The sequence below is a fragment of the Amycolatopsis sp. NPDC051903 genome (assembly GCF_044452505.1).
Lineage (GTDB): Bacteria > Actinomycetota > Actinomycetes > Mycobacteriales > Pseudonocardiaceae > Amycolatopsis.
Genome location: NZ_JBITBT010000012.1, coordinates 96,894 through 182,150 on the forward strand (window position 1 = coordinate 96,894; position 85,257 = coordinate 182,150).

At 71.6% G+C, this 85,257-nt stretch carries 77 protein-coding genes, 1 pseudogene and 1 riboswitch; of the genes and pseudogenes, 29 read left to right on the forward strand and 49 right to left on the reverse strand.

Annotation, left to right across the window (positions count from 1 at the left end; genetic code table 11):
• Window positions 1–116: 116 nt before the first annotated feature.
• Entirely contained in the window at window positions 117–1,967 is a 1,851-nt protein-coding gene (gene lepA / locus ACIA77_RS25030) for a translation elongation factor 4 (RefSeq protein WP_395888388.1), read from the reverse strand.
• Window positions 1,968–2,083: 116 nt separating this feature from the next.
• Here lepA and ACIA77_RS25035 point away from each other — a divergent pair, with 116 nt between their 5' ends.
• Window positions 2,084–2,680, forward strand: a complete 597-nt coding sequence (locus ACIA77_RS25035; RefSeq protein WP_395888389.1) for a class I SAM-dependent methyltransferase — start codon at window positions 2,084–2,086, stop codon at window positions 2,678–2,680.
• 11 nt (window positions 2,681–2,691) lie between these two features.
• On the opposite strand, the gene ACIA77_RS25040 is transcribed toward ACIA77_RS25035, so the two are convergent.
• Window positions 2,692–3,066 carry a VOC family protein gene (locus ACIA77_RS25040; protein ID WP_395888390.1) on the reverse strand — a complete coding sequence of 125 codons (375 nt, stop codon included), beginning with the start codon at window positions 3,064–3,066 and terminating at the stop codon, window positions 2,692–2,694.
• A 22-nt stretch (window positions 3,067–3,088) separates the two neighbouring features.
• The gene (locus ACIA77_RS25045) at window positions 3,089–3,952 is read right to left on the reverse strand and encodes a DMT family transporter (RefSeq protein WP_395888391.1); all 864 of its coding nucleotides are present in this window, start codon (window positions 3,950–3,952) and stop codon (window positions 3,089–3,091) included.
• 359 nt (window positions 3,953–4,311) lie between these two features.
• On the opposite strand from ACIA77_RS25045, the gene rpsT reads away from it, so the two are divergent.
• Entirely contained in the window at window positions 4,312–4,572 is a 261-nt protein-coding gene (rpsT, locus tag ACIA77_RS25050; RefSeq protein WP_395888392.1) for a 30S ribosomal protein S20, read from the forward strand.
• A 542-nt stretch (window positions 4,573–5,114) separates the two neighbouring features.
• Here the strand turns inward: rpsT and holA are convergent.
• Window positions 5,115–6,086, reverse strand: a complete 972-nt coding sequence (gene holA / locus ACIA77_RS25055; RefSeq protein ID WP_395888393.1) for a DNA polymerase III subunit delta — start codon at window positions 6,084–6,086, stop codon at window positions 5,115–5,117.
• A gap of 142 nt (window positions 6,087–6,228) precedes the next feature.
• A riboswitch (SAM riboswitch) is annotated at window positions 6,229–6,362 on the forward strand.
• A gap of 13 nt (window positions 6,363–6,375) precedes the next feature.
• On the opposite strand from holA, the gene thrC reads away from it, so the two are divergent.
• Window positions 6,376–7,641: a threonine synthase gene (gene thrC, locus ACIA77_RS25060; protein ID WP_395888394.1), complete on the forward strand. Its 1,266-nt coding sequence runs from the start codon at window positions 6,376–6,378 to the stop codon at window positions 7,639–7,641.
• Between the two features lie 32 nt (window positions 7,642–7,673).
• Here the strand turns inward: thrC and ACIA77_RS25065 are convergent, their stop codons facing one another.
• Both ACIA77_RS25065 and ACIA77_RS25070 read right to left on the reverse strand, forming a co-directional pair.
• Window positions 7,674–10,058, reverse strand: a complete 2,385-nt coding sequence (locus tag ACIA77_RS25065; protein WP_395888395.1) for a ComEC/Rec2 family competence protein — start codon at window positions 10,056–10,058, stop codon at window positions 7,674–7,676.
• The gene (locus tag ACIA77_RS25070) at window positions 10,055–10,798 is read right to left on the reverse strand and encodes a helix-hairpin-helix domain-containing protein (RefSeq protein ID WP_395888396.1); all 744 of its coding nucleotides are present in this window, start codon (window positions 10,796–10,798) and stop codon (window positions 10,055–10,057) included. Before ACIA77_RS25070 ends, ACIA77_RS25065 begins: the two co-directional genes overlap by 4 nt.
• Before the next feature lie 170 nt (window positions 10,799–10,968).
• Between ACIA77_RS25070 and ACIA77_RS25075 the strand changes: the two genes are divergently transcribed.
• The 3 genes from ACIA77_RS25075 to ACIA77_RS25085 are packed head-to-tail and all read left to right on the forward strand — an operon-like array spanning window position 10,969 to window position 12,812.
• Complete coding sequence (locus ACIA77_RS25075; protein WP_395888397.1) at window positions 10,969–11,364, forward strand: nuclear transport factor 2 family protein; 396 nt, start codon at window positions 10,969–10,971, stop codon at window positions 11,362–11,364.
• Window positions 11,365–11,410: 46 nt separating this feature from the next.
• Entirely contained in the window at window positions 11,411–12,235 is an 825-nt protein-coding gene (locus tag ACIA77_RS25080) for an oxidoreductase (protein ID WP_395888398.1), read from the forward strand.
• A gap of 13 nt (window positions 12,236–12,248) precedes the next feature.
• Window positions 12,249–12,812 carry a TetR/AcrR family transcriptional regulator gene (locus ACIA77_RS25085; protein WP_395888399.1) on the forward strand — a complete coding sequence of 188 codons (564 nt, stop codon included), beginning with the start codon at window positions 12,249–12,251 and terminating at the stop codon, window positions 12,810–12,812.
• 75 nt (window positions 12,813–12,887) lie between these two features.
• Here the strand turns inward: ACIA77_RS25085 and ACIA77_RS25090 are convergent, their stop codons facing one another.
• The 5 genes from ACIA77_RS25090 to nadD are packed head-to-tail and all read right to left on the reverse strand — an operon-like array spanning window position 12,888 to window position 16,148.
• Window positions 12,888–13,736 (reverse strand): DegV family protein, encoded by an 849-nt coding sequence (locus ACIA77_RS25090; RefSeq protein WP_395888400.1) that lies wholly within the window; start codon window positions 13,734–13,736, stop codon window positions 12,888–12,890.
• 4 nt (window positions 13,737–13,740) lie between these two features.
• Window positions 13,741–14,469, reverse strand: a complete 729-nt coding sequence (octT, locus tag ACIA77_RS25095; protein ID WP_395888401.1) for a diglucosylglycerate octanoyltransferase — start codon at window positions 14,467–14,469, stop codon at window positions 13,741–13,743.
• Window positions 14,470–14,472: 3 nt separating this feature from the next.
• Window positions 14,473–15,087: a histidine phosphatase family protein gene (locus ACIA77_RS25100; RefSeq protein WP_395888402.1), complete on the reverse strand. Its 615-nt coding sequence runs from the start codon at window positions 15,085–15,087 to the stop codon at window positions 14,473–14,475.
• Window positions 15,084–15,503, reverse strand: coding sequence for a ribosome silencing factor (gene rsfS / locus ACIA77_RS25105; protein ID WP_204094626.1), 420 nt, complete (start codon window positions 15,501–15,503; stop codon window positions 15,084–15,086). The genes ACIA77_RS25100 and rsfS overlap by 4 nt, the downstream gene beginning before the upstream one ends.
• A 45-nt stretch (window positions 15,504–15,548) precedes the next feature.
• Complete coding sequence (gene nadD / locus ACIA77_RS25110) at window positions 15,549–16,148, reverse strand: nicotinate-nucleotide adenylyltransferase (protein WP_204094625.1); 600 nt, start codon at window positions 16,146–16,148, stop codon at window positions 15,549–15,551.
• A 369-nt stretch (window positions 16,149–16,517) separates the two neighbouring features.
• Between nadD and ACIA77_RS25115 the strand changes: the two genes are divergently transcribed.
• The 3 genes from ACIA77_RS25115 to argS all read left to right on the forward strand — a co-directional run bounded on the left by ACIA77_RS25115 (window position 16,518) and on the right by argS (window position 21,877).
• A complete protein-coding gene (locus ACIA77_RS25115) occupies window positions 16,518–18,626 on the forward strand; it encodes a RecQ family ATP-dependent DNA helicase (RefSeq protein WP_395888403.1) in 2,109 nt (702 codons plus the stop codon).
• Between the two features lie 166 nt (window positions 18,627–18,792).
• Entirely contained in the window at window positions 18,793–20,082 is a 1,290-nt protein-coding gene (locus ACIA77_RS25120; RefSeq protein ID WP_395888404.1) for an MFS transporter, read from the forward strand.
• Window positions 20,083–20,152: 70 nt separating this feature from the next.
• Window positions 20,153–21,877, forward strand: coding sequence for an arginine--tRNA ligase (gene argS / locus ACIA77_RS25125; protein ID WP_395888405.1), 1,725 nt, complete (start codon window positions 20,153–20,155; stop codon window positions 21,875–21,877).
• A gap of 40 nt (window positions 21,878–21,917) precedes the next feature.
• On the opposite strand, the gene ACIA77_RS25130 is transcribed toward argS, so the two are convergent.
• Window positions 21,918–22,652, reverse strand: coding sequence for an SDR family NAD(P)-dependent oxidoreductase (locus ACIA77_RS25130; RefSeq protein ID WP_395888406.1), 735 nt, complete (start codon window positions 22,650–22,652; stop codon window positions 21,918–21,920).
• Between the two features lie 83 nt (window positions 22,653–22,735).
• Here ACIA77_RS25130 and ACIA77_RS25135 point away from each other — a divergent pair, with 83 nt between their 5' ends.
• Window positions 22,736–23,332 carry a TetR/AcrR family transcriptional regulator gene (locus ACIA77_RS25135; RefSeq protein WP_395888407.1) on the forward strand — a complete coding sequence of 199 codons (597 nt, stop codon included), beginning with the start codon at window positions 22,736–22,738 and terminating at the stop codon, window positions 23,330–23,332.
• Window positions 23,333–23,335: 3 nt separating this feature from the next.
• On the opposite strand, the gene ACIA77_RS25140 is transcribed toward ACIA77_RS25135, so the two are convergent.
• Window positions 23,336–24,544: an FAD-dependent oxidoreductase gene (locus ACIA77_RS25140; protein ID WP_395888408.1), complete on the reverse strand. Its 1,209-nt coding sequence runs from the start codon at window positions 24,542–24,544 to the stop codon at window positions 23,336–23,338.
• Window positions 24,545–24,636: 92 nt separating this feature from the next.
• On the opposite strand from ACIA77_RS25140, the gene ACIA77_RS25145 reads away from it, so the two are divergent.
• A complete protein-coding gene (locus tag ACIA77_RS25145) occupies window positions 24,637–25,251 on the forward strand; it encodes a TetR/AcrR family transcriptional regulator (RefSeq protein WP_395888409.1) in 615 nt (204 codons plus the stop codon).
• Here ACIA77_RS25145 and ACIA77_RS25150 read toward each other — a convergent pair.
• A complete protein-coding gene (locus tag ACIA77_RS25150) occupies window positions 25,241–25,825 on the reverse strand; it encodes a TetR/AcrR family transcriptional regulator (protein WP_395888410.1) in 585 nt (194 codons plus the stop codon). The two genes, ACIA77_RS25145 and ACIA77_RS25150, sit on opposite strands and share 11 nt — an antisense overlap.
• Before the next feature lie 58 nt (window positions 25,826–25,883).
• Between ACIA77_RS25150 and ACIA77_RS25155 the strand changes: the two genes are divergently transcribed.
• A complete protein-coding gene (locus tag ACIA77_RS25155) occupies window positions 25,884–26,600 on the forward strand; it encodes an SDR family oxidoreductase (RefSeq protein ID WP_395888411.1) in 717 nt (238 codons plus the stop codon).
• 66 nt (window positions 26,601–26,666) lie between these two features.
• Here the strand turns inward: ACIA77_RS25155 and proB are convergent, their stop codons facing one another.
• The 5 genes from proB to ACIA77_RS25180 form a co-directional block, all read right to left on the reverse strand.
• Window positions 26,667–27,776, reverse strand: coding sequence for a glutamate 5-kinase (gene proB / locus ACIA77_RS25160; protein WP_395888412.1), 1,110 nt, complete (start codon window positions 27,774–27,776; stop codon window positions 26,667–26,669).
• Window positions 27,773–29,260 (reverse strand): GTPase ObgE, encoded by a 1,488-nt coding sequence (gene obgE / locus ACIA77_RS25165; protein WP_395888413.1) that lies wholly within the window; start codon window positions 29,258–29,260, stop codon window positions 27,773–27,775. Before obgE ends, proB begins: the two co-directional genes overlap by 4 nt.
• A 117-nt stretch (window positions 29,261–29,377) precedes the next feature.
• A complete protein-coding gene (gene rpmA, locus ACIA77_RS25170; protein ID WP_395888414.1) occupies window positions 29,378–29,644 on the reverse strand; it encodes a 50S ribosomal protein L27 in 267 nt (88 codons plus the stop codon).
• A 40-nt stretch (window positions 29,645–29,684) separates the two neighbouring features.
• Window positions 29,685–29,999: a 50S ribosomal protein L21 gene (gene rplU / locus ACIA77_RS25175; RefSeq protein WP_009081084.1), complete on the reverse strand. Its 315-nt coding sequence runs from the start codon at window positions 29,997–29,999 to the stop codon at window positions 29,685–29,687.
• Window positions 30,000–30,180: 181 nt separating this feature from the next.
• Window positions 30,181–33,372, reverse strand: a complete 3,192-nt coding sequence (locus ACIA77_RS25180; RefSeq protein WP_395888415.1) for a translation initiation factor IF-2 N-terminal domain-containing protein — start codon at window positions 33,370–33,372, stop codon at window positions 30,181–30,183.
• Window positions 33,373–33,883: 511 nt separating this feature from the next.
• Between ACIA77_RS25180 and ACIA77_RS25185 the strand changes: the two genes are divergently transcribed.
• Both ACIA77_RS25185 and ACIA77_RS25190 read left to right on the forward strand, forming a co-directional pair.
• The gene (locus ACIA77_RS25185) at window positions 33,884–35,329 is read left to right on the forward strand and encodes a S8 family peptidase (RefSeq protein ID WP_395888416.1); all 1,446 of its coding nucleotides are present in this window, start codon (window positions 33,884–33,886) and stop codon (window positions 35,327–35,329) included.
• Window positions 35,330–35,415: 86 nt separating this feature from the next.
• Window positions 35,416–36,375, forward strand: coding sequence for a LuxR C-terminal-related transcriptional regulator (locus ACIA77_RS25190; protein WP_395888417.1), 960 nt, complete (start codon window positions 35,416–35,418; stop codon window positions 36,373–36,375).
• A gap of 43 nt (window positions 36,376–36,418) precedes the next feature.
• Here ACIA77_RS25190 and ACIA77_RS25195 read toward each other — a convergent pair whose 3' ends face one another.
• From ACIA77_RS25195 to ACIA77_RS25230, 8 genes and pseudogenes are all read right to left on the reverse strand, one after another.
• Window positions 36,419–38,344 carry a WD40/YVTN/BNR-like repeat-containing protein gene (locus ACIA77_RS25195; protein ID WP_395888418.1) on the reverse strand — a complete coding sequence of 642 codons (1,926 nt, stop codon included), beginning with the start codon at window positions 38,342–38,344 and terminating at the stop codon, window positions 36,419–36,421.
• Between the two features lie 75 nt (window positions 38,345–38,419).
• The gene (locus ACIA77_RS25200; RefSeq protein ID WP_395888419.1) at window positions 38,420–39,253 is read right to left on the reverse strand and encodes an ABC transporter permease; all 834 of its coding nucleotides are present in this window, start codon (window positions 39,251–39,253) and stop codon (window positions 38,420–38,422) included.
• Window positions 39,253–40,056 (reverse strand): ABC transporter permease, encoded by an 804-nt coding sequence (locus ACIA77_RS25205; protein ID WP_395888420.1) that lies wholly within the window; start codon window positions 40,054–40,056, stop codon window positions 39,253–39,255. Before ACIA77_RS25205 ends, ACIA77_RS25200 begins: the two co-directional genes overlap by 1 nt.
• A complete protein-coding gene (locus ACIA77_RS25210) occupies window positions 40,056–40,997 on the reverse strand; it encodes an ABC transporter ATP-binding protein (protein ID WP_395888421.1) in 942 nt (313 codons plus the stop codon). The genes ACIA77_RS25205 and ACIA77_RS25210 overlap by 1 nt, the downstream gene beginning before the upstream one ends.
• A gap of 58 nt (window positions 40,998–41,055) precedes the next feature.
• Window positions 41,056–44,427 carry a phosphodiester glycosidase family protein gene (locus tag ACIA77_RS25215; RefSeq protein ID WP_395888422.1) on the reverse strand — a complete coding sequence of 1,124 codons (3,372 nt, stop codon included), beginning with the start codon at window positions 44,425–44,427 and terminating at the stop codon, window positions 41,056–41,058.
• Window positions 44,428–44,539: 112 nt separating this feature from the next.
• Window positions 44,540–45,268 carry a maleylpyruvate isomerase family mycothiol-dependent enzyme gene (locus ACIA77_RS25220; RefSeq protein WP_395888423.1) on the reverse strand — a complete coding sequence of 243 codons (729 nt, stop codon included), beginning with the start codon at window positions 45,266–45,268 and terminating at the stop codon, window positions 44,540–44,542.
• 76 nt (window positions 45,269–45,344) lie between these two features.
• Window positions 45,345–45,755 (reverse strand): nucleoside-diphosphate kinase, encoded by a 411-nt coding sequence (gene ndk / locus ACIA77_RS25225; RefSeq protein ID WP_204096982.1) that lies wholly within the window; start codon window positions 45,753–45,755, stop codon window positions 45,345–45,347.
• A 105-nt stretch (window positions 45,756–45,860) separates the two neighbouring features.
• A pseudogene (locus tag ACIA77_RS25230) lies at window positions 45,861–46,540 on the reverse strand (alkaline phosphatase D family protein); the annotation flags it as partial.
• A 142-nt stretch (window positions 46,541–46,682) separates the two neighbouring features.
• On the opposite strand from ACIA77_RS25230, the gene ACIA77_RS25235 reads away from it, so the two are divergent.
• The gene (locus tag ACIA77_RS25235) at window positions 46,683–47,096 is read left to right on the forward strand and encodes a hypothetical protein (protein WP_395888424.1); all 414 of its coding nucleotides are present in this window, start codon (window positions 46,683–46,685) and stop codon (window positions 47,094–47,096) included.
• Here the strand turns inward: ACIA77_RS25235 and ACIA77_RS25240 are convergent.
• The 4 genes from ACIA77_RS25240 to ACIA77_RS25255 form a co-directional block, all read right to left on the reverse strand.
• Window positions 47,093–47,368: a helix-turn-helix domain-containing protein gene (locus ACIA77_RS25240; RefSeq protein WP_395888425.1), complete on the reverse strand. Its 276-nt coding sequence runs from the start codon at window positions 47,366–47,368 to the stop codon at window positions 47,093–47,095. The two genes, ACIA77_RS25235 and ACIA77_RS25240, sit on opposite strands and share 4 nt — an antisense overlap.
• Window positions 47,369–47,614: 246 nt before the next feature.
• Window positions 47,615–48,019 carry a DUF4233 domain-containing protein gene (locus tag ACIA77_RS25245; RefSeq protein WP_395888426.1) on the reverse strand — a complete coding sequence of 135 codons (405 nt, stop codon included), beginning with the start codon at window positions 48,017–48,019 and terminating at the stop codon, window positions 47,615–47,617.
• Entirely contained in the window at window positions 48,016–49,710 is a 1,695-nt protein-coding gene (locus ACIA77_RS25250; RefSeq protein ID WP_395888427.1) for a bifunctional folylpolyglutamate synthase/dihydrofolate synthase, read from the reverse strand. The genes ACIA77_RS25245 and ACIA77_RS25250 overlap by 4 nt, the downstream gene beginning before the upstream one ends.
• Before the next feature lie 112 nt (window positions 49,711–49,822).
• Window positions 49,823–50,314, reverse strand: coding sequence for an NUDIX domain-containing protein (locus ACIA77_RS25255; RefSeq protein ID WP_395888428.1), 492 nt, complete (start codon window positions 50,312–50,314; stop codon window positions 49,823–49,825).
• A 75-nt stretch (window positions 50,315–50,389) separates the two neighbouring features.
• On the opposite strand from ACIA77_RS25255, the gene ACIA77_RS25260 reads away from it, so the two are divergent.
• Together ACIA77_RS25260 and ACIA77_RS25265 are read left to right on the forward strand one after the other, a co-directional pair.
• Window positions 50,390–51,031 carry a class I SAM-dependent methyltransferase gene (locus ACIA77_RS25260; protein WP_395888429.1) on the forward strand — a complete coding sequence of 214 codons (642 nt, stop codon included), beginning with the start codon at window positions 50,390–50,392 and terminating at the stop codon, window positions 51,029–51,031.
• A gap of 100 nt (window positions 51,032–51,131) precedes the next feature.
• The gene (locus tag ACIA77_RS25265) at window positions 51,132–52,004 is read left to right on the forward strand and encodes an SGNH/GDSL hydrolase family protein (RefSeq protein WP_395888430.1); all 873 of its coding nucleotides are present in this window, start codon (window positions 51,132–51,134) and stop codon (window positions 52,002–52,004) included.
• Between the two features lie 197 nt (window positions 52,005–52,201).
• Here the strand turns inward: ACIA77_RS25265 and ACIA77_RS25270 are convergent, their stop codons facing one another.
• On the reverse strand, window positions 52,202–52,987 hold the full coding sequence (locus ACIA77_RS25270) for an alpha/beta fold hydrolase (RefSeq protein WP_395888431.1): 786 nt from the start codon (window positions 52,985–52,987) through the stop codon (window positions 52,202–52,204).
• Between the two features lie 108 nt (window positions 52,988–53,095).
• Here ACIA77_RS25270 and ACIA77_RS25275 point away from each other — a divergent pair, with 108 nt between their 5' ends.
• On the forward strand, window positions 53,096–53,980 hold the full coding sequence (locus ACIA77_RS25275; RefSeq protein ID WP_395888432.1) for a LysR family transcriptional regulator: 885 nt from the start codon (window positions 53,096–53,098) through the stop codon (window positions 53,978–53,980).
• A gap of 9 nt (window positions 53,981–53,989) precedes the next feature.
• Here ACIA77_RS25275 and ACIA77_RS25280 read toward each other — a convergent pair whose 3' ends face one another.
• Window positions 53,990–54,460 (reverse strand): Lrp/AsnC family transcriptional regulator, encoded by a 471-nt coding sequence (locus tag ACIA77_RS25280; protein ID WP_395888505.1) that lies wholly within the window; start codon window positions 54,458–54,460, stop codon window positions 53,990–53,992.
• A gap of 85 nt (window positions 54,461–54,545) precedes the next feature.
• On the opposite strand from ACIA77_RS25280, the gene ACIA77_RS25285 reads away from it, so the two are divergent.
• Complete coding sequence (locus ACIA77_RS25285) at window positions 54,546–55,034, forward strand: DUF2000 domain-containing protein (RefSeq protein ID WP_395888433.1); 489 nt, start codon at window positions 54,546–54,548, stop codon at window positions 55,032–55,034.
• 96 nt (window positions 55,035–55,130) lie between these two features.
• Here the strand turns inward: ACIA77_RS25285 and ACIA77_RS25290 are convergent, their stop codons facing one another.
• Window positions 55,131–57,764: a valine--tRNA ligase gene (locus tag ACIA77_RS25290; protein WP_395888434.1), complete on the reverse strand. Its 2,634-nt coding sequence runs from the start codon at window positions 57,762–57,764 to the stop codon at window positions 55,131–55,133.
• 60 nt (window positions 57,765–57,824) lie between these two features.
• Between ACIA77_RS25290 and ACIA77_RS25295 the strand changes: the two genes are divergently transcribed.
• Complete coding sequence (locus ACIA77_RS25295; RefSeq protein WP_395888435.1) at window positions 57,825–58,166, forward strand: hypothetical protein; 342 nt, start codon at window positions 57,825–57,827, stop codon at window positions 58,164–58,166.
• A gap of 36 nt (window positions 58,167–58,202) precedes the next feature.
• On the opposite strand, the gene ACIA77_RS25300 is transcribed toward ACIA77_RS25295, so the two are convergent.
• Complete coding sequence (locus tag ACIA77_RS25300; RefSeq protein ID WP_395888436.1) at window positions 58,203–61,436, reverse strand: bifunctional cytochrome P450/NADPH--P450 reductase; 3,234 nt, start codon at window positions 61,434–61,436, stop codon at window positions 58,203–58,205.
• Between the two features lie 4 nt (window positions 61,437–61,440).
• On the reverse strand, window positions 61,441–62,226 hold the full coding sequence (locus ACIA77_RS25305; protein WP_395888437.1) for a hypothetical protein: 786 nt from the start codon (window positions 62,224–62,226) through the stop codon (window positions 61,441–61,443).
• A 316-nt stretch (window positions 62,227–62,542) separates the two neighbouring features.
• Here ACIA77_RS25305 and ACIA77_RS25310 point away from each other — a divergent pair, with 316 nt between their 5' ends.
• The 3 genes from ACIA77_RS25310 (at window position 62,543) to ACIA77_RS25320 (ending at window position 66,764) form a co-directional block, all read left to right on the forward strand.
• On the forward strand, window positions 62,543–62,980 hold the full coding sequence (locus ACIA77_RS25310) for a MarR family winged helix-turn-helix transcriptional regulator (protein ID WP_395888438.1): 438 nt from the start codon (window positions 62,543–62,545) through the stop codon (window positions 62,978–62,980).
• 75 nt (window positions 62,981–63,055) lie between these two features.
• Window positions 63,056–64,387, forward strand: coding sequence for an MFS transporter (locus ACIA77_RS25315; protein ID WP_395888506.1), 1,332 nt, complete (start codon window positions 63,056–63,058; stop codon window positions 64,385–64,387).
• A gap of 64 nt (window positions 64,388–64,451) precedes the next feature.
• Window positions 64,452–66,764 carry an FdhF/YdeP family oxidoreductase gene (locus ACIA77_RS25320; protein WP_395888439.1) on the forward strand — a complete coding sequence of 771 codons (2,313 nt, stop codon included), beginning with the start codon at window positions 64,452–64,454 and terminating at the stop codon, window positions 66,762–66,764.
• A gap of 13 nt (window positions 66,765–66,777) precedes the next feature.
• Here ACIA77_RS25320 and ACIA77_RS25325 read toward each other — a convergent pair whose 3' ends face one another.
• From ACIA77_RS25325 to ACIA77_RS25340, 4 genes are read right to left on the reverse strand one after another with little or no spacing between them, the layout of a single operon-like run.
• On the reverse strand, window positions 66,778–67,182 hold the full coding sequence (locus ACIA77_RS25325) for a VanZ family protein (RefSeq protein ID WP_395888440.1): 405 nt from the start codon (window positions 67,180–67,182) through the stop codon (window positions 66,778–66,780).
• A gap of 42 nt (window positions 67,183–67,224) precedes the next feature.
• The gene (locus ACIA77_RS25330; RefSeq protein ID WP_395888441.1) at window positions 67,225–68,631 is read right to left on the reverse strand and encodes an LCP family protein; all 1,407 of its coding nucleotides are present in this window, start codon (window positions 68,629–68,631) and stop codon (window positions 67,225–67,227) included.
• Between the two features lie 55 nt (window positions 68,632–68,686).
• Entirely contained in the window at window positions 68,687–69,430 is a 744-nt protein-coding gene (locus tag ACIA77_RS25335; protein ID WP_395888442.1) for an SDR family NAD(P)-dependent oxidoreductase, read from the reverse strand.
• Window positions 69,427–69,843 carry a VOC family protein gene (locus ACIA77_RS25340; protein ID WP_395888443.1) on the reverse strand — a complete coding sequence of 139 codons (417 nt, stop codon included), beginning with the start codon at window positions 69,841–69,843 and terminating at the stop codon, window positions 69,427–69,429. The genes ACIA77_RS25335 and ACIA77_RS25340 overlap by 4 nt, the downstream gene beginning before the upstream one ends.
• Window positions 69,844–69,910: 67 nt before the next feature.
• On the opposite strand from ACIA77_RS25340, the gene ACIA77_RS25345 reads away from it, so the two are divergent.
• Window positions 69,911–70,579 carry a GntR family transcriptional regulator gene (locus ACIA77_RS25345; protein WP_395888444.1) on the forward strand — a complete coding sequence of 223 codons (669 nt, stop codon included), beginning with the start codon at window positions 69,911–69,913 and terminating at the stop codon, window positions 70,577–70,579.
• Here ACIA77_RS25345 and ACIA77_RS25350 read toward each other — a convergent pair.
• From ACIA77_RS25350 to ACIA77_RS25370, 5 genes are all read right to left on the reverse strand, one after another.
• A complete protein-coding gene (locus ACIA77_RS25350; protein WP_395888445.1) occupies window positions 70,576–71,847 on the reverse strand; it encodes an MFS transporter in 1,272 nt (423 codons plus the stop codon). The genes ACIA77_RS25345 and ACIA77_RS25350 overlap by 4 nt on opposite strands.
• Window positions 71,844–72,377, reverse strand: coding sequence for an ArsR/SmtB family transcription factor (locus ACIA77_RS25355; RefSeq protein WP_395888446.1), 534 nt, complete (start codon window positions 72,375–72,377; stop codon window positions 71,844–71,846). Before ACIA77_RS25355 ends, ACIA77_RS25350 begins: the two co-directional genes overlap by 4 nt.
• A gap of 84 nt (window positions 72,378–72,461) precedes the next feature.
• Window positions 72,462–73,103, reverse strand: a complete 642-nt coding sequence (gene lipB, locus ACIA77_RS25360) for a lipoyl(octanoyl) transferase LipB (protein ID WP_395888447.1) — start codon at window positions 73,101–73,103, stop codon at window positions 72,462–72,464.
• Between the two features lie 244 nt (window positions 73,104–73,347).
• On the reverse strand, window positions 73,348–73,485 hold the full coding sequence (locus tag ACIA77_RS25365; protein ID WP_395888448.1) for a hypothetical protein: 138 nt from the start codon (window positions 73,483–73,485) through the stop codon (window positions 73,348–73,350).
• Entirely contained in the window at window positions 73,485–74,837 is a 1,353-nt protein-coding gene (locus ACIA77_RS25370; protein ID WP_395888449.1) for an OFA family MFS transporter, read from the reverse strand. Before ACIA77_RS25370 ends, ACIA77_RS25365 begins: the two co-directional genes overlap by 1 nt.
• A gap of 112 nt (window positions 74,838–74,949) precedes the next feature.
• Here ACIA77_RS25370 and fdhD point away from each other — a divergent pair, with 112 nt between their 5' ends.
• A complete protein-coding gene (gene fdhD / locus ACIA77_RS25375) occupies window positions 74,950–75,774 on the forward strand; it encodes a formate dehydrogenase accessory sulfurtransferase FdhD (RefSeq protein ID WP_395888450.1) in 825 nt (274 codons plus the stop codon).
• A 10-nt stretch (window positions 75,775–75,784) separates the two neighbouring features.
• Here fdhD and ACIA77_RS25380 read toward each other — a convergent pair whose 3' ends face one another.
• A complete protein-coding gene (locus tag ACIA77_RS25380) occupies window positions 75,785–77,143 on the reverse strand; it encodes a carotenoid oxygenase family protein (RefSeq protein ID WP_395888451.1) in 1,359 nt (452 codons plus the stop codon).
• Window positions 77,144–77,309: 166 nt separating this feature from the next.
• Here ACIA77_RS25380 and ACIA77_RS25385 point away from each other — a divergent pair, with 166 nt between their 5' ends.
• Window positions 77,310–78,194 (forward strand): alpha/beta hydrolase, encoded by an 885-nt coding sequence (locus ACIA77_RS25385; RefSeq protein WP_395888452.1) that lies wholly within the window; start codon window positions 77,310–77,312, stop codon window positions 78,192–78,194.
• Window positions 78,195–78,203: 9 nt separating this feature from the next.
• Here the strand turns inward: ACIA77_RS25385 and ACIA77_RS25390 are convergent, their stop codons facing one another.
• Complete coding sequence (locus tag ACIA77_RS25390; protein WP_395888453.1) at window positions 78,204–79,262, reverse strand: AsnC family transcriptional regulator; 1,059 nt, start codon at window positions 79,260–79,262, stop codon at window positions 78,204–78,206.
• A 103-nt stretch (window positions 79,263–79,365) separates the two neighbouring features.
• On the opposite strand from ACIA77_RS25390, the gene ACIA77_RS25395 reads away from it, so the two are divergent.
• The 3 genes from ACIA77_RS25395 to ACIA77_RS25405 are packed head-to-tail and all read left to right on the forward strand — an operon-like array spanning window position 79,366 to window position 82,654.
• Window positions 79,366–80,967 (forward strand): amidohydrolase, encoded by a 1,602-nt coding sequence (locus tag ACIA77_RS25395; RefSeq protein ID WP_395888454.1) that lies wholly within the window; start codon window positions 79,366–79,368, stop codon window positions 80,965–80,967.
• Window positions 80,964–81,212, forward strand: a complete 249-nt coding sequence (locus ACIA77_RS25400) for a DUF3311 domain-containing protein (RefSeq protein ID WP_395888455.1) — start codon at window positions 80,964–80,966, stop codon at window positions 81,210–81,212. The genes ACIA77_RS25395 and ACIA77_RS25400 overlap by 4 nt, the downstream gene beginning before the upstream one ends.
• Window positions 81,212–82,654 carry a sodium:solute symporter family protein gene (locus ACIA77_RS25405; protein WP_395888456.1) on the forward strand — a complete coding sequence of 481 codons (1,443 nt, stop codon included), beginning with the start codon at window positions 81,212–81,214 and terminating at the stop codon, window positions 82,652–82,654. Before ACIA77_RS25400 ends, ACIA77_RS25405 begins: the two co-directional genes overlap by 1 nt.
• Window positions 82,655–83,171: 517 nt before the next feature.
• Here ACIA77_RS25405 and ACIA77_RS25410 read toward each other — a convergent pair.
• Both ACIA77_RS25410 and clpX read right to left on the reverse strand, forming a co-directional pair.
• A complete protein-coding gene (locus tag ACIA77_RS25410; protein ID WP_395888457.1) occupies window positions 83,172–83,588 on the reverse strand; it encodes a hypothetical protein in 417 nt (138 codons plus the stop codon).
• A gap of 77 nt (window positions 83,589–83,665) precedes the next feature.
• Window positions 83,666–84,961: an ATP-dependent Clp protease ATP-binding subunit ClpX gene (gene clpX / locus ACIA77_RS25415; protein ID WP_395888458.1), complete on the reverse strand. Its 1,296-nt coding sequence runs from the start codon at window positions 84,959–84,961 to the stop codon at window positions 83,666–83,668.
• Between the last annotated feature and the right edge of the window lie 296 nt (window positions 84,962–85,257).

The following is an 85,257-nucleotide window of genomic DNA, read 5'->3' on the forward strand; positions in this document are numbered from 1 at the left end:
CCGCCCCCCGCGGGCGCCCCCCCGCCCCCGGCGGGGGGTGTTCCACCGGGGGGGGGCCAACCCCCCCCCCCCCCCCCCCGCCCGCGGGGCCCCCCCCCCCCCCCCCCCCCCGGCCGTCACTTCTTGGCCTTGCCGCTGTCCTCAGTGGACAGAGCCGCGACGAAGGCCTCCTGCGGGACCTCGACCCGGCCCACGGTCTTCATGCGCTTCTTGCCTTCCTTCTGCTTCTCGAGCAGCTTGCGCTTGCGGGAGATGTCACCGCCGTAGCACTTCGCGAGCACGTCCTTGCGCATCGCGCGGATCGTCTCGCGCGCGATGATCCGCGAGCCGACGGCCGCCTGGATCGGCACCTCGAACTGCTGGCGCGGGATCAGCTCCCGCAGCCGCGTGGCCATCCGGTTGCCGTAGCTGTAGGCGGCGTCCTTGTGCACGATCGCGGAGAACGCGTCGACGGTTTCGCCCTGCAGCAGGATGTCGACCTTCACCAGGTCGGCGACCTGGTCGCCCGCTTCCTCGTAGTCGAGGCTGGCGTAGCCGCGCGTGCGCGACTTCAGCGTGTCGAAGAAGTCGAAGATGATCTCCGCGAGCGGGATGTTGTAGCGCAGCTCCACGCGGTCCTCGGACAGGTAGTCCATGCCGAGCAGCGCGCCGCGCTTCGACTGGCACAGCTCCATGATCGTGCCGACGAACTCCGACGGCGCGAGGATGCTGACCTTCGACACCGGCTCGTGGACCTCGGAGATCTTGAGCCCGGTCGGCCAGTCGGACGGGTTCGTGACCACGACCTCGCTGCGGTCCTCCAGCACCACGCGGTAGACCACGTTGGGCGCGGTGGAGATGAGGTCGAGACCGAACTCGCGCTCCAGGCGGTCGCGCGTGATCTCCAGGTGCAGCAGGCCGAGGAAGCCGCAGCGGAAGCCGAACCCGAGCGCCACCGACGTCTCGGGCTCGAAGGCGAGCGCTGCGTCGTTGAGCTGCAGCTTCTCCAGCGCCTCGCGCAGCTCCGGGTAGTCGGAGCCGTCGACCGGGTAGAGCCCGGAGAACACCATCGGCTTCGGCTCGCGGTAGCCGGCCAGCGGTTCGGTGGCGCCGTGGCGCTCGGACGTGACGGTGTCGCCGACCTTCGACTGGCGGACGTCCTTCACACCGGTGATCAGGTAGCCCACCTCGCCGACGCCGAGCCCCTTGCTGGGCTTCGGCTCGGGCGAGATGATGCCGACCTCCAGCAGCTCGTGCGTGGCGCCGGTGGACATCATGCGGATCTTCTCGCGCGGGGTGATCTTGCCGTCCACCACGCGGATGTAGGTGACCACGCCGCGGTAGGTGTCGTAGACCGAGTCGAAGATCATCGCGCGGGCGGGCGCGTCCGCGTCGCCGACCGGAGCCGGGACCTGGCGCACGCACTCGTCCAGCAGCTCCGCCACGCCCAGGCCGGTCTTGGCCGACACGCGCAGCACGTCGGACGGCTCGCAGCCGATGATGTGCGCGATCTCGGCCGCGTACTTGTCCGGGTCGGCCGAGGGCAGGTCGATCTTGTTGAGCACCGGGATGATGTGCAGGTCTTTCTCGAGCGCCAGGTACAGGTTCGCGAGCGTCTGCGCCTCGATGCCCTGCGCGGCGTCGACCAGCAGGATCGCGCCCTCGCACGCCTCCAGTGCCCGCGACACCTCGTAGGTGAAGTCGACGTGGCCGGGCGTGTCGATGAGGTGGAGCACGTGATCCTGGCCGTCGACCTGCCAGGGCAGCCGCACGTTCTGCGCCTTGATGGTGATCCCGCGCTCGCGCTCGATGTCCATGCGGTCGAGGTACTGAGCGCGCATCGCCCGCTCCTCGACGACGCCGGTCAGCTGCAGCATGCGGTCCGCCAGCGTCGACTTGCCGTGGTCGATGTGGGCGATGATGCAGAAGTTGCGGATCAACTCCGGCGGCGTGAAGGTCGTGTCGGCGAACGTCTTGGGCGCTGTCACTCGTGTGGTCCTCGGGAACGGTCGGGGATGGCCACCTCTATGGTCCCATGGACCTCCGGGTGCCAGTGGGGGTCATCCCCGATGCGTGCGCGGCGGGCTCGTGGTGACCTCGGAGGATGAGCACTTCGCACCCTCCCGGCGGGCCCTTCGACACCGCGCTCGACCGGGCGTTCGGGCACCCCAGCGGCCTGCTGGGGCGGGTGGGCGGCCGGCTGATGGCCCGCGGCAACGCCGCCACCGAACACCGCCTCGTGGACCTCGCGCGGCTGGAACCCGACGAAACCGTGCTGGTCGTCGGCCCCGGCCCGGGCGTCGGCCTCGACGCGGCGAGCCGGCTGGCCGGCTCGGTCATCGGCGTCGAGCCGTCGGCCGAGATGCGCGAGCTGTGCCGCGAGCGCTGCGGTGACCGCGTCGAACTGCGCGACGCGCCGGTGTCGGCCACGGGCTCGGCCGACGAGTGCGTGGACGTGGTGCTGAGCGTCAACAACGTCCAGCTCTGGGACGACCGGGCGGCGGGCTTCGCCGAGCTGTTCCGCGTGCTGCGCCCGGGCGGGCGGCTGTTGCTGTCCGCGCACGAGAAGTGGCTGCCCGTGGCGCGGCACGAACTGGCCGCCGAAGCCACCGAAGCGGGCTTCACCGATCTGCAGACGTGGACGTGGCAGCCGCCGGGGTTCGCGCCGCTGGCCGCGCAGCTGCGGGCCCGCAAGCCCTAGCCGGACCGGCGTCAGCGCTGGTCGCGGCGCAGCGGGTGCTCCGGCGGCACCTCCACCAGGACGATGCGCAGGCCGTCCGGGTCGGCGAGCCACGCCTCGTCGAGCCCCCAGGGCTCGCGCTTCGCACCGCGCACGGGGGTGACGCCCCGCGCGGCCAGCTCTTCGAGCGTCGCGGGCAGGTCGCGGACCTGCAGCCAGAGATCGACGGCGGGCGAAGGCGCGTCGTCGTTGCTGCCGACGAGCTCGATCGACCCGCCACCCGCGAAGAAGACCGTGCCCCCGGGGAACTCGCGCTGGATGGCCAGCCCGAGGGTGTCCCGGTAGAACGCGGTCGAGGCCTCCAGGTCGCGCGGGTGGATCAGCACCCGGCTGCTCAGTACGTCCATGCGTCCTGCCTACCCGAGTGGCTCAGGCCAGTGCAATCGCGACGATCCCCGCCAGCACGACCAGCGAGCCCGCCAGCCGCCGCGCCGCGTTGCGCTCGCCCAGCACGAACCACGCCGCGAGCCCGCCCAGCACGATCGACAGCTCCCGCGCCGGCGCGACCAGGCTCACCGGCGCCATCTGCAGCGCGTACAGCACCAGCAGGTACGCCGCGGGCGACGCGATGCCGACGATCAGCACCTCCTTGCGGTGCACGCGCCACAGCTCGCCGACCTCCGCGCGGTCGCGCATCGCCGCGGGGGCCAGCAGCACGCTCTGGCACAGCGCGCCGGCGCCGAAGTACACGAGCGGCGGAACCGCGAGCGTCGTCACGGAGTGCGCGTCCCACAGCGTGTACGCGGCGATCGTCGCGCCGGTGAGCACGCCGTAGAACACGCCGGCCTGGCGCTTCTTCGCGTCGGCCCCGCTGCCGCCGACGCTGATCACGAGCACCCCGGCGACGACCAGGAACGCGCCGAGCAGCCCCAGCACCCCGGGGTGCTCGTGCAGGAAGAGGACCGCCGCGAGCACCGACAGCAGCGGCCCGGTGCCGCGCGCGAGCGGGTAGACGATCGACAGGTCGCCGACGGCGTACCCGCGCTGCAGGACCGTGCCGTAGGCCACGTGCAGCACCGCCGTCACCACGGCGGCGACCAGCCAGGTCCACTGTGGACGTTGCGGCTCGACCAGCAGCGTCACGACGACGACCGGCGCCAGCACGACGGCCGAAACGGTGTAGTACAGCCACACGAACCGCGGCCCGCCGAAGGTCACGCGTTTGGCCGCGAGGTTCCACAGCGCGTGCACGACCGCGGCGACGAGGACGAACGACAAAGCGGTGGTGTTCATGGGACCCCTTCGGGCCTTCCGCGCACGCGGAAGTACCGGGTCCTCCAGGCTTTTGTCCCGTCAGATGAACGGCGGGCGTCGGGCCGCGCCGATGGTGCCGCTCGGACCAGGCCCGCCGGCCCTCGTTGTGGGTGAGCCCGCACTCGTGGCGGACCGCGGGCCGGCGACGGAACCCTAGGCACTACCTCCCCCACCGTAACCGATGCGATCTTCCCGGGCCGCGCGAATGGCCCCGGAGCTGGCCTGTTACGATTTCGGACCGTTGCCGTGCGGCATTCCGCCCAGGAGGAAACCCGGCCCCGGCCGGCGCCACCCAGACGCGGCAACGCCCTTCACCGAGAAGAAAGCAGGACGCCTCCATGGCCAACATCAAGTCGCAGATCAAGCGCATCACCACCAACGAGAAGGCGCGGCAGCGCAACCTGGCGATCCGGTCCTCGGTGAAGACCGCGATCCGCAAGTTCCGCGAAGCCGCCGAGGCCGGTGACAAGGACAAGGCCCTCGAGCTGCAGCGCGAGGCCGGCCGCAAGCTCGACAAGGCCGTCACCAAGGGCGTCATCCACGCCAACCAGGCCGCCAACAAGAAGTCGGCGATCGCGAAGCGCGCGAACCAGCTCTGAGCTGACCCGCGGACAACGCGTCGAAGGGCCCGGTGACCTGCTGGTCGCCGGGCCTTTTGTATGCCCGCCGCACGAGCCTTGGGGCGGTGTGGCGCTGATCGGGCATGGCCGGCGCCCTGGCAGCGGTGCACGGTGGCGCTTACGGGCGATCCGGTGGCCGCTCGGCTCGGGCCAGTGCGAGCGTGCCCGCCGGACCGCCACGTGCGGATGCTCCGACAAGCCAGGCCGCCGGCCGAACACCGGCACCCCCTTGCCTCACCTTGCGGCGTTGCGGCCGCGAGCACCTCGGTCCCCGCGGCGAGTCCCGGCGCTGCCATAGCGCGTGCGCACGGCGTCGGCCAGTTCGCCGAACCGCTGCGGGCCTCGCGGCCGCCACCGGTCGCCTCGCGGTGGCGCCGCGAGGCGCTCGGTCAGCTCGGCGTCACCCGGGAGGTGGCGCACGTCGAACAAGCCGAGTTGCGTACCCGGGTCTTCCGAGGCCCGCCGATCGCACGTAGTGGCGACCTCGCGATGGTCTTCCCGGCAGGCCCCTCAGGCGGCCGTCAGCGTTCGCCCTTGGCGGTGACGACCTCGACGACCGCGCGTTCCAGTGCGTAGTCCGCGTCGGCCGCGACGCCCTTGACCTCGGCGTTCAGGCGGGCCACCACCTGCATCGCGGCGGTGAGGCCGTCCTGGCCCCAGCCGCGGGCCTGGCCCTGGGCCTTGCGGATCTTCCACGGCGGCATGCCCAGCTCACCGGCCATCTGGTTCGGGTTGCCACGGCCGGCGGCCGACACGCGGGCGATCGTGCGCACCGCGTCGGCGAGGGCGTCGGCGACGAGGACGTGCGGGACGCCCAGCTGCATGGCCCAGCGCAGCGACTCCAAGGCCGCCGCGCGGTCGCCCGCGGCGGCCTTCTCGGCGACCGCGAAGCCGGTCACGTCGGCGCGGCCGGTGTGGTAGCGCCGCACCGCCTGCTCGTCCACCACGCCCCCGGTGTCCGCGACGAGCTGCGTCGCCGCCGAGGACAGCTCGCGCAGGTCCGAGCCGACGGAGTCGAGCAGCGCCAGGACACCCGCGGGGTCGATCTTGCCGCCGGCGCGGCGGACCTCGTTGCGCACGAACGACTCGCGCTCGGCCGGCTTCGTGAGCTTCGGGCACTCCGTGATCTCGGCGCCGGCCTTTTTCAGCGCCGCGGGCAGGGCCTTGGCCGCCTTGCTGCGGCCGCCGCCGCTGTGCACGACGACGAGCACGACCCCGTCGGCGGGCGACGCGAGGTACGCCAGCACCGCGTCGGCCAAATCCTGCGAGATGTCCTGCGCCGAGTCGAGCACGATCACCCGGCCCTCGCTGAACAGCGACGGACTCACCAGCTCGGCGAGCAGGGGCGCTGTGAGTTCGGACACCCGGTTGCGGGTCATCTCGGCCGTCGGGTCGCCGGCCCGCGCGGCGTCCAGCGTGGCGCGGACAGCGCGCTCGATGAGCAGTTCTTCCTCGCCGAGGACGAGGTGCAGCGGCGCGGGTGCGGTGGTCACCCCGTCATCTTCTCACCCGTTCGCCGACGCGCCTGCCGCGGTGATGTGCGCCGCCACCGTGGCATCAGGTGATCGCCATGTCGTACGGTGTACCCGAGGCAGCGCACGGTCCACGCACCGCGGCGCGCCGACAACTGAACACCGCTCATCCAGAGGGGCAGAGGGAACGGCCCGAAGAAGCCCCGGCAACCGGCGTACAGCCTGTCTTCCCGAACTTGCGGGATAGCTGACGACCACGGTGCCAATTCCGGCCCGCCTCGGCGGGACAGATGAGGAAAGGAACCTCGCGATGACCGCAACCCTCGGAACGTCCTCCACCAAGAAGACCCTGGACCTCGGTCCTGCCGTCGAACTGGTGTCGAAGGAAGAGGGCCACCGGCAGCCGCTCGCCCCGGAGTTCGTGTCCGCCGAGGACTTCTCGCCGCTCGAGGTCGCCTACGACTTCGGCCGCGTGCGCCGCGAGGACATCGAGTCCGGCCCCAAGAACATCTGGCGCTACAAGAAGCTCCTTCCCGTGCCGTCGACCGTCGAGCAGATCCCCAACACCGAGCCGGGCGGCACCCGCCTGGTCAAGGCCGACCGGCTCGCCAAGGCCCTCGGTCTCAAGACCGTGTGGGTCAAGGACGACACCGGCAACCCCACGCACTCCTTCAAGGACCGCGTGGTCGCGGTCGCGCTGGCCGCGGCCCGCGAGTTCGGCTTCGAGGTGCTCGCCTGTCCGTCGACCGGCAACCTGGCCAACGCGACGGCCGCCGCCGCGGCCCGCGCCGGCTGGCGGTCGGTCGTGCTGATCCCCAAGTCGCTCGAGCGCGCCAAGATCCTCACCACCGCGGTCTACGACGGCGACCTGGTCGCCGTCGACGGCAACTACGACGACGTCAACCGCCTCGCCACCGAGCTGGCCGGAGAGCACCCGAAGTGGGCGTTCGTGAACGTGAACGTCCGCCCGTACTACTCCGAAGGCTCCAAGACGCTCGGCTACGAGGTCGCCGAACAGCTCGGCTGGCGCCTGCCGGAGCAGATCGTGGTCCCGATCGCCTCGGGCTCGCAGCTGACCAAGGTGGACAAGGGTTTCCGCGAGCTCGGCCAGCTCGGTCTCGTGGAGGCCAGCCCCTACAAGGTGTTCGGCGCGCAGGCCACCGGCTGCTCCCCCGTCTCGGCCGCGTTCCGCGCCGGCCACGACGTGGTCCAGCCCGTGAAGCCCGACACCATCGCGCGCTCGCTCGCCATCGGCAACCCCGCCGACGGCCCCTACGTGCTCGACGTCGTCAACCGCACCGGCGGCGCGATCGAAGACGTGAGCGACGAAGAGGTCGTGGAGGGCATCCGGCTGCTCGCGCGCACCGAGGGCATCTTCACCGAGACCGCCGGCGGCGTCACCGTCGCGACCGCGAAGAAGCTCGTGGAGACCGGCAAGCTCGACCCCGACGCCGAAACGGTCCTGCTCATCACCGGCGACGGCCTCAAGACGCTCGACGCCGTCGAAGGGCGCATCGGCCCGAAGGCGACGGTGCCGCCTTCGGCCGAAGCCGTCAGCAAGGCGCTGGGCTACTGAGCCGCTGACCCCCGGGCCCGTGGGCCGCTCCGCTACCGGGGCGGCCCACGGGGCTCACCCCGGCGGGCCACCACGGGTCCGCCGTCGCCCGGCAGCACGGCTGTGTCACCGTCCACATCGGTCCGCGTGACGAGCACCCCCAACGTCCCCAGTACGTCCACTGTGGACTTCGCCGGGTGCCCGTAGTCGTTGCCCGCACCCACGCTGATCATCGCCGCCCGCGCGCCCACGGCCGCGAGGAACTGGGGCAACGAATACCGCGAGCCGTGGTGCGGGACTTTCAGCACGTCGGCGTGCAGATCCACCCCCTCGGCCAGCAGATCGGCCTGCGCGGCCAGCTCCACGTCTCCCGTGAGCAGCACCCTCCCGGCAGGCGTGGTCGCCCGCACCACCACGGAACTGTTGTTGATCGCGGTACCGTCCTGCTCGGCGGCCGGGCGCGCGGTGACGTACCGCGGCCCGAGCACGTCGAGCGAGAGCCCGGGCCAGTCGAGCCGCTGCCCTTCGCTCAGCTCCAGCAACGGCACGTGCTGCTTCCGCGCCTCGGCCGACACCTGTTGCCACGCCCACACCGGCGCCCGCCCGGGCCCGACGGCGATCGCTCCCACGGCCCGGCCCTCGAACACCGACGACAGCCCGCCGATGTGGTCGGCGTGCAGGTGGCTGAGCACCAGCAACGGCACCCGGTCGACGCCGAGCCGCCGCAGGCACTCGTCCACCGGCCCCGGTTCCGGCCCGGTGTCGACGACCACCGCGCGGCCGGGCTCCGCCGTGGCCAGCACGACGGCGTCGCCCTGCCCGACGTCGCACTCGACCATCGCCCAGCCCGCCGGCGGCCAGCCGGGTTTGAGCACCCGTGCGGGAACGACGAACAGCAGCACGACCACGAGCGCCACCGCCACGAGGATTCGCACGCGCCGGAACTTGAGCGCGATCACGGCCAGCACGAGCAGCCCCGCTGCGCACAGCCCGCCGAACCACCCGCCCGGCCACGTCAGCACCGCCCCCGGCGCCCGCGCACCGTGTCGCGCGACAGTGATCAGCCAGCGCGCTTCCGGATCGGCCAGGTGCACCAGTACGTACCCCGCGCCGGGCCACCACGGTCCGACGACCGTCGCGAGCACTCCCAGCACCGTCACCGGCGCGACGACGGGTGCCGCGAGGACGTTCGTGACCACCGAGACAAGGCTGACCGTGCCCGCCATGCCCGCGATCACCGGCGCCGTGACCACGAACGCCGCGAGCGGCACCGCGATCCCCTCGGCGTACCCGGGCGGAACTCCCTTGCGCACCAGCGAGTCCGCCCACCGCGGAGCCAGCAGCACGAGCCCCGCCGTCGCGAACACCGACAGCGCGAACCCGAAGTCCGCCGCCATCACCGGGTCCCACGCGACGAGCACGCACACCGAGAACGCCAGCGCCGGCAAGGCCGACCCGCGCCGCCCCAGCCCCAGCGCGAGCAGCGCCACCCCACCCATCACCCCGGCCCGCAGCACGCTCGGCGCCGGACCGACGAGGACGAGGAACCCGCACAGGCACAGCCCCGCCGCCACCGCGGACGTCCGCGGGCCGATCCGCACGAGCCGGCACAGCAACAGCACTGCGCCACAGATCACGGCCACGTTTCCGCCGCTGACCGCCATCAAGTGCGTGAGACCCGACTCCATGAACTCCTGCTCGACCTGCTGCGGCAGTGCGGTCGTGTCGCCGAGCACGAGGCCGGGCAGCAGGCCCGCGGGCTCCTCCGGGAGCACTGCACACAGCTCGTGCAGGCCGACCCGCAAGGCCGCGGCCGCGCGTTGCCACCACGGCGCCGACGTGACGTCGACCGGCGAGCCCCGGAGGTAGACGACCGCGGCCGTCAGCTCACCTCCCCGCGCGGGCGCCAACCGGCCCGTCGCCGTGACGTCCTGTCCCGGCAGCAGATCGGCCCATCCGGCCACCGGGGCGAGCAACAGTACCCGCCCCGCCGAGGCCACGGGTTGACCGTCCACAGTGGCCGACTCCACCGTGGCCTCGATGGCCACCGAACGCGTGCCCGCCTGTTGGTCGGCGTAGCCGGCGCTGTGGATCGGCCGCGGTCGTTCGGCGATCTCGACCCGCAGCGTCGCCGTGAGCCCGTGCGTCGCCGCCGGAACGAGCGGGTCGTGCTCCACCGACCGGATCCGCCACGCCGTCGGCAACGCCACGACAAGACCGAGCACCAGCAACGCACCGGCCGCACCCAGCCACCGGGCGCGGCGCCGCGCGAGCACCACGGCCGACAAGACCACCGCCACGGCGCCGGAAACACCGGCCGCCCACCACCCCAGCCGCAGTCCCGCGAGCGTCCCACCCCACGCGGCGAGGGCCGCCGGGACCAGGCGGAAATCCTGGCTCCGCCACCGCGGCACGAACTCCTGCTCCACGAGGCTCATCCGACCGCCACCTGCTCGCGCAGCTTCTCGAACTTGCTCTCGCCGATGCCGTCGACGTCGCGCAGTTGCTCGACGCTCGAGAAACCGCCGTGCTGCGTGCGCCAGTCGACGATGCGGCCGGCGGTGACTTCGCCGACGCCCGGAAGCGTGTCGAGCTGGTCGGGGGTGGCCGTGTTCAAGTCGATCTTGCCGGGCGCAGCGCCCGCTCCGGCGGGTGCCGGCGACGCGACGGTGATGCCAACCGCCAGCTGCTCACCGTCGGCGAGTTTGCGCGCGAGGTTCAGGCCGGTCAGATCGGTGCCCGGGTCCGCGCCACCGGCCGCGCGCAGCGCGTCGGCCACCCGCGAGCCCGCCGGAACCGTGACCAGACCCGGCGCCCGCACGTGCCCGACGACGCTGATCACGAGCTGCGTGGTTTTCGACGGTGCCGCGGCGGCCGGGTGCGCTTTGGCGCTCGGCAAGGTCGGCGCCACCTCCATCGCCGGCGAGCGACCGAAAACGGCGAACCCCAGCGCGATCAGGGCGACCGCGACCACCAGGCCGGCCACGACGAGCAGGCGAGGACTCCGCAGCAGGCCGGGCAGGCCGGGGTGCGCGGGGTCGGTGCCACCCGGCAACCAGCGCCGCACCAGGCGGCCGCCGGGCCCGACGGTGCGCGGGCCCGCCGACAGCTGGTCGGTGAGCCAGGCGAGCCTGGCGTTCACGGGAGGGCCCGGGTCACGGGCGGTCTGCTCGAACACACGTGCGACGCTAGGCGCTGATCGACACCGGTCGCGAGAGCGAATCCGGCCGCCTGTGGATAACCCACCCCTTGTGGACAACTGCCCCTCCGGGGCCGTCGATCGCCGGTTCCGGTCGGGCCGCGATGCCATGCTGGCCGCCATCACCAATGCGACCGAAGGGAACCACCATGAGCGACGAGTCCGACATCCGCGCCCTGATCGAGAGCTGGGCCGGGGCCGTCCACACGGGAGAGCTCGGCGGCGTGCTCGCCGATCACTCCGACAACATCGTCATGTTCGACGTCCCGCCGCCGCACGAAGGTGTCCGCGGGATCGACGCGTACCGCGAGACGTGGCCGCCCTTCTTCGTGTGGCAGCGGGAAGGGGCGACGTTCACGATCCTCGAACTGGACGTGACGGCCGGCGACGACGTGGCCTTCGCCTGGGCGCTGCTGCGGTGCGGCACCCCGAACGATCCGCCGGAGCAACGGCTGCGGCTCACGATCGGCCTGCGCAAGGAGCGGGGCCGGTGGGTGGTGACGCACGAGCACCACTCGTTCGCCGCGGTTGAAGATGAACTGTGACTCATGATAAACCTGAGCCACAGTTCATCTTCAGGAGGTGTCAGCCATGACTCCCAAGATCGCCCTGGTCACCGGGGCTTCATCGGGCATCGGCGAGGCCACGGCACGCGAGCTGCTCGAGCGTGGGTACACCGTCTATGGCGCCGCGCGACGCGTGGAGCGGATGGCGGAGCTCGCCCGGCTCGGGGTGCGCACGATCGCGCTGGACGTGACCGACGAGGAGTCGGCGGAGAAGGCGGTGGCGGAGATCGTCGCCGAAGCGGGGCGGATCGACCTGCTGGTGAACAACGCCGGCTACGGGTCGTACGGCTCCGTCGAAGAGGTCCCGTTGCAGGAGGGCCGGTACCAGTTCGAGGTCAACGTGTTCGGTGCCGCGCGGCTGATCCAGCTGGTGCTGCCGGTGATGCGAGCGCAGCGTTCGGGCCGGATCGTGAACATCTCCTCGATGGGTGGGAAGATCCACACCCCGATGGGCGCGTGGTACCACGGCACGAAGTTCGCCCTGGAGGGGTTCTCCGACGCGCTGCGGATGGAGGTGCGGCCCTTCGGGATCGACGTGGTCGTGGTCGAGCCCGGCGGCATCGCCACGGAGTGGGGCGGCATCGCGGTGGACCACCTCTTGGAGGTCTCGGGCGAAGGTCCGTACCAGGACGTGGCGGGGAAACTCGCGAAGGGGCTGAGCTCGGGCGCCAACGCGCGGCTGATGTCGAAGCCGTCGGTGATCGCGAAGACCGTCTCGAAGGCTGCGAGCTCGCGCCGGCCGCGAACGCGCTACGCTGCGGGTTTCGGCGCGAAGCCCCTGATCTTCCTGCGCCGGGTCCTGCCCGACCGAGCCTTCGACGCCCTGATCACGAGGGCCGTCGCGAGCTGATCCCGGAGAGCCGATGGAACCGTCCCGCCCGCTGCGCGCCGACGCGGTGCGCAACCGCACGAAGATCCTCGACGCGGCGCGGGAACAGATCACCCGGCTCGGTCCCGACGTCCCGATGGACACGATCGCCGAAGCCGCGGGGGTCGCCGTCGGCACGCTGTACCGCCACTTCCCGACGAAAACCGATCTCGTCACGGCGGTGATCGGCGAGCACAGCGAAGTGCTCACCGAAGCCGTCGAGGCATCGGCGGCGCGGGTGGCCGGCGGGGCCGACGCGATGAGCGAGATCTCGGCTCTCGTGAGCCACATCGTGGAGGCGGCGGCCGCGGACCGGGCGGTGAAGGCGGCGGCCCAGGACGTCGGCGCCGAATACCTGACGCCCGATCAGGAGAGCCGCAGCCGGGCCGCGATGACCCGTCTGATCGAGGCCGCGCAACGCGACGGCCGCCTTCGCGAAGACGTGACGGCCGACGATTACTACCTGCTCCTCCTGACGGCGCCGACGGACGTCGAACCCGCGGTGCGGGCCCGGTGGCTGGAGCTGTTCCTCGCGGGGTTCGCGACCGGGCGGAGCTGACGCGGCCGGTTCGGGATTCCTCGCCGGGTAAGGAAGTTCAGTGCCCGGGCAGGAACGCCGAGGTGAGCGGGCCGGTCAGCCTTCGCGTTGCACGACCACGCCGAGCACACCCGGGCCGGTGTGGGCGCCGATCACGGCCCCGAGCTCCGAGACCACACAACCGCCCTCGCAGCCGGGGACGGCTTCCTCGAGGCGGTTGGCGAGTTCGACCGCGCGTTCCGGCGAGGCGAGGTGGTGCACGGCGAGCTCGACGGGTCCCTCACCCGCGGCCTGCACGGCGAGCTCGACCAGGCGGGCCATGGCGCGGTTTATGGTCCGCACCTTTTCCAGCGGAAGGATGCGCCCTTCGGACATGTGCAGCACCGGCTTGACGGCGAGCGCCGTACCGAGCAGCGCGGCGGCGGGGCCGATGCGGCCACCGCGGCGGAGGTGCTCGAGGGTCTCGACCACGAAGAGCGTGGAGGACCTGTGCGCTGCGTCGACGGCGGCAGCCTCGACGTCGGCGGGTGACTTGCCCGCGGCGGCGGCCACGGCGGCGTGCAGCGCGGCGAAGCCGAGGCCCATCGCGGTGGTGCGCGAGTCGACGACCCGGACGAGGTCCGGACCAACTTCCTGGGCGGCGAGCACCGCGGCTTCCCACGTGCCGGAGAGCTGTTTGGACAGGTGCACGGAGACGATCGAGTCGGCGCCCTCGTCGAGGGCGGCGCGGAAGACCGTCGCGAATTCGGCGGGCGTGGGCCGCGAGGTGGTGACGATCTTGCGCTCCCCCAGCGCTTCGGCGAGCGCGGCGGGACCCATGTCGGTGCCGTCGTAGGAGAGCGTGCCGTCGACGAGGACGTGCAGGGGCACCACCCGCACCGAGTGCCGGTCGGCGAAACCCTCCGGCAGATGGGCGGTGGAGTCCGTGACCACAGCGACCGACACGTCGTCAGCCTACGTCGCCGCGGGGCAAAGCCGGCGTCATCAGCTTCGCCATGGCGTGCCCCACGGCTTCGTGCCCCGCCCAGCCCCAGTGCATGCCGTCGGGGTTGCCGGCACCGCTGAGCACGTGGTCGCCGACGACGGCGGCCAAGTCGAGCAGGGGCACGTCGACGCGTGCGGCCCACGCGGCCGTCGCCGCGGCGGCGCCCGGCCGCGCGGAGTGCACGCCGCCGTAGGAGTCCGCGCGGTGCACCGACGGGAGCACGCCGAAGATCGGCAGCTCGGGCCTCAGCACGCGTAACGCCTCCACGGCGAGGTCGAGGTGGTGCACGGTGAGCTTCGCCGGCAGCACCGTGGGGCGGCCGCGCAAGGCGACCGACAGCCGGGGCTGCGCGGCCAGGTAGGCGGCGCGCACAGAGCGGCGGAGACCGTCGGGCCGGAGGTAGCGCAAGCCGGTGCGCAGGTACGTCGGCAGGGGCGACGGGAGGGTGTCCATGCTGCCGACGGCGAGCACGACGGCATCAACGTGGTGCAGGTCGGACCAGACGCGCGGGTCGCCGGTGAGCGACCACCACGCGTCGCGCGCGGTCCAGCCGATGCCGGCGACGAGGTCGGCGCGGCCGCCGAGCGCGGTGGCGGCGACGTTGGGCCACAGGCGCGGTTCGTCCGCGGCGCAGGGTCCTTCGGGACCGTGGAAGCTCAGCGAGTCACCGAAGACGAGCAGGTGCGGGCCCATCGATCAGCCGGTGATCCCCGCGTTGTACGCGTGGAGCCGCCACGTGCCGTCGCGGCGGCCGAGTTCGACCCAGTGGCAGTTCATGATGCCGCCGAGCGAAGGCCAGATCTCGATGGGCAGTCCCAGCAACTTCGCCGTGAGCGCGACGATCAGACCACCGTGGGAAGCGAGCAGCACGGATTCGCCGGCCTCGGAGTTGGGCTGCAGCAGGTCGTTCACGACCTCGCTGGCGCGCTCGGCGACGTCCACGCGGGACTCGCCGCCGGGCGGGGCCCACGCGGCATCGGTGCGCCAGTTGTCGCGTTCACCGGGGTAGGCGGCGTCCACCTCTGGTCCGGTCAGGCCCTGCCACTCGCCGAGGTGCGTTTCGCGCAGGCGCTTGTCGATGCGCAGCGGCACGCCGATCGCCTCGGTGAGCACGGTGGCGGTGTCGGTCGCGCGGTGCAGGTCCGACGCGATCACCAGGTCGGGGGAGAACCGCGCGAGCGCGGGAACGGCGAAGCGCGCCTGGTTCCAGCCGACCGGGGTCAGCGCGGAGTCCAGGTGTCCCTGCATGCGGCCGGCGGCGTTGTAGTCCGTCTCGCCGTGCCGCCAGAGCAGCAGCCGCTTCAGGCTCACGCGTCCTGGCCGTCCGCGCCGTCCGCACCGCCGTCGGACTCGGCCGCCGCGGCGGGCTCGAGCCCCTCGACCTCGATGCGCGGGCAGTCCTTCCACAGCCGCTCGAGGCCGTAGAACGAGCGCTCCTCCTGGTGCTGCACGTGGACGACCACGTCGACGTAGTCGAGCAGCACCCAGCGGCCCTCGCGGGCGCCTTCGCGGCGAACCGGCTTGTGGCCGCCGATGCGCAGCTTCTCCTCGACGTTGTCGACGATCGCACCGACCTGCCGCTCGTTGGGCGCGGACGCGATCACGAAGGCGTCGGTGATCACGAGCTGATCGGACACGTCCAGCACGACCACGTCACTGGCCAGCTTGTCGGCTGCCGCGTGCGCGGCCGCCACGGCCAGCTCTCGTGCCTCGGACGTCGCTACCACAATGCTCCTTCAGGGTTCGGGGTTCGCCCGCACGAGGGTACCCGGTCACTCACCTCTGTCTTTGCGGTACAGGTCCTTCTTCGCGATGTAGCGGACCACGCCGTCGGGCACGAGGTACCAGACCGGCTCGCCGCGTTCCACCCGCTCGCGGCAGCCCGTGGACGAGATCGCCATCGCCGTGACTTCGACGAGGCTGACCTTGCCGCTCGGCAGGTGGTGGGAGTTGAGCCGGTAGCCGGGGCGCGTGACGCCGATGAAGTGCGCGAAGTCGAACAGCTCGTCGGCCTTGTGCCAGGTGAGGATCTGCTCGAGCGCGTCGGCGCCGGTGATGAAGAACAGCTGGTCGTCCGGGTACTCCTCGTGCAGGTCCCGCAGCGTGTCGACGGTGTAGGTCTGGCCGCCGCGGTCGATGTCGACGCGGCTCACGGAGAACACCGGGTTGGACGCGGTGGCGATGACCGTCATGAGGTAGCGGTCCTCGGCGCGGGTGACGCGCCGGTCGGACTTCTGCCACGGCTGGCCGGTGGGCACGAAGATGACCTCGTCGAGCGCGAAGCGCGACTGCACCTCGCTGGCCGCGACGAGGTGACCGTGGTGCACAGGGTCGAACGTGCCGCCCATGACCCCGATCCGGCGTGGTGACATAGCCGGTGAGCCTATACGCGCAATCGGGCGAGGGCTCCCCATCCGGGCTGCGACGTGCGTAACTCGGCTTTGTGGGCGCGGTGCGGGGAGGCGCTGCGCGGGTTCGCGTGGGACACGGGCCGGCCTCTCCCCGCTCCCCCGGTGGAGGCCGGCCCGCGCGCCACGCCCCGGCGGGCAAGGGGGCCCCGCCGGGCAACCCGTCACCTCCCCCGCGAGGGACCGGTTGCGGGAGGGAGTCGCGACTGCGGAGTGCCTTACGCGAGTTCATTTGTGACGTGACTCACATAACTGTGCGTATCGCGGTGCGAACGGTCCGTTCGCACCGCGTCCGGCTCCCGTTCTGTCGGCACCATGGGGTAGACCGGGAACGTGGACACCACCGAAGCCCTTCGCGAACGAGCCGAGACCCTGCTGCGGTCACTCGCGGGAGACACCGCGACCCTGCGCGAGGACCAGTGGACGGCGATCGAAGCCCTGGTCGCGCACCACCGGCGCGCGCTCGTCGTGCAGCGCACCGGGTGGGGCAAGTCGGCCGTGTACTTCCTGGCCACTGCCCTGCTCCGCGAGCGGGGAGCCGGCCCGACGGTCATCGTCTCGCCGCTGCTGGCGCTCATGCGCAACCAGATCTCGGCGGCCGCGCGGGCCGGGATCCACGCGGCGACCATCAACTCCGCCAACGCGCAGGAGTGGGACGAGGTGCAGGCCTCGGTCACCGCCGGCGACGTCGACGTGCTGCTGGTGAGCCCCGAGCGGCTCAACAACCCGGACTTCCGCGACGCCGTGCTGCCGAAGCTCACCGCGACGGCCGGCCTGCTGGTGGTCGATGAGGCGCACTGCATCTCCGACTGGGGGCACGATTTCCGGCCGGACTACCGGCGCCTGCGCACGCTGCTGGGCGACCTGCCCGACGGCGTGCCGGTGCTCGCCACGACCGCGACGGCCAACGACCGCGTGGCGACCGACGTCGCCGATCAGCTGGGCATCGGCGCGGGCGGCGACACGCTGGTGCTGCGCGGGCCGCTCGACCGCGAAAGCCTGCGGCTGGCCGTGGCCGAGCTGCCGACGGACCAGGCCCGGCTGGCCTGGCTCGCCGAGCACCTGGCCGAGCTGCCGGGCTCCGGCATCATCTACACGCTCACCGTCGCGGCGGCCCACGACGTCACCTCGCTGCTGCGCGATCGCGGGTACGAGGTCGCGGCGTACACGGGCAAGACCGATCCGGCCGACCGGCAGGCGGCGGAAGACGACCTGCTGGCCAACCGGGTCAAGGCGCTCGTGGCGACGTCGGCGCTCGGCATGGGCTTCGACAAGCCGGACCTCGGGTTCGTGGTGCACCTGGGTGCGCCGTCGTCGCCGATCGCGTACTACCAGCAGGTCGGGCGTGCGGGCCGCGGGGTGGAGCGCGCGGAGGTCGTGCTGTTGCCCGGGCGCGAGGACAAGGCGATCTGGGCGTACTTCGGCTCCCTCGCGTTCCCGGACGAGCTGCGCGTGTCGCAGGTGCTCAACTCGCTGGCCTACGCCGACCGTCCACTGTCGACAGCCGCACTGGAGCCGACGGTGGAGCTGTCGCGCTCGCGGCTGGAGATGGTGCTGAAGGTGCTCGACGTCGACGGCGCGGTCCGGCGCGTGCGCGGCGGCTGGGAGAGCACGGGCGAGCAGTGGGAGTACGACCGCGACCGCTACGCGCGCGTCGCCAAAGCCCGGGAAGCCGAGCAGGACGCGATGCTCGGTTACCTCGCGACCACCGCCTGCCGCATGGAGTACCTGCGCCGCCAGCTCGACGATCCGGAGGCCGCGCCGTGCGGGCGGTGCGACAACTGCACCGGACGGCACTGGGACACGGGGGTGTCCGAAGAGGTCGCCGGGGCGACGCGCGAACGGCTGGACCGGCCGGGCGTGGAGGTCGCGCCGCGCAAGATGTGGCCGACCGGGATGAAGTCGCTCGACGTGCCGCTGTCGGGCCGCATCCCCGCCGACGGCCAGGCCGAGCCGGGCCAGGCGCTCGGGCGGCTCACCGACGTCGGCTGGGGCGGGCGGCTGCGGGAGCTCGTCGGGGTGGGCGCCCTCGACGGCGAGGTGCCCGAAGCCGTGTTCCAGGCGTGCGTGAAGGTGCTCGCGGGGTGGCAGTGGACGGAGCGGCCGAGCGCGGTCGTGACCATTCCGTCGGCGACGCGTCCGCAGCTCGTGTCGAGCCTCGCCGCCCGGCTGGCGGCCATCGGCCGGCTGGAGCACCTCGGGGCGCTGGAATCGCCGGGTCCGCCGCCCCGGCAGGCGAACAGCGCGCAGCGGCTCGCGGACCTGTGGCGCCGGCTGTCGCTGCCCGACGACGTGGCGGCCCGGGTCGCCGCGACACCCGGCCCGATCCTGCTCGTCGACGACGTCATCGACACCGGCTGGACGATGACACTGGCGGCCCGCCTCCTGCGCAAGGCGGGCGCGAAGGGGGTGTTGCCCTTCGCGCTGGCCAGTACCTCCTGACGGCCGCCGGGCCCGGCGCCGAAAGCACCAACGGCGAGGACGATCGGGAATCCGGTCATCCCTCACGGGACAGGAACACACTTCGGTAGCTACCCACGCGCCGTCGGCAGTGCCACGGTTCTCCGGTGACTGCGCCGGAGCGTTCCGTCGCGAAGGGGAGGCCGAGATGACCGAAGTGGCAGCCGGGAGCGGAACCCGGCACCGGCTTCCGGTGCGCAAGCTGGTGGCCGCCAGCATGGGCAACGCGCTGGAGTGGTTCGACTGGACGATCTACGCAACGTTCAGCATCTACTTCGCCGGGGCGTTCTTCCCGTCGGGCAACGAGGCGCTCGCGCTGATCAACACGTTCGCCACGTACGCGCTGGCGTTCTTCTTCCGGCCGCTGGGCGGGGTGCTGCTCGGGCGGTTCGCGGACCTGCGCGGGCGCAAGCCGGCGATGATCCTGACGATCGCGCTGATGGCGGGCGGGTCGCTGGCGATCGGGGTGCTGCCGACGTTCGGCCAGGTGGGCTGGCTGGCGCCGGTGCTGCTGCTGATCGCGCGTGTGGCCCAGGGACTGTCGGTGGGTGGCGAGGTGTCGAACGCGTCGGCGTACCTCGGGGAGATCGCGCCGCGTGAGCGGCGCGGGCGGTACTCGGCGTTCTTCTACATCTCGACGGGCGGCGCGGTGCTGATCGCCACCGTGCTCGGGTTCGTGCTGGCGCGGACGATGGAGAAGGCGCAGCTGGCGTCGTTCGGCTGGCGGATCCCGTTCCTGATCGGCGGGGTGCTCGGGCTCGCCGGGCTGTGGTTGCGCCGCAGCCTGACGGAAACCGAGCTGTACCAGCAGAAGCAGGAGAGCGCGCGGCGCGTGCGGCGCCCGTTGCTGACGACGCTGACGCACCACCCGAAGGCCGTGGGGCAGCTCGTCGGCATCACGATGCTGGCGACGCTGTGCTACTACACCTTTTTCAGCGCTCTCACGGCGTTCGCGGTGAAGTCGCGCGGGGCGGACGAGGTCGACGCGTTCCTCGCGTTGTCGATCGGAGCCGCGTTGTTCGTGGCGTTGCAGTACCCGTTGGGTGCGCTGTCGGACCGGATCGGGCGCAAGCCGCAGATGCTGGTGTGGTCCGGGGTGACGGCGGTGGTGATCGTGCCACTGTCGTTCCTGATCGGGCCGGGGTTCGGTGGGCTGCTCGTGGTGTTCTGCGTGGGGCTGGCGCTCTACGCCGCCGTCACGGCGCTCACGCCGGCGATCATGAGCGAGCTGTTCCCGACCGAACTGCGCGGGCTGGGCATCGGCGCTTGGTACAACCTGACCGTCGCGGTGTTCGGCGGGACGGCGCCGCTGGTGCTCAACGCACTGTCCGCGGCCGGGGCGGCGACGGCGTTCTTCTGGTACGTCGCGGCCGCCGGGGTGATCGCGTTCCTCGTCGTACTGCGGCTGCCGGAGACGAAGGGCAGCGAACTGCGGTAATCCCTTCGAGCCGCTCCGGGCCGAGTCGCTACGCTGCGTCGACTCGACCGAGCGAAGAAGGAGGGACACCGTGCGCAAGCCCGAGGTTAGTGAGGAACTGGCACGACGCGTGGTGGACGCCCTCCACCACGCGCTCGACGTCGACCTCGCACCGCAGGACGCGCTGATCGCGGTCTCGACGCGCGACGGCGTGGACTACCAGTGCAACCTGGCCATGAGCCTGGGCAAACGCCTCGGCCGGCCGCCGCGCGAAGTGGCGTCGGCCATCGTCGCGCACCTGCGGATCGACGACGTGGCCGAGCCGCCCGAGATCGCCGGCCCCGGGTTCCTCAACTTCGTGCTCCGCCGCGAGTGGCTCGAAGACCGCGTCGCCGCACTGAGCGACGACGCGCGCCTCGGCGTCGACCCCGTCACCGAGCCGCGGCGGATCGCGCTCGACTACAGCAGCCCGAACGTCGCGAAGGAGATGCACGTCGGGCACTTGCGTTCGTCGGTGATCGGCGACGCCATCTCGCGGCTGCTGCGGTTCGCGGGCCACGAAGTGCTGCCGCACAACCACCTCGGCGACTGGGGCACGCCGTTCGGCATGCTCATCGAGCACCTGCTCGACGAACCACCCGCCGGGCCCAGCGGCATCGGCGACCTCAACGCGTTCTACCAAGCCGCGCGCCGGAAGTTCGATTCCGACGAGGCCTTCGCCACGCGCTCGCGCGAGCGGGTCGTGAAGCTGCAGAGCGGCGACGAGCCGACACTCGCCACGTGGCAGGAGCTCGTCGACGAGTCGACGCGGCACTTCAACGACGTCTACCACCTGCTCGGCATCGCGCTCACCGACGCCGACATCTACGGCGAGAGCTTCTACAACCCGTACCTCGGGAAGGTCGTCGACGAGCTCGAGGCCGACGGGCTCACCGAGCTCAGCGACGGCGCCGTCTGCGTGTTCCCCGAAGGCTTCCACAACCGCGAAGGCGACCGGCTGCCGCTGATCGTCCGCAAGAGCGACGGTGGCTACGGCTACGCGGCCACCGACCTCGCCACCGCGAAGTACTGGACCACCGAACGCGGCGCGACCGATCTGCTGTACGTCGTCGGCACGCCGCAGGCCCAGCACTTCGCGATGGTCTTCGCCGTCTGCCGCGCCGCGGGCTGGCTCGAGGGCGTGCACGCCGAGCACATCGGCTTCGGCTCGGTGCTCGGCGCCGACGGCAAGGTGATGCGCACGCGCGCCGGCGAGACGATCAAGCTCGCCGATCTGCTGGCCGAAGCGGTTTCGCAGGCCGCCGACGTGGTCGCCGAACGCAGTGAACTCGGCGCGGACGAACAGCGCGAGGTCGCGCGCGCCGTCGGGATCGGCGCGGTGAAGTACGCCGACCTGTCCGGCGACCGCGAACGCGACTACGTGTTCGACTGGGACCGCATGCTCGCCAAGGACGGCAACACGTCCGTGTACCTGCAGTACGCGCACGCGCGGATCGAGTCGATCCTCGCCAAGGCGGGTGAGCACGACACGGCGCCGGTCTCGCTCGGCCAGCCGGCCGAACGCGCGCTCGCGCTCACGTTGCTGCGCTTCGGGGAAGCCGTCCGCTCCGCGACCGTCACGTACGCGCCGCACAAGCTGTGCACCTACTTGTACGACACGGCCGTGACGTTCTCCCGCTTCTACGAGCAATGCCCGGTGCTCTCGGCGGAAACGCCGCACCTGCGCGCGTCGCGGGTGCAGCTCGCCACGCTGACGTCGCGGACGCTCGTGCTCGGCCTCGAACTGCTCGGCATCGAGGCCCCGCGCCGGCTCTGATCGCGGGTGCCCCGGCGGGACGCCGTTGTCCCGCCGGGACTCAGATCTGCGCCTGTCCCCCGTCGACGAACCACTCCGCGCCGTTGACGAACGACGACGCGTCGGACGCCAGGAACGCCGCCACCGAGGCGATTTCGTCCGGGTGACCGAGCCGGCCGAGCGGAACCTGCTCGACCAGCTGGGGCAGCACCGGCCCGAGCGCACCCACCAGCCCCGGCGTCTCGGTCGGGCCCGGGCTGAGCACGTTGATGCGGAACTTCCGCGCGGCCGCATGCTGGGCCCAGCTGCGCACCAGGTTGCGCACGGCGGCCTTCGACGCGCCGTAGACCTCCAGGGGCGCGCTCGGCCGCACCGCGCTGGTGGACCCGGTCACCACGATCGACGCGCCGGGCGAAAGCAGGGGAAGCGCTTTCTGCACGGTGAAGATCACGCCCTTCACGTTGGCGCCGAAGGTGTAGTCGATGGACTCCTCGGTGATGTCCCCGAGCGTTCCCGGCAGGCCGCCGCCGGCGTTGGCGACGAGCACGTCGACCCGCCCCGCCTGCTCTTTCACCACCTCGTAGAGCCGGTCGAGGTCCGCGGCGACCGCCACGTCGACCTGGACCCCCGTCACCGAAGGGCCGACTTCGGCGACCGCCGCGTCGAGCTTCTCCTTGTCGCGGCCGGTGATGAACACCCGCGCGCCCTCCGCGACGAACCTCCGGGCCACGGCCAGGCCGATCCCGCTGTTGCCGCCGGTGACGACGGCGACCTTGTCTGCCAGCACCCCTGTCATGGGACTCCTCCAGTTCTTGACTGCTTCGTCCAGAACGCTAGCCCGTTATGGACGAAGCAGTCAAGAACAAGTAGGCTCGCGGGGTGGCGAGACCGCGGAAGTTCGACGAGCGAGAGGTGCTGGACGCGGCCCGGAACCAGTTCTGGCAGGCCGGGTACGCGGGCACGCGCATGGACGAGATCGCCGAGGTCACGGGCCTCGGCAAGGGCAGCCTGTATGGCGCCTTCGGGGGCAAGCAGGAGCTGTTCCGCCGCGTGTTCGACGACTACTGCACCGCCATCGTCGACACCACCGGGCGCGGGCTGCGCGGGTCCGATGAGGACGCTTACGCGCGCCTGGTCACCCACGTCAACGCCGTCGCCGCGGCGACCGCCGCCGACGTCGCCCATCGCGGCTGCCTGCTCGCCAAGGGCGCGGCCGAACTGGCGGAACACGACGACGTCGTCGCCGGGCGCGCGCGGGAAACGGTCGAGGCGTTGCAGCAACTGCTGGCGGACGACGTCGCCGCGTGCCAGCGCAACGGCGACCTCGCCGCGGACGCCGATCCGGTCAAGCTGGCGGCTCTGCTGCTGGCCGTGCTGCGCGGCATCGAGGCGGTCGGCAAAGCGGGCGCGAGCGAGGAAACCCTGCGGGACATCGCGGAAACGGCGATCGCGGTCCTCCCCCGGCCCGCAGCCTGACCGTCAGCGGCGCAGTTTCTGGACGGCGCCCATCATCCGGAACATCGTGCGCATCAGCGCCCGGCGGAGACGACTTTCGGACACGAACTGCTCGGCACTGCGGGCCGAGGCACGGACGGCCTTGTCCGCGTACTTGCGCATCTCCCGTTCGTACTCCGCGACGGCCACTGACGGCTCCGTCCCGGAAGTGAGCTTGCGGCACAACACTTGCGCGTCGCGCAGAGCGGTGTTGGCGCCGATGCCGCGGAAGGGCGTCATGCTGTGGGCGGCGTCGCCGAGGAGCGTCACGGGACCGGAGGACCAGGCGCGCACCGGAACGGACGTGAGGATGGGCAGGCGACTCACCGAGGCGTCGGGGGAAGCCGAGACCAGCGCGCGCACCTCGGGGTGCCAGTCGCGGATCAGGTCGAGCACCCGGGCGCGCAGGCCGGCACCGTCCAGTTCGGACACCGCGGCCGGCAGGTTCCGCGCGCCGTAGCCCCACATCACGTAGCTGCCGGTGTTGTCGAACAGCACGGGGTCGACGGCGGCGGTTTCGTCGTTGACCGCGCTCTCCGGGAACAGGTGCGGCGCGGTGAACAGGCCACAGCCCGGCGGGGCCACGACGTACACCGGACCGGCGGTGAACCGGCCGGCGGCAGCCTCAACCGGTGCCTTGCCCGCGATCATCACGATTCCCGTGTCCACCCGGTGCGCGTGCGGCAGGAGCTGCCCGCGCACGCGGGAGTTCGCGCCGTCCGCGCCGATCACGAGGTCGGCCGAAGCCGTGGTGCCGTCGGCGAAGTGGAGGGTGACGTCCTTGGGCCCGGTCTCGTAGCGCACGAACTCCTTGTCGTACCAGAGGATTCCCTCGAGGCCGGCCGACAGCACCTGGTGCAGCGAAATGCGGCTCACGGAGTGGTGCGCGGCCGCCGGATCGGCCGCCGGCGGTTCGCGCAGGACAGCGAGCGCGCGCAATTGCTCGGTGACGAACGCGAACTCGTGCGCGGCCGAGCCCGTCGTCGCCAGGAAGCGGTCCCACGACGAAGCCGGCAGGCACTCGTGCAGCGCGGCCGCGCCGCGCGGATCGATGTGCACGCGGTAACCCTGCAGCCGCTCGGTCCGGGTGCGGCTGCGTTCGTACACCGCGACGTCGACGCCGGCGCGGACCAGGCCGTGGGCCAGGCACAGGCCACCGGTCCCGCCACCGACGACAGCCACTCGCACAGTCATGGTTTTCCCCTCTCGAAGTCCTCTCCATAATTATCCATACGGATGATTAAGTCAACCATAAGGATGATTGAGTCATCGACTAGGCTGAACCCGTGCCCGAGAACAGCCCGCGCCGCGCGCCCCGCGAGCGGCAGCGCGATCCCGAACGCACCAAGGCGCGCATCGTCGAAGCGGCCAAGGTGGAATTCGGGAGCAAGGGGTACGCGGCCGCGCGCGTCGGCGAGATCGCCGCGCGGGCGGGCGTGAACAAGCAGCTGATCTCGTACTACTTCGGCGGCAAGGAAGGGCTCTACACCGAGCTGAACCGGCCGGTGTTCGACGGCTTCACCGAGCTGACGGCCCCGGATCGCGAGCTCGCGGACGTCGCCGCCGACTTCGTGCGCTCGGGGCTGGCCGACGCCGATCTCGGGCGCCTGTTCCTGTGGGAGAACCTCACCGACGGCGAGCCGGACGCCGTCGGCGTCGAGGAGCAGCGTGAATTCCTCCAGCGGCAGCTCGACTACGTCCGCGGGCGCCAAGCGGCGGGCGACTTCCCCGCCGACGTCGACCCGGCCGCGCTGATGCTCGTGCTGATGGCCGCCGCGAGCGCGTCGCTCGCGTTCCCGCGCGTGGCCCGCGCGCTCACCGGCCAGGACCCGAAGTCCGCCGAGTTCGCCGAGGACTACGCGGAGCAGCTGGCCCGCATCGTGCGCGCGCTCAAGCCCTAGCGATCAGCGCGACGAGCTCGTCGGCGAGCTCCGGGCCCAGCGGGGCCCGCGTGGCGAGCAGCCGGTACCACAGCGTGCCGAACACGACGTCGATCAGGGTTTCGCGGGAGACGCCGGCAGGCAGTTCGCCGCGGTCTCCCGCGCGGTCGATGAGCCGGCCCAGCACTTCGCGGCGGCGCAGCAGGAAGTCTTCGCGGAAGCGGTCGCCGAACGCGGGATCCACCTGCGCCTGCGCCATCAGCGCGCGCAGGGTGTCGCCGACGGGTTGTTTCGCGCCCAGCGCGAACGTGTCCACGAGGAACTCGCGCAGGTCCGCCACGAGCGAGCCGCGGTCGGGCACCGGCACGATCACGTCCGCCTTCGTGGCGAGCGCCTCCAGGAGCACGTCCGCTTTGGACGGCCACCAGCGGTAGACGGTCTGCTTGCCCGCGCCCGATCGCGCCGCGATGCCTTCGATCGTCAGGCCGGCGTACCCGACCTCCGCGATCAGTTCGAGCGTCGCGGCGAGGATCGCGTCGCGGCTGGCGGCGCTGCGCTTGCGGCCGGGGCGGTTGCGGACGGGCTGGTCGGTCACGGGAACCGATGGTAGCGTAATTCGAGACGAGACGTCACGGTTCGAAATAGGAGACCACATGAACATCCACAAGGCCCTCGTCGCCGGGGGCACTTCGGGCATCGGGCTGGCGACCGCGCGCAAGCTGCGCGAGCGGGGCTTCGAGGTCCACCTGACCGGCCGCGGCAAAGAGCGGCTCGACGACCTCGCGATCAGCGACCCGGACCTCACCGGCCACCAGGCCGACGGCGGCGACGCGGCCGCGATGACCGCGCTCGGCGAACAGCTCGGCCAGGTCGACGCACTGGTCGTGAGCCTGAGTGGCAACGAAGGCATGGGCCCGATCGCGGACCTCGATCTGGAGATGCTGCGCCGCGCCTTCGACGCCAAGTTCTGGGCGCACCTCACGACGATCCAGGCTCTCCTGCCCCGGCTCGCGCCGACCGGCTCGATCACCCTGGTCACGGCCGTCAGCGCGCGCACGGGCATGCCGGGCACGGCCGGCATCGCGGCGATCAACGGGGCACTGGAAGCCGCGGTCAAACCGCTGGCGACCGAACTGGCGCCGATCCGCGTGAACGCCGTGTCGCCCGGCGTCGTGGACACGCCCTGGTGGAGCGGGTTCCCGGCGGAGCAGCGCGCGGCCTACTTCACGCAGGCCGCGGCCACCCTGCCCGTCCGCAAGGTCGCGACGGCCGAGGACATCGCCGAAGCCGTCGTCTTCGCGGCCACCAACGCGAACACCACCGGCACCGTCCTCGAAACCGACGGCGGCGCCCGCCTGATCGCCCTCTGACCCCACGGGGGCGACAACGGCGTCGCCTCCGCGAGTGGTTCCGACACCGGTGCGGTGTCCGAAGAGTCAGGAGCGGCGCAGGGGGACGAGGTCGTCGGCGTGGACGACTTCGCGGCGGTGCTCCACGGCGACCTCGTGGGTGGAGCGGCCGATGAGGTCGGGCAGTTCGCCGGCGTCGAAGGAGACCACGCCGCGGGCGACGGGAACGTCCTTGGCGTCCACGAGGTCCACGACGTCGCCCGCTTCGAACTTGCCCTCGACGCCGGTGATGCCGGCGGCGAGCAGCGAGCGGCGGCGCAGGATGGCGGCCACGGCGCCGTCGTCGAGGCGCAGGCGCCCGGAGGAGTCCGCGGCGTAGCCGAGCCAGAAGCGGCGCGCGGACAGGCGCGTGTCGGCCGGGGCGAAGGCCGTGCCGACTTCGGCGGAGCCCAGCGCGCCGGCCGCGTCGGCGGCGGCCGCGAGGAGCACGGGGATGCCGGCGCCGGCGGCCGTGCGGGCGGCGGCGAGCTTCGAGACCATACCGCCGGTGCCGAGACCCGACGACGACATGCCGACGGCGATGCCCTCGACGTCGGATTCGCTGAGCACCTCGGTGATCTTGCGCGTCGCGCCGTCGCGCGGATCGCCGTCGTAGAGACCGTCCACATCGGACAGCAAGATGAGCGCGTCGGCGCCCACGAGGTGGGCGACGAGCGCGGCGAGGCGGTCGTTGTCGCCGAAGCGGATTTCCTGGGTGGCGACGGTGTCGTTCTCGTTCACCACCGGCACGGCGCCGAGCGCGAGCAGCCGCGAGAACGTGCGCTGCGCGTTGCGGTAGTGCGAGCGGCGCACGACGTCGTCGGACGTCAGCAGGACCTGGCCGACGGTGAGCGAATACCGGCCGAACGACTCGGCGTACGCGTGGGCCAGCGCGAGCTGCCCCACGCTCGCCGCCGCCTGCTTCGTGGCCAGGTCACGCGGGCGCTTGCCCAGCGACAGGGGTGAAAGGCCCGCGCCGATCGCGCCCGAGGACACGAGCACGATCTGGCACTCGCGCGCCACCCGGGCCGCGATGGCGTCGACCAGCGCGTCGAGCCTTTTCACATCCAGGCCATTGCCTGCCGTGGTGAGGGCGGACGAACCGACCTTGACGACGAGCCTGCGGGCTTCGGCGATCTCGACGCGCGTGCCGCTCACCGGTCCAGGTCCTCCAGATCGTCGTCGAAGTCGTCCCCGAAATCGGCGGACGACTCCTCCCCGGTGCCGTCCCGTCGGATCCGGCGGGCTTCCTTGCGCTCGGCCGCGCCGACGCGGTCGCTCTTCTCCAGCCGCACGTCGGTGCCGCGCCCGGACAGGTGCACCGCGACGCCGGGCGACGAGGGCTCCCATTCGAACTGCACGTCGCCGATCGTGACCGGGCTGCCCGGCTTCGCCCCCCGCTTCGCGAGCGCTTCTTCGACGCCGAGCCGGTTGAGCCGGTCGGCGAGGTAGCCGACCGCCTCGTCGTTGGCGAAGTTCGTCTGCCGGATCCAGCGCTCGGGCCGGGCACCGCGGACGATGAACGCGCCCTCTTCCTCGGGATCGACCTCGACCGTGAAGCCGCTGTCGTCGATGGCCAGCGGGTGCAGCACGATCCGCTGCTGCTCCAGCACCGGCTGCGCCTCGCGGTACTCCTCCACGACCTTCGCCAGCGCGAAGGTGAGCTCCCGCAGGCCCTTGCGCGAGGCGGTCGAGATCTCGAACACCTGCAGGCCGCGAGCTTCGAGCTCGGGCCGCACGAACTCGGCCAGCTCGGCCGCTTCCGGCACGTCGATCTTGTTCAGCACCACCACGCGGGGGCGCTCGTCGAGCTTGCCGCCCAGGCCCGGCGTGTACTTCGCGAGTTCGGCCTCCAGCGCGTCCACATCGGACAGCGGGTCGCGGCCCGGCTCGAGCGTCGCGCAGTCGACCACGTGCACCAGCACGGCGCAGCGCTCGATGTGACGCAGGAAATCCAGCCCCAGGCCCTTGCCCTCCGACGCGCCCGGGATCAGGCCCGGCACGTCGGCCATCGTGAACACGGTGGCCCCGGCGGTGATCACGCCGAGGTTCGGCACGAGCGTGGTGAACGGGTAGTCCGCGATCTTCGGCTTCGCGGCCGACAGCACGGAAATCAGCGACGACTTGCCCGCGCTCGGGAAGCCGAGCAGACCGACGTCGGCGACCGAACGCAGCTCCAGCACGAGGTTGCGCGATTCACCCGGCTCGCCGAGCAGCGCGAACCCGGGGGCCTTGCGTGCCTTCGACGCGAGCGCCGCGTTGCCGAGCCCGCCGCGGCCGCCCTGGGCCGCGATGAACGTGGTGCCGGGCGACACGAGGTCGGCCACGAGCTCGCCGTCCTCGGTGAAGACGACGGTGCCGGACGGCACCTTCATCTCCAGCGGTTCACCGGCGGCGCCGTTGCGGTTGCTGCCCATGCCCATCTTGCCGCTGCCCGCTTTGGCGTGCGGGCGGAAGTGGAAGTCGAGCAGGGTGTGCACGTTCGGGTCGACGACCAGCGTGACGTCGCCGCCGTTGCCGCCGTTACCGCCGTCGGGGCCGCCGAGCGGCTTGAACTTCTCGCGGTGCACGGAGGCACAGCCGTTCCCACCGTCGCCGGCGGTCAAGTGGATCACCGCGCGGTCCACGAACCGGGACGCCATGACATTGCCTCTATTCACTCGCGAAGAAAAGGTACCGAACAAGACAAACGAGGGGTGGTGCCGGATATTCCGGCTCCACCCCTCGTCAGAAGATCGTGCGCGCTAAGCCTGGAAAGCTCAGGCTTCCACGGCCTCAGGCACGACGATGTTGACCGTCTTGCGGCCACGCTTGGTGCCGAACTCGACCGCACCGGCGGCGAGGGCGAACAGCGTGTCGTCGCCGCCACGGCCGACGTTCACGCCGGGGTGGAACTTGGTGCCGCGCTGGCGAACCAGGATCTCGCCGGCGTTGACCTCCTGGCCGCCGTAGCGCTTCACGCCCAGTCGCTGGGCGTTGGAGTCACGACCGTTGCGGGAGCTGGACGCACCCTTCTTGTGAGCCATCGCTCAAGCCTCTTTCTGAAGACTACGAAGATCCGAAGAACTACTTGGAGATGCCGGTGACCTCGACGCGGGTCAGCTTCTGCCGGTGACCCTGGCGCTTGTGGTAGCCGGTCTTGTTCTTGAACTTGTGGATCCGGATCTTCGGACCCTTGGTCTGCTCCACGACCTTGCCGGTGACCGAGACCTTCGCCAACGCGTCGGCGTCCGTGGTGACCTCGCCACCGTCCACGAACAGCACGGCGGGGAAGGTGTGCTCGGTGCCCGGCTCGCCCTCGAGCTTCTCGACCTCGACGACGTCGCCGACGGCCACCTTGTACTGCTTGCCGCCGGTCTTGACGATCGCGTACGCCGACACGGAAGTCTCCTGCATTAACTCGGCCCTAAAACTACTAGGCAATCGGGTGGGGGGCTGGCGCGGACGGCCCGCCCGGGGGCGGTCCAGGTGCTCGCGCAGCGGCCTGCTCTGGTGGCAGGCCGTACTACAGGTTACGTGAGGTTCCCCGGTGGATGGACACCGGGGTCCCCTACGTGGTCTTTCAGCTCTGCTCCGAGGCGTGCACCGGCGGACCCGCCGGCCGCGACGCCGCCCGGCGCGGACGGCGCCGGGTGGGCCGCGTCGCCGGAACCGGCGCACTGACCTCGGATTCGGCCTGCTGAGCTGCCTCAGCAGGCTCCTCCGCCTCAGCGGTCCCAGCCGGCTCCGGCTGGGCCTCCGACGCGGTGGTCTCACGCTCCACAGCCGGCTGCGCCTCGTCGGCGGCAGCCTCCGCGGCCTTCGGCTCGGCTTCCGGGCCGGCCTGGACGTCGCCGGCCTCAGCTTCCGCGGCGGCCTGGCGCGCCGCCCGAGCCTCCCGGCGGGACCTGCCACGGTCGCCGGCCTTGCCCTCGGCGGGCTGGCCGGCCTCGTCAGCGGCGGGCGCGGCGGGCGCCTCGCCGTCCGGAGCCGGCTGGTCGGCGGCCGCGTCACCCGGCTCGTGGTCGGTCTTGGCCGACGCCGCCTTCGACGCGTTCACCATGGCCTGCACCGCGGACACCGCGGATTCGCGCTGCTCGGGCGTCGGGCCGGCCGGCTGGTCGGCCTTGGCGGGCTCGGTGTGCTGCTCCTCGGTCTTGCCACCGCGGCCGCGGGAGCGCCGGGAACCCTTGGTGTCACCGCCGTTGCCGTGGTTGTGGCCGTTGTTCCCGTTGCCGCCGCCGTTGCGCTGCAGCTCGGTCGACACGATCACGCCGCGGCCCTTGCAGTGCTCGCACGGCGTCGAGAACGCCTCGAGCAGGCCCGTGCCGATCTTCTTGCGCGTCATCTGGACGAGGCCCAGCGACGTCACCTCGGCGACCTGGTGGCGCGTGCGGTCGCGGCCCAGGCACTCGGTGAGGCGGCGCAGCACCAGCTCGCGGTTGGACTCGAGCACCATGTCGATGAAGTCGATCACGATGATGCCGCCGATGTCGCGCAGCCGCAGCTGGCGGACGATCTCCTCCGCCGACTCCAGGTTGTTGCGCGTCACCGTCTCCTCGAGGTTGCCGCCCGAGCCGGTGAACTTGCCGGTGTTGACGTCGATGACCGTCATGGCCTCGGTGCGGTCGATCACGAGGTAACCGCCCGAGGGCAGCCAGACCTTGCGGTCGAGGGCCTTCATGATCTGCTCGTCGACCCGGTGGTCGGCGAACACGTCGCCGGTGCCGGTGTAGCGCTTGAGCCGATCGGTCAGGTCCGGGGCGACGTGCTCGACGTAGGAGCGGATGGTCTCCCACGCCTTGCCGCCCTGCACCTCGAGCTTGGCGAAGTCCTCGGTGAACAGGTCGCGCACGACCTTGACCAGCAGGTCGGGCTCCTCGTAGAGCATGGTCGGCGCGCCGCCCTTGCGAGCGGACCCGGCGTCGGCCTTCTCCTTGATGACGTCCCACTGCGCCTTGAGACGGCGGACGTCGCGGTCGAGCTCCTCCTCGCTGATGCCCTCCGAGGCGGTGCGGATGATCACGCCCGCGTCCTCGGGGACGATCCGCTTGAGGATGTCCTTGAGGCGGCGCCGCTCGTTCTCCGGCAGCTTGCGCGAGATGCCCGTGGCCCCGCCGGCCGGCACGTAGACCAGGAAGCGGCCCGGCAGCGAGATCTGCGTGGTCAGCCGGGCGCCCTTGTGCCCGACCGGGTCCTTGGTGACCTGCACGAGCACGCTGTCGCCGGTGGAGAGGGCCTGCTCGATCTTGCGCGCCTTGCCCTCGAGCCCGGCGGCGTCCCAGTCCACTTCACCGGCGTAGAGCACGGCGTTGCGGCCGCGGCCGATGTCGATGAACGCGGCCTCCATGCTCGGCAGCACGTTCTGCACGCGGCCGAGGTAGACGTTGCCCACGATCGAGCCGCTGCCGGCCGACGTGACGAAGTGCTCCACGAGGACGCCGTCCTCGAGCACGCCGATCTGCGTGTTGTCGCCCTTCTCGGCGACGACCATCGCGCGCTCAACGGCCTCCCGGCGGGCCAGGAACTCGGCCTCGGACAGGATCGGCGCGCGGCGGCGGCCGGCCTCGCGGCCGTCGCGGCGGCGCTGGCGCTTGGCCTCGAGGCGCGTGGAGCCGCGGACGCTGCGCACCTCGTCGCGCGCCGGGCGCTCGGCCTGCTCGGCCTTGCCCTGGCGCACGTGGGTGACGGTGTTGGGCGGGTCGTCGCCGCCCGTCGCCTCGGCGTTGTCGTCGTCCCCGCCCTTGCGGCGGCGACGGCGGCGACGGCGGCGGCTGCCGCCTTCGCCGTCGGCATCGCTGTCGGTGTCGCCGTCCGCGGCCGACTCGTCGGGCTCGCCCTCGGCGCTCTCGCCGGCCTCGGTGTCGGCCTGCTTGTCCTTGTCGTCGTCGCGCTTGCGGCCCTGGTCCTCGCCGGGCTCGTCGTCGGTGTCGGCGCCCTCGTCGCCACCCTTGCCGCGACCGCGGCCGCGGCGTCCGCGCCGGCGCCGGCGACGGCCGCCGGGGCCTTCGCCGTCGTCGTCGGAGCGGTCGTCGGCCTCGTCGGCCGTGGTGTCCTCGGCCGGTTCTTCCTCGACCTGCTCTTCCGCGGCCCGCTCTTCCTTCACCGGCTCGGAGCCGACGCCGAACACGGCCTCGGGCCGCGGCCGCGCGGGGCGATCACTCGCCGCCTCGGGCTCCGGCGGCAGGAACACCGGCGACGGCGCGGCGAACACCGGCACGTGCACCGGGCGCTTGGTCTGCGTGGTCTGCGGTTCGGGCTCGGCCTCGGCAGCCGGGGCTTCGGCGGCCGGGATCGCGGGCGCGACGGTGCGGCGCACGCGACGGCGAGCCGGCGTCCGCTCTTCCGGCTCGGCCTGCGGCTCCGCGGCGGGCGCCTCGGCAGGGGGCGCCGCTTCGGCCTGCGTTTCGGCAGCGGGAGCCGCAGCGGCGGGCTCGGGCTGCGCCGGCGCCGGCTCGGCGCTTTCGGCCGCGGTGGACGTCCCGGAAGTCTCGGAAGTCCCAGCCGCCTCAACGGTTTCCGCACCGGCTTCGTCGGCCGGGCCGGTCAGGGCCTCGGCCACGTGGAACGCGACCTCGCGGGTCACGCTCGACTGCGCGCTGCGGGGGCTCTCTCCGAGCTCGGCGAGCTTCGCGAGCAAGTCGCGGCTGCTCTGGCCGAGAAGCTTGGCCAGCGCGTGCACGCGGATGCGCGGCGGCAGCTCGCCCAGCCGGCTGGCCACGGATGCGGCGGTATTCCCGCCGGTCTGATCGGCGGGTGTGTCCGCGTTCGACATGTGTCTCCTCCGCCCCCGGGCGCGTCGGCCGGTTCCCACCGGTGACGACGCGGCCGCGCAGGGGCCCTTTCTGTTTCGTGCCCGCCGTGGTGGTGACCAGCGGCGGGAATCCTTGCTCGGCAACCGTGCGGCCCACCGGGGTTCGGCGAGCCGGGCACGGCCAGGTCTCCTCGGCGGTGCGCCGGCACGGCTAGCAGCCCCCGCGGGCCGGCTCCACGACGTCGAGCTGCCCGGCCTCCCGGGGGCGACGCGCGTGGTGCCTGTCCGGCACTCCTCCGGACCGCGCACGACCCGGGCGGGATGCCCGTCGACGAGGCGGTCGACGTGAGTATCCCACACCCGGGGGTGAACCCGGTGTAGTCGGTGCCCGCAGCAGGCACCCGGGCGCGCCGGACTCATGCGGGCGGGCGAACTTGGCCGTACCGCTTGTCGAGCCGCTCCGGCCTGGCTAGCGTGCGGCTCGGGCACGCGTGCGCACGCACGCGTGTGCCCCCGCTCGGTAGGAGGTCCGGTGTCCCTGCTGGCGCGGCCGCTGCGCGCGGCCGTGTGCCTGGTCGCGGTGCTTTCGGGGTGCCTCGCCGCCGTACCGGTGGCGGACGCGGACGGCACCGGGTGCCACCCTGCGGGCCGGGCACTGCGCTACGTCGTCGCCTTCGACCGCGGGACGTCCGAGAAGTCCGCCGACGCGCAGGTCCAGGCCGCGTGCGGTCACCCGGTCGGGTACTACCCGCACATCGCCGTGGCGGTCGTCACTTCGGACGATCCGGATTTCGCCGGCCACATCGGGCTCGACCGCGCGTTCAGCGCGCAGGCCACGCGGCTCGCGGCCCAGCGGGCGACCGGCGACCCGGTACCGCCGCAGCCGGCGCGGGCCGAGCTGCGCCTGTCCGATCCGGCGCGGGTCCCGGCGGCCGACCTGTCGGGTGAGCAGTGGGACATGCGGATGGTCGACGCGACCTGGGCGCACCAGGCGTCCGAGGGCAGCCGCGACGTGGTGGTCGGCGTGCTCGACTCCGGCGTCGACCCGCACCACCCCGACCTCGCGGCCGCGCTGGACCCGGCCGACTCCGCCGGCTGCATCACCGGCGTCGCGGACCCGCGGCCCGAGGCGTGGCAGCCGACCACGTCGGTGCACGGCACGCACGTCGCGGGCATCATCGCGGCGGCCGACGACGGCAAGGGCGTGACCGGGGTCGCACCCGGTGTGCGGATCGCGTCGGTGAAGGTGATCGACGACCGGGGTTACGCCGATCCGGAGGCCGCGGTGTGCGGGCTGATGTGGTCGGCCGCCCACCACTTCCCCGTGACCAACAGCAGCTGGTTCGTGAACCCGTGGTCCCTTTCGTGCGTGCGCGGCGACGACCGCGGAGTGGTGCACGAGGTGCTCGCGCGCGCCGTCGAGTACGCCACCTCGGCCGGGACGCTGAACGTCGCCGCCGCGACGAACGAGGCCGTGGACCTCACGCCGTCGGCCCGCTCGGGCGCGCGACCGTCGAGCGCGGCGAAGTGCGAAGCGCTGCCCGCCGGCCTGCGGGACGTGGTGGCGGTGTCGGCCGTCGGCGCGGACCGGGTGAAGGCGGGCTACAGCTCGTACGGCCTCGGTGTGGTGGATGTCACCGCGCCGGGTGGCGAAGCGGGCCGCTGCGTGGTGTCGACCGTGCCCGGCGGGTACGCGCCGCTGTGCGGGACGTCGATGGCCGCGCCGCACGTCGCGGGGGTGCTCGCGCTGCTGAAGTCGGCGCACCCGGCGATGGGACCCACCGCGCTCCGGCGCGCGCTGGAGACGCGGGCGACGCCGATGCCGTGCCCCGACGACTACGACCTCACGGGCGACGGCACGCAGGACGCTTACTGCGCCGGCTACGACAGCTACAACGGCTTCTACGGCCACGGCATGGTCGACGCGCTCGCCGCCGTCGCGCCGCCGGAGAAGGGCCTGCCGAATCCCGCCCGGTGAGCCGTGACCGCACCGACTCACCCGTGATCCTTGATCGACACCTGCCGCGGGTTGGATACCTCGGGCACGGACGACGAGGAGGTGCGGTGCTCGAAGCGCTCGGCCTGACCGCCGATGAGGAACGGGTCTTCCGCGTGCTCGTGGACGGCTACCGCACGGTGCCCGGAGACGTCGCCGCGCGGCTGGGGATCGAGGCGGCCGAGGCGGAACGCGTGCTCGGCGCGCTCGTGACGAAGCGGCTCGTGAGCCGCACCGGCGAGCACTACGTGCCCGCGCCGCCCGACGTGTCGCTCGGCCCGCTGCTGTTGCAGGGCCAGTCGGAGCTCGAACGCGCGCGGGCGGCGGTGACGGAGCTGGCCGAGCAGTACCGCGGCAGCGTGCGCCGGCGCGATCCGTCGAGGCTGATCGAGGTGGTCACGGGCGCGGAGGCCATCCGGCAGCAGGCTCTCTCGCTGCAACGCGACGCCCGCGAAGAAGTGCTCTGGTTCTGCCGCGAGGCGCCGATCGCGATGGCCGCTTCGGAGAACGACGAGGAGTTCCGCGCGCTGGCGCGGGGCGTGCGGTTCCGCGTGCTGTACGAGACGGCGCTGCTCGAAGAGCCGGGCGCGGTCGCGGGCGTCGCCGAGGGCATCCGCTGGGGCGAGCGCGCCCGGACGATCGCGAAGCTGCCGGTGCGGCTCGCCGTGGCCGACGGGTCGATCGCGTTGTGCCCGCTGGCCCACGACGAGACCACTGGTGAACCGACGGCCGCGCTCGTGCTGGGCAGCACCCTGGTGACCGGGCTGGTGGCGCTGTTCGAGAGCTACTGGGAACGCGCGTCGCCCCTGCGGATCGACGGCGCCCCGGCCGACACTCCCCTGTCGGCCGACGAACGCCGGCTGCTGTCCTTGCTCGTCGGCGGCGTGAGCGACAAGTCGATCGCGAAGCACCTCGGTATCAGCCCGCGCACGGTCCAGCGGCGGTTGCAGGACCTGATGCAGCGGGCCGACGCGTCGAGCCGGATGCAGCTGGCCTGGCAGGTGGCGAAGCTCGGCTGGCTGGACTGAGACACCGGGCCGGGCATCCACTGTGGACGCCCGGCCGGGTGGTTCAGCGCAGCGGCAGGCGGTAGACGCCGGCGCCGGTGCCGGCGAGGAGCCAGCGGCCGTCGTGGGTGGGCAGGAGGGTGCGGACGTCGCGGTCGAGCGGCTGGGTGGGCAGCGCGGTGAAGCGCGCGCCGCCGTCGGTGCTGCGCAAGACACCCTGCCCGGGCTCGTACTTGGTGCCGGAGGAGACGTAGAGCGTGCCGTCGCCGGTGAAGGCGGCGTCGGAGTAGTCCGCGGTGCCGAGGCCCGTGGCGGTGCGGAACGTGGCGCCGCCGTCGCGGGTGACCTTCACGAAGCCGGAGCCCGTGACGACGACGTGGCGCGGATCGCGCGGATCGACGGCGACGTGGGCGACCTCGCCGTCGAAGACCTTGCGCGCGGTCGCGGCGCCGTCGGTGCTGCGGTAGAGGCCGGTGACGTCGCCGATCCACAGCGTGCCGCGCGGGTCGGCGGCCAGCGATTGCACACCGTCGAGCCCGGGGATGGCGTGCTGCGTGAGGGTGCGGCCGCCGTCGTGGCTCGTGTAGACCGCCGGCGTGAGGTAGCTGCCGGCGTACACGGTGCCGGAGTCGCGCGGGTCGACGACGAGCGAACGCGAGTTCCCCGGGACGGTCGCGAGCGGCGACCAGGTCGTGCCGCCGTCGCCGGAGCGTTCGAGGGTGAAGCAGTCGACCTCGCAGTACCCCTGGCGCACGCGCAGCACGGTCTTGGCGGAAACGGCCGCGAGCGCGCCGACGGAATTGGCGAACGTGCCGGGCGCCTTCCCCGTCCAGCCCCAATCCTGGTAGCCGCGCGGCAGGTGCGTCGCGAGCGGCGCGGTCGAGCCGTAGGTGCCGCTGCGGGTGGCCGCGAGCAGCGCCGGACCGGCGGTGGCGAGGTCGTTCACCTCGGTGTCCGGGACGCCGATCCGCTTGAAGGACGCCGAATCGCCGGTGGTGAAGATGCCGGCGGGCCCGGAGACGACCTGCTCGCGCGCGCGGTCGGGGAACGCGCCGATCTCGGAGTAGAGGTCGACGGCGGCGGTCGCGGCCGGGCGGTCCGTCCAGGTGCGGCCGCGATCGCGGGACAGCCACACGTCGCGGGTGCCCGGGCTGCCGTCGGGCTGCGCGGAGCCGATGGTCTGGACCTCGAGCGTGCCGTCGGCGGTCAGGCCGGTGAAGGCCGCCGCGTCGCCGGCGTCCCACGGGCCGGTGAGGGTGCGGAAGGTCCGGCCGGCGTCGGTGGAGAGCACGCCGCTGCCGAGCACACCGGAGCCGACGACGATCCCGCCGCCGGCCGACAGGCTCGTGAGGTAGGGCGTGCCGGGCACGGCCAGCTTGCGCGGCGTGTTCGGCCGGCTGAGGGCGTGGTCGACGACGTGGATTTCGGCGCCCGTGGTCAGGTAGAGCTCGTCGCCGTCGAGGGCGAGGTCGGTGACGCCGGACGGCGAGCCGGGCAGCTTCGCCCAGTGGCGGCCGTGGTCGGTGCTGGTGAGCACCCCGTCGTCGCCGGCGGCGAAGACGTCTTCGCCTGAGCCCGAGACGACGACGGAGCTGAGCCCGCCGGGACTCGTCGCGACGGTGCGGAAGGTGCGCGCCGCGTCGTCGCTGCGGAGGACTTCGCCGGTCCCGGTGGCCTGGTCGAGAGCGGCGACGTACACGACGTCGCCGTCGCGCGGGTCGGCGGCGATCGCGTACCCGGTGAGGCCGAGCGCGCCCTGCGTGGTCCACGTGTCGCCGTGGTCGTCCGTGCGGTAGACGCCGCGGCCGCTGTCGGGCAGCACGTACAGGCGCGCGGGCCGGTCGGGGGTGAACGCGAGGTGGCCGCCGGCGCTGTTCGGGCCGACGAGCTGCCACGCCTGTGGGTGCGCGGGCGCGGCCGTGGCGGGGACGGCCAGTGCGAGGGTCAGGCCCGCGGCGAGCGCGGCCGCGGTCAAGGATCTTCCGTGCATCGGGTCAGCTTGGGGCAGGCCGGCGGCCGCGTCACCGGCCGCGCGGTGGCCGAATTGCGTCAGGTCGCAATTTGGTCAGGTGAGCAGGAGCTTCGCGATCCGCCGCGTGGAGCCCCAGACCCCGATCGCCGCGAGCACCACCAAGTACGCGAGGTTGCCCGCCATGCCCCACGAGAAGTAGCCGATCGCGAGGCCGCGCATGAGCTCGATGCCGTGGTAGAGCGGGAAACACCGCACGAGCCACTGCAGCGCCTCGGGGTACACGGTGATCGGGAAGAACGTGGTGGAGAACAGGAACATCGGCATCAGCACGAGCTGGATGTAGTCGAACTGCGACGTCGACTTCAGGTAGCTCACGAGCGTGATGCTGATGGCCGAGAACGCGAACGACACCAGCAGCGCCACCGGCAGGAGCAGCAGCGCCCACCACGACGTGAGCAGCCCCATCGCGCCCGTGACGGCCATGAACGCCACGGAGTACAGCCCGCCGCGCAGCATCGCCCAGCCGATCTCCCCCAGCGCGACGTCGAGCGGGCCGATGGGGGTGGCGAGCATGGCGTCGTAGGTTTTCGCGTAGCGCAGCTTGAAGAACAGGTTGTACGTGCTCTCGAAGACGGCGCCGTTCATCGCCGAGGACGCCAGCAGCGCGGGCGCCACGAACGCGACGTAGCTCATCGGCTGCCCGTCCGGGCCCGGCACGGTCTGGACCAGCTTGCCGAACCCGACCTGGAACGCGAGCAGGTAGAACAACGGCTCGAGCGCGCCGGAGAGCAGGATCGTCCACGACCGCCCGTAGACGGTGATCGCGCGCTCGATCAGCGTCCCGGCCCGGCCGCTGTACATGCCGGGCGGCAGCACGCGGATGAGCAGCCCGCGGCGCTGGAATTCGGGTAGCCGCACGTCGGTCATCACGCCACCAGCCGGCGGAAGAACCAGCGGTGGGCCAGCGCCCAGCCCACCACCACGAGCGCAACCAGGTACGCCGTGTGCCCGAGCACCGCGAGCCCGCCGACACCGCCGAGGGTGCCGGCGCGGGCCAGCTGCGTGCCGTGCCACAGCGGTGACAGCCAGGCGAGCCAGCGCAGATACACGGGGATCTGGCTGATCGGGAAAAACGTGCCCGAGAACAACGTCATCGGCATCACCACGAACCGGAACAGCAGGCCGAACCGCTGCCCTTCGTCGAAGGTCTTCGCGGCGAGCGCGGTCATCGGGGCGGCGCAGGCCAGCCCGGTGAGGGTGCCCACGAGCACCACCAGCACGGCGCCGAAGTTCTGCCACGCGCCGAAGAACACGGCGATCACCGCGTAGATCGTGCCGGCCAGCGTGAGCTTCAGCCCGGTCCAGATGAAGTGCGCGCCGACGAGCTGGCCGGGCGACACCGGCGTGGCCGTGACCGCCACGTAGTCCTTCTGCCACTTGAAGCCCGACAGCACGGGGTACGTCGAATCCCCCACCGCCTGTTGCGTCGCGCCCGCCACGAGCAGCGCCGGCGCGACGTACACGAGGTACGACACGCCGCCGGTGGCCGGGCCGGCCTGCACCTGCGAGCCGAAGCCGAGACCCATCGCCGCCAGGAACAGCACCGGTTGCAGGCCGGTGGAGTAGAGCGTGCTCACCCAGTGGCGCCGGTACCACATCCAGTGGCCCTCGACGCGAAGCCACGCGCCGTGCCAGGACCCGACGACGCGGCCGGTGGAGGTCACCGTCATCAGTCCACCAACGTCCGGCCGGTCAGCCGAAGGAAGACGTCTTCCAGCGAACTGCGCCGCACCAGGCTGGACACCGGGCGCAGGCCACGCTCGTGCGCGCGTTCCAGGGTCGCCTCGCCCGTCATCGTGTACAGCAGCACGCGGTCGGGCAGGACCTCGACGCGCTCGGCCAGGTCCTCGACCGCCGAGGCCGCCGTCTGCTGTTCGCCCGGCGCGAAGCGCAGCTCCACGACCTCGCGCGTGGAGTACCGCGCGATCAGCTCCGCCGGCGAGCCCTCAGCGGCGATCCGGCCGCCGTCCATGACGACGAGCCGGTCGCAGAGCTGTTCTGCTTCATCCATGTAGTGCGTGGTGACGATCAACGTGGTGCCCCGCGCCTTGAGCCGGAACAACCGGTCCCACAGCAGGTGCCGGGCCTGCGGGTCGAGGCCCGTGGTCGGTTCGTCGAGCAGCAGCAGCTCCGGGTCGTTCACGAGCGACCGCGCGATCGTCAGCCGCCGCTTCATGCCGCCCGAGAGCGAGTCGACCGGTTTCTCCGCGCGGTCGCTCAGCTGCGCGAACTCCATCAGCTCCTCGGCCTTGGCCCGCACGTGCGTCCGCGACAAGCCGAAATACCGGCCGTAGAGCTGCAGGTTCTGCCGCACGGTGAGCTCGACGTCGAGGTTGTCCTCCTGCGGCACCACGCCGAGGCGCGCGCGGATGCGCGGCCCGTCGACGTCCGGGTCCATCCCCAGCACGCGCAGGTCGCCGTCGGTGCGCGGCGACACGCACGCGATCATCCGCATCGTCGACGACTTCCCGGCGCCGTTGGGCCCGAGGAAGCCGAACGCCTCCCCCGGCCGCACCTCGACGTCGATGCCGCGCACCGCCTCGAATTCACCGAACCGCTTCACCAGTGCCTTCGCCTGCACCAGCGCCGGTTCCGCCGCTGACTCGCCCACCCGCTCGACACTAGGCGGGACCACCGACACTTTTCGACCGGTTTCCCGATCACCGGGGTCAGCGCACGAGCACGGACTGTGCTCGCGTCACCCCGTTCACCGTCACGGAGATCCGCGCGACGCCCGGGTGCAGGGCCGTGAGCACACCCGTCGACGGGTCGTAGGACACGACGTCCCCCGGCGCCGGCCGGCCCGCGCCGACGTGCACCGCGAAGCCGCTCCAGTCCGCGCTCACCGGGTACGCCACCGGGACCGCGCGCCCCGCCTGCGTGACGGTCGCGGCCAGCTGCGCCTGCTCGCCCGGCCGCAGCGAAGCCGGGCCGGACACGGTCAGCTCGTCCACGTTCGGCCGCGTCTCGAACCGCACCGGCTGGTCCTTCGCCGCCGGGTCGACGCGCACGAGCGTCCAGCCGACGAACCCGCCGTCGCCCGGCGCCGCCGCGGGCGTCTTGCCGGAGTTGCCGTTCACCAGGTACGGCACGCCGTCGGTCCGCGACAGGCTGAACACCCCGGCGTGCGACGCGATCGCGGCCGCCTGCTTGCCGGAGACCTGCTCGAAAACGGTGAGCCACGTCTGCAGCAGATCGGCTTCCTTGCGGTCGCCCAGCTGCGAGTTGCCCGTGGGGCTCGGGTCCTTCACGGGGTGGTGCATCGCGACCACGACGCCGCGAACGGACCGGTCGTGCTCCGCGCTGTCGAGTGCGTCGCGCAGCATCCGCACCTGGTCGAAGCCGCCGGCGCGCAGCGAACCGCGCGAGGAGTCCAGGAGCACCAGCCGGATGCCGTGCACGTCCACGACCTGGTGCGTGACGCCGAACGCGGCCTGGAAGTTCGCGAGCCCGTTCCCGCCTTCGGCTTCGTGGTTGCCGGGCACGTAGTACCAGGGCACCTTGCCGTCGAGCTCTTCGCCGATCACCTGGCGCGCCAGCGCGAAGTCGGGTGCGGTGCCGCGGTCGACGAGGTCGCCGTTGATCAGCACCAGATCCGGTTTCGCGGCCACGGCTTCCCGCATCGCGCGCCGCGCCTGGGCCACCAGCGGCCCGTCGGGCGCGTCGGCGGTGAACTGCGCATCGCTGACCACGGCGATCCGCAGCCCGCCCGTGCCGAGCGTGCCGTCGGTGACGAGCGCCGGATCGTGCACGGCCGGGTCGGCGGGCACCGACGTCGACGGCGCGACCTCGAAGGTCAGGTCGTCGAACACCAGGTGCCCCTCGTACTGCTGATCGGGCACGTTCTCCACGGCGTAGAAGCGCGTGAGGCGCTGGCCGTCGGGCAGCCCCGCGGGCACGTTCGCCGTGACGTAGCGCCAGCCGGTCCAGTCGACGCTCAGCGAGAGGTCCACGATGGACGCGACGTTCGCCGCGTCGTGCAGCTCCGCGCGCAGCCACGCGCCCTTGCCGTCGCCGTTGACCCACAGGCCGATCTTCTGCGTGCCGGCCGGCAGAGCGAGGGGCGTCGCCGCGGTCACGTACGCCGCGCGCGTGGCCGTGGTCCCGGTGAGACGGTAGTCGAGCGCCAGGCCCTGCCCGCCGTCGTGGCCTTCGGCCGGCGCCAGCGCGGCCCCGACCACGGCCGGGTACACCGTCGCGCCCCAGCCGGCGGGACCGTCCAAAGGAGACGCCACGTGCGGCTCGGTGCCCACGGACGCGGCGAGGTGCTCGGTGAGCCCGCCCGCGTGCACGGTGATCGCGGTGGCGCCCGCGGCCGCCTTGGCGGTGACCCGGAACCCGTCGGCGGCGGGCTGCACGTCGACCACCGCCGGGTCGTAGTCGAGCTTGACGTCACGCGGTTCGACCCACGTGCCGTAGCCGTCGGCGTCGTAGCCGTAGACCTGGAACGTGCTCTGCGCGCCGGCGCCCGACAGCGCGACCTGCGCGGTGCTCGTGCCGAGGCGCACCGGCGTGCCCAGCACCGAAATCGTGGTCGTGCCCGAAGCCTTGCCGTCGCGCGCGGTCACCGGGACGTCTTCGCGCTCGCCCGGGTTCCGGTGGTCGGCGTGGGCGGTGAGCAAGCTGCCGGTCACCGTGGCGCGCGCCGGATCCGACGTCGTCCACCGCGGGTGCGCCGCGACGGCGGCGCCCGTCTCGTCGTGGCCGTCCGCGACGAGCACGCGCGACAGTCCGGAAAGGACCCGCGTGGCGTTCTTCGTGTTCTGCGCCGGAGCCGGCGCGAAGCCGGTGAGCTTCCCGCTGCCCAGCACGGTTTTGACGCCGATCCCGTTGGGCACCAGGCGTTCCCCGCCGTCGGACGGCGCGTTGCGCACGCTCGGCGCGGCCTCGCCTTCACCGCGCGCGAGCAGCGTGGACGAGCCGCCGCCGTCGAGGTTGATCGCGTCGTCCGCGCCGAGCGCCTTGAGCCGCCGGGCCAGTTCGAGCTCGGTCATGCCGCGGCTGTCGGCCTGCCGCCCGTCGACGGTGATGAGCCACATCTTCGTGCCGTCGGCCGAAAAGCCGACGCCGGTGCGCGGCGCGAGCGCGGTGTCGTCCACCGGCTGCAGCTGCCCGTCCTTGAGCAGCGCCTCGTTGCCACCCACGGCGACGGCGATCTTCCCGGCGTCGGACCGCAGCGCGTACGAGACGCCGACCTGGTCACCGACCTTCAGCGCCGACAGCGCGTCCGCTCCGGCTTCCCGGCCGACCAGGAGCGTGCTGCCCGCGGGAATCGGGCCGTCGGCGGGCTGGGTGCGCACCTGCGTCACCTTGCCGTCGCGCACCTCGACCTCGGCGACGCGCTGCGCGCCGGCCACCGACGTCGCGCGCGCCGAAGCGCCCCACAGCGGCGTGTAGACGCCGAGCGCGTCCTTGCCCAGCACGGGACTGTTGAAGTTCGTGGCCGGCACGGCACGTCCGTCCGGCAGGGTCACCGACGCTTCGAGGAAGATGTCGGCGAGCTTCGCGCGGCCGTCGTCGGTGATCGCGGCGGTGGTGTTGTGCCCGGCGGCCGGCGCGTTCTGCAGCTGCCCGTCGGAGATGCCGACACCTTCCGGTGCGCCGGTCGCGTTGATGTCGAAGAAGTCGCCGTTCACGCCGGCGACCGCGCCAGTGCGCGCCAGCTGCTGCGAGAGCGGCGTGCGCGCGGAAACCGTGCCGGGGTTCAGATACGTCGGCTTCAGGACCTTGCTCGTGAGGTCGACGGTGAGGGTGTCGCCGCGGATCCAGCCGGCCGGGTCGAAGCGGTCGAACTGCGTGAGCTGCAGCCCGGGCGCCACGGACGTGGTGGCGCTGCTGGTCTCGATCCCGTCGTCGGGCGTGACGCCGGCCGTGACCGGTGCTTCGCGCGCGGACGAGGCCGCCCGCGCGCCTTCGACCGGCGGCGGGCCGAGCGGCGCGGCCAGCGGGTCGGCGTGCGCCGGCACCGTGACGGCGGTGGTGAGCAGCGCGCCGAGCACCGGGAAAAGGGCGCAGCGCAGCACGGAGCGGGACTTCTTCACCAGGTACCCCAGTATCGAGTGAGTGACTTCGGCCCAGCAAAGTCGACCGGCGCGGCCGACGGAAGGCTTCCCGGTGAACGCCGCCTGAATGGCTCAGAACGGGCCGAAGCGGTCAGGGGGTAAGCGGTGCCTTGAGGAACGTCCAGGCCAGGTCCTCGTCGCCCGTCACGCGCGCAGTGGCCTCGCCGCGTTTCCACAGCAGCGTCAGCAGCTCCTGCGCGGTGGCTTCGACGACGGCGGCGGGCTCCGCTTCGCCCAGCGCGGGCAGCTCTCCCGGGACGACCGTCCACGAGTGCCCGGTGTCCGTGGCGCGCACCGTGAGCGGAGCGGCGAGCGGCGGCGGCTCGTGCCAGCGCGTGATCCGCGGCAGCATCGCGCTCAGCACCTCGTCGACGCCGTCGGCCGAGACGAGCGGGTCGAGCACCGGCGTGGTGCCCGCGCAGCGGTGGGCGTCGACCAGGTGCACCGCGGTTTCGTGGACCTGGCGGCGGAACCAGAACGCTTTCGTCTTCGCGGTGCCGCAGAAGTGCCAGCACCGGTCGTCGGGGTCGGCTTCCTCGAGCGCGGCCAGCAGCACAGCCGCGCTCTCGGCGTACCAGCCGGCGAGCTCGCCCGGCACCGGCGTCGCGAAAGCCTGCTTCTGCGGTTCGCCGGTCCGCACCACCTCCGCGGCCCAGCGGTGCACGTTGCCGATGTGGGTCACGAGATCGGGCCACGTCCAGCCGGCGCAGTCCGGCACGGCCACGCCCGCGTCGGCCGAGCGCGCGACGTCCGCGAACGACGCCGTGAGCGCGCGCAGGTGCGGGAGGTAGTCGCGGGCGGGCAGCGGCAGCGTCGTCATGATCCCCTCGAAAAGGTTGTCGGACAAGGGAAAGCCGGGGCGGCGCGCTCGGCACCACTCCGGCTTCAGCCCCGGCTCACAGGTCCGGGAACCACAGCTTCAGCTCACGCTCGGCCGACTCCGGGGAGTCCGAACCGTGCACCAGGTTGAACTGGGTCTCGAGGCCGTAGTCGCCGCGCAGGGTGCCCGGCGTGGCCTTCTCGACCGGGTCGGTGCCGCCGGCCAGCTGGCGGAACGCGGCGATGGCACGCGGCCCCTCCACGGCGATCGCGACGACCTGGCCCGACGTGATGAACTCCAGCAGGTCGCCGAAGAACGGGCGCTCCTTGTGCTCGGCGTAGTGCTCCTCGGCCAGCGAGCGCTCCACGGTGCGCAGCTCGAGGGCGGCCAGCTTCAGACCCTTGCGCTCGATGCGCGAGATGACCTCGCCGACGAGGCCGCGCGCGACGCCATCGGGCTTGACGAGGACCAGCGTGCGTTCAGTCACGACGGTGTTTCTCCTTGTGCGGATTCGTGTTACCGGCCGCGAGCCTAGCCGACGCTCGCGTGACGTCCGTCTCGGCGTGCTCAGCGGCCCTGCGGGTGAGGCGCCGGTGGCGTCGACGTTCAGCTCACCAAAGTGCTGGAACCCTTGCGCGGGCGAGGAGTTCTGCGTCGCCGGCGCGTGGACGAACACAGCCTCGGGCCGAACGTCGGGTCCAGCTGGTTCGGGCCGAACGCGCCGGCGTTGAGCGGGCCCGACACGAACTGGTCGAAGTCCTTGAACGCCGCGCGGTCGGGCGCGTAGTCGTGCGCGGCGGTGTAGGGGACGTCAGCGGTCAGCCACACGACGTCCCGCACACGGCGGCGCGAGATCTCCCGCCGCCGCGTGCCGGCTCCCGTCTCGCGACCGCCCGGGCGGTTGTTCGCGACGGCCTCGATGTCCTCACCGTCGAGTACGACGAGGCCGATCGGCATGCCGGCCTGCCCGATCTTCCACGTCGCGGTTGCTCCCGGCGCCTGCTTTGTCGCCGAGGATGTAGCCGGGCTTGGCCTGGTCCGCGGTGTTGCGCATTGCGGTACGCACGCATGTCCAGCACGAACACCTCGATGCGGCTGCCGTAGCGGAAACTGCGGTTCACCCGCCCCCCGGCTGCTGTCGATGGGGTGCCATTCGTGAAAGGCCTGATACGCCCGCGGGGCGAGAATGTCGAACCGCTTCTCGGCGTACTCCGGGCGGTCGGTGAGGACCTCGCCGAGGTACCAGTTGTTGAGGACTTGGTGGTCGTCCCAATCATCGGTGAACCAACAACGTTTCGGATTACTCTTCGCGCTCAGATCGGCACTACGGCGCGAACATCCGCCCGACCCAGCCATTCCTTCGAAACCCCTAAGGGAACCCGCTCCATGGTGGTGGGGCGCTAGATTCGGGCGTGTGGGCAGGTTGATCGTCGTGGTGGTGTTGCTCGGGTTGGTGTCGGTGGGGTGCTCCCGGTTAGTGGTGCCCGACCAGGGGCCGATGGTGGCCCCGGCGGGGTACTCGCTGCCCAAGGGGGCCGAACAGGAGGTCAGTCCGGGGATGGATCCGGACCTCGCGGTCGTGCTGCGAGTGGGCGGTCTGGTCAAGCTGGACTACGACACTGCCCAGCGCGCCTCGGACGGTCGGATCTGGTCGGTGCTCCGGCTGGCCCAGGTGTACGGCACGACCTCGATCTACCAGGCGGTCGCGCCGGGCAAAGTGGCCTTGGTGATCCTCGCGCACGGCTACCCGTGCCCGCCGCGCGTGGTGTACTGCGCCACGGACACCAAGGGGCCGTTGAAGGTCCAGGTGGTCGTTACCCCGGCCTAGTGCCGCACCAAGCAACGGTGATCATGTAATCGGGTTGGATCCAGCGCGGCCAACCCCGTTTCGTTGAAGTCGTGGATGGCCTGGCACACGCAGCGTTGCGAGACCTGGGCCAGGTCAGCGATGTCGCGAACCGGCCCACGCTGAGCCGAGACCAGCACGACCATCGCCCGCCGCAGTCGGACTCGGTCGTTGGCGGTGCGGTTGATCCGCCGCAGCCGCTGCCCCTCGGCCATCGACAAGGGCCGCACGAACACCTCCGGTGGCCGAGCCATCGCCGTCCTACCTGGTCTGGTCATCACGTCCGCGACCAGGATGGACACCATCGACTCAAAGATCAATTACCGCACCAACCAATATTGAGGAGGCACTAGCATGTTGTCAGTTGACAAACTTCGTGGTCGTCCCGCTGGACGTGGTTCGGGCGCACGAGCGGTGCGGCGGACACGGTCTCGGCAGGAGCAGCGCCCCGCCGACAGCGGCGGTCCGGACAATTCCCCCCGACGCTCCGGTGAACGCCCTCAGCGCTGTTGCTGTTGCTGCTGACTGGGCAGTGTGCCGGCTGCCATGCGGCGGGCGACGTCGCGGCGCAGGTGCAGGAACCAGAGGAACGCGGCGAGGAAGATGGCGCCCAGGATGGCGATCGCGGGCAGCACGAAGGCCAGCGCGATGAGCGCGACCTGCAGCACGAGCACCACGGGCACCGCCCACGGGTGCTTGAGCAGGCCGCACAGCACGAGCAGCGCCACGGCGATGCCGATGACCGTCCAGCCCGTGGCGGTGGTGATGCCGCCGCCGAGCTTGTTGACCACCGGCAGCGCGAGCGCGACGGTGATGGCCTCCATGATCAGCGTGCCCGAGAGCACTCCGCGGAAGCCCTTCATCGGGTCCTTGGGCGGCGGCGTGACCGCCGGGGTCTCGCTCATGCCGGCTCCTTCCCGAACAGGGTGCGGGCGTCGCCCGCGGTGACCACCGAGCCCGTGACCAGCACGCCGCCGCCGGCGAGCGGTTCCTCCGGGTCGTCGGACTGCTCCACGAGGCCGATGGCCGTCTCGATCGCCGTCTCCAGGTCGGGCTCGCTCAGCACGCGCTCCTCGCCGAAGATCGACGCGGCGAGCTGCGTGAGCTCGTCCAGCGGCATCGACCGCGGGGCCGAATTGCGCGTGACGACGACGTCGGTGACCACGGGTTCGAGCGCTTCGAGGATGCCCGCGGCGTCCTTGTCCCCCATCACCGCGACGACCGCGACGAGCCGGCGGAACGCGAACTCGTCGGTGACGGCCTTCGCGAGCGCCTGCGCGCCCATGGGGTTGTGGGCGGCGTCGAGGAGCACCGCCGGTGCAGCGCGCACGCGCTCGAGCCGGCCCGGGTTCTCGACCTCCGCGAACGCCTCGCGCACGGCCTCGAGCACGAGCTGCTTGTCCTTGCCCGCACCGAAGAACGCCTCGACGGCGGCGAGCGCGAGCGCCGCGTTGGCCGCCTGGTGGGCGCCGTGCAGGGGCAGGAAGATCTCGTCGTACACGCCGCCGAGGCCCTGCAGCTTGAGCAGCTGCCCGCCGACGGCGACCTCGCGCTCCAGCACGCCGAACTCGCTGCCGGCCCGCGCCACCGCGGCGTCGACCTCGACCGCGCGCTTGAGCAGCACGTTGAGCACTTCCTGGTCCTGTTCGGCGATGACCGCGACGGACCCGGGCTTGATGATCCCGGCCTTCTCTCGCGCCGCGTCGACGGCCGTCGGGCCGAGGTACTCGGTGTGGTCGAGGCCGATGGGAGTGATCACGGCGACGTCGGCGTCGGCGACGTTCGTGGCGTCCCAAGCGCCGCCCATGCCCGCCTCGAGCACCGCGGCTTCCACGGGCGCGTCGGAGAACGCGGCGAACGCCATGCCGGTGAGCACCTCGAACTTGCTCATCGGCACGCCGTCTTCACTGGCGCCGTCGACCATCGACACGTACGGGGCGACGTCCTGGAACAGCTCGACGTACCGCGCGGCCGAGATGGGCTGCCCGTCGAGCGCGATCCGCTCGGTGACGAGCTGCAGGTGGGGGCTGGTGTACCGGCCGACGCGCAGGCCCATGCGGGTGAGCAGCGCGTCGATCATGCGGCTGACCGAGCCCTTGCCGTTGGTCCCGGCGACGTGCAGGACCGGGTAACCGCGGTTCGGCTCGCCCAGCAGCGTGACCAGCGCCTGGATCCGCGCCAGGCTCGGCTCGATCTTCGTCTCGGGCCACCGCTGGTTCAGCTCCGCCTCGACGGCGAGCAGCTCGCGGCGGGCCTGCTGGCCGTTCGGGTCCGGGAACTCCGCCTCGGCCCCCTGGTCGTCGAGCTCGTGCAGCTCCTGGTCTTCCCGCGCGAGCAGGTCCGGCACCGGCCCGGTCGCCAGGTTGTCGCCCAGCTGCCCGATCCCGCCGATCCCGCCGCGCGCACCCCCGCCGACGGCGTACGCGGCGTCCGGCGCGTCCAGGTCGGGGTCGACGTCGTCGCCCTCGTCGTGGGCTCGCGCCCCCAGCTCGTCCACGCCCGCGAAACTGTCCGGGTCCGCGAGATCCGGCCGCCCGCGGCGGTCCTCCTCGCTGTCGGACGGCACTTCCCAGCCGTCCCCCTCACCACGCGGCACGCATTCGCTCCCTCGACAACGGGCTTCACCTGACCAGACGATTCTACGTGCGGGCGCGCGCGACGCGTCGGCCCGCCTCCGTCGTCGTGACCTGCGGCGACGGCGCCGGTGGTCAGGCGCGGACGGGGTGGCCGGCTTCGCAGAACACGCACGTGCGGCCGGCTTGCGCCGCCGCGAGGGCGACGCGGAGCCGGCGGCCGAGCATCGGGTTCGCGCGAGCCGCCGCTTCGTCGATCGGCAGGAGCCGCGCGGACCGGATCTCGGGGTCGGCGAGGACCAGCCGGTTCACCTCGCGCTCGGTGATCAGGCCGCCGTCGAAGACGAACGCCAGCGCCTCCGGCAGCGGACCGCGTTCGGGGACGTGGTCGACCACGAGCAGCGGCCCCGGCGGCCGGTCGAGCCCGAGTTCCTCGGCCTGTTCGCGGCGCGCGGCGCGCCACGGCGGTTCGCCGGCCTCGCAGGCGCCGCCCGGGATCTCCCACGTGTCCTTGTACGACGGCTCGACCACCAGGACCCGGTCGGCTTCGTCGCGGATCAACGTGCCGGCCGCGACTCGTTTGCGGTTGAGCGAGCGCGCGTACTCGTCGAACGGGAGCAGGTCCACGAGCCCGAGCGTAGTGACGGTCCGCGTGACCTGCGGTTCCGGCGCCGGCCGGGGATTTCCTGGCAGGCTCGGGACATGGCGTTCAACCACAACCACCGCTACCACCCCCGGTTGCTCGGCCTGGTTCCGCCGGAGGCGGTGCGGGCGCTGGACGTCGGCTGCGGGCAGGGCCGGTTCGCGCGCCGGCTCGCGGCGCGGGGGCTCGACGTGGACGCCGTGGACGTCGACGGCGACATGGTGCGCGTGACCGAAGCGCTGGGGTCGCCCGGGCCCGGGAAGGTCACCGCCCGGCACCAGGACATCGTGGCGGCCGAGCTCGAGGCGAACGCCTACGGCTTCATCTCCTGCCTCGCCTCCCTGCACCACGTGCCGTTCGAGACGGTCGGGAAACTGCGCGCCGCGCTGGCCCCCGGCGGGGTGCTCGCGGTGCTCGGCCTGGCGCGGCCGAGCACGCCGGCCGATTGGGCGGTGGAGGTGGTGTCGATCCCGCTCAACCTCGTCGCCCGGGGCGTGGTGGCCGCCGGGGAGTGGCTCAACGGCGGGACGGACCCGCTGCCGGCCGCGCCGGTGAACATGGAGTTCCCGAGGATGGGCGAGCTGCGCCGGCGGGCCGCGGAGCTGCTGCCCGGCAGCACGATCCGAGCCCTGCCCTTCTGGCGGTACCTCTTGACCTACCGGAAACCCTTGCCCCGCCCCGATCACACCACAGGCGGGTGAATCCGCGAGCCGTCCACCCGGTTGGCGGCAGGCAACCCGTGCGCACCTGGCTAGACGTGGGAGGAGTCCGGTGATTCGGTGACGGGAATGGGGGGCTTCGATGCGCAAGGTGTTCGCCGCACTCGCGGTGGTCGTCCTGGCTCTAGCCACAGCCAGCACGGCGGGTGCGGCGCCGCGGCAGGACTACCGCCACTACGTCGCGCTGGGCGATTCCTACACGGCCGGGCCGTTGATCCCCACGCAGCGGCTCGACCCGCTGGGCTGCGCGCGCTCGACGTCGAACTACCCGTCGATCCTGGCCGCCGCGCTGCACGTCGACAGCTACGCGGACCTCAGCTGCTCCGGCGCCGACACGTCGAACATGACGCGGGCGCAAGACGTGCCGCTGGGCGTGAACCCGCCGCAGTTCTCCGCGCTGCGCCTCGACACGGACCTCGTGACGCTCGGCATCGGCGGCAACGACTCCAGCGTGTTCGGCACGATCGTCGGCACCTGCCCGGGCCTGCGCAGCCAGGACCCGAGCGGCAACCCGTGCCAGCGCCACTTCACGACGGACGGCGTGGACACCGTCAAGGCCGCGCTCGCGACCACGCAGCAGAGCGTCGAAACCGTGCTGGCCGGCATCCACGCCCGCTCGCCGCGGGCGAAGGTGTTCGCCATCGGCTACCCGCGCATCGCGCCCGCGTCCGGCTACTGCCCCGACGTGCTGCCCTTCGCCGACGGTGACTACGCCTGGCTCACCAGCGTCGAAGAAGCCCTCAACACGGCCATCGAAAACGCGGTCGAAGCCGACGGTGACGCGTCCTATGTGGACACCTTCACCCCGTCGGCGGGCCACGACGCCTGCGCTCCCGACGGCTCGGCCTGGATCAACGGCAAGGACACCAAGCTGCTCACCGCCGCCGCGTACCACCCGGTGCCCGAAGGCATGGCGGGTCTGGCGGGCATCATCGACCGGCAGCTCGAAGACTGACCGCGAACGAGCGGGGGTGGCGTGACGATCCGCCACCCCCGTCGCTCGTGGACGCCCCTCCCTCGGCACGGCCGAGTCTCGCAGCCACGTCACGGGCGTGTCAACTCACGTTATTCGCTTGCGGACCCCACCAGCTGAGATGAAAACCAGCGCCCCAGACCGGCCGGCGCCCACCCCCGGTCGAGCGCCAGCCCGGCTCACGCGGCCACCCGCAGGTCCGCGAGCACTTCACGCAGCACCGCGGTGAACGCGCCGGGGTTCTCCTGCTGCGGCATGTGCCCGCAGCCGGGGATCACGTGCACGCGAGCGCCGGGCGTCAGTGCGGCGCAAGTGTGCGGCACTTCCAGGGGCACCTGGGCGTCGAGCTCGCCGTGCACGTACGCGATCGGCACCGCGAGCCCCGGCAGGCGCGGGCGCGGGTCCCAGCGCACCGATTCGTCCATCAGCCCGTCGAGCCACCCGCTCGAGTCGATGATCTGCCGCGTCGTCCACTCGACGAGCGCGGCACTGGCGCCCGGCGCGTACCAGGTCGGGACCCAGCCCGCGATCACGCCGGCGCGGTCGGCGGCCAGCGCCGCGCGGATCTCCAGCAGCTCGTCCCGCATGCTCACCGACGGCCAGTACCCCGGCCCGTCCACCGCGACGGCCCCGCCGACGAGCTCGGGCCGCGCGAGCCCGAGGTCGGTGGCGAAGACCGCGCCGATCGACGAGCCGACCACCACGGGCCGGTCGAGGTCCAGCGACGTGATCACCTCGGCGAGATCGGCCACGTTGCCGTCGATGGTGTTGCCCGCCGCCGGCCGGTCGGAGCGGCCGCAGCCGCGCCAGTCGAGCGTGACCACGCGGTGGTCGCGGACCAGGTCCGGCAGCTGGGCCTGCCAGACCCGCCCGCTCGAACCCCAGCCGTGCACCAGCAGCACGGCCGGGCCGGCCCCTTCGTCCTCGTAGTACAGACGGGTGTTGCGCACTTCGACGAATGCCATCGAATCTCCTTCATCCGGGCTCGCGTCGAGCCAACCGCGCTCGCGGGAACCGGCCAATGAGCAGCTCGCTCGTAGACTCATCACGATCGCTGATGAACGGGGCCGGGCATGGAGCTGCGCCAGCTGAAGTACTTCGTGGTGGTGGCCGAGGAGCTGCACTTCGGACGCGCGGCCGAGCGGCTCCACATCGGGCAGCCGGCCGTGAGCCAGCAGGTGCGGCGGCTGGAGCGGGAGCTGGGGACCGAGCTGGTCGAGCGGACCACCCGGACCGTGGCGCTGACCGAGGCGGGCGAGCGGTTCCTGCCCCACGCCCGGGCGGTGCTCGCCGCCGCCGAACGCGCGGCCGATGCCGTGACCGAGTTCCGCGCCGAGCGCGCCCACCTGGTCCGCCTCGGCACGAGCGACGGGCTCGGCGACCGGCTGGACGGTTTCCTCGCGGCGTTCACCCAGTTCGCCCCGGACGCGCAGCTCGAACTCGTGCACGCCCCGACGACCACCCGGCTGCGGCAGGTCCGCGACGGGGACCTCGACGCCACCTTCGTCCGCGGCGACTGGCCCTCCGACGGGCTCGACCTCACTCCCTTGTGGACGGACGAGGTGGTCGTGGCGCTGCCCGCCACCCACCCGCTGGCCGACCGCGCCGTGGTCGACTTCGCCGACCTGGCCGCGCTGCCGCTGCGGCTGAGCTCACCGGAACGCAACCGCCCGCTGCACGACCTCGTCCTGGCCGGCTGCCGCAGCGCGGGCTTCGAACCGGTGCTGGGCAAGGAGTTCACGAACGCCCAGGACACCCTCGGCACGCTCGGCCTGGGCCGTCCACACTGGACGGTGTTCTACCGCGCGCACGCGAACCTGCTGCCCGTGCCCGGCGTCGTCTTCCGCCCCCTGCGCAACCCGGCCCCGGTGATGCCCACGCGCCTCGCAACGGCGGCCGACCGCCGGCTACGGCCGGAAGTCCTGGCGCTCATCGAAGCCGGCCGATCACTCGGCTGAGCACGCGCGTCACGATTCGTCGCCGGGGGCGAGCGGCGTCACGACCGGACGGCGGAAGTGGCTGAAGATGACGGACGTCCGGACGTCCACGATCTCCTTGCGCTGGGTGAGCCGGTCGAGGACGAAACCACTCAGGTGATCGTTGTCGGCGACTGCGATGTGCAACAGGAAGTCGTCACTGCCCGACATGACGAAAATGGAAAGGACTTCGGGCAGGCTCGCCGCGAAGGACCGGAAGGAGTCGATCACGGCTCGGTCCGGCGGGCGCAACCGCACCGCGACCATCGCCTGCACCGGCCGGCCGATCTTCTTCAGGTCGATGTCGGCGTGGTGGCCGCGCACGATCCCCCGCCGGGTCAGTTCCCGCACCCGCTCGAGACAGGTCGACTGCGCGATGTGCAGGCGCCGCGCGAGCTCCTTGTTGGTCAGCTTGGCGTCTTCCTGAAGCAGGGTCACCAGCGCCGAATCAAGTTCGTCCATCGCGACCTCTTCCTCCGTTGCGTTACGTAGTATTCGGCATCTGACCCAACCAGCCGAATTTAGCACGGCACTCATCGAATTCTTGGTGGGCATCGTTACGGTGAAACCGCAATCGTGCGTGCCCGTGCGCACGACGTCTGCCGAAAGGGCGGTAATGCCGGAACAGGTCAAGAACAAGTGCGCGATCGTGGTCAGCGAAGAGCTCCCGGCCGGCCTGGCCGCCAATGCGGCCGCGGTCCTGTCGATCACCTTGGGACACCGGGTCGACGGCCTCGTCGGAGCCGACGTCAAGGACGCGGACGGTGTCGCGCACCCGGGCATCGTCGGTTTGCCGATCCCGATCCTCAACGCTGCGCGCGAAAAGATCGCCACCATCGTGCAAGCAGCGGTCGAAGAAGGCGAACTGTTCTTCGTGTCCTTCACTTCGCTCGCCCAGAGTTGCCGAACCTACGACGAGTACACCGAGAAGATGTCGGTCACCTCGACCGCCGGTCTGGACACCATCGGTGTCGGGCTGCACGGCCCGCCGAAGCGAGTCAACCGCCTCGTCGGCGCGCTCCCGCTCCTGCGCTGAATCCCGTCACCGCCGGCCGCGCCGCCCGAGGGGACCGCCACCGACGAAAAGTCCCCCGTGGCCGGCGCGACCACGGGGGACTTTCGCGGGAAACCGTCAGGAAGCCGGCAGTGCGGCCAGCCGCGCCTCGATGCGTTCGAGGTCGGCCGCGGCGGTCGCGCGGCGGGTCTTGATCTTGTCGATGACCTGTTCCGGTGCCTTGGCGATGAAGGATTCGTTGGCCAGCTTGGCCTCGGTCTGCGAGAGCTCCTTCTGAGCCACGCCCAGGTCCTTCTGCAGCCGCTTGCGTTCCGCCGCGACGTCGACCGTGCCGGAGAGGTCGAGTTCGACCGTCACGACGCCGCCGGCCAGCGCGACTTCCAGCGAGGCGCTCGCCGCGAACTCGGGCGTCGCGTCGGTGAGGCGGACGAGGGAGCGGATGGCGTCCTCGTGCCCGGCCACCGTGTCGAAGCCCGCGCCGGCGAGCCGCGTGGCGACCTTCTGGCCCGGCTTGAGCCCCTGGTCGGCCCGGAAGCGGCGGATCTCGGTGACGAGCTTCTGCACGTCGGCGATCCGCGCGTCGGCCACGGCGTCGGCGTACCCGGCCGGCGCGGTGGGCCACGCGGCGATCACGAGCGATTCGCCGCCGGTCAGCGCGGTCCACAGCTTCTCGGTGATGAACGGGATGAACGGGTGCAGCAGCCGCAGCACGGCGTCGAGCACGTGGCCCAGCACCTTCCGCGTCGACGCGACCCGCGCCTCGTCGCCCTGGTACAGCTGGACCTTCGCGAGCTCCAGGTACCAGTCGCACAGCTCGTTCCAGGTGAACTGGTAGAGCGCGCCCGCGACCTTGGCGAACTGGAAGTCCTCGAACAGGCCGTCCACTTCGGACACCAGCCCGGAAAGCCTGCCCAAGATCCAGCGGTCGGCCTCGGTCAGCTCGCCGGCGGCCGGCAGCTCACCGGCGGCGTCGGCGCCGTTCATCATCGCGAACTTGCTGGCGTTCCACAGCTTCGTGCAGAAGTTGCGCGAGCCCGCGGCCCATTCGTCGGCCAGGGCCATGTCCGCGCCCGGGTTCGCGCCGCGGGCGAGGGTGAAGCGCGTGGCGTCGGCGCCGTAGGCGTCCATCCACTCGAGCGGGTCGAGCACGTTGCCGCGCGACTTCGACATCTTCTTGCCGTTCGCGTCGCGGATCAGCCCGTGCAGGTACACGTGGTCGAACGGCTGCTTGCCGGCCATCTCCTGCACGCCGAACATCATCATCCGCACGACCCAGAAGAACAGGATGTCGTAGCCGGTGGACAGCACGCTGGTCGGGTAGAACTTCGCCAGGTCGGCGGTGTCGTCGGGCCAGCCCATCGTCGACATCGGCCACAGGCCCGAGGAGAACCACGTGTCGAGCACGTCGGGGTCCTGCGTCCAGCCCTCGCCCGACGGCGGCTGCTCGTCCGGCCCCACGCACACGACCTCGCCCTCGGGGCCGTACCAGACCGGGATCCGGTGCCCCCACCACAGCTGGCGCGAGATCGTCCAGTCGTGCATGTTGTCGACCCAGTCGAAGTAGCGCTTCTCGAGTTCGGCCGGGTGGATCTTCGTGCGGCCGTCGCGCACCGCGTCGCCCGCGGCCTTGGCCAGCTTCTCGACCTTGACCCACCACTGCAGCGACAGCCGCGGCTCGACCACGGTGTCGCAGCGCGAGCAGTGGCCGACGGCGTGCACGTACGGGCGCTTCTCGGCCACGATCCGGCCCTGCTCGCGCAGCGCCGCGACGATCGCCGGGCGCGCCTCGAACCGGTCGAGCCCCTCGAACGGGCCGTGCGCGGTGATCTCGGCGCGCTCGTTCATGATCGTCATCATCGGCAGGTCGTGACGGCGGCCGATCTCGAAGTCGTTCGGGTCGTGCGCCGGGGTCACCTTCACGGCGCCGGTGCCGAACTCGGGGTCGACGTGCTTGTCCGCGACGATCGGGATCTTGCGGCCCGTCAGCGGCAGCTCGACCTCGGTGCCGACGAGGTGCGCGTAGCGCTCGTCGTCCGGGTGCACGGCCACGCCGGTGTCACCCAGCATCGTCTCCGCGCGGGTCGTGGCCACGACGATCGCGTTGTCACCCTCGCCGTAGCGGATCGACACGAGTTCGCCGTCGTCGTCGCTGTGGTCGACCTCGATGTCGGACAGCGCGGTCTGGCAGCGCGGGCACCAGTTGATGATGCGCTCGGCTCGGTAGATCAGGCCCGCGTCGTAGAAGTTCTTGAACACCGTCTGCACGGCCTTGGACAGGTTCTCGTCCATGGTGAAGCGCTCGCGAGTCCAGTCGACGCTGTCGCCGAGGCGCTTCATCTGGCCGAGGATCTTGCCGCCGTACTCGGCCTTCCACTCCCAGACGCGCTCCACGAACTTCTCGCGGCCCAGGTCGTGGCGCGAGAGGCCCTCGCCGGCGAGCTGGCGCTCGACGACGTTCTGGGTCGCGATGCCCGCGTGGTCCATGCCCGGCAGCCACAGCACCTCGTAGCCCTGCATCCGGCGCCGCCGGCTCATGGCGTCCATCAGGGTGTGGTTGAGGGCGTGGCCCATGTGCAGGCTGCCGGTCACGTTCGGCGGTGGCAGTACGATCGAGAACGGCGGCTTGTCCGACGCGGCGTCGGCCGTGAAGTACCCGGCCGCTACCCAGCGGTCGTACAGGGGTGCTTCTTCGGCGGCCGGGTCCCAGGCACCCGGAAGGTCGGTTTTCTGCTGCGGAGCGTTCTCGGTCACAATGGGCAAGTCTACGAACCCGCCGCGGCGGGCTTTATCAGGGGGAAAGGCGGTGCACGGATGACGCGCCCGGAAGATCCGGACGACCGGATCGAGACGCACCCGGACCTCATCGACCCGGACTGGCAGAAGCACGCCGAACTCGACGCCTGGCTGGGCGCGAAGAAGGAGCTGAAGAAGCGCCGGCGGCGTGAACGCCGGGTGTCGACGGGCTCCGGTTACGGCTACGGCGCGGCCGGCCCCAGCCGCTGGCCGGGTGTCCTCGCCATCGCCGGCCTCGTCCTGCTCCTGGCGGCCGCCGTGATCGTCCACCAGATCCAGGGCCACGGCGTCAACGAGATCTCGATCGAGTACGTCCTCGGCCTCGCTGCCCACGCGATCACGGGTACGCCACCGGCCTGACCCCGCCGACGTCGGCGAGGCCGGCCGGCGCGGGCGTCAGCCGCCGCCCCAGATGTCCTCGACGTAGCGGTTCGCCGCGCGAAGACCGGCGAGCCAGGCCTGCGCGTCGGCCTCGCCGGCCCCCGTCTTCTCCGCGAAGAGCGTGGTGAAGGCCGCCCGCACGCCGGGCGCCATCGTGGCCGCGTTGCCGCACACGAACACCGCCGCGCCGTCCTGCAGCAGCCGCCACACCTCGTCGCCCGAGGCCGCGATCTCGTGCTGGACGTACTTGCGCCCGTCGACCGGGGCGCGCGAGAACACCACGTGCAGCTTCGCGACCCCCTCGTGGTCGTACTCGCGCAGCTCGTCGGCGTACAGGAAGTCCCGGTTCGCGTCGCGGCAGCCGAAGAACAGCAACGATTCGGCGATCGGCACACCCTGTGCGCGCAGCGCCGCCCGCTCCTGCAGGAACCCGCGGAACGGGGCGAGCCCCGTCCCCGCTCCGACCATGATCATCGGGGTGTGCGGGTTGTCCGGCGGCCGGAATTCGATGGTGGGCCGGCGCACGAAGACGAACACCGTGCTGCCGCCCGGACTGCCGGCCAGGTAGTTGGAGCAGACGCCCGAGAACGTGTCCTCGCCACCGCCGCGCACGGGGGCGCGCAGCACACCCGTGGTGATGCTGGCGACCTTCGCGTCGGTCAGGGGTGACGACGAGATCGAGTAGTAGCGCGGGCGCAGCGGGGGCAGCAGGTCGAGGTAGACGTCGAAGGGCACCGCGCAGGAGGGGAACTCCTCCAGCAGGTCCAGCAGCGACCGCCGCGGCGTGAAGACCCGCTCCTGGTACCGGGTCTGGGACGCCTCGTCGTCCCCGGCCAGCGACTCGAGCTCGGCGCGCTGGGCCGGGTCCTCGGTGTAGTGGGCGAGCACCTCGATCCCGGCGCGGGTGGCCACGTCCTGCAGCTCGACGCAGCTGGCCAGGATGCCGAGCAGCGGCGCGGGTTCGTCGATCGGGAGGTGGGTGTGCTCACCGGCGTTCGGGATGATCGTCGCGTACATGCCGCCGTCGAGCGTGAAGCGCTGCATCACCCGGCGGATCAGGTCGATGTGGTTGCGCGGCAGCACCCCGAGGTGGTCCCCGGCCCGGAAGTCGACGCCCTCGGGCAGCGCGACCTCGATGTGCTTCGTGGACCGCCCGCCGTTGGGCGCGTGCAGCTCGCGGTTGACGCGCACCAGCGCCGGCTGGGCCTGGTAGGACATGATCACGGGGTTGGTCAGCTGGCGGTTCACCAGCGAGATCGACAGCCGGGGGCCGGCCGTGGCGGGTTCGGCCGCGCTCTCGGGCAGGCCGGCGTTCGCGGCCAGGTCGGCCCACAGCCCGTGGTGCCAGCTGCGGTACTGGGCGTCGAAGTCGCCGTTCGCATCACCCTCGCCCCGGGGGTGCAGCCGGGTGGCGCCGTGCGCGGCGAGTTCGGTGTCGATCAGCTTCGGCACCGCCTGGTAGGTGGCGGCCCACTCGGTGTTGCCGCAGCCGAAGACGGTGTAGGACAACCCGGCGGCGGCGTCCTTCGCCGCGCCGGATCCGCGCAGCCAGTCGCAGAACTTGCCGGCGTTGTCCGGCGGCGTGCCGTTGTAGGACGACGTGACGATCACGGCCGCGCCCGGGGTGGGCAGCGCGTCCGTGAGGTCGTCGAGCGCGCTCAGCGTCACGGCGAACCCGCGCTCGGTCCCCTCACGGCCGATCCGCGTCGCGATCCCTTCCGCGGTCCCGAGGTTCGACCCGTAGGCGACCAGCAACGGGGTCTTGTGCGCGTCCGGCGCCAGTGCGGCGCGCGCGGCGGGCGCCGCCGAGACGGCCTTCGCGGGCGCGGCGGCACTGCCGGGCCGGTCCAGCCGGAACCCGGGGCGCGGCCGCACCTGGATGTGCATGTCGTCGGGCTTGATCGTCAGCGTCGTCTTGGTCTTGAGCTGGTAGTTCAGGTGATCGATGAAATCGAAGCGCTGCACGAGCATGCCGAGCACGAGCGCGGCCTCCTGCATGGCGAACTGCCGGCCGATGCAGGCGCGCTGCCCGGTGCCGAAGGGCTTGTAGACGTTGGGCGAGAGGGCCGCGACCCGTTCGGGCGCCATGTGTTCGGGGTCGAACTCCTCCGCGTCGTCGCCCCACACGCTGGGGTCGCGGTGCAGCATCGGCGTGAGCACGGTCAGCGGGAGGCCGTGTTCGACCAGGTACCGGTCGCCGATCACGGTTTCCTCGAACGGCGTGCGGGTGAACCCGGGCGCGGTCGGCCACAGCCGCAGCGCCTCGCCGAGCACCTGTCGCACGTAGGTAAGTTTGTGGATCTGCTCGTAGGTGGGCTCGGCGCTGGTGCCGAACACCTCGTCGACCTCGGCGCGGGCGCGGGCCAGGAGGTCGGGGTTCTTGAGCAGGTAGTAGATCGCGAACGACAGCAAGCCGCTGGTGGTCTCGTGGCCGGCGATGAGGAACGTGATGCACTGGGCCCGGATGTTGTCGTCGGGCAGCCGTTCGCCGGTCTGCTTGTCGACACCGTTGATCATCTGGCCGAGCAGGTCGTCCTTCTTGCCGGCGTCGCCCTCCGCGCGGCGTTCCGCGATGAGCTTGTCCACCAGGTCGTTCATGAACGCCTGGTCTTCCTCCAGCTGCCGCTGCGCGTGGATCCGCAGCCTGGTCTGGATGGGCAGCCGGCGGGCCCGGGCCTGCGATTCGGTGAGCGTGCGGATCATCGCCGCGACGAACGGGTGCTGGGTGTCGCGGTAGAAGGAGTTGAACCGGTAGCCGAACCCGCACAGCGCGATGGTGTCCAGCGTGAGGCGGGTCATGTCGGCCGGCACGTCGACGTCCTCGTCCGGGTTCAGCCGCTCCCACTTGTCGGCCAGCTGGTTCGCGATGTCCAGCATCATCGGCACGTAGTCGCGCATGGACTGCAGGCTGAAGGGTTTCATCAGGATGTTGTGCGCGCGGTGCCACAGCGGATCGTCCGTCTCGGCCGTGAACAAGCCGGTGGACGTGGCCGTCCGGCGCACGTTCGCGAGGCCACCGCTGACCACCTTGTCGAAGCGCGCGTCGTCGCAGATCTCCTCGACGAGCGAGGCGCCGGACACGATCAGCCGCACGCCCCCGGGCGTCGTCAGCCGGAAGATCGGGCCGTACTCCCTGGCCATCCCCATCATGCTTTCGAACGGGTGGTGGGCGTCGATGTCGAAGGCGTTGCCGACGAAGGGCAGCGCGCGCGGGCCGGGGATTTCGTCGATGGGGGTCCTGGTGGTCATGCGTTCACTCCTTGGAGACGTGCCCTTCGGCGGGCTGCGGCACGGCGCCGGACCGGCTCGGCTGCGCGGCCCGCGCCTTGGCCTGGTGGGCCCGGACCACTGCGACGACGCCGACGACGAAGATCCAGCCGGGGAAGATCAGTGCGAAGGCCGGGTGGAAGGTCCAGCTCAGCAGCACCGCGGCGGCGCAGAGGTAGCCGAACCACGCCAGCGGGCGCGCCAGCACGCCCGCGGAGCTGAGCAGCGTCGTCGTGGTGATCATGTACATGCCGGCGACCCGGGCCCCGAAGACGAACACCAGCCCGTACCCCGCCGCGCTCAGTGCGCGCGCCACGTACACGGGCGGCAGCGGCGCCGCCGAGAACTGCTTCAGCAGGGCGATCGCCCCGGCCATCGCCATCCCCGAGAACAGCAGGATGATGAACGCCACCCCGGAGGCCAGCTGCAGCGCCCGCGGCATTTCCCGGTCTTGCGTGCCGGGCAGAGTGGCGATGAATTCACGCGTGGCCGTCATGTGCCACAGAAAGACGATGCCGGCGAACGGCACGATGTACAGACCGGCGGTCACCAATGCACCGGAACCGCCGTCGGCGTAGAAATTCGCGTACTGGCTGTCCGGCACGGTCAGCCCCGGCGCCCGGTGCACCAGGACGAGCGCGACGGTGAACAGCGCCGCGAAGAGAATCCCCGACCAGCCCGCGACCAGCGCGTATCCCGGCCCGCGTCCGGCCTCGGCGGCGGCCCTCGCGTCCGCCCGGCTGCGGCTGCGTATTCGGGTCCAAGCAGGCATCAGCGCCTCCCACCACGCCATTGTCCGGAAATGGCGCGAATGTCCACGGACTCAAGGAAATGGTGCCGTCGTGCAGCAGCGCGATCTCATCGTCCTGCCCGGATCAGGGGGTGTCAACAAGCGGCAATTGCACCGAAAACCGTGAGAAAAGAATGAGCGGCGCCGCCTCGTTCCCGGTCGGAAAAAGGCGGTACCGCTTCCGGCGGGCCCTTCGCTCGCGGCAAGGCGAACCCCCGAGAGACCCGCGTCACCCTCTGTGTCCGAGATCGCCCCCGCGGACATACACAGGTCAGACTAAACAGCCTAGACTGTTTATATGGCCACCGTACCCCCGCACGTCGCCGAATCAGCCGGCTGGATCCGCGGCGTCGTCGCGCAACTCCACCGGCGCCTCCGGCAGGTGGACAACGCCGAAAGCCTCACGCCGTCGCAGTCCGCGGTCCTGCACCGCCTCCACCGCGAAGGGCCGGCGACGCAGGGGGAGCTCGCCGCCGCCGAGCACGTGCGGCAGCAGTCGATGGCCGCGACCCTGTCGGCACTCGACGCGCTCGGCTTCCTGAGCCGCACGCGCGACCCCGCCGACGGGCGCCGGACCGTGATCGCCCTGACGGACCTCGGCACGAAGACCGTGCGCGGGATCCGCCAGCACCGCGACGAGTGGCTGGCCCACGCACTGGCCGCCGAACTCAGCGCCGAGGAGCTCGAAACGGTCCGCACCGCCCTGCCCCTGCTCCAACGCATAGCCCAACACTGAAGAGGAGTCGTGACGACCACCGCAACGCCCCGAAAGGCACCGGCGAAGTTCGGTGCCAAACTCGTCACCCCGCTGGTGGCGAGCGCGGTGCTGAACCCCATCAACTCCACCCTCATCGCCGTCGCGCTCGTGCCGATCGGGCAGACCTTCGGCGCCGGGCCCGGCCGCACGGCCTGGCTCATCTCCGCCCTCTACCTCGCCACCGCCGTCGGCCAGCCGGTGGTCGGCCTGCTCGTCGACCGCTACGGCGCCCGGCGCGTGCTGCTCGGCGGCGCGTCCGTGGTGATCGTCGCCGGCGTCGCCGGCATGGTCCCGCTCTCGGTCGACTGGCTCACCGGCGTCCGCGCCGTGCTCGGCATCGGCACGTGCGCCGGCTTCCCCGCGGCCATGGCGGTGCTGCGCCGGCGGGCCGACGCGCTGGGTGAGGGCGTGCCGGCCCGCGTGCTGTCGCTGCTGTCGCTGTCGTCGCAGACGATCATGGTCATCGGCCCGACGCTCGGCGGCGTGCTGATCACGCTCTTCGGCTGGCCCGCGATCTTCGCGGTCAACATCCCGCTGGCCGGCGCGTCGCTGCTGCTGGCGATCTTCTGGGTGCCGAAGGACGCGCCCGCCCGCGACGGAACCAAGCCGAAGCCGATCGACGTCCGCGGCATCGCGCTGTTCTCGCTCGCGCTGCTGGTGCTGCTCTTCTACTTGATGGCACCGGGCATCGGCGACCTGTGGCTGCTCGTGGCCGCCGTCGCGATCGGCGTGCTGTTCGTGCGGGTCGAGCTGCGTGCGCAGGTGCCGTTCATCGACCTGCGGATGCTCGCGGCCAACACCCCGATCCTGCGCACCTACCTGCGCCAGGCCCTGAGCTTCATGGCGATCTACGCGATCATGTTCGGCTACGTCCAATGGCTGCAGGAGGGCCGCGGGTTCAGCGAGTCGGTGTCGGGTTTGCTGCTCCTGCCCATGTCGGCCGTGGCCATGTGCGCGGCGGCGCTGTCGGGGCGCCCGACCGGCGTGCGGGCGCGGCTGGTGACGGTCGCCGTCGCGCTGCTGGGCGGCTCGGTCGCGCTGCTGTTCGTCGGCGACACGACGTGGCTCGGTTTCCTGCTCGTGCTCGTCGCGCTCTTCGGGCTCGCGCAGGGCCTGACCAGCGTCGCGAACCAGACCACGCTCTACCGAGAGTCGCCCTCCGAGACCATGGGCACCGCGAGCGGCCTGTTCCGCACGGCGCAGTACCTCGGCGCGATCGTCGCGTCGACCGTGATCGCCCAGTGCTACGGCGTCCACGCCGATTCCGGAGGTCTGCACCGGCTGGGCACCGTGCTCGTGGTGATCAGCGCGTTGCTGCTGGTCGTGACCATCGCGGACCGCGGTTTGAAGCTCGCCGAACGGCGCGAGCGCGCCCGCGCGGCCTGAACTGTCAACGTGAAATTCGCAACCCGGTGTTGGTCTGTCGATCATCGAGGCGGACGATGAACACATGACCCGTGAAGCGCCGAAAGCCGACGTGGACGAAGCCGACCTCAAGGTGGGCAAGCCGAAGAGCTGGGCCGCCGGCATCCCCGGTGTGATGGTTTCGCTCACGCGAGGCGTGGAGCAGATGGGCGTGACGCGCACGGCGCGCACCCTGCGCCTGCTCAACCAGCGCTCCGGCTTCGACTGCCCCGGTTGCGCGTGGCCCGAGCCGCGCCAGGAGGACGGCGAGAAGCGCAAGCTCGCGGAGTTCTGCGAGAACGGTGCGAAAGCCGTGGCCGAGGAGGCCACGCGCCGCCGCGTCGACCGCGAGTTCTTCGCCACTCACGCGATCGCGGACCTGCGGGACAAGACGGACTACTGGCTGGGCCAGCAGGGCCGCGTCACCGAACCGTTCGTGCTGCGCGAGGGCGCGACGCACTACGAGCCCATCTCGTGGGACGACGCGTTCGGCCTGGTCGCCGACGAGCTGAACGGGCTCGCGAGCCCGCACGAGGCCGTGTTCTACACCTCCGGGCGCACCAGCAACGAGGCCGCGTTCCTGTACCAGCTGCTGGTGCGCTCGTACGGCACGAACAACCTGCCGGACTGCTCCAACATGTGCCACGAGTCATCGGGCTCGGCGTTGGCCACGAGCACCGGCATCGGCAAGGGCTCGGTGTCGCTCGCGGACCTGCACCACGCCGACCTGGTCGTGGTCGTCGGGCAGAACCCCGGTACGAACCACCCGCGCATGCTCTCGGCGCTGGAGACGGCGAAGGGCAACGGCGCGAAGGTCATCGCCGTGAACCCGCTGCCCGAGGCGGGGCTCATGCGGTTCAAGAACCCGCAGAACGTGCGCGGCGTCGTCGGCGAGGGCACCCCGCTCGCCGACGAGTTCGCGCAGATCCGCCTCGGCGGTGACCTCGCGCTGTTCCAAGCCGTCGGGCACCTGCTGCTGCAGTGGGAGGACGAGGCGCCGGGCACGATCATCGACGGGGACTTCGTGAAGTCGTCGACCTACGGCTTCGAGGACTGGGCTAAGAACCTGCTCGAGCTCGACTGGGCCGAGACGGAGCTGGCGACGGGCCTGCAGCGCGCGCAGATCGAGCACCTCGCGCGGATGATCGCGACGTCGGAGCGCACGATCTACTGCTGGGCCATGGGGCTCACGCAGCACAAGCACGCCGTGCCCACGATCGCCGAGATCGCGAACCTGGCGCTCGCGCGCGGCATGATCGGCAAGCCGGGCGCGGGCCTGTGCCCGGTGCGCGGCCACTCCAACGTGCAAGGCGACCGCACGATGGGCGTCTGGGAGAAGATGCCCGAATCGTTCATGGATTCGCTCGACCGCGAGTTCGGCATCACCGTGCCGCGCGAGCACGGCTGGGACACCGTCGACTCGATCCGCGCGATGCGCGACGGGCACGGCAAGGTCTTCTTCGCGATGGGCGGCAACTTCGCGTCGGCCACGCCGGACTCCGAGCTCACGGCCAAGGCCCTGAGCTCGTGCTCGCTGACCGTCCACGTGTCGACCAAGCTCAACCGCTCGCACGTGGTCCACGGCCGCACGGCGCTGATCCTGCCGACGCTCGGGCGCACCGAGCGCGACGCGCAGGAGTCGGGGCCGCAGTTCGTGACCGTCGAAGACTCGATGTCGCAGGTGCACGCCTCGCGCGGGCGGCTGGCGCCGGCGTCGGAGCACCTGCTGTCCGAGGTCGCGATCGTCTGCCGGCTGGCCGAACGGCTCCTGGGCGCCGGGCACGCGGTGCCGTGGCGGTCGTTCGAGAAGAACTACGACCTGGTACGCGACCGCATCGCGGCCGTCGTGCCGGGCTGCGAGGACTACAACCGCCGCGTCCGCGAGCCCGACGGCTTCACCCTCCCCCACGCGCCGCGCGACTCGCGCGAGTTCACCGGGACGGCCACGGGCAAGGGCACGTTCACCGTGTCGGAGCTCGAATACCCGGAGATCCCCGAGGGACGGCTGCTGCTGCAGACGCTGCGCAGCCACGACCAGTACAACACCACCATCTACGGCCTGTCCGATCGCTACCGCGGCATCGAGGACGGCCGGCGCGTGGTGTTCGTGCACCCGGACGACCTGGCCGACCTCGGCGTCGCCGACGGCGAGATCGTCGACCTGGTGTCGGAGTGGCGTGACGGTGACCGCCGCGCGCCGGCCTTCCGCGCCGTGGCCTACCCGACGGCCCGCGGCTGCGCGGCGGCCTACTTCCCCGAGGCCAACGCGCTGGTGCCGCTGGACTCCGTCGCCGAGAAGTCCAACACGCCCGTGTCCAAGGCGGTCGTGGTCCGGCTGGAGCCGCACCACCACTCCTGACGCCGGGGTCCGGTCACGCGCGCTGCTTCGCGCGTGACCGGACCGCCGCGGCGACGGCGACGGCGACCCCGAGCGCGGAACCGAGGGTGTTGAGCAGCACGTCGTCGACGTCCGCGCTACGCCCGACGAAGTACTGCGCTGTTTCGATGGCGGCCGAGAACCCGGCGAGCACGGGGACGATCGCGGCGCGCCGTCGCGTGGCGAATGCGGCGAGGAACCCGAGCGGTACGAAGAGCAGCACGTTGCCGGCGTTGTTGAGCACCCCGATCGGTGCGCGGACGTTCACGGCCTCGTCGACGATCCCCGCGAACGGCACCAGGTTCACGTTCTCGGGCGGCACTAGGTGCCCCGGCCACAGCGTCACCACGAGCACCGCGAACACGGCGACGGCGAGCAGTGCGCGGGCCCGTGATCGCATCGGTCCAGTCAACCAGGACCGGGCTCCCGGCCCGGCGCCGGATCAGTCCACGCAGTTCTGGCCCGCCGAGGTGATCGGCTGGTCCCCCGCGCCGGGCGCCGCGCCGCCACCACCCGTGCTCGTGCCGGGGCCGGCGTAGACCTCACCGAGGACGACTTCGATGTGGCCGGGCGGCACGTCGGCGGATTCCGCGGTGGCGAGGCCCCCCAGGAGCTTCGCCACCGCCGCGCCCTGGGTGGCCAGCGCCGAACCGTAACGCACCAGCGAGGTCCGGCGTGGCGTCGTGTTGCCGGTCTTGCCCGGAGCGAAACCCTTGTCCTTCAACACATCCGAAACGCGCGAGGCCAGACCCGCCGAGTCGCCCGCGTTGGCGACGTCGACGACCGGGCCCGCCGGCGGGGCCGGCGCGGCACCGATGAGCCCCGCGGCGAACGCCTTGACCTGGGCGGGATCCACCTGCACCGCCGTCGCCCGGGGGTTCGTCTTGCTGTAGCGGTAGTCGGGGTTCACGACGGGGATCGTCGTGAACTGGATGCCACCGCCCGAAATGCCGCGCAGCTGTCCGATGAAGTCGAGCAGGTTCCAGGAATCGTCGAGGACCACGGACTTCTTCACGGCGTCGATGAGCGCGTCGAGCTTGCCGGGATTGGCGAGCGTGCCGGCCGAAAGCACCTGGTGCGCCAGCGACGCGAGGAACACCTGCTGCCGGCGCATGCGGCCGAAGTCCGTGCCCTTGACGCCGTCGCGCTGGCGGACGAAGGCGAGCGCGTCCGCGCCCGAGATCTTCTGCGGCCCCGCCGGGAAGTTCGCGCCCGAGTTGAGATCTTTCGTCGCGTTGTTGAGGCAGACCTCGACGCCGCCGACCGCGTTGCTGATGTCGTAGAAGCTCAGCAGGTTCACCTCGGCGAAGTGGTCGATCGTCACGCCGGTGAGGTCCTCCACCGCCTGCCGCGTGGCGCGGCGGGCGGCGGTGAGCGACTCCTGCTCGACCTCGTTCTTGTCGGTCTCGCCCGCAGCGCGCAGTTTCGAAGCCTCCAGGGCCTTTCCGTGTCCGTACGCGGCGTTGATCTTGCCCTTGTCGCCGCCGGGCAGCGTCACGTACGAGTCGCGCGGGATCGAGAAGGCTTTCACGGTCTGCGTGCCGTTCGGGATCCGCAGCACGATCAGGGTGTCGGTGAGGTCGTCGCCGTTGGGCCCGGCCCTCAGTTCGCGCAGGACGTCCGCCGGTAGTGGGTTGCCCCGGTTGTCGGTGCGTGAGTCGCGGCCGACCAGCAGGATGTCGAGCGAGCCGTCGGCCGGCTGCTCACCCGGGGCGGGTTCCTTGCCCGCGTCGATCACGCTGCTGCGCGTGACGTCGTCGAGCGAACTCAGCGTCGTGTAGCCGTACGCCGTGCCGGTGAACACCACGAACGCCAGCGCCGAGACGACGATCTTCCCTGCGATCCGCACGCCCTACCGACGTTTTCGCACCCCGGCTTGCTGCACGCGTGACCCAGTTCACACTTCAGCGCAGGTACGACGCCCCGTTCAGGTCGAGGATCGCGCCCGACGCCCACGTCGCCTCAGCCGAAGCCAGGTAGACGACGGCGCCGGCGATCTCCTCGGGCTCCGCCACCCGGCCGAACGGGCTCTGCTCCCGCACGGCGTCGGTGATCCGGTGCGCGACGCGTTCGGTCGCCGTGAACCCGGGCGCCACCGACGTCACCGAGATCCCGTGCGGCGCCAGCGCCACCGCGAGCGACTGGCCGAGCGCGTGCAGCGCGGCCTTGCTCGCGCCGTACGCGGGGTGTTCGGGTTCGCCGCGGAACGCGCCGCGCGAGCCGACGTTCACGATCCGCCCCGGCGCCCCGCGCGCGATGAGGTGGCGCGCGACGTGGAACGAGACGTTGGCCGCGCCGAGCAGGTTGACGTCGAGCGTGCGCCGCCAGACCTCTTGCCAGTGCGCGTAATCAACGCTCTCGACGGGTGTCGACGTCTCCGGCGTGGTGCCGACGGCGGCGTTGTTCACGAGCACGTCGACCCCGCCCAGCAGCTCCTCGGCGGTGTTCGCGATCCGTTGCGCCGCAGCGGGATCACCGAGATCACCGCCGACGACGACGTGTCCCTCGCCCGGGAGCGAGGCCAGCGTCTCCTCGGCCGCGGCGGCGTTCGATCCGAAGTGGACGGCCACCCGGTCTCCCCGGGCGGCGAAGGCGTGGGCGATCGCGCGGCCGATGCCGCGGGACCCGCCGGTGACGAGGACGTTCACTTCGCGAACAGCTGCGCTTCGTCGCGGAACGCCTTGAACTCCAGTGCGTTGCCGGCCGGGTCGTGCAGGAACATCGTCCACTGCTCCCCCGGCTCGCCGGCGAAGCGCTGGTACGGCTCGATCACGAACTCCGTGCCCGCGCCGCGCAGGCGGCCGGCGAGGTCGTGGAACGAGTCGACGTCGAGGACCAGGCCGAAGTGCGGCACCGGCACGTCGTGGCCGTCGACGGGGTTGCGGCCGGCTTCGGCGCGTGCGCCCGCCACCACGTGCGTGACGACCTGGTGGCCGTGGAAGTTCCAGTCGACCCACGCGTCCGCCGAACGGCCCTCCTCGAGCCCGAGCACGCCACCGTAGAACTCGCGGGCGCGGGCCAGGTCGTCGACCGGGATGGCGAGGTGGAACGCGGGGCGCATGGGCTCTCCTTCGCTGACGGGGTGCCCCCACCTTGAAGTGCTCATGTCCGAATGTCAACATTGACCGATGGACGCCACACCGCTGCGGAAGGCGGCGCGGCGCGGCCTGGCCGAGGAAGCGGCCGACCGCGTGCGCGACGCGATCTTCGCCGGCCACTTCCCGCCCGGCGCGCCGCTGCGCGAGGTCGAGCTCGCCACGTCGCTCGAGGTGAGCCGCGGCTCGGTGCGGGAGGGTCTCGCCCTGCTCGCCCGCGAGGGCCTCGTCCGCGGCGGCTGGCACCGCCCGACCACCGTCGTCGAGGTGACGCCCGAGGACGTTGAGGAGGTCTATTCCGTGCGCGCGGCGCTCGACCGCCTCGCAGCGACAACCGCCCGCGCCCACGCGTCCGCCGCCGATCTGACCGCTCTCGACGACCTCGTGGCCACCCTGGCGTCCGAAGTGGACGCCGGCGCGGCCGGCCCGCGGCTGCTGGCGCTCGACATCGCGTTCCACGACCGCGTCTACGAAGCCGCGGGCAACGGCAGGCTCACGCTGGCGTGGCACGCCGTGCGCTCGCAGGTGTTCCTGTTCCAGCTGCAGCGCGTGTCGCTCGGCCACTCGCAGTACCGCTCACGCGTCGTCGCGGAACACCGCGAACTGGCCGCGCTGATCCGCGCGGGCGACGTCGCCGAACTCGACCGCGTCGCCGCCGACCACGTCGGCTCGGCGCGGCGCCGGTTGCTGGCGGAACTCTAGGGGTCCACTGTGGACTCGCGGGATCGCGCCAGCGCCGCTTGCACCTTGGCGTTGCTCGTCATGCTCATCGTCACCACGGTCATCGTCAGCAGGACCACGCCGCCCGCCAGGTAGGGCGCCCGCAGGCCGGCCGCCGAAGCCAGCCAGCCGCCCAGCACCGCGCCCAGCGGACCCGCGGACAGCGCGACCAGCCGGGACGCGGCGGCGACGCGTCCCATCAGCCGGGCCGGCACGATCACCTGGCGCAGCGACCAGCCGAGCACCATCGTCGTCGCCATGCCGCAGCCGCACAGGGCGAACAGCGCGCCCGCCAGCCACGGGTTGCGCGCGAGCCCGAAGGCGAGCACCGACGCGCCCTCCACGACGGCCGTGAGCGTGAGCGCCGTGCCGGTGCCGATGAGCTTTTCGAGCGGCCCGGCCACGACCATCGCGCCCAGCAGCCCGCCGACGGCCTCGGCGGCGAGCAGGAAGCCGTAGCCGACCGCGGTGAGTCCCAGCGCGTCCCGCGCGAACAGCACCAGCACGGCCCTCACCGCGCCGAAGGCGAAATTGCCGACCGCCGGGCGCAACGCGAGGCCCAGCAACAACTTGTCGTGGACGACGTAGCGGAAACCCTCTCGCGCGTCGGCCCACACCGACGTGCTCGGCGCGCGTTCGGGAACCGGCGCCGGCGGCAAGGTCCGGATCAGCAGCGCGCTCAGCACGAACGACACCGCGTCGACCAGGAAGGGCACCGTCCGCGACAGCGAGAACAGGAAACTGCCCAGCGGCGGCCCGGCGAACTGCCCGGCGGCCGTCGACGCGCCGCGCAGGCGCCCGTTGGCGCGCCGCAGCAACGTCCGGTCGCGGCCCAGCAGGTCGGGCAAGTAGGCCTGCGAAGCGACCTCGAAGAAGAGCTGGCCCGTACCCGCGAGGAACGCCAGCGCCAGCAACGCCGGGATGCCCAGCAGCCCGAACGCGCCGGCCACCACCGTCAGCGTCAGCAACACCGCTTGCGCGAGGTCGGAAACCCACATCGTGCGCCGCCGGTCCCACCGGTCCACCAGCGCACCCGCCACGACGCCGACGACGAGGTGCGGCAGCACCATCGCCACGGACACCAGGCTGATCACCACGGGATCACTGCTGAGCGCGACGGCCAGCAGGGGCAACGCCGCCTGGTACGCGCCGTCGCCGAGCATCGAGATCGTGGCGGCGGACCAGAGCCGGGTGAACGCGGGCGGCAGCTTCGGCCGGAGCTGTTCACCCTGCGAAGAAATCGACGTCATCTCGCCGCCCCCTCGCCGGGCCGGAAGAACGCCACCGCCACCGTCGCCGCGGCTTCGCCGGGTTCGCGCGCCGCGTGCATCTCGTCTACCAGCTCGTTCAGGCGCTGTTCGAACTCGGCGAAGCGCGCTTCGCTCAGCCGCAGGTGGCTCATCCGCACCACGCGCGGCGAATCCTCCGGCGCGGTCGCGAGGTCGTCGATCGCGTGCTGCATCAGCACGTCCCGCTGTCCGGGCGCGGGGTCGGGCAGCGAGACGACCTTCGCCGCCATGCCGTAGTAGCGCTCGACGACGCCGCGCACCTTGTTGGTCCGGACCACTCGGATGAGCCCCGCGCGCTCCAGCACGCGCACGTGGTAGCTCGAACTGCCCTTCGCCAGCTCCAGCCGCGCGGCGATCTGCGTGATCGTCGCCGGCCCGTCGCGCAGCACGGCGAGCACGCGGTGGCGCACGAGATTGCTGACCGCACGCAGTTGTTCGGTCGTCCGCACGTGGACGGTCTCGTCCGGCGGTACGTAGTCATCCCCAGTCACGAGAGCAATGGTCAACGACTCTTGACCATTTGTCCAGTGATTAACCGGGACACCGCCGGCTGCTGGTCCGGACCACGCCGACCGTCAAGCTGCCCCGAGTGCCGCCGCAACAGCGGCTCGCACCGCTGCCTCGGCGGGGACGGGCTTTCCCTCTGCGGCGGCCGTTTCCGCGAGTGAGGTCATGGCCACCCCGGGCAGCCCGCAGGCGGTGAAGGCCGTGAACGCCGCCAGGTCGGGCGAGATGTTGAGCGCAAACCCGTGGCTCGTCACGCCGCCGCGAATCCGCATCCCGATCGAGGCGACTTTCCGGTGTTCTGACAGCCAGACTCCGACCAAGCTCTGTGCTCCGGGCGGGGTGTCGAAGCGAACCGCCGGGAAGCCGAGCGAGTCCAACGCGGTGATCAAGCCCTGCTCCAGCCAGCGCACGACGTCCCCCGGCCCGCGCTCACGCAGGTTCATCACCAGGTAGCCGATCAGCTGTCCCGGATCGTGAAAGGTCGCCTGGCCACCACGGTCGACCTCGACCAGGGGAACCGTGGTCTCGCGGGGCAGTTCGTGACGCGGGGTCCGCGCGCTGTAGGTGATGACCGGCGGGTGGGTGAGCAACACCAGCCGATCCGCGATCAAGCCCTCCCGGCGCTGCCGGACCCAGGTTTCCATCTGCGCAACAGCCTGAAGGTACGGAACTTCCCCCAGGTCGACGCGTTCCAGCTTGCCCTCACCCACGGTCAGCCCTCTCCGCGAAACCCGCATCCTCGACCACCAGAGTCCTGCGGACACTGCCGCCGGCACCAGACTAGCCACGACGACGACCTCAACCGGATCGGCTGAGGTACAGCGAAGTCGGCGACCAAGCCGGCGAACGCGGCGAAGGCCGCGACCGCCGGCGCGTCCTGCGCCCGCGGTCGCGGCCCTCGTCACCCGGCCTTCAGTGGATCCGGAGGTTCCCACTCATCGGAACAGGCTGGACTCAGCCGCCGAAGAGGTCGATGACCTTCAGGATCAGCTCGTACACGCCGTACACGAACGGCACCAGCACCCACAACCAGGCGATGACCAGGAGCACGGTGCGCCCGGCCGACCGGCCTTCGACGTCGGGTGAACTCATCACGCCTCACTCCCCACCTGGGTGCTGCCCACGGGCTCGTGGAACTTGGCCTTGACCGGCCGCACGAACTCGTTGGCGATGAAGCCGACCACGAGCAGGCCGATCATGATGTAGAACGACGTCGAGTAGAGGTCCGGACCGGTCTTGCCGGCGGCCTTCTCGCTGTCGGCGATGCCGTCGACGATCAGCGGCCCGAGCACACCGGCGACCGACCACGCGGTGAGCAGCCGGCCGTGGATCGCGCCGACCTGGTAGTTGCCGAACAGGTCCTTCAGGTACGCGGGCAGCGTCGAGAAACCGCCGCCGTAGAAGGAGAGGATCAGCATCGCGCAGAGCACGAACAGCAGCTTCGACGAGTTGGTGGTGAGCGCGATGATCAGGTACAGCACGGCGCCCACACCGAGGTAGAAGCGGTAGATGTTCTTGCGCCCCACCGCATCCGAGACCGTCGACCAGACGAACCGGCCCAGCATGTTGGTGAGCGAGAGCATCGCGACGAAGCCCGCGGCGGCCGCGGTGCCGACCGGCGTCGCGGTGGTCTTGAAGAAGTCCGTGATCATCGGCGCGGCCTTCTCCAGGATGCCGATGCCCGCGGTCACGTTGAGGCAGAGCACGATCCACAGGCACCAGAACTGCGGGGTCTTCAGCGCGTTGGCCGCCGACACGTTGTGCGTGGAGATGAGCGTCTTGCTCTCGTCGACCTTCGGCTCCCAGCCCGCGGGCTTCCAGCCGTCGGCCGGCACGCGCACGAGCAGGACACCCATCGTCATGAACACCGCGTAGACGATGCCGTGGATCAGGAACGCGACGGCGATGTCGCTCGCGGTCGGCGCGGTGCCGAGCATCGCGGACGACCACGGCGACGCGATGAGCGCGCCACCGCCGAAGCCCATGATCGCGATGCCGGTCGCCATGCCCGGCCGGTCGGGGAACCACTTGATCAGCGTCGACACCGGTGAGATGTAGCCGATGCCGAGCCCGATGCCACCGATGCCGCCGTAACCGACGACCACCAGCCAGAACTGGCCGGTCGCGACACCGAGCGCCGAGATCAGGAAGCCGGCGCCGAAGCAGATCGTGGCGACGAACATGGCCCAGCGCGGGCCGTTCTTCTCCACGAGCGTGCCGCCGAACGCGGCGGACAGGCCGAGCATCACGATCCCGAGCTGGAACGGCAGCCCGGACTCAGTGCCCGACAGGTGCATGGTCTTCTCGAGCGGAGTTTTGAATACACTCCAGGCGTAGGCTTGACCGATCGACAGGTGTATCGAGAGCGCGGCAGGTGGGACCAACCAACGGGTCCAGCCGGGCGGTGCGACGATACGAGAGCGGGCCAGGAAGCCGAGGGCCATCGTCAGACTCCTCCGAACTGTGAGGTGATGCAGGGAATGTATTACTTGTTCCCTGACGTTGCACCATGTGGGTGTCGCAGATCGACTTCAATGGCCGTTGAAAGGTGTCCCGATGGGCAGAGTGACCGTGCGCAGGCCGGTCCGGCACATCTCCGCGACCGGTGAACGCCGCCGCCCCGACTCGCTGGCGGCGGAGGAACCGCTGGAGATCCGCGTCGGCGGCAAGGCACTCGCCGTGACGATGCGCACGCCGGGTCACGACGTCGAGCTCGCACACGGATTCCTGTTGTCGGAAGGTGTGCTCGGCTCCCGCGAGGACATCGCGGCGGCGCGGTACTGCGACGGCGTCGACGACCAGGGCCGCAACACCTACAACGTGCTCGATGTGACACTCGCACCCGGAGTCGCACCACCGGAAACCGGTGTGGAGCGGAACTTCTACACCACCTCATCGTGTGGCGTCTGCGGCAAAGCCGCGCTCGACGCCGTGAAGCTGAAGAGCCGCTTCTCCCCCGCCGAGTCGACCTTCGAGGTCAAGACCGACGTGCTGGCGGAGCTGCCGGACACGTTGCGGGACAAGCAGAAGGTCTTCAAGTCCACGGGCGGGCTGCACGCGGCGGCCCTGTTCACCCCGGACGGTGAACTGGCAGTGGTGCGCGAGGACGTCGGCCGGCACAACGCCGTGGACAAGGTGCTCGGCTGGGCCCTGCAGGACGGCCGGATCCCCGCGCCCCACTTGGGGTTGCTGGTCTCCGGCCGCGCCTCCTTCGAGCTCGTGCAGAAGGCCGCCATGGCGGGTATCGGCCTGCTCGCCGCCGTGTCCGCTCCGTCCTCTTTGGCCGTTGAACTGGCCGAGGAGAACGGCATGACGCTCATCGGTTTCCTGCGCGGCGACAGCATGAACCTCTACACCGGCGACCAGCGGGTGCTCGTCTAGATCGGCCGGCTCAGCCGACCGGGACCCAGTTTCCGTGGAAGCCGTGCGGCACGCGGTCGGGCAGGTGCACGGCGGCCACGGTTTCCAGCGTCGCCGCGTCGAGCAGCGTCAGATCGCTGCGCTGGGTGGCCGCGTCGAAGACGAATCCCATGAGCACGCCGTCGTCTTCGGCAGCGTCCACACGGGACGGGACGAACACGAACTCGCCCGGCACCCGGCCGGGACCGAAGGTGTGCCGTTCGAGACTGCCCTTGTGCAGGTCGTGTTTGTGCAGCGCGCCGGTGAGCCGCGATTCGCCGTCGACGGCCACCGCGTAGCCGTAGCGGTGGGCGCGGCCGACGAGCCGTTCGTCGACGCGCGGGAACTCCTGGCCGTGGTCGTCGAGCCGCTCCTCGAGCACCTTGCCCGCGGCGAGGTCGACGGTCCAGCGGTCGAGCGTCGGCAGTCCTTCGGCCGGGCCGTGCAGCGCGCGGTCGAACACGCGGGGGTGACGCACGACGTCGAGCACGACGCGGTGACCGTCGTCGTAGGCGTTGAGCGGGTGGAAGACGTAACACGGCTCGACGTCGAACCAGCGCACGTCGCCGTTGCCGCCCTCGCGCGGCAGCACGCCGACCCGCGCCGGGTAGTCCTCGTTCCACCGGTACGGCAATGAGCTGACGCCGCGGCCGGTCCGCGCCGTCAGCGGGTCGGGCACGTCGACGTGCGCCGGAGCCTGGTGCGGGTCGAACGTGACGGGCAGGTCGTAGAACACGACGTGTTTTTCGGTGAGCGAGAAATCGTGCATCATCGGTGCCCCGGTGACCTCGATGTCGAGCACGCGCCGGGCGCGGCCGTCGGTGCCGATCACCGAGTACTGCACGCGGTTGCCGACGCCGAAGCGGTACGACACGGCGTGGAGTTCACCGGTGCGCGGGTCGCGCTTCGGGTGGGCCGTGTAGCCGCCGGGGAGCGTGCCGTCGAAGTCGCACTGGCCGACGGTGTCGAGTTCCTCGGTGAGCTCGTAGGCGGGCAGTCCGCCTTCGATCAGGGCGAGCGTGCGGCCGGCGTGGCCGATCACGTTGGTGTTGGCGCCGATGCCCGTGTTGGGGGCTTCGGGCGCCTCGCCGAGCAGGCCCGCGACGTGCGGCGTACGGATCCAGCGGTTGCGGTACCACTCGGCGCGGCCGTCGCGCAGGCGGACGCCGTGAACCATGCCGTCGCCGAGGAACCAGTGGTACGTGTCCTCGTCGGCGGCCAGCGGGTTGGGCCCGTTGCGCAGGTAGCGGCCGTCGAGGAAGTCGGGCAGGTGGCCGGTGACCTCGAGCCGCGTGGCGGTGTGCTCGCGGGTGACGGGGGCGAAGTTGTCCTCGAGGAACTGGTTGGTCATCGTGGCTCCTTCCGTAACACTGTTATTCATTGATAACACGGTTACGGAACGATTCGCAAGGGGTCGGGGCTGGCGCCGTATTCACGGACGCAGCACCATGGCGGTGGCCGAGGCAACGCTTCGCGACGAAGCCGCGTCCTTCTTGTGGATCTTTCCGGGAGGCCGGGTGAACCAACGGGTCAGCCGCCGCTCGGTGCTCTTCGCGGGCACCGCCGCGCTCGGCGTCGCCGGACTCGCGGCCGCGACGGCCGCGGGCGTCACGCCGCTGGGCGAGGCGCTGCGAGCGGCGGGCGTGACGGTCGGGTCGCCCCAAGTCGGGTTCACCCGCGTGGAGCGGGTGTTCTCAGCCGCGCGCGGGCGGATGGTGGACCTGGTGTTCCTGTTGCCGGGCAAGTACCCGCCGGCGGGCCTGCCGATGTCGCTGATGCTGCACGGGCTGCACGGCGGCGCCCGCTACGCCGCCCCCAGCGGACTGGTGAAGCAGCTGGCCACCGACGTCGGCCGCGGGGTCGTGCCCGCCCACGGCTACGTCGCCGTCGACGGCGGCGACAACTACTGGCACGAGGTCCACCACGGCGACGACCCCATGGCCATGCTGCTGGAAGAAGTCCCCCGTTGGCTGGCCGCGCGCAACCTCGCCGGCCCGCACGGCCTCCCGTTCGCCTGCGCGGGCGTCTCCATGGGCGGCTTCGGGGCCATGGTCTACGGCCGCCGCCGCGTCGAACGCCGCCAGCCCCCCGAAGCCGTCGCGGCCATCTCCCCCGCGTTGATCACGTCCTGGCCGGAGATGGCCAAGCGCCACATCTTCACGGGCCGGCTGGACTGGACGTCGCTCGACCCGCTGCGCCACCTCACCGCCCTGCGCGGCGTGCCCACCGCCCTCTGGTGTGGCACGGAGGACTCCTTCATCACCGGCGTGCGGCGCTACATCGCGGCCACCCACCCCGCCGTCGGCTACACCGCGAAGGGGATCCACAGCGACACGTTCTTCCACTCGGTGGTGCCGAACCTGGTGAGTTTCGTGGGGAAGCACGTGCCCCGCGCGGTGTAGGCCCGCCGATCAGTTCGCGACCGGCGTCGGGGCGTGGGGGAAGCGTCCGAGCTCCGGGCGGTTGGTCCAGACGTTCATCGGCACGTACGCGACCCGGCGCCCCGCCCGGTCCAGGAGGCGGCCGAACCGCTTGACGGGAGCCAGGACCACGGACCGCTCGGTGACGACGAAGCCGGGCGCGCACGCCGACAGCGTCAACTCCAGGAGCGGGACGTCGGCGACGTCACGCACCCAGGACACCACGTGCACGTTGCTCGATCCCGTGGTCGCCTCGCAGGACCGCGTGGACGGGAGGGCGCAGATCGCCGCCGCGGCGCGGGCCAGGTGCTCGGCCGGGCAGCCGGCGGTGAAGCTGACCTGCACCGGCCAGCCCGCCGCGGGGCCGGCGACCTCGCAGCGGACCTGGAGCGTGCCGTCGCGCATCATCCGGCGCCGGCGGCGGCGCGCCGTGGCCGCGCTGGTGCCGGTGCGTTCCGCGAGCTCGTTCGCCGAACAGCGGGGCCGGGGGCCGAGGACGGCCAGCATCGACCACTCCTCCGGCCCGAACGGCGCGCCGTCGCCGACCGGATCGGGGTGCAATGCCGTCAGCCGCGCCGCCTGTTCCCGGGTCAGCGCGTCGAGCCGCCACCGCCTGCCGTCCTCGAACCTGCGGGTGATCACCGTGGTGCGCACGTCGCGCACACCCGGCAGCCGCGCCAGGCGCCCGTTGACGTACCCGGCCAGCTGCTCGAGATCGACGGCGCCGACCCGCAGCGCCAGATCGGCGTCGCCGTCGACCACGTCGACGCTGTTGGCGTGCGTGTCCGCGGCGATCTCCGCGGCCAGCCGCCAGGTGTCCGCGGCCCGGCAGCGCACGCTCACCGCGGCCCGGCACAGCCGGTCGCGCCGCGGGTAGTAGCCGACCAGCCAGCTCAACCCGGCCTGTTCCATCCGCGCCCACCGCCGGGCCACCGTCGTGTGGTCCACCCGCAGCACGTCGGCGATGGCCTGCCACGGCGCCAGCGGCGCGATCTGCAACGCGTGCAGGATCGAAAGGTCGAGCTCCCCCAAGGAGGTCCGTTCGTGCATCGGCGACCGCCATCCTGATCGGAACGTGCAATTCGCGATGGCCGACCTTAGGCGGTGCGACATTACCGGTCTGTTTCCGTCCCACAACACCAAGGAGTGCGGGATGCCGATCGGTCCTGCCGCGCAGATCTTCACCGCCGGGGTCGTCCACGCGATGACCGAACCGGATCCCCCGGCGTTCGCGACGCTGGGGGAATGGATCGTGGCGACCGGTCCCCTCGCGGACTTGCGCGCGACTTTCCCGGCCGCCACGGTCCACGACTTCGGCGACCGCGTCCTCGTCCCCGGGTTCAACGACGCCCACCAGCACCCCAGCTCCGCGGCCGAGCAGCTGCTCAGCGTCGACCTCTCGCCCGGGGCCGTGTCTTCGCGCGCCGAGGTGCTGGCCGCGCTGCGCGAGCGGGCCGAGCGCACCCCGGCGGGCAGCTGGGTGCAGGGCAGCCGCTACGACCACACCAAGACCACCGGCGGCGTCGCCCTCACCCGCGACGAGCTCGACGCCGCTTGTCCCGGCCACCCCGTCTTCGTGTGGCAGATCGGGATGCACTGGGGCATCGGCAACACCGCCGCGCTGCGCGCCGCCGGCTACGACGAGGGCAGCAGCGCCCCCGGCGGCGGCACCCTCGGCCGCGACGAATCCGGGCGGCTGAACGGAATCCTCTACGAGCGGGCGATGGATCCGTTGCGCACCGGCGCGATTCCCCAGCCGACGCTGTCCGACACACTGCCCGCGCTGCGCCGCTACCTGACGATGATGCACGCGGCCGGCCTCACCTCGGTCGGCGATCTGCTCACGTCGGCGCGCGGCCTGCGCCTGCTGCAGGAGGCGCACGCGCGCGGCGAACTCACCCTGCGGGTCAACGCCGTCCTCGGCTACCCGCTCCTGCCGGCGCTGGAGGACCTGGGCCTGCGCACGGGGATCGGGGACACCGTGCTGCGGATCGGCGGGGTGAAGATGATCGCCGACGGGGCCGTCGCCGGCGGCACCTGCCTGCTGGAGGAGCCGTACGAGCACAGCCACTCCCACGGCATCCAGGCGATGTCCACCGAGGAGCTGCACGACCACGTCCGGCGGGTGCACGACGCCGGGAGCACCGCGTGCGTGCACGCCAACGGCGACCGCGCGATCGGGCTGGTGCTCGACGCGATCGAGGCCGCGCAGCGAGCCAACCCGCGGCCCGAGGCCCGGCACCGGGTCGAGCACTGCACGCTCGTCGACGCCGAACTCCTCAAGCGCATCAAGGCCCTCGGGGTCGTCGCGGTGCCGTTCGGCAGTTACGTCGCCTTCCACGGCGAGAAGCTGCCCGGCTACTACGGGGAGCGCGTCGGCCGGATGTTCGCGCACCGGGACCTGCTCGACGCCGGTGTCCCGACCGCCGGTTCCTCCGATTTCCCTTGTGGCCCCTACGAAGTCCTGCTCGCCCTGCGCAGCTGCGTCACCCGTGAGGCCGCCGACGGCACCGTGCTCGGCGCGCACCAGCGGATCAGCGCCCGGGAAGCGCTCGCCTTGTACACCACGGGTTCCGCATGCGCGGCGGGCGAAGAGAACCGCAAGGGCCGGCTCGCGCCCGGCATGCTGGCCGACTTCGTGGTCCTGGACGCCGATCCCCTCACCGTGGCGCCGCGCGAGCTGGCCGGGATCGGGGTCCGGCAGACCTGGGTCGGCGCGAACCGGGTGTGGGCTGCCGACGGGGAGGACGCGTGAAAGGAAGCGTCGCATCCCCGTTGATCGGGCTCGGCGTCCCGGCCGTCGCGCTCATCGTGGTGCTGCCGGCGATCGGGAACACCGCGATCACCGTGTTCGGCATCCCGCTGCTGTTCTTCTGGATCTTCCTCTGGATCCCGCTCACCAGCCTGTGCCTGTGGCTCAGCTGGCACTTCTTCGACCGGCACCGCCCCGACGAGGACGAGCCCGCCACCCCCGCCGAGCCGGACCGGAGGAGCGCCTGATGGACGTCTTCGTGTTCGCCTCGCTCATGGTCGCCTCGCTCGCGATCGCCGTGGCCACCAGGCTGGGCATGCGCCGCGTCGACGTGGCCCAGTTCCTCGTCGGCGGGCGCTCGTTCTCCGGCTGGCTGCTGTTCTTCCTGTCGGTCGGCGAGATCTACAGCATCGCCACCCTGCTCGGTTTCCCCGCCGGCATCTACGCGCAAGGCGCCGGCTACGGCATCTGGTTCATGGGGTACATCCTGCTGGCCTACCCGATCGGCTACTTCGCCGGTCCGCTGCTGTGGCGCGCGGCCAAGCGCTACGACGCGATGACGGTGCCCGACGTGATGCGCGCGCACTTCGGCAGCCGCGCGCTGGAGATCCTGGTGGCTGTCGCGACCGTCGGGTTCATGGTGCCGTACGCGCAGTTCCAGTTCGCCGGTCTGCACGCCGCGCTGGTGGCCACCGGCTTCGAACTGTCCGCGCGCACGACCGTGCTCGTGTCGGTGGTGCTCGCGCTGGTCTACGTGCTGCTCACCGGGATCAAGGCGCCCGCGATGATCTCCATCCTCAAGGACGTCGCCATGCTGGGCGCGGTCGCCGTGGTCGGCGTGTACGTCGTGGGCAAGAGCCACGGCACCGCGGCCCTGTTCTCCGCCGGCGCGAACACCGTGTCCGGCTCGCCGATGGTCTACGCGATCAGCACGATCGTCGTCCAGTCGATGACGTTCTACCTCGGGACCGGCGGCCTCGCCTTCGTCATCGCCGGCCGCTCGGAACGCACCGTACGGCGGACCATCGTGGTGCAGCCGCTGTACATGCTGATGTACCCGCTCCTGGTGTTCGCCGCCTACTTCAGCCGGTCGCACCTGAAGCTGGCCGACCCGAACCAAGCCTTCACCGCGGCCGCGGGGGCCACCGGCTCCGACGCGCTCGTCGGACTCGCCGCGGGCGCCGCGTCGCTGACCGGCCTGCTCCACCTCGCGGTGCTCGCGCTCGGCTTCGGCGGCGTGCTGTTCCGCAACCTGCTGCCCGCCGTGCGCCGCGACCGGCAGCGGATCGGGGTCACGCTCAGCGTGGCGGCGTTCCTCGTCCTCTCGGCGATCCTGGCGGTCACCGTGCAGAGCCTGATCCTGAACGTGCTCGCCTTCGCCTACGCCATCGGCGCCCAGGTCGTCCCGGCCTGGCTGGTCGTGCTGTTCGCCAAACGCGTCCCGGCCGCCTCCGTCTGCGCCGGCCTGATCTGCGGCCTGGCGCTGGCGCTGGGCCTGCAGGCGGCCGGTTTCGCCCAGGTCGCGGGCGTCAACCGCGGGCTCATCGCCCTGGCGCTCAACCTGCTGGTCGTGTTCGGTTCGGCCGCGGTCCTGCGCCGGATCCGCCCGGCGGCCGAACTGCACCCCGTCCGCCTGCGTCGGACCCGCCCGGCTGCGGCGGTGCCGGCGGAATCACCGAACGCGAGCTAGCAGTCGTGCCCTGTGAGGTTGTTGACGTGGATGAGCGGCGCGCCGAGTTGATCATGATTCAGACGGTGCCGGTGTCCGACGCCATCACCGATCACAACGGAGGTCTTCCTGTCTCACCGTAATGCCCGGTTGACCAGCACGGGCGCCCGTTGCTGAGGGAGCGTGTCCGCGCGGGCCGCCCCGTCACCCGCCTCGCCGCCGAGCCCGGCCTCGGGGCCCAGACCCGCTTCACCCGCCGCCACCGACCCAGAACAACGGCAACGCCGAACGCTTCAGCCCACACTCGACGAAGAATGGGCCCACCCCGAGCCCTTCACCAGTTCACGCCACCGAGCCCACACCCCCCGGATCCCGGCACCACTACGACCACCACCGAGCCCGCACCGCCCTCTACACGCGCCCAGCCATCGCCGGCCTCAACCACCGTCAGTTTTGGAGCAAGCGCACGCACGTCAACGGGCATGAAAAAACCTGAGCGCACCAGCGCCCAGGTTGTGCCGCGAGGTCCCGGCAACCGTCAGGAAGACACCCAGCGAGCCACGACCGACACCAGCCAGAAGCCGACCATCGTCGCCAGTGCGGTGAGCAGCGCCCACCGCAACTGGAGACGGCGGGTGTCCGCGGCGCGCAAGAACCGCAGGAAGTACCAGGCGAGCGCGAAGAGCGGGATCGGGATCAGCGGCAGCGCCGAGAGCCGCGTGGCGATCGCCACCAGGCACACCGCCGAGAACACCGCCAGGGTGATCGTGCCGGCGCGGTAGAGCCACGGGCACCGCCCCAGGATGGAGGCGACCACGCGCTCGCTCAGCTCGACGATGCCGACCGACGGGGTCAGCGGTCCGTCGGTCGGCTCGGTGGCCGGGGCGTCCGACGGCACGGCAGCGTCGGTCTTGGGGTGCTCCCCCGGGGCTCTGGTCAGCGGCACGGTTGTCATCCACTTCATTATCGCGCGTGCCGCGAACACCCTGGCGGCGGACTCCTGCAAACGGCTCACCCCGAGCGGTGAACGGCTCAGGCCGACTTCTCACCACGTTCGCTTCGGGTGCGCCGCGACGGCTGGCGCGCGACGATCGTCGGGTTCACGTTCTCGCGCACGGTCTGCTCGGTGATCACGACCTTGGCCACGTCGTCGCGGCTGGGGATGTCGTACATGACCGGCTGGAGGACTTCCTCCATGATCGCGCGGAGCCCGCGGGCACCCGTGCCGCGCAGCATCGCCTGGTCGGCGATGGCCTCGAGCGCCGTCTTGGTGAACTCGAGCTCCACGTTGTCCATCTCGAAGAGCTTCTTGTACTGCTTCACCAGGGCGTTGCGGGGCTGCGTGAGGATCGAGACCAGCGAGTCCTTGTCCAGGTGGTTCACCGTCGCGACCACCGGGAGGCGGCCGATGAACTCCGGGATCAGGCCGAACTTGATCAGGTCCTCGGGCATCGTCTCGGAGAAGACGTCGCTGCCCTCGATCTCGGCCTTGGTGCGGATCTCCGCGCCGAAACCGAGGCCGCGCTTGCCGACGCGCTCGTTGATGATCTTTTCCAGACCCGCGAACGCGCCGGCCACGATGAACAACACGTTCGTCGTGTCGATCTGGATGAACTCCTGGTGCGGGTGCTTGCGCCCGCCCTGCGGCGGCACCGACGCCGTGGTGCCCTCGAGGATCTTCAGCAGCGCCTGCTGCACGCCCTCGCCCGATACGTCGCGCGTGATCGACGGGTTCTCCGACTTGCGGGCGATCTTGTCGACCTCGTCGATGTAGATGATGCCCGTCTCGGCGCGCTTCACGTCGTAGTCGGCGGCCTGGATCAGCTTGAGGAGGATGTTCTCGACGTCCTCGCCGACGTAGCCCGCCTCGGTGAGCGCCGTGGCGTCCGCGATGGCGAACGGCACGTTGAGCAGCTTCGCCAGCGTCTGGGCCAGGTAGGTCTTGCCGGTACCCGTGGGGCCGAGCATCAGGATGTTGGACTTCGCGAGTTCGACGAGCTCGTCCTTGGAGTCCTTCGGCCCGGCCTTGTCGTCGGCCTGGATGCGCTTGTAGTGGTTGTACACCGCGACCGCGAGCGTCTTCTTCGCGTCGTCCTGGCCGATGATGTACTGCTCGAGGAACTCGTGGATGTCGGCGGGCTTCGGCAGCTCGTCGAGCTTCACGTCGCCGGCTTCGGCCAGCTCCTCTTCGATGATCTCGTTGCAGAGGTCGATGCACTCATCGCAGATGTAGACCCCGGGGCCGGCAATGAGCTTCTTCACCTGCTTCTGGCTCTTCCCGCAGAAAGAACACTTCAGCAGGTCGCCGCCGTCACCGATCCGTGCCATGGCCGTTGACCTCGTCCCCTCCGGCGCGCGGTTGCGCGCCTGACACCGTCTTGCCGCTCCGGTCTGAGCCCGACCGTCCCGGAGCTTCACGCACTGCCACTGACGGTACCTGGCCGAAGCCGCGAGCGGGAACACTCGGGCCCGTTCCGGGCACGTCAGAGTTCGACACTAGACCAGAGGGCCGGGGGGGGGGGGGGGGGGGGGCCCCCCCCGCCCCGGGATCAAAAAACCCAAACCCTTCCGGGCGGGCCGCCCACGTCGGGCCAACCGGGGGCCCGGGCGAGGGCGGGGGGGCG

What these genes read in the sequence shown, in the direction of transcription:
- ACIA77_RS25120 (WP_395888404.1), top strand. Translation starts at nt 18,793, where the DNA reads ATGACCGAAGTGGCAGCCGGGAGCGGAACCCGGCACCGGCTTCCGGTG.
- ACIA77_RS25295 (WP_395888435.1), top strand. Translation starts at nt 57,825, where the DNA reads ATGACGCGCCCGGAAGATCCGGACGACCGGATCGAGACGCACCCGGAC.
- octT (WP_395888401.1), bottom strand. Translation starts at nt 14,469, where the DNA reads ATGGGCCCGCACCTGCTCGTCTTCGGTGACTCGCTGAGCTTCCACGGT.
- ACIA77_RS25045 (WP_395888391.1), bottom strand. Translation starts at nt 3,952, where the DNA reads ATGAACACCACCGCTTTGTCGTTCGTCCTCGTCGCCGCGGTCGTGCAC.
- ACIA77_RS25065 (WP_395888395.1), bottom strand. Translation starts at nt 10,058, where the DNA reads ATGAGCCTCGTGGAGCAGGAGTTCGTGCCGCGGTGGCGGAGCCAGGAT.
- nadD (WP_204094625.1), bottom strand. Translation starts at nt 16,148, where the DNA reads ATGTCACCACGCCGGATCGGGGTCATGGGCGGCACGTTCGACCCTGTG.
- ACIA77_RS25280 (WP_395888505.1), bottom strand. Translation starts at nt 54,460, where the DNA reads ATGGACGAACTTGATTCGGCGCTGGTGACCCTGCTTCAGGAAGACGCC.
- ACIA77_RS25410 (WP_395888457.1), bottom strand. Translation starts at nt 83,588, where the DNA reads ATGACAACCGTGCCGCTGACCAGAGCCCCGGGGGAGCACCCCAAGACC.
- ACIA77_RS25345 (WP_395888444.1), top strand. Translation starts at nt 69,911, where the DNA reads ATGGACGCCACACCGCTGCGGAAGGCGGCGCGGCGCGGCCTGGCCGAG.
- ACIA77_RS25370 (WP_395888449.1), bottom strand. Translation starts at nt 74,837, where the DNA reads ATGGCCCTCGGCTTCCTGGCCCGCTCTCGTATCGTCGCACCGCCCGGC.
- ACIA77_RS25405 (WP_395888456.1), top strand. Translation starts at nt 81,212, where the DNA reads ATGGACGTCTTCGTGTTCGCCTCGCTCATGGTCGCCTCGCTCGCGATC.
- ACIA77_RS25350 (WP_395888445.1), bottom strand. Translation starts at nt 71,847, where the DNA reads ATGACGTCGATTTCTTCGCAGGGTGAACAGCTCCGGCCGAAGCTGCCG.
- ACIA77_RS25365 (WP_395888448.1), bottom strand. Translation starts at nt 73,485, where the DNA reads ATGAGTTCACCCGACGTCGAAGGCCGGTCGGCCGGGCGCACCGTGCTC.
- ACIA77_RS25075 (WP_395888397.1), top strand. Translation starts at nt 10,969, where the DNA reads ATGAGCGACGAGTCCGACATCCGCGCCCTGATCGAGAGCTGGGCCGGG.
- ACIA77_RS25200 (WP_395888419.1), bottom strand. Translation starts at nt 39,253, where the DNA reads ATGACCGACGTGCGGCTACCCGAATTCCAGCGCCGCGGGCTGCTCATC.
- ACIA77_RS25195 (WP_395888418.1), bottom strand. Translation starts at nt 38,344, where the DNA reads ATGCACGGAAGATCCTTGACCGCGGCCGCGCTCGCCGCGGGCCTGACC.
- ACIA77_RS25390 (WP_395888453.1), bottom strand. Translation starts at nt 79,262, where the DNA reads ATGCACGAACGGACCTCCTTGGGGGAGCTCGACCTTTCGATCCTGCAC.
- ACIA77_RS25220 (WP_395888423.1), bottom strand. Translation starts at nt 45,268, where the DNA reads ATGACGACGCTGCCGCTGCCCGCCCGCGACTACCTCCCGCACCTGCGC.
- ACIA77_RS25395 (WP_395888454.1), top strand. Translation starts at nt 79,366, where the DNA reads ATGCCGATCGGTCCTGCCGCGCAGATCTTCACCGCCGGGGTCGTCCAC.
- ACIA77_RS25305 (WP_395888437.1), bottom strand. Translation starts at nt 62,226, where the DNA reads ATGCCTGCTTGGACCCGAATACGCAGCCGCAGCCGGGCGGACGCGAGG.
- ACIA77_RS25270 (WP_395888431.1), bottom strand. Translation starts at nt 52,987, where the DNA reads ATGGCATTCGTCGAAGTGCGCAACACCCGTCTGTACTACGAGGACGAA.
- fdhD (WP_395888450.1), top strand. Translation starts at nt 74,950, where the DNA reads ATGGGCAGAGTGACCGTGCGCAGGCCGGTCCGGCACATCTCCGCGACC.
- ACIA77_RS25040 (WP_395888390.1), bottom strand. Translation starts at nt 3,066, where the DNA reads ATGGACGTACTGAGCAGCCGGGTGCTGATCCACCCGCGCGACCTGGAG.
- ACIA77_RS25380 (WP_395888451.1), bottom strand. Translation starts at nt 77,143, where the DNA reads ATGACCAACCAGTTCCTCGAGGACAACTTCGCCCCCGTCACCCGCGAG.
- thrC (WP_395888394.1), top strand. Translation starts at nt 6,376, where the DNA reads ATGACCGCAACCCTCGGAACGTCCTCCACCAAGAAGACCCTGGACCTC.
- rpsT (WP_395888392.1), top strand. Translation starts at nt 4,312, where the DNA reads ATGGCCAACATCAAGTCGCAGATCAAGCGCATCACCACCAACGAGAAG.
- ACIA77_RS25140 (WP_395888408.1), bottom strand. Translation starts at nt 24,544, where the DNA reads ATGACTGTGCGAGTGGCTGTCGTCGGTGGCGGGACCGGTGGCCTGTGC.
- obgE (WP_395888413.1), bottom strand. Translation starts at nt 29,260, where the DNA reads ATGGCGTCCCGGTTCGTGGACCGCGCGGTGATCCACTTGACCGCCGGC.
- ACIA77_RS25130 (WP_395888406.1), bottom strand. Translation starts at nt 22,652, where the DNA reads ATGACAGGGGTGCTGGCAGACAAGGTCGCCGTCGTCACCGGCGGCAAC.
- ACIA77_RS25340 (WP_395888443.1), bottom strand. Translation starts at nt 69,843, where the DNA reads ATGCGCCCCGCGTTCCACCTCGCCATCCCGGTCGACGACCTGGCCCGC.
- ACIA77_RS25325 (WP_395888440.1), bottom strand. Translation starts at nt 67,182, where the DNA reads ATGCGATCACGGGCCCGCGCACTGCTCGCCGTCGCCGTGTTCGCGGTG.
- ACIA77_RS25205 (WP_395888420.1), bottom strand. Translation starts at nt 40,056, where the DNA reads ATGACGGTGACCTCCACCGGCCGCGTCGTCGGGTCCTGGCACGGCGCG.
- ACIA77_RS25180 (WP_395888415.1), bottom strand. Translation starts at nt 33,372, where the DNA reads ATGTCGAACGCGGACACACCCGCCGATCAGACCGGCGGGAATACCGCC.
- ACIA77_RS25240 (WP_395888425.1), bottom strand. Translation starts at nt 47,368, where the DNA reads ATGGCTCGGCCACCGGAGGTGTTCGTGCGGCCCTTGTCGATGGCCGAG.
- ACIA77_RS25320 (WP_395888439.1), top strand. Translation starts at nt 64,452, where the DNA reads ATGACCCGTGAAGCGCCGAAAGCCGACGTGGACGAAGCCGACCTCAAG.
- ACIA77_RS25310 (WP_395888438.1), top strand. Translation starts at nt 62,543, where the DNA reads ATGGCCACCGTACCCCCGCACGTCGCCGAATCAGCCGGCTGGATCCGC.
- ACIA77_RS25080 (WP_395888398.1), top strand. Translation starts at nt 11,411, where the DNA reads ATGACTCCCAAGATCGCCCTGGTCACCGGGGCTTCATCGGGCATCGGC.
- rpmA (WP_395888414.1), bottom strand. Translation starts at nt 29,644, where the DNA reads ATGGCTCACAAGAAGGGTGCGTCCAGCTCCCGCAACGGTCGTGACTCC.
- ACIA77_RS25155 (WP_395888411.1), top strand. Translation starts at nt 25,884, where the DNA reads ATGAACATCCACAAGGCCCTCGTCGCCGGGGGCACTTCGGGCATCGGG.
- ACIA77_RS25260 (WP_395888429.1), top strand. Translation starts at nt 50,390, where the DNA reads ATGGCGTTCAACCACAACCACCGCTACCACCCCCGGTTGCTCGGCCTG.
- ACIA77_RS25300 (WP_395888436.1), bottom strand. Translation starts at nt 61,436, where the DNA reads ATGACCACCAGGACCCCCATCGACGAAATCCCCGGCCCGCGCGCGCTG.
- ACIA77_RS25275 (WP_395888432.1), top strand. Translation starts at nt 53,096, where the DNA reads ATGGAGCTGCGCCAGCTGAAGTACTTCGTGGTGGTGGCCGAGGAGCTG.
- clpX (WP_395888458.1), bottom strand. Translation starts at nt 84,961, where the DNA reads ATGGCACGGATCGGTGACGGCGGCGACCTGCTGAAGTGTTCTTTCTGC.
- ACIA77_RS25265 (WP_395888430.1), top strand. Translation starts at nt 51,132, where the DNA reads ATGCGCAAGGTGTTCGCCGCACTCGCGGTGGTCGTCCTGGCTCTAGCC.
- ACIA77_RS25085 (WP_395888399.1), top strand. Translation starts at nt 12,249, where the DNA reads ATGGAACCGTCCCGCCCGCTGCGCGCCGACGCGGTGCGCAACCGCACG.
- ACIA77_RS25035 (WP_395888389.1), top strand. Translation starts at nt 2,084, where the DNA reads ATGAGCACTTCGCACCCTCCCGGCGGGCCCTTCGACACCGCGCTCGAC.
- ACIA77_RS25245 (WP_395888426.1), bottom strand. Translation starts at nt 48,019, where the DNA reads ATGAGCGAGACCCCGGCGGTCACGCCGCCGCCCAAGGACCCGATGAAG.